Annotated in this window: 98 protein-coding genes and 3 pseudogenes (2 of these 101 cut by a window edge); 51 read left to right on the top strand and 50 right to left on the bottom strand. The window is 70.9% G+C overall.

What is annotated here, in order from left to right:
- Window positions 1–415, bottom strand: partial view of a PadR family transcriptional regulator gene (locus ACZ6TD_RS19090; RefSeq protein WP_471355534.1) — the 5' portion only. The gene continues 155 nt to the left of window position 1, outside the view; the window shows 415 of its 570 coding nt (coding positions 1–415); the start codon lies at window positions 413–415; its stop codon lies beyond the left edge, outside the window.
- 107 nt (window positions 416–522) lie between these two features.
- Between ACZ6TD_RS19090 and ACZ6TD_RS19085 the strand changes: the two genes are divergently transcribed.
- The gene (locus ACZ6TD_RS19085; RefSeq protein WP_471355531.1) at window positions 523–960 is read left to right on the top strand and encodes a nuclear transport factor 2 family protein; all 438 of its coding nucleotides are present in this window, start codon (window positions 523–525) and stop codon (window positions 958–960) included.
- Window positions 961–1,025: 65 nt separating this feature from the next.
- On the opposite strand, the gene ACZ6TD_RS19080 is transcribed toward ACZ6TD_RS19085, so the two are convergent.
- A complete protein-coding gene (locus ACZ6TD_RS19080; RefSeq protein ID WP_471355529.1) occupies window positions 1,026–1,973 on the bottom strand; it encodes a LysR family transcriptional regulator in 948 nt (315 codons plus the stop codon).
- A 138-nt stretch (window positions 1,974–2,111) separates the two neighbouring features.
- Between ACZ6TD_RS19080 and ACZ6TD_RS19075 the strand changes: the two genes are divergently transcribed.
- Window positions 2,112–3,353 (top strand): MFS transporter, encoded by a 1,242-nt coding sequence (locus tag ACZ6TD_RS19075; RefSeq protein WP_471355527.1) that lies wholly within the window; start codon window positions 2,112–2,114, stop codon window positions 3,351–3,353.
- Between the two features lie 27 nt (window positions 3,354–3,380).
- Here the strand turns inward: ACZ6TD_RS19075 and ACZ6TD_RS19070 are convergent, their stop codons facing one another.
- Complete coding sequence (locus ACZ6TD_RS19070) at window positions 3,381–4,031, bottom strand: TetR/AcrR family transcriptional regulator (protein WP_471355525.1); 651 nt, start codon at window positions 4,029–4,031, stop codon at window positions 3,381–3,383.
- Window positions 4,032–4,175: 144 nt separating this feature from the next.
- Here ACZ6TD_RS19070 and ACZ6TD_RS19065 point away from each other — a divergent pair, with 144 nt between their 5' ends.
- Complete coding sequence (locus tag ACZ6TD_RS19065) at window positions 4,176–4,964, top strand: SDR family NAD(P)-dependent oxidoreductase (RefSeq protein ID WP_471355522.1); 789 nt, start codon at window positions 4,176–4,178, stop codon at window positions 4,962–4,964.
- A 205-nt stretch (window positions 4,965–5,169) separates the two neighbouring features.
- On the opposite strand, the pseudogene ACZ6TD_RS19060 reads toward ACZ6TD_RS19065, so the two are convergent.
- The 3 genes and pseudogenes from ACZ6TD_RS19060 to ACZ6TD_RS19050 all read right to left on the bottom strand — a co-directional run.
- Window positions 5,170–5,679, bottom strand: a pseudogene (locus ACZ6TD_RS19060) (VWA domain-containing protein); the annotation flags it as partial.
- A 48-nt stretch (window positions 5,680–5,727) separates the two neighbouring features.
- Window positions 5,728–6,081 (bottom strand): hypothetical protein, encoded by a 354-nt coding sequence (locus ACZ6TD_RS19055; RefSeq protein ID WP_191066493.1) that lies wholly within the window; start codon window positions 6,079–6,081, stop codon window positions 5,728–5,730.
- A gap of 90 nt (window positions 6,082–6,171) precedes the next feature.
- A pseudogene (locus ACZ6TD_RS19050) lies at window positions 6,172–6,303 on the bottom strand (peptide-methionine (S)-S-oxide reductase MsrA); the annotation flags it as partial.
- Window positions 6,304–6,345: 42 nt separating this feature from the next.
- Here ACZ6TD_RS19050 and ACZ6TD_RS19045 point away from each other — a divergent pair.
- Window positions 6,346–7,833: a recombinase family protein gene (locus ACZ6TD_RS19045; protein ID WP_471355519.1), complete on the top strand. Its 1,488-nt coding sequence runs from the start codon at window positions 6,346–6,348 to the stop codon at window positions 7,831–7,833.
- A gap of 215 nt (window positions 7,834–8,048) precedes the next feature.
- Here the strand turns inward: ACZ6TD_RS19045 and ACZ6TD_RS19040 are convergent, their stop codons facing one another.
- The gene (locus ACZ6TD_RS19040; protein WP_471357858.1) at window positions 8,049–9,446 is read right to left on the bottom strand and encodes a replication initiator; all 1,398 of its coding nucleotides are present in this window, start codon (window positions 9,444–9,446) and stop codon (window positions 8,049–8,051) included.
- 811 nt (window positions 9,447–10,257) lie between these two features.
- On the bottom strand, window positions 10,258–10,542 hold the full coding sequence (locus ACZ6TD_RS19035; protein WP_471355516.1) for a hypothetical protein: 285 nt from the start codon (window positions 10,540–10,542) through the stop codon (window positions 10,258–10,260).
- Window positions 10,543–10,778: 236 nt separating this feature from the next.
- On the opposite strand from ACZ6TD_RS19035, the gene ACZ6TD_RS19030 reads away from it, so the two are divergent.
- Window positions 10,779–12,128, top strand: a complete 1,350-nt coding sequence (locus tag ACZ6TD_RS19030) for a transcriptional regulator (protein ID WP_471355513.1) — start codon at window positions 10,779–10,781, stop codon at window positions 12,126–12,128.
- Window positions 12,129–12,214: 86 nt separating this feature from the next.
- Here ACZ6TD_RS19030 and ACZ6TD_RS19025 read toward each other — a convergent pair whose 3' ends face one another.
- From ACZ6TD_RS19025 to ACZ6TD_RS19015, 3 genes are all read right to left on the bottom strand, one after another.
- Window positions 12,215–12,712, bottom strand: coding sequence for a hypothetical protein (locus ACZ6TD_RS19025; RefSeq protein WP_471355511.1), 498 nt, complete (start codon window positions 12,710–12,712; stop codon window positions 12,215–12,217).
- Between the two features lie 58 nt (window positions 12,713–12,770).
- Window positions 12,771–13,430, bottom strand: coding sequence for a peptide-methionine (S)-S-oxide reductase MsrA (gene msrA, locus ACZ6TD_RS19020; protein ID WP_471355509.1), 660 nt, complete (start codon window positions 13,428–13,430; stop codon window positions 12,771–12,773).
- A gap of 147 nt (window positions 13,431–13,577) precedes the next feature.
- Window positions 13,578–14,675 (bottom strand): hypothetical protein, encoded by a 1,098-nt coding sequence (locus ACZ6TD_RS19015; protein WP_471355507.1) that lies wholly within the window; start codon window positions 14,673–14,675, stop codon window positions 13,578–13,580.
- Between the two features lie 119 nt (window positions 14,676–14,794).
- On the opposite strand from ACZ6TD_RS19015, the gene ACZ6TD_RS19010 reads away from it, so the two are divergent.
- The gene (locus ACZ6TD_RS19010; protein ID WP_471355504.1) at window positions 14,795–15,958 is read left to right on the top strand and encodes a cystathionine gamma-synthase; all 1,164 of its coding nucleotides are present in this window, start codon (window positions 14,795–14,797) and stop codon (window positions 15,956–15,958) included.
- 137 nt (window positions 15,959–16,095) lie between these two features.
- Here ACZ6TD_RS19010 and ACZ6TD_RS19005 read toward each other — a convergent pair whose 3' ends face one another.
- The 3 genes and pseudogenes from ACZ6TD_RS19005 to ACZ6TD_RS18995 form a co-directional block, all read right to left on the bottom strand.
- The gene (locus ACZ6TD_RS19005) at window positions 16,096–16,350 is read right to left on the bottom strand and encodes a hypothetical protein (protein ID WP_137979306.1); all 255 of its coding nucleotides are present in this window, start codon (window positions 16,348–16,350) and stop codon (window positions 16,096–16,098) included.
- A gap of 203 nt (window positions 16,351–16,553) precedes the next feature.
- Window positions 16,554–17,027 (bottom strand): annotated as a pseudogene (locus ACZ6TD_RS19000) (sigma factor-like helix-turn-helix DNA-binding protein); the annotation flags it as partial.
- A gap of 72 nt (window positions 17,028–17,099) precedes the next feature.
- The gene (locus ACZ6TD_RS18995) at window positions 17,100–17,600 is read right to left on the bottom strand and encodes a MarR family winged helix-turn-helix transcriptional regulator (RefSeq protein WP_471355502.1); all 501 of its coding nucleotides are present in this window, start codon (window positions 17,598–17,600) and stop codon (window positions 17,100–17,102) included.
- A 263-nt stretch (window positions 17,601–17,863) separates the two neighbouring features.
- On the opposite strand from ACZ6TD_RS18995, the gene ilvA reads away from it, so the two are divergent.
- The 3 genes from ilvA to ACZ6TD_RS18980 all read left to right on the top strand — a co-directional run bounded on the left by ilvA (window position 17,864) and on the right by ACZ6TD_RS18980 (window position 21,190).
- Window positions 17,864–19,210 carry a threonine ammonia-lyase gene (ilvA, locus tag ACZ6TD_RS18990; protein ID WP_471355499.1) on the top strand — a complete coding sequence of 449 codons (1,347 nt, stop codon included), beginning with the start codon at window positions 17,864–17,866 and terminating at the stop codon, window positions 19,208–19,210.
- A gap of 220 nt (window positions 19,211–19,430) precedes the next feature.
- The gene (locus tag ACZ6TD_RS18985) at window positions 19,431–20,387 is read left to right on the top strand and encodes an ATP-binding cassette domain-containing protein (protein WP_471355497.1); all 957 of its coding nucleotides are present in this window, start codon (window positions 19,431–19,433) and stop codon (window positions 20,385–20,387) included.
- Entirely contained in the window at window positions 20,384–21,190 is an 807-nt protein-coding gene (locus tag ACZ6TD_RS18980) for an ABC transporter permease (RefSeq protein WP_471355495.1), read from the top strand. Before ACZ6TD_RS18985 ends, ACZ6TD_RS18980 begins: the two co-directional genes overlap by 4 nt.
- Before the next feature lie 166 nt (window positions 21,191–21,356).
- Here the strand turns inward: ACZ6TD_RS18980 and greA are convergent, their stop codons facing one another.
- Both greA and ACZ6TD_RS18970 read right to left on the bottom strand, forming a co-directional pair.
- A complete protein-coding gene (gene greA, locus ACZ6TD_RS18975; protein ID WP_020868807.1) occupies window positions 21,357–21,854 on the bottom strand; it encodes a transcription elongation factor GreA in 498 nt (165 codons plus the stop codon).
- 188 nt (window positions 21,855–22,042) lie between these two features.
- Entirely contained in the window at window positions 22,043–22,447 is a 405-nt protein-coding gene (locus tag ACZ6TD_RS18970; RefSeq protein ID WP_471355492.1) for a DUF4307 domain-containing protein, read from the bottom strand.
- A 97-nt stretch (window positions 22,448–22,544) separates the two neighbouring features.
- On the opposite strand from ACZ6TD_RS18970, the gene mca reads away from it, so the two are divergent.
- Window positions 22,545–23,417, top strand: coding sequence for a mycothiol conjugate amidase Mca (gene mca / locus ACZ6TD_RS18965; protein ID WP_471355489.1), 873 nt, complete (start codon window positions 22,545–22,547; stop codon window positions 23,415–23,417).
- 7 nt (window positions 23,418–23,424) lie between these two features.
- Window positions 23,425–23,694 carry a hypothetical protein gene (locus tag ACZ6TD_RS18960; RefSeq protein ID WP_471357856.1) on the top strand — a complete coding sequence of 90 codons (270 nt, stop codon included), beginning with the start codon at window positions 23,425–23,427 and terminating at the stop codon, window positions 23,692–23,694.
- A gap of 119 nt (window positions 23,695–23,813) precedes the next feature.
- Here the strand turns inward: ACZ6TD_RS18960 and ACZ6TD_RS18955 are convergent, their stop codons facing one another.
- Window positions 23,814–27,092 (bottom strand): tetratricopeptide repeat protein, encoded by a 3,279-nt coding sequence (locus ACZ6TD_RS18955; protein ID WP_471355487.1) that lies wholly within the window; start codon window positions 27,090–27,092, stop codon window positions 23,814–23,816.
- A gap of 122 nt (window positions 27,093–27,214) precedes the next feature.
- Here ACZ6TD_RS18955 and ACZ6TD_RS18950 point away from each other — a divergent pair, with 122 nt between their 5' ends.
- Window positions 27,215–29,251: a thioredoxin domain-containing protein gene (locus ACZ6TD_RS18950; protein ID WP_471355484.1), complete on the top strand. Its 2,037-nt coding sequence runs from the start codon at window positions 27,215–27,217 to the stop codon at window positions 29,249–29,251.
- A gap of 225 nt (window positions 29,252–29,476) precedes the next feature.
- Here ACZ6TD_RS18950 and ACZ6TD_RS18945 read toward each other — a convergent pair whose 3' ends face one another.
- A complete protein-coding gene (locus ACZ6TD_RS18945) occupies window positions 29,477–30,115 on the bottom strand; it encodes a TetR/AcrR family transcriptional regulator (protein WP_471355483.1) in 639 nt (212 codons plus the stop codon).
- 142 nt (window positions 30,116–30,257) lie between these two features.
- Complete coding sequence (gene trhA / locus ACZ6TD_RS18940; RefSeq protein WP_471355480.1) at window positions 30,258–30,959, bottom strand: PAQR family membrane homeostasis protein TrhA; 702 nt, start codon at window positions 30,957–30,959, stop codon at window positions 30,258–30,260.
- Between the two features lie 254 nt (window positions 30,960–31,213).
- Between trhA and ACZ6TD_RS18935 the strand changes: the two genes are divergently transcribed.
- The gene (locus tag ACZ6TD_RS18935; protein ID WP_471355478.1) at window positions 31,214–33,049 is read left to right on the top strand and encodes a phosphoenolpyruvate carboxykinase (GTP); all 1,836 of its coding nucleotides are present in this window, start codon (window positions 31,214–31,216) and stop codon (window positions 33,047–33,049) included.
- A gap of 129 nt (window positions 33,050–33,178) precedes the next feature.
- Here the strand turns inward: ACZ6TD_RS18935 and ACZ6TD_RS18930 are convergent, their stop codons facing one another.
- Together ACZ6TD_RS18930 and ACZ6TD_RS18925 are read right to left on the bottom strand one after the other, a co-directional pair.
- The gene (locus tag ACZ6TD_RS18930; protein WP_471355476.1) at window positions 33,179–33,589 is read right to left on the bottom strand and encodes an SCO4983 family protein; all 411 of its coding nucleotides are present in this window, start codon (window positions 33,587–33,589) and stop codon (window positions 33,179–33,181) included.
- A 95-nt stretch (window positions 33,590–33,684) separates the two neighbouring features.
- Window positions 33,685–34,896 (bottom strand): pyridoxal phosphate-dependent aminotransferase, encoded by a 1,212-nt coding sequence (locus ACZ6TD_RS18925; RefSeq protein WP_471357853.1) that lies wholly within the window; start codon window positions 34,894–34,896, stop codon window positions 33,685–33,687.
- 277 nt (window positions 34,897–35,173) lie between these two features.
- Between ACZ6TD_RS18925 and ACZ6TD_RS18920 the strand changes: the two genes are divergently transcribed.
- From ACZ6TD_RS18920 to ACZ6TD_RS18895, 6 genes are all read left to right on the top strand, one after another.
- Window positions 35,174–36,844 (top strand): ABC transporter substrate-binding protein, encoded by a 1,671-nt coding sequence (locus ACZ6TD_RS18920; RefSeq protein WP_471355474.1) that lies wholly within the window; start codon window positions 35,174–35,176, stop codon window positions 36,842–36,844.
- Window positions 36,844–37,803 (top strand): ABC transporter permease, encoded by a 960-nt coding sequence (locus tag ACZ6TD_RS18915; RefSeq protein WP_471355472.1) that lies wholly within the window; start codon window positions 36,844–36,846, stop codon window positions 37,801–37,803. The genes ACZ6TD_RS18920 and ACZ6TD_RS18915 overlap by 1 nt, the downstream gene beginning before the upstream one ends.
- Window positions 37,800–38,714: an ABC transporter permease gene (locus ACZ6TD_RS18910; RefSeq protein ID WP_471355471.1), complete on the top strand. Its 915-nt coding sequence runs from the start codon at window positions 37,800–37,802 to the stop codon at window positions 38,712–38,714. The genes ACZ6TD_RS18915 and ACZ6TD_RS18910 overlap by 4 nt, the downstream gene beginning before the upstream one ends.
- The gene (locus ACZ6TD_RS18905; RefSeq protein WP_471355469.1) at window positions 38,714–40,468 is read left to right on the top strand and encodes a dipeptide ABC transporter ATP-binding protein; all 1,755 of its coding nucleotides are present in this window, start codon (window positions 38,714–38,716) and stop codon (window positions 40,466–40,468) included. The genes ACZ6TD_RS18910 and ACZ6TD_RS18905 overlap by 1 nt, the downstream gene beginning before the upstream one ends.
- A gap of 403 nt (window positions 40,469–40,871) precedes the next feature.
- Entirely contained in the window at window positions 40,872–42,884 is a 2,013-nt protein-coding gene (locus ACZ6TD_RS18900; RefSeq protein ID WP_471355466.1) for a CocE/NonD family hydrolase, read from the top strand.
- The gene (locus tag ACZ6TD_RS18895; RefSeq protein ID WP_471355464.1) at window positions 42,881–43,519 is read left to right on the top strand and encodes a TetR/AcrR family transcriptional regulator; all 639 of its coding nucleotides are present in this window, start codon (window positions 42,881–42,883) and stop codon (window positions 43,517–43,519) included. Before ACZ6TD_RS18900 ends, ACZ6TD_RS18895 begins: the two co-directional genes overlap by 4 nt.
- A gap of 84 nt (window positions 43,520–43,603) precedes the next feature.
- Here the strand turns inward: ACZ6TD_RS18895 and ACZ6TD_RS18890 are convergent, their stop codons facing one another.
- From ACZ6TD_RS18890 to ACZ6TD_RS18880, 3 genes are all read right to left on the bottom strand, one after another.
- The gene (locus tag ACZ6TD_RS18890; protein ID WP_471355462.1) at window positions 43,604–44,038 is read right to left on the bottom strand and encodes a hypothetical protein; all 435 of its coding nucleotides are present in this window, start codon (window positions 44,036–44,038) and stop codon (window positions 43,604–43,606) included.
- 68 nt (window positions 44,039–44,106) lie between these two features.
- Window positions 44,107–44,676 (bottom strand): SigE family RNA polymerase sigma factor, encoded by a 570-nt coding sequence (locus ACZ6TD_RS18885; RefSeq protein ID WP_471355459.1) that lies wholly within the window; start codon window positions 44,674–44,676, stop codon window positions 44,107–44,109.
- Between the two features lie 141 nt (window positions 44,677–44,817).
- Window positions 44,818–45,501 (bottom strand): TetR/AcrR family transcriptional regulator, encoded by a 684-nt coding sequence (locus ACZ6TD_RS18880; protein ID WP_471355456.1) that lies wholly within the window; start codon window positions 45,499–45,501, stop codon window positions 44,818–44,820.
- A gap of 84 nt (window positions 45,502–45,585) precedes the next feature.
- On the opposite strand from ACZ6TD_RS18880, the gene ACZ6TD_RS18875 reads away from it, so the two are divergent.
- Window positions 45,586–46,470: an SDR family NAD(P)-dependent oxidoreductase gene (locus ACZ6TD_RS18875; protein ID WP_471355454.1), complete on the top strand. Its 885-nt coding sequence runs from the start codon at window positions 45,586–45,588 to the stop codon at window positions 46,468–46,470.
- Window positions 46,471–46,482: 12 nt separating this feature from the next.
- Here ACZ6TD_RS18875 and ACZ6TD_RS18870 read toward each other — a convergent pair whose 3' ends face one another.
- The gene (locus ACZ6TD_RS18870) at window positions 46,483–48,102 is read right to left on the bottom strand and encodes an N-acyl-D-amino-acid deacylase family protein (protein WP_471355451.1); all 1,620 of its coding nucleotides are present in this window, start codon (window positions 48,100–48,102) and stop codon (window positions 46,483–46,485) included.
- Window positions 48,103–48,652: 550 nt separating this feature from the next.
- On the bottom strand, window positions 48,653–49,942 hold the full coding sequence (locus ACZ6TD_RS18865) for an amino acid deaminase (RefSeq protein WP_471355449.1): 1,290 nt from the start codon (window positions 49,940–49,942) through the stop codon (window positions 48,653–48,655).
- Between the two features lie 220 nt (window positions 49,943–50,162).
- Between ACZ6TD_RS18865 and ACZ6TD_RS18860 the strand changes: the two genes are divergently transcribed.
- The 7 genes from ACZ6TD_RS18860 (at window position 50,163) to ACZ6TD_RS18830 (ending at window position 59,693) form a co-directional block, all read left to right on the top strand.
- Window positions 50,163–51,272, top strand: coding sequence for a sugar kinase (locus tag ACZ6TD_RS18860; RefSeq protein WP_471357850.1), 1,110 nt, complete (start codon window positions 50,163–50,165; stop codon window positions 51,270–51,272).
- Window positions 51,269–52,144, top strand: coding sequence for an IclR family transcriptional regulator (locus ACZ6TD_RS18855; RefSeq protein WP_471355447.1), 876 nt, complete (start codon window positions 51,269–51,271; stop codon window positions 52,142–52,144). The genes ACZ6TD_RS18860 and ACZ6TD_RS18855 overlap by 4 nt, the downstream gene beginning before the upstream one ends.
- Window positions 52,141–52,554 (top strand): RidA family protein, encoded by a 414-nt coding sequence (locus ACZ6TD_RS18850; protein WP_198270627.1) that lies wholly within the window; start codon window positions 52,141–52,143, stop codon window positions 52,552–52,554. The genes ACZ6TD_RS18855 and ACZ6TD_RS18850 overlap by 4 nt, the downstream gene beginning before the upstream one ends.
- A gap of 258 nt (window positions 52,555–52,812) precedes the next feature.
- Window positions 52,813–54,285 (top strand): GntP family permease, encoded by a 1,473-nt coding sequence (locus ACZ6TD_RS18845; protein ID WP_471355444.1) that lies wholly within the window; start codon window positions 52,813–52,815, stop codon window positions 54,283–54,285.
- A 315-nt stretch (window positions 54,286–54,600) separates the two neighbouring features.
- Window positions 54,601–55,563, top strand: a complete 963-nt coding sequence (locus tag ACZ6TD_RS18840; protein WP_471355442.1) for an ABC transporter ATP-binding protein — start codon at window positions 54,601–54,603, stop codon at window positions 55,561–55,563.
- Window positions 55,560–56,936, top strand: a complete 1,377-nt coding sequence (locus ACZ6TD_RS18835) for an ABC transporter permease (protein ID WP_471355441.1) — start codon at window positions 55,560–55,562, stop codon at window positions 56,934–56,936. The genes ACZ6TD_RS18840 and ACZ6TD_RS18835 overlap by 4 nt, the downstream gene beginning before the upstream one ends.
- A 6-nt stretch (window positions 56,937–56,942) precedes the next feature.
- A complete protein-coding gene (locus tag ACZ6TD_RS18830; RefSeq protein ID WP_471355439.1) occupies window positions 56,943–59,693 on the top strand; it encodes an alkaline phosphatase family protein in 2,751 nt (916 codons plus the stop codon).
- Between the two features lie 66 nt (window positions 59,694–59,759).
- Here ACZ6TD_RS18830 and ACZ6TD_RS18825 read toward each other — a convergent pair whose 3' ends face one another.
- Entirely contained in the window at window positions 59,760–59,987 is a 228-nt protein-coding gene (locus ACZ6TD_RS18825; protein WP_471355437.1) for a DUF397 domain-containing protein, read from the bottom strand.
- Window positions 59,974–60,795 (bottom strand): helix-turn-helix domain-containing protein, encoded by an 822-nt coding sequence (locus ACZ6TD_RS18820; protein ID WP_471355435.1) that lies wholly within the window; start codon window positions 60,793–60,795, stop codon window positions 59,974–59,976. The genes ACZ6TD_RS18825 and ACZ6TD_RS18820 overlap by 14 nt, the downstream gene beginning before the upstream one ends.
- A gap of 292 nt (window positions 60,796–61,087) precedes the next feature.
- Here ACZ6TD_RS18820 and ACZ6TD_RS18815 point away from each other — a divergent pair, with 292 nt between their 5' ends.
- Both ACZ6TD_RS18815 and ACZ6TD_RS18810 read left to right on the top strand, forming a co-directional pair.
- Entirely contained in the window at window positions 61,088–61,432 is a 345-nt protein-coding gene (locus tag ACZ6TD_RS18815; RefSeq protein WP_471355432.1) for a hypothetical protein, read from the top strand.
- A 44-nt stretch (window positions 61,433–61,476) separates the two neighbouring features.
- Window positions 61,477–61,680, top strand: a complete 204-nt coding sequence (locus ACZ6TD_RS18810; protein WP_471357849.1) for a hypothetical protein — start codon at window positions 61,477–61,479, stop codon at window positions 61,678–61,680.
- An 84-nt stretch (window positions 61,681–61,764) separates the two neighbouring features.
- On the opposite strand, the gene ACZ6TD_RS18805 is transcribed toward ACZ6TD_RS18810, so the two are convergent.
- A complete protein-coding gene (locus ACZ6TD_RS18805) occupies window positions 61,765–63,132 on the bottom strand; it encodes a M14 family metallopeptidase (RefSeq protein ID WP_471355430.1) in 1,368 nt (455 codons plus the stop codon).
- A 126-nt stretch (window positions 63,133–63,258) separates the two neighbouring features.
- Between ACZ6TD_RS18805 and ACZ6TD_RS18800 the strand changes: the two genes are divergently transcribed.
- Entirely contained in the window at window positions 63,259–64,113 is an 855-nt protein-coding gene (locus ACZ6TD_RS18800; protein WP_471355427.1) for a S1 family peptidase, read from the top strand.
- 84 nt (window positions 64,114–64,197) lie between these two features.
- Here the strand turns inward: ACZ6TD_RS18800 and ACZ6TD_RS18795 are convergent, their stop codons facing one another.
- Window positions 64,198–65,208: a chitinase gene (locus tag ACZ6TD_RS18795; RefSeq protein WP_471355425.1), complete on the bottom strand. Its 1,011-nt coding sequence runs from the start codon at window positions 65,206–65,208 to the stop codon at window positions 64,198–64,200.
- Between the two features lie 243 nt (window positions 65,209–65,451).
- The gene (locus ACZ6TD_RS18790) at window positions 65,452–67,170 is read right to left on the bottom strand and encodes a chitinase (RefSeq protein WP_471355423.1); all 1,719 of its coding nucleotides are present in this window, start codon (window positions 67,168–67,170) and stop codon (window positions 65,452–65,454) included.
- Window positions 67,171–67,452: 282 nt separating this feature from the next.
- Here ACZ6TD_RS18790 and ACZ6TD_RS18785 point away from each other — a divergent pair, with 282 nt between their 5' ends.
- The 12 genes from ACZ6TD_RS18785 (at window position 67,453) to ACZ6TD_RS18730 (ending at window position 78,909) form a co-directional block, all read left to right on the top strand.
- Window positions 67,453–68,358, top strand: a complete 906-nt coding sequence (locus tag ACZ6TD_RS18785) for a hypothetical protein (RefSeq protein WP_471355420.1) — start codon at window positions 67,453–67,455, stop codon at window positions 68,356–68,358.
- 26 nt (window positions 68,359–68,384) lie between these two features.
- The gene (gene cpaB / locus ACZ6TD_RS18780; protein ID WP_471355417.1) at window positions 68,385–69,089 is read left to right on the top strand and encodes a Flp pilus assembly protein CpaB; all 705 of its coding nucleotides are present in this window, start codon (window positions 68,385–68,387) and stop codon (window positions 69,087–69,089) included.
- Between the two features lie 16 nt (window positions 69,090–69,105).
- Window positions 69,106–70,851, top strand: coding sequence for an AAA family ATPase (locus tag ACZ6TD_RS18775; RefSeq protein WP_471355415.1), 1,746 nt, complete (start codon window positions 69,106–69,108; stop codon window positions 70,849–70,851).
- Window positions 70,852–71,155: 304 nt separating this feature from the next.
- The gene (locus ACZ6TD_RS18770) at window positions 71,156–71,656 is read left to right on the top strand and encodes a TadE/TadG family type IV pilus assembly protein (RefSeq protein ID WP_471355412.1); all 501 of its coding nucleotides are present in this window, start codon (window positions 71,156–71,158) and stop codon (window positions 71,654–71,656) included.
- Entirely contained in the window at window positions 71,653–73,086 is a 1,434-nt protein-coding gene (locus ACZ6TD_RS18765) for a CpaF family protein (protein ID WP_471355410.1), read from the top strand. The genes ACZ6TD_RS18770 and ACZ6TD_RS18765 overlap by 4 nt, the downstream gene beginning before the upstream one ends.
- Before the next feature lie 8 nt (window positions 73,087–73,094).
- On the top strand, window positions 73,095–74,033 hold the full coding sequence (locus ACZ6TD_RS18760) for a type II secretion system F family protein (RefSeq protein ID WP_210950827.1): 939 nt from the start codon (window positions 73,095–73,097) through the stop codon (window positions 74,031–74,033).
- Window positions 74,034–74,044: 11 nt separating this feature from the next.
- Window positions 74,045–74,938, top strand: a complete 894-nt coding sequence (locus ACZ6TD_RS18755) for a DUF5936 domain-containing protein (RefSeq protein ID WP_471355407.1) — start codon at window positions 74,045–74,047, stop codon at window positions 74,936–74,938.
- Window positions 74,939–75,228: 290 nt separating this feature from the next.
- Window positions 75,229–75,378, top strand: a complete 150-nt coding sequence (locus tag ACZ6TD_RS18750) for a hypothetical protein (protein WP_162496074.1) — start codon at window positions 75,229–75,231, stop codon at window positions 75,376–75,378.
- Between the two features lie 8 nt (window positions 75,379–75,386).
- Window positions 75,387–76,076: a pilus assembly protein TadG-related protein gene (locus ACZ6TD_RS18745; protein ID WP_471355404.1), complete on the top strand. Its 690-nt coding sequence runs from the start codon at window positions 75,387–75,389 to the stop codon at window positions 76,074–76,076.
- Between the two features lie 58 nt (window positions 76,077–76,134).
- Window positions 76,135–76,722: a hypothetical protein gene (locus ACZ6TD_RS18740; protein ID WP_471355402.1), complete on the top strand. Its 588-nt coding sequence runs from the start codon at window positions 76,135–76,137 to the stop codon at window positions 76,720–76,722.
- Between the two features lie 8 nt (window positions 76,723–76,730).
- Window positions 76,731–77,363: an OmpA family protein gene (locus ACZ6TD_RS18735; RefSeq protein WP_471355400.1), complete on the top strand. Its 633-nt coding sequence runs from the start codon at window positions 76,731–76,733 to the stop codon at window positions 77,361–77,363.
- Window positions 77,364–77,646: 283 nt separating this feature from the next.
- Window positions 77,647–78,909, top strand: coding sequence for an SLC13 family permease (locus ACZ6TD_RS18730; RefSeq protein ID WP_471357846.1), 1,263 nt, complete (start codon window positions 77,647–77,649; stop codon window positions 78,907–78,909).
- Window positions 78,910–79,012: 103 nt separating this feature from the next.
- Here the strand turns inward: ACZ6TD_RS18730 and ACZ6TD_RS18725 are convergent, their stop codons facing one another.
- Entirely contained in the window at window positions 79,013–79,417 is a 405-nt protein-coding gene (locus ACZ6TD_RS18725; protein WP_470004438.1) for a cold shock domain-containing protein, read from the bottom strand.
- Window positions 79,418–79,521: 104 nt separating this feature from the next.
- Entirely contained in the window at window positions 79,522–79,992 is a 471-nt protein-coding gene (locus ACZ6TD_RS18720) for a DUF192 domain-containing protein (RefSeq protein WP_471357843.1), read from the bottom strand.
- 84 nt (window positions 79,993–80,076) lie between these two features.
- Here ACZ6TD_RS18720 and ACZ6TD_RS18715 point away from each other — a divergent pair, with 84 nt between their 5' ends.
- From ACZ6TD_RS18715 to ACZ6TD_RS18695, 5 genes are all read left to right on the top strand, one after another.
- Window positions 80,077–80,823 (top strand): prepilin peptidase, encoded by a 747-nt coding sequence (locus ACZ6TD_RS18715; RefSeq protein ID WP_471355398.1) that lies wholly within the window; start codon window positions 80,077–80,079, stop codon window positions 80,821–80,823.
- 297 nt (window positions 80,824–81,120) lie between these two features.
- Entirely contained in the window at window positions 81,121–81,882 is a 762-nt protein-coding gene (locus ACZ6TD_RS18710; protein WP_471355396.1) for an isoprenyl transferase, read from the top strand.
- Between the two features lie 396 nt (window positions 81,883–82,278).
- Window positions 82,279–83,616 carry a PhoH family protein gene (locus ACZ6TD_RS18705; RefSeq protein ID WP_471355394.1) on the top strand — a complete coding sequence of 446 codons (1,338 nt, stop codon included), beginning with the start codon at window positions 82,279–82,281 and terminating at the stop codon, window positions 83,614–83,616.
- A gap of 430 nt (window positions 83,617–84,046) precedes the next feature.
- Complete coding sequence (locus ACZ6TD_RS18700; protein WP_471355392.1) at window positions 84,047–84,766, top strand: aggregation-promoting factor C-terminal-like domain-containing protein; 720 nt, start codon at window positions 84,047–84,049, stop codon at window positions 84,764–84,766.
- 144 nt (window positions 84,767–84,910) lie between these two features.
- Window positions 84,911–86,455, top strand: a complete 1,545-nt coding sequence (locus ACZ6TD_RS18695; protein ID WP_471355390.1) for an AI-2E family transporter — start codon at window positions 84,911–84,913, stop codon at window positions 86,453–86,455.
- Window positions 86,456–86,537: 82 nt separating this feature from the next.
- Here ACZ6TD_RS18695 and ACZ6TD_RS18690 read toward each other — a convergent pair whose 3' ends face one another.
- Together ACZ6TD_RS18690 and ACZ6TD_RS18685 are read right to left on the bottom strand one after the other, a co-directional pair.
- Window positions 86,538–87,077 (bottom strand): alkyl hydroperoxide reductase, encoded by a 540-nt coding sequence (locus ACZ6TD_RS18690; protein ID WP_471355387.1) that lies wholly within the window; start codon window positions 87,075–87,077, stop codon window positions 86,538–86,540.
- 11 nt (window positions 87,078–87,088) lie between these two features.
- On the bottom strand, window positions 87,089–87,643 hold the full coding sequence (locus ACZ6TD_RS18685; RefSeq protein WP_471355385.1) for a peroxiredoxin: 555 nt from the start codon (window positions 87,641–87,643) through the stop codon (window positions 87,089–87,091).
- 138 nt (window positions 87,644–87,781) lie between these two features.
- Here ACZ6TD_RS18685 and ACZ6TD_RS18680 point away from each other — a divergent pair, with 138 nt between their 5' ends.
- The gene (locus ACZ6TD_RS18680) at window positions 87,782–88,744 is read left to right on the top strand and encodes a hydrogen peroxide-inducible genes activator (protein ID WP_471355382.1); all 963 of its coding nucleotides are present in this window, start codon (window positions 87,782–87,784) and stop codon (window positions 88,742–88,744) included.
- Window positions 88,745–88,848: 104 nt separating this feature from the next.
- Here the strand turns inward: ACZ6TD_RS18680 and ACZ6TD_RS18675 are convergent, their stop codons facing one another.
- The 5 genes from ACZ6TD_RS18675 to ACZ6TD_RS18655 form a co-directional block, all read right to left on the bottom strand.
- Entirely contained in the window at window positions 88,849–91,281 is a 2,433-nt protein-coding gene (locus ACZ6TD_RS18675; RefSeq protein ID WP_471355379.1) for an ABC transporter permease, read from the bottom strand.
- On the bottom strand, window positions 91,278–91,964 hold the full coding sequence (locus ACZ6TD_RS18670) for an ABC transporter ATP-binding protein (protein WP_471355376.1): 687 nt from the start codon (window positions 91,962–91,964) through the stop codon (window positions 91,278–91,280). The genes ACZ6TD_RS18675 and ACZ6TD_RS18670 overlap by 4 nt, the downstream gene beginning before the upstream one ends.
- Complete coding sequence (locus tag ACZ6TD_RS18665) at window positions 91,961–92,485, bottom strand: PadR family transcriptional regulator (RefSeq protein ID WP_137979351.1); 525 nt, start codon at window positions 92,483–92,485, stop codon at window positions 91,961–91,963. The genes ACZ6TD_RS18670 and ACZ6TD_RS18665 overlap by 4 nt, the downstream gene beginning before the upstream one ends.
- Window positions 92,486–92,572: 87 nt before the next feature.
- Window positions 92,573–92,872 (bottom strand): type II toxin-antitoxin system antitoxin, encoded by a 300-nt coding sequence (locus ACZ6TD_RS18660; protein WP_471355373.1) that lies wholly within the window; start codon window positions 92,870–92,872, stop codon window positions 92,573–92,575.
- The gene (locus ACZ6TD_RS18655; RefSeq protein WP_471355371.1) at window positions 92,869–93,825 is read right to left on the bottom strand and encodes an SPFH domain-containing protein; all 957 of its coding nucleotides are present in this window, start codon (window positions 93,823–93,825) and stop codon (window positions 92,869–92,871) included. Before ACZ6TD_RS18655 ends, ACZ6TD_RS18660 begins: the two co-directional genes overlap by 4 nt.
- A gap of 215 nt (window positions 93,826–94,040) precedes the next feature.
- Here ACZ6TD_RS18655 and ACZ6TD_RS18650 point away from each other — a divergent pair, with 215 nt between their 5' ends.
- Window positions 94,041–96,275, top strand: coding sequence for a transglycosylase domain-containing protein (locus ACZ6TD_RS18650; protein WP_471355368.1), 2,235 nt, complete (start codon window positions 94,041–94,043; stop codon window positions 96,273–96,275).
- 58 nt (window positions 96,276–96,333) lie between these two features.
- Here ACZ6TD_RS18650 and ACZ6TD_RS18645 read toward each other — a convergent pair whose 3' ends face one another.
- From ACZ6TD_RS18645 to ACZ6TD_RS18635, 3 genes are read right to left on the bottom strand one after another with little or no spacing between them, the layout of a single operon-like run.
- Entirely contained in the window at window positions 96,334–97,767 is a 1,434-nt protein-coding gene (locus ACZ6TD_RS18645) for an Nramp family divalent metal transporter (protein ID WP_471355366.1), read from the bottom strand.
- 54 nt (window positions 97,768–97,821) lie between these two features.
- Entirely contained in the window at window positions 97,822–99,618 is a 1,797-nt protein-coding gene (locus tag ACZ6TD_RS18640) for a bifunctional sugar phosphate isomerase/epimerase/4-hydroxyphenylpyruvate dioxygenase family protein (RefSeq protein WP_471355364.1), read from the bottom strand.
- A 2-nt stretch (window positions 99,619–99,620) separates the two neighbouring features.
- The gene (locus ACZ6TD_RS18635) at window positions 99,621–100,538 is read right to left on the bottom strand and encodes a shikimate dehydrogenase (RefSeq protein WP_471355362.1); all 918 of its coding nucleotides are present in this window, start codon (window positions 100,536–100,538) and stop codon (window positions 99,621–99,623) included.
- Window positions 100,539–100,664: 126 nt separating this feature from the next.
- On the opposite strand from ACZ6TD_RS18635, the gene ACZ6TD_RS18630 reads away from it, so the two are divergent.
- A complete protein-coding gene (locus ACZ6TD_RS18630) occupies window positions 100,665–101,312 on the top strand; it encodes a TetR/AcrR family transcriptional regulator (RefSeq protein ID WP_020868731.1) in 648 nt (215 codons plus the stop codon).
- A gap of 40 nt (window positions 101,313–101,352) precedes the next feature.
- Here the strand turns inward: ACZ6TD_RS18630 and ACZ6TD_RS18625 are convergent, their stop codons facing one another.
- From ACZ6TD_RS18625 to ACZ6TD_RS18600, 6 genes are all read right to left on the bottom strand, one after another.
- Entirely contained in the window at window positions 101,353–103,809 is a 2,457-nt protein-coding gene (locus tag ACZ6TD_RS18625) for a SpoIIE family protein phosphatase (protein ID WP_471355359.1), read from the bottom strand.
- A 57-nt stretch (window positions 103,810–103,866) separates the two neighbouring features.
- Window positions 103,867–104,586: a class I SAM-dependent methyltransferase gene (locus tag ACZ6TD_RS18620; RefSeq protein WP_471355357.1), complete on the bottom strand. Its 720-nt coding sequence runs from the start codon at window positions 104,584–104,586 to the stop codon at window positions 103,867–103,869.
- A 134-nt stretch (window positions 104,587–104,720) separates the two neighbouring features.
- The gene (gene fomD / locus ACZ6TD_RS18615; RefSeq protein ID WP_471355354.1) at window positions 104,721–105,422 is read right to left on the bottom strand and encodes a cytidylyl-2-hydroxypropylphosphonate hydrolase; all 702 of its coding nucleotides are present in this window, start codon (window positions 105,420–105,422) and stop codon (window positions 104,721–104,723) included.
- A 68-nt stretch (window positions 105,423–105,490) separates the two neighbouring features.
- Window positions 105,491–106,909: a class II fumarate hydratase gene (locus tag ACZ6TD_RS18610; protein ID WP_471355351.1), complete on the bottom strand. Its 1,419-nt coding sequence runs from the start codon at window positions 106,907–106,909 to the stop codon at window positions 105,491–105,493.
- A gap of 78 nt (window positions 106,910–106,987) precedes the next feature.
- Window positions 106,988–109,462 carry a bifunctional polysaccharide deacetylase/glycosyltransferase family 2 protein gene (locus ACZ6TD_RS18605; protein WP_471355348.1) on the bottom strand — a complete coding sequence of 825 codons (2,475 nt, stop codon included), beginning with the start codon at window positions 109,460–109,462 and terminating at the stop codon, window positions 106,988–106,990.
- On the bottom strand, window positions 109,459–110,352 hold the full coding sequence (locus ACZ6TD_RS18600; protein ID WP_471355345.1) for a hypothetical protein: 894 nt from the start codon (window positions 110,350–110,352) through the stop codon (window positions 109,459–109,461). Before ACZ6TD_RS18600 ends, ACZ6TD_RS18605 begins: the two co-directional genes overlap by 4 nt.
- A 167-nt stretch (window positions 110,353–110,519) precedes the next feature.
- Here ACZ6TD_RS18600 and ACZ6TD_RS18595 point away from each other — a divergent pair, with 167 nt between their 5' ends.
- Window positions 110,520–111,614 (top strand): chitinase, encoded by a 1,095-nt coding sequence (locus ACZ6TD_RS18595; RefSeq protein WP_471355343.1) that lies wholly within the window; start codon window positions 110,520–110,522, stop codon window positions 111,612–111,614.
- A gap of 130 nt (window positions 111,615–111,744) precedes the next feature.
- On the opposite strand, the gene ACZ6TD_RS18590 is transcribed toward ACZ6TD_RS18595, so the two are convergent.
- Window positions 111,745–112,154, bottom strand: partial view of a fumarate hydratase gene (locus tag ACZ6TD_RS18590; protein ID WP_471355341.1) — the 3' end only. 1,279 nt of this gene lie beyond the right edge of the window; the window shows 410 of its 1,689 coding nt (coding positions 1,280–1,689); the start codon falls outside the window, past its right edge — the gene reads right to left on this strand; its stop codon occupies window positions 111,745–111,747.

The following is a 112,154-nucleotide window of genomic DNA, read 5'->3' as shown; positions in this document are numbered from 1 at the left end:
CACCGCGCATCTTGCGCAGCAGCTTGCCGAAGAGCTGGATCTTGGCCTCGGCGAAGGCGGCACGCTCGGTGAGCTGGGCGATCAGGGTCTCCTTGTCGACGTGGTCGGCGGCCTGGACCTTGACCAGCAGGTCGTCACGGATGAAGGAGGGCTTGGCGAACGCCGCCGTGAACTCCTCCAGCTCCGCGAGACCGGCATCGGTCACATGGAACAGGCGCTTGGTGGGGCGGGTCTCCTGGACCACCGCCCGGCCCGCGATGAGCCCGTCCTTCTCCAGGCGGGTCAGCTCGGCGTAGAGCTGCTGCGGCTGGGCGTGCCAGAAGTTCGCCACGCCGATGTCGAACGCCTTGGTGAGCTGGTATCCGCTGAGCTCCCCCTCGAGCAGTGCCGCCAGTACGGCGTGCCGTAGGGCCATCGGATCGCCTCCTTCATGCCTCCGTGCCTCTGTCGCCGGACACGCGACCATGATAGTCATGAAAATGACTACTCACATCCATGACCATGAAAGTAGGCGGGTGTGCAATGACCACTGCCGACCGTTTCCGTGCCGCCATCCACAACCGGGACCTCGCGGCCCTGGACGACCTGTTCACCGAGGACATCCGCTTCTACAGCCCCGTCAAGTTCACCCCCTTCGAGGGCAAGCCGATGGTGCTGGGCCTCTTCGGGGTCCTGCTGCGCACGTTCCAGGACTTCCGCTACATCGGCGACTACACCGGCACCGCGCAGACCAGCACCGACGGCACGTCCGCCGAGTCGGCGGTGCTGCTCTTTCGCACCAGGGTGGGCGACAAGGAGATCCACGGCATCGACCTGCTGCACTTCGCCGACGACGGCCGCATCAAGGAGTTCACCGTCATGGTCCGCCCCCAGTCCGCCGTCCACGCCCTCGGCGAAGCGGTCCTCGCCGGTCTGGTCGAAGACGGCCTCGCACCGGCACCGACGCCCTCCGGCCCGTAGCAGCGCATCTGCCCGTCGTCACAGGCCCCTGAGATCGGCGCCCCTGAGATCGGCGGGCCTCTTGCTCATGACCTCGGGGCTGCCCGCTGTTCCCATTTCGGTACCCAGACGTCGGTATCGGGCGATTCGGTTCGTCTGGAGTCGAGGTAGCGGCGGAGTTCGATGAGCGCGGGATGGGGGTTGTCGTCGCGCCAGATCAGTGACATCGGGTAGACCGGTGCCGGGTCACGTACCGGTATGCGCCGCAGGTCATAGCTGTCCGGCCACAGATACCGCGAGCCTTCGCCGACCAGGGTCGCCAGGTCCGAAGAGTCGGCGATCTCAGCCAGCAGTGCCTCGTTCCCGAAGACGGGTCCTACCACGTCGATCGTGATGCCGAAGGCGGTGGCGAGTTCGTCGTAGTAGACGGCCACCTCGCCGCGGGCGTCCAGGCCGGGCATCCAGATGCGGTGTCCGGCGAGTTGCCCTGGCGCGATGGCACGGGCGTTGGCGAGCGGGTGGCGCGGTCCGATGAGCAACTGGTGCGGCTCGTCGATCACTCGGGCGGTCCTGATCGCCTCTGGTAGGTGCTGCCGCGGGGGAACCGCGTGGAAAGTGGCGTCGATCGTCCCCGCTTCGACGGCGGCGATCGCGCCATCGATGTCAGCGTCCAGGGTCAGGACATCCAGTTCGATCTCGGGACGCATGCGGTAGAAGTCCTGGACGAGCCCCGCTGTCACGATCCGCCGGTTGACGACATCGATGCGCAGCGCGCGCCGGCCAGGACGGACGGACGCGTCGGCCCGCTCTGCCACCCGGAGAAGTTCACGGGCGTGGGGCAGGAATGCCTGGCCGTCGATGGTGAGCCGGGCGCCGCGGGCGGTGCGGGTGAACAGCCGCACATCCAGGTCCCTCTCCAACGCGGCGATGCGCTTGGAGACGGCCTGCTGGGTGATCGACAGGTCCGCGGCGGCTTCTTGGAACTGGCCCGCTTCCGCGACGGTGACGAAGGTACGTACGGCTTCGAGATCCACGCCGGTCCACCTTAGTGAACAACGGATGGTTGTGACTCGCTGACCGGGTAGTTGTTTGACCTGCTGCTGCGCTGCTCGCTTAGCTCTCACCGGTCAACGTCGGACTGTGCGGGTGGGACATCGAGGGGCGCGCTGAGCATGGTGGGCAGGAGACCGTTGGGCCGGCAGTTCGGCTGGCTGTGGGCGGCATACGCGGTGAGTGCCTATGGGTCCGGACTGGGGTTCGGGGCATTCCCGCTGATCGCCGTGTTGGCGTTGCACGCCGGCCCCGCCGAGGTGTCCGCACTGTCCGCGGTGGGGCCCGCGGTGGGCGTGCTGATCGCGGTGCCACTCGCGCCGTGGGTGGAGTTTCGGCGCAAGCGCCCGGTCATGATCGCGATGGACCTGACCCGGTTCGCGGCCATGGCGACGATCCCGGTCGCCTACGCCTTCGGTTGGCTCGGTTTCGTCCAGTTGCTCGTGGTCTCGGCCGTGGTCGCCGCAGCCAAGATCGCCTTCAACGCGGCCGGCGGCGCCTACCTCAAGGGCCTCGTCCGGCCGGATGACCTGCTCGTGGCCAACGCGCGGTTCGAGTCCACGAACTGGAGCTCCATCGCGGTCGGGCCACCGCTGGGCGGGGCGGCGATCGGCCTGTTCGGGCCGGTCACCACCGTGGTGGCCGACGCGCTCAGCTACCTGCTCTCCGCGCTGGGCATCACCGCGATGCGCGGCCGGGAAGAAGCGCCGCGGACAACCGGCAAAAGCCCGGCCCGGGCGGGCGCGTTGTTCGACGGCTGGCGACACATCATGGGCCACCCCGGCTTGCGGGCGCTCTACCTCAACAACATGCTCGTCGCCGGTCTGATCATGGCCACCGAGCCGCTGCTGGCCGTACTCCTCCTCCGCCAGCTCGGTTTCCCGCCCTGGCAGTACGGCCTCGCCTTCGCCGCCCCCTGTCTCGGCGGACTCATCGGCTCCCGGCTGGCCCCCCGTGTGGTGGCCCGCTACGGCCGGCACGCGGTCTTCCGGACCGTCGGCACCCTGCGCGCCATCTGGCTGATCGGCCTGGCCTTCGTCCGTCCCGGCGTCGTCGGCCTCGTCACCGTGATAGCCGTCGAGCTGGCGATCATCATCAACATGAGCCTGTACACCCCGGTACTCGCCACCTACCGGCTCGAACACACGCCCAAGCACCTCGTCGCCCGCACCCTGTCGGCCTGGTCGATCGGCCAGCAGGCGTCCATCGCCGTCCTCACCGCGCTCGGCGGGCTGCTCGCCGACGTCACCGGCCCACGCACCGCTCTCACGGTCGCGGGACTGCTCATCCTGGCCACTCCGCTCCTGCTTCCCCGACATGACCACGTCGCGTCCGAGCCGGAACCCGTCGGCAGCCCCTCCTGACGACCAGCCCCTCCTGACGGCCAGCGACTACGAGCCGTGGTCGACAGGGCGAACGTTGCCTGGCGCGGCACTGGCTGGTGAGTGGAGGGCTGTCGCACCGTGGCTGCCGCCCAGCGCGCCCAGTGTGGTTCGCACCAGCAGATTGATCTTCGCCTCGGTCTCATCCGCGGCGGCCGAGGAGGCCAGGGTCGGAGAGTCCGTGGGCAGTTCGTGGACCTCGTGCAGAAGGGCCAGGTAGACCTGGCGGCACCAGGCCGGGTCGGCCGCGGTGATTGCCCCTGTGTCTCTCAGGCGGGCGAAGAGCAGGTCGAGGCCGTCGAGCACGGCCGGAGTGAGGGCCGCGGTCAGCTGGACGGCGAAGCGGTGGCAGAGCTTGAGATCGAAGACGATCTCCGTGAGACGGTGCAGCGCGACGAGGGGCGGTGCGGTCTTCACCCGTGCTTCGGCCAGCCCGCCCAGGTAGCGCTGACTGAGCTGTTCGGCCAGGGCGTCCAGCAGTGCCGTACGGGAGGCGAAGCGGCGGTGGACGGTGGCGCGGGCGAGTCCCGCGGCGTCCGCGATCCGCTCCAGGGGCGCGGTGGTGTCCGCGGCCAGCACGGTTTCCGCTGCTTCCAGGATGCGGGCCGTACTGCGTTCGGCGTCCGCCCGGATCCGCCGGGGAGAGCTGTTCTCGCCCATGCCACCTCCTCTGCCTCTGTCCTCGGAGTCACCCTATCCCCGGCAACAGTAAATGAGACATCCATGACGCAATTATTGACATAACTGCGATAGTGTTGTTTCAGTTAGTGCCTGCTTGAGCCTTCCCATCACATGGAGCACGTCATGGATCTTCAGCTCACGGGCAAGCGCGTTCTCGTCACCGGGGCGAGCCGGGGCATCGGCCTCGCGATCGTTCAGGCATTCCAGCGGGAAGGGGCCTTGGTGACCGCGACGGCGCGACGTAGCACGCCCGAGCTCGAGGCCACCGGAGCCGCTTTCGTCCCCGCCGACCTCGCCACGGCCGACGGTCCGCGGCACCTGGTCGACGCCGTCCTGGCCGTCGATCCCAGGATTGATGTCCTGGTCAACAACGCCGGCGGCGGCGAAATGCCGCAGGAGGGGTTCGGCGATCCGCTCAACGGCGGGGACGAGGTCTGGGCATACGGGTTCGCCCTCAATTTCGAGTCGGCCGTTCGGACCACCCGCGCGGCCCTGCCCTCGCTTCTCGAGGCCAGGGGCGCCGTGGTCAACATCAGCTCCGACAGCGCCCGTCGACCGGGGACCGAGCCGCTGCCCTACTCTGTTGCCAAAGCGGCCCTCAACGCCTTCACCCGGCAGCTGGCCGAGCGCATGGCACCCGCCGGAGTGCGCATCAACGCGGTGTCGCCATCAGCGACGCGCACACCCCAGATAACGGCTGAGGACGGATACGTCGCACGAGTGGCGGACAACGTGGGCGTCGACCACGAAACGCTGGTGGCAGCCCTGCCGAAGGAGACCGGGATGCTTACCGAGACCCTGATCGATCCCGCCGAGATTGCCCGGGCGGTGCTGCTGCTCGCCTCCCCGACCATGCCGAATGCGATCGGCGTGAACCTGTCGGTCGATGCGGGGTCCACCAAGATCGTCTGAACGAGCCCCTCGGCCCCGCCGGCGCACTCGACCAGGACGGAGCACGTCTCAGTGGTCCGTTCCACCCACCCGAGACAGGCATCCGAGCCCGTCGACGATCGGCACCGCCGACACCTCGGGATTCTTCCACGGGCGATGTTTCATGGCCGCGAGCGTGGCCGTGCGCTGTGTGTGGGGGGGGCTCATGTTCCCGGCCGACCGGGCCTCAGTCCTTCAAGATGCCGGCGGAGCGGGCGGAGTCGAGCCACAGCGGGAATTCATGGAGTAGCTGATCGTAGAGGGCGGCGTCGGAGAGGGTCTTCGGTGTCGGTCCCGCGGCGAAGAAGCCGGCGTTGTCGACGACGCGCCGGTTCGGGACCGGCAGGTCGTCGAGTCTGTGCAGGAAGCGGAATTCGTCGTCGCCGAACCCGATGAACTGCCAGAAGATGGGCAGCCTCGAGGCCGTGCACAGTACATGCTCTGCCGCCGCCTTCGACGTGGGGGAGCCGTCGGTCTGGAAGACCACGAACGCCGGATGGTCGGCCCCGGACGCCTGGTAGTGGTCGATGACGGCCTGCATGGCGACGTGGTAGTTGGTGCGGCCCATGTGGCCCATCGAGTCGTGCAGGGGGTTGATCCGGTCTTGGTAGGCGTCGAGGCCGATCTCGGCGGTTCCGTCGATGTCCGTGGAGAAGAAGACGACCGGCACGACACCGTCGTCATCGAGGTTCGCCGCCTGCGACGTGGGCGTGATCGGGGTCGTATTCCCAGCGCCAGTCGGCGCTCACCGCGGCGGGAGGCCGAGCGCGGCGTATGCGTCGTCCAGGATCTTGCCGAGAGCGGATGCGGCGCGGCGGGCCTGCGTCGCGTCACCGACCTCGGCGGTGTCCTCCCAGTGACGGAACTCCTTCGCGATATTCGGCTGCCGCTGGATGTGGATGTAGACGGCCCACTGGGCGATGAACCGCTGGAGGGGAGCGAGATCGGAAGCCTGGCGGGACTGATCGGCGGCCTGATCCAACTCCCGTGTGAAGGCGGGCAGGGCGGCGGGCACGATCTGCGCGACGGCCTGGCGGAGGGCCGTGACGGTGGCAGGCGGCTGAGGGATGAGTGGCTGCCCGGCGCTGGAGGTGGTCATTGCTGCTCCCATGGGCGTGATTCTGATCCCTGGGAGCAGCGTATCGAGTCCAAGCTCGATCACATCGCCCGAATGAGTGAGGCGGAGGCCTCAGCTTCCAGCGGGGGCGATGCCCGTAGGGCAGGAGCCGCCCCCGGACGGGTCACTTAGCTTGACGCCCGTGCCGCCGATGCCGCAGTAGCCGGCGGGGTTCTTGTCCAGGTACTGCTGGTGATACTCCTGTCTCTCGGGCAATATTAGCCTGGGACGACTACAGGGGGCGGTATGACCAACGACTCTCAGTTAGTGCCGGTGGTGGCCTACGCGCGGATCTCCGCAGATCTGGCCAGGGACGGGCACGGAGTCGAAGATCAGCACAGGGTGAACGACGAGACGGCTGCAACACTGGGCCTGAAGATCGTTCACTACTACACGGACAACGACCTTTCAGCGGCCAAAGCCGATCTTGTGCGGCCCGACTTCGAGGCCATGCTGAGGGCGCTCAAGGCCGGACGCCTCCCGGATGCCCAGCCGGTGCGTGGCGCGATCGTCGTTGCGGATGATCGATTGGTGCGGCGCGTCGGTGACTATGAGCGCTTCGTGGATGCCCTGACCTATGAAGACGGGCGGGTGTACGCGGACGCCAAGGGGCTGAAGGATCTCTACAACGAAGACGTTGAGTCCATGGGGCTGTTCGGTGTTGTCATCGCGAAGGCGGAAGTGCGCAAGATCAAGCGGCGCACCCGTCGCTCGCATCGGCGGCGGGCGGAGGAGGGAATCCCTGTCGGGGGGAAACGGCCGTTCGGGTGGAAGGACGACAAGCTAACGCTTGAGCCAGATGAGGCCGCGCTTTTGGCCGAAGCTGCGCAGGACGTGATCGCGGGAAAATCCTTGCACTCCATTCAGCTTCGATGGAATGACGCGGGGGTGCGGACGGTCCATGGCAACGAATGGCGAAGCCGGTCGCTCAAGCTAGCGCTGTGGAATCCTCGGCTGTGCGGCTGGCGCAAGCACAACGGGGAGTTGGTGCGAGATGCCAACGGCCTCCCCGTTGTCGGAAAATGGGAGCCCATTATTACGCCGAAGGAATGGATGGCCATCGACGCTCTCTTTTCGGCGCGGATTGGGCCTAACATCAAAGCGGACGGTACGGTCGCGGACTACCGCACTCCCTCGTACCTCCTCACTGGGATTCTTCGATGCGGGAAGCCGAAAGGGGACGGGCAGATCTGTAACGCCCCTTTGCGGGTGAGTGCCAGGCCGGATCTCTCAGGCGGATACGTTTACCAGTGCCAGAGCCGGTCCATGGGTGGCTGTGGTGGAAGTGCCCGGAACGGCGCCAAGGTCGACGAGTACATCACGGAAGCGGTCCTGGCGAAGCTGGAGGAGCGTACTGCGGCCAAGACCCAGCTAGATGCCGAGTGGGGTGGGCAGGAGGAGCTTGATCGCCTCATGGTCAAGCAGCGGAAGATGTTGCAGGCTTGGCAGGAAGACCAGATCTCGGATGAGCTGTTCTTCCCGGAGAACCACAAGATGGAGTCCCGGATCAAGGTACTTCGCAAGGAGCGGACGCAGCACGCCTTGCGGGTTCAGCGTGCTTCAGTGGTCACAGAGGACGTCCGGGAGCAGTGGTATTCGGGAAAGCTCGACATGGCCCAGAAGCGTGCCCTCATCCGCGAAGCACTGCATGCTGTGATCGTTCTTCCAGTCGGCGGAGGGGGTAGGCGCCCATTTAACCCTGACCTCCTCGTTCCCAAGTGGACGGAAAGCTAGACTCAATACGGCGAAGAGGGGCGCGGCGGTTGCGCCCCTCTTTGGTGTTCGCTGCGATTATCCTTGTGTATGTTTCCTTCTCGATTTATGATCTCGTCGATCGTCTTCCACGAGATCAACACCGATTATCCTGGAAATGCGACGCCACCGTTCTTCGCTCCAAGCGGGAGCGTTGGCCGCTTGCTTTCGTCCCCATTCGCGGGCGCTGATATGGGTCATGTGTCGCACCCCTGCTGCCCATGGAGGCTATGCGCTATTTCCTCGCTTGCTATTTCTTGGTTCCGGGCGAGGTCTTCGGCGATTCCAGCGGCGATGAGGGCGGCGCCGGGGGTGTGGCCGGAACCGACGTAGCGCCAAGCTGCTTCCGTGACCGTGTGTTCCTTTGCTGTCTCGGCAACGGTGCGCTGATGCTCGGCCCGTTCGGCGCGTAGTGCGGCGTAGGTGGTGGAGTAGCGCCGGGACTTGGTGAGGATGTGTCCCTGGTAGCCGAGTGTGTGAGCCCACGCGCGCAGCCGCAGGTTTTCCAGTTCCGGCAGGCTGCCCAGGCGCCAGCAGGTGCCCATCAGAGCCCGTACATGGCCGGACACCCGAGCCGTACGGATGTCCTCCGGACCGCTCACCTGGTGGTCGAGTCCGGCAGCGGTGTCGGCGGCGCCTTTGGTGACGTACTTGGCCACGTAGGCTGCCACCGCGTCATCGGACACCCCGGCGCCGTCACCGAACGAGCGGATCGGCCGGACGTCGAGTTGTGCACCCCAGCCGAGGGCTTCCGCCCCGTAGGCGGCCGACTCGGGGACCCGGACGGTCACGGAAGCGGCAGCGGCGCGTACGGCGTCGGCGAGCAACTCCGCAGTGGCCCAAGAGGGCGGGGCCGCGCCGGGACCGGAGGGGCCGTCCAGGCGCACCACGGCATGGAAGTGGATGGCCGCGCGCTGTTGGTACTCGGCGACCTTCGCGAACGACACCATCAGGTGAGCACCTAGCCGGGACCGGGGGATGCCAGCCGCTGAGGCGAGGTGGCGACGTACGGCGGTGGTGAAGCGGTCCCACAGCCGCCCGGCGTGCGCGTGCCATAGGACGTGACCGGGGTAGTCGTAGCAGGCCGGACAGACCGGCTGGCCTGTTAGCGGATCGCCTTCGCTGTGGGTGAGAGAACAGCTCAGCGGTGTTCCGTGTGCGCACCGTGGGCGGTCCCGCCGGGGTCGGCAAGGGGAGTCGTCGTCGGCGATGCGGTGCACAGGGCCGAAACCGGGGGCGGTCAGGGTGACGAACAGCCGGGGCCGATCGCGCACCGCCTCGGGCACGGTCTTGCCGCCGGTCAGGCCGGAGCGTACGAGGTGGAAGGTGTCTCCGGCGTGCAGTCGTGAGCAGGGAGCGCAGATGGTGGCACGCCGGTTACGGCACCGTACGGCCAGCCGTTCGCCGGGTTCGTCGGCGGTGGAGTAGGCGGAGAGCACTTCGCCCGTGTGGGCGTCACGGGTGATTGTTGAGCCGGACAGGTAGATCGGGTGGGCGCAGCCGCCGATGGCTTTGATCTGTTCCAGCCAGCGGGTGAAGCCCGGATCTTGGGCGAGGCGGACGGTGTCCCTGTCAGCTTCGGAGAGCAGACGCAGACGCCTTTCGCGCACCAGCTCGGCCGAGCGGTCAGCACAGGCGGTCGACAGGGATCGGGTGAAGTGGACGCGCGAAGCGTCGGACAAGTGTCACCTTCCAGGGGAGCGAGAGCAATCGGACCGGAGGACAACCCCGCAGGGCGTGTCCCTCCTGGCTGTTCCTGACATCGCGTCAGGTGGACTTCGATCGCTTTGGCTGACCTAGTCAGCCGATGCTCCTCTGGGCTGTTGGTTGACCCTCGTTGGGCCGTCACTGGTGCCTATATATTCCCAGGCGTCCGCACCCATGGGCCAGCGAATATTCGCCTCTCAGCCCTGCTGGCCTGACCGGCCCAGGCCCCGGAAGGCGGTGCAGTGCGCACGGTCAGCCGACCGCCCCGGCGCCCTTCATGCCGCAGCGCCCGATGACCGAATGGATGTGGCGGAAACCGTCTTCACTTACTCAAGGGCGCGCCTGCGGCGCGCCGGGCGGTCTGGCCGCCCCGGCGGGCTGCGGCCTGGCGGCCGGTCCCGCCGGGCACCCACCGCCCGTATTGCCAGCGCACCTTGAGGAGTGCGGACACGCGCATCCGCTTGTCGGGGCTGGTGCGTTGTGGCTGGTGGCCGACGGCCTCCGAGGCTTTAGACAGCCACCACGGGGCGAGCCTCGAAGAACAGGGGGCCAATCGGTCGCAAACGCGGGCAGGATCACAGGCCCGCCCGATTCGCCGGGCCAGCGTAAGGCCCCCTGTTCTCTCGCCCCGTGGCAGCTCCCGTCCAAAGCCTCTACGGCCGGCGGCGTGCCCACGGCGCACCGACCGGGCACCGCGCCTCACTCCTCGGGTTCGGGCAGCCGCTTGCCTCTGCTCTCGGCCACCCGCAGGGCATCGCGCAGCGCCTCGCAGAGACGGTTTCCAAGGAACCGTAATTCCCCGGCGCTCACCTTCTTTTCGTTCAGCATCTCCCGTCCGATAGCGAGGAGTTCCGTTCCTGTGCGTAGCTGTACGTCCTCCATCTCGTCCGCGACCTGCGAGACGTAACCGTGGTGATCGGTGACGAGATAGCACGGCTTGCCACTCGGATCGGACCAGGGGAGAAGTCGGGGGCGTGTGCTCATCGGTTCACCACATCTGGCCCGGTACAGCGATGTGCGAACAACCACGACTGTTCGACCCGACCGGCGATACGCTCTCTCATGTTGGCGCTCCTCGCAGCGTTGACCACGCCCCCGGACCGTTCGCCCGGTCGCGGGGGTACACCTAGGCAACCCCTGTGGCACTTCAGCGGGTAGCGCCTGTAGGGGTGTTGAAAGGTGTTGGTTCCGCATTCGTTCATGACCGAAGGCCGTGAATCATGAAAACGCCGAACGAAAAGCTGTCCGATGGGCTGGACCGATCCGGAATGAGCCAAGGCGAGTTAGCCCGACGAACAAGAGTTCAAGCCAAGCAATGGGGACAGCCACATATTGCCCCGGATGCCACGAGCGTTCGACGCTGGCTGACCGGGGAACAACCCCGACCCCCGGTACCCGACATCCTGGCGGATGTGTTCTCAGCGGCCATGGGCTACCGAGTCACGACCTACGATCTGGGGCTCGGCGACAGCGCGACGGCGGACAGAGGGCTTGTGTACAGCCCTTCCTTCCTGGCTACCGTGGAAGCTGTTGCCGACTTGGGGAGGGCCGACGTGGACCGTCGTAAGTTCTTGGCCTCAGCACCGTTCGCCGCCGTGGCGGGTATCGGACCAAGCCGGGACTGGCTGTTGAGCACGCTCGATCAGCAGCCCAAGCCCGGACCCCGGGTGAGGCTGGAGGACGTCAGCGCCGTTCGGAACATGTTCGGCGTCTTCCAGCAGATGGACATCTTCCAGGGTGGCGGTTCGGGCCGCCTCACCTTGGCCGCGTACATGAACGCCCATGTGTTCCCGCTGCTCCGTCGCACCCACACCGAGCGGGTTCGGCGTGCTCTCTGCGAGGCCGCCGCTGAGCAGACGTATCTGCTGGGTTGGATGGCGTACGACAACGGGGAGCACGGGGCGGCGCAGCGCTACCTGATCCAGTCGCTCCGTCTTGCCGAGGAGTCACGCAACCCGGCCCTCGGCGCGCATGTGCTGGCCGGGATGGCGGATCAGGCCACGCTTCTCGGGCATCCCGAGGAGGGCCGAAGGCTCGCCCAGTCGGGCCGCGCGGGACTCACCAAGTCGGCATCCCCTGCATGCCTGGCCGATCTCTGGGCGCTTGAGGCTCGCGCTTGCGCCAAGCTCGGTGACAAGCATGCGGCAGTCTCGGCGGTCGCGAAGTCGGAGACCTCGTACGAGAGCGTGCGCCCCGAAGAGGAACAGGAGTGGGCCGCGTTCATCGACCCGGCGTACTTGCACGGGGAGCACGCCAACACCTTCCGTGATCTTGGCGAGCCGAAGAACGCCAAAGAACACGCCCGCAGGTCAATCGACCACGCCCGCAAGCAGAAGCGCGCCCGCCGGGGCGCCATGTCCCATGCGGCGCTGGCTGCCTCGCATCTCCAGGGCAAGGATCTCGAAGCGGCGCACGCTGCGGGAGTACGGACGATCTCTCTCACGCAGCAGGTCAAGTCGTCGCGAGCGGTCGAGGCAGTCCAGGACTTGCAGAAGCGTATGAAGCCGTTCGGCAGGCACCGTTTGGTTGCGGACTTCAATGAGCGAGCGCGCGAGCTGACCGCCGCCTGATAGCTGCCGCACGCATGACGGAAGCTCCCTGGTCTTTTCGAGCAGGGAGCTTCGACATCCTGGTTCCTTATGCGTGAATGTCCAGTTCAGCTAACAGGCTGAGCCTCGCATCGCACCGGTTGTTCGCGACTGTTTCGCTTCCACCACTGGCCTTCGGAGTCTTGAAACCCGAACGTGATGATCAGCGCATCGCCTGCTCTGGGACTGATCGGGACGCCGCTTGAGTCAAGGAGCTGCACCCTTGCCGTGAAGGTGTCCAGCGATTGAAGCAGACATGTTGCAGTCGAGTTGGGGCTGACATGGGGGTTGAGTCTCCAACTCTCTCCTTCGAGCAATGGTTGCCGACGAACGTTGAGTACTTCGACGTTGGCGATCGCGTGCGGGCCACCGTTTGTGATCACGACTTTGATAGTCGTATCACTCGACCACGGGGCTGACACGACCACCAACGATGCCCGTGCGAGAGCGGCTCGGTCCTCCTTTAGGGCCGTCTCCTGTTCGGCCTTCAGCTTCTTACGCTGGGTTATCCAGTAGGTCGCACCAGTGAGCGTCACGCCTCCGACTGCTGCAAGTGAGCTGATCACCGTCCAAGCATCAGCCATGTTCCGCCCCCCAACTCTTGGATGCGTCTGATCCAGAGGGTCAGCCGTCAGTTGGGGCCACGCCGATCGGGCAGCTCACGCCCGTGCCGCCGATGCCGCAGTAGCCGTTTTTGTTGCGGTCAAGATACTGCTGGTGATAGGGCTCGGCAGGGTAGAAGGGGCCCGCGGGGAGGATTTCGGTGGTGATCTCGCCGTAGCCGGAGCCGGTCAGGACGGACTGGTAGGCGGCGCGGGAGGACTCGGCCTCGGACTGCTGCTCGGGGGAGTGGGCGTAGATCGCCGAGCGGTACTGGGTGCCGACGTCGTTGCCCTGGCGGAAGCCCTGGGTGGGGTCGTGGGACTCCCAGAAGAGCTTCAGGAGGGCGGCGTAGGAAGTGATCGTCGGGTCGAAGACGACGCGGACGGCCTCGGTGTGGCCGGTGAGGCCGCTGCAGACCTCCTCGTAGGTGGGGTTCTCGGTGTGGCCGCCCTGGTAGCCGACGAGCGTGGTCCACACGCCCGGGGCCTGCCAGAACTTCCGCTCCGCGCCCCAGAAGCAGCCCAGGCCGAAGTCGGCGACGACCAGGCCCTCCGGGTACGGGCCGGTCAGGGGGTTGCCGAGGACCGTATGGCGGTCGGGGACGGGGAAGCCCGGTTCGGGGCGGCCCTTCAGCGCCTCCTCGGCGGTGGGGAGGTGGTTCTTGTGGCGGCTGAACAGCATCTTCGGGCTCCTCGCGGGACGGGTACGGCGGCTGCCACGTCCTTCGTCGTCGTACGTTCTTGGCGTTCTTCGTCGTATACGAGTGCGCGGCTCCTTCACTTCAACGGGTACGGGGCTACGGGAATTCCGGCCCGCTCACGGCCCACCTCACCGCGGCAGCGTCGCCGGTGTGCCGCCGCCGCCCTCCCAGCCCGCCACCGCCAGCGCCCGGTAGACCGTGTACTCGGCCGCCGGGTCCGCCCCGTACGACCACGGGACCGCGCCCACGTGGCCGTCCACGTGGCGTAGCTGCTCCAGCGCCTCCGCGTAGCGCTCCGCGCGGACCAGGAAGAAGACCAGCAGGTGGCGGACGTGCGGCAGCACCGGGTGGTCGGCGGGGGCCTGGCGGACGGCGTAGAGGGCGCCCTCGATCGCCTTGATGATCACCTCGCTGCGGTAGAGGGTACGCACGAGGTTGGCCTCCGGCAGGTGCTCGAAGACGCCGAAGAGGGGGAGGGCGGGGAGGAGGCTCTTCGCGGGGGCGGAGGCGGCGGCCGCGTGGGTGAAGGCGTCGGCGCGGTCCTGGGAGCCGTGCCACTTCTCGCACCAGTAGTGGAGGGCGGCCAGATGGGCGCCCATGTGGTGCGGGGCGAGCTTGGTGACCTTGGTCCACAGCTCCTCGAAGTCGGCCTGCCGGTAGGCCAGACCGCGGGCCACGCCGAGTTCGATGATGTGCGGCACCGGGTCCTCCGGGGCCAGCCGGGCCGCCTCGTGGCAGACGTCCCGGGCCTCCTCCAGGATCATCCGGAAGTCCTGCGAGGACGGGTCGAGCAGTGCCTGGCGGATCAGGAACTCCGCGTGCACCGCCGCCGCGCCCGGGTCCTCGGGGGCCGCCACCCGCCAGGTGCGCAGCCACATCCCGCCCTGGCCGGGGGCCTGGGCGAGTTCGAAGGCCCCCGCCCCGGCCAGCGTCTGCACCCGCTGCCAGCGCAGCTCCGAGGTGGCATCGGTGAGCGCGAGCAGACGGGCGGCCGGCTGCCAGTCCTGCCGGGCCTGGACCTCCTCCAGCGCGTCGATCAGCTGCTGGTCCGGGCCGGGCAGCCGTACGTCCAGCCGCTCGCGCGGGACGAAGCCGTACTCCTGCGGGTCCGAGGCGCGCATCGCGCCCTGCACGGCCCCGCGGCCCCCGCGCATCCGCCGCAGGGCCGGTACGACGATCAGCCCGCCGATCATGACGATGGCGATGAGGAAGATCAGAAGCTCCATGAGGTGTCCCCGTGTCAAGGCCCGTAACGGCTTGTGGTGCGGAACGGCTTGTGGTCCAGCCTATGCGCCCCGGCGGTCGTTGAATCCAGCACGGGCGCGTCGGGCGTTACGCTCGGCCCATGAGCCACCAGCACCCCCAGGGGCATCCTCAGAGTTTCGAGACGCTCGCCATCCACGCGGGCCAGGAGGCGGACTCCCTCACCGGCGCCGTCGTCCCCCCGATCTACCAGGTCTCCACCTACAAGCAGGACGGCGTGGGGGGTCTGCGGGGCGGTTATGAGTACAGCCGTTCCGCCAACCCCACCCGTACCGCGCTCGAGGAGAACCTGGCGGCGCTGGAGGGTGGCCGCCGCGGCCTGGCCTTCGCGTCGGGTCTCGCCGCCGAGGACTGCCTGCTGCGCACGCTCCTGGTGCCGGGCGACCACGTCGTGATTCCGAACGACGCGTACGGCGGTACGTTCCGCCTGTTCGCGAAGGTCGTGGAGCGCTGGGGCGTGGAGTGGTCGGTCGCCGACAGCTCCGACCCGGCGGCGGTACGGGCCGCGCTCCGCCCCCGTACGAAGGTGATCTGGGTCGAGACGCCCAGCAACCCGCTGCTCGGCATCACCGACATCGCCGCCGTCGCCGACGTCGCCCGCTCCGCGGGGGCCCGGCTGGTGGTGGACAACACCTTCGCCAGCCCCTACCTTCAGCAGCCGCTCGCGCTCGGCGCGGACGTCGTGGTGCACTCCACCACCAAGTACATGGGCGGGCACTCGGACGTCGTCGGCGGTGCGCTGATCGTCTCCGACCCCGGCCTCGGCGACGAACTCGCCTTCCACCAGAACGCGATGGGCGCCATCGCCGGGCCCTTCGACTCCTGGCTGGTGATGCGCGGCATCAAGACCCTCGCCGTCCGGATGGACCGGCACAGCGCGAACGCCACCCGTATCGCGGAGATGCTCACCGCGCACCCCAAGGTGACCCAGGTCTACTACCCGGGGCTGCCGGAGCACGCGGGGCACGAGATCGCGGCCAAGCAGATGCGGGCCTTCGGCGGCATGGTGTCGTTCCGGGTCGCGGGCGGCGAGGCGGCGGCGGTCGAGGTGTGCGACCGGGCGCGCCTGTTCACGCTGGGCGAGTCCCTCGGTGGTGTCGAGTCGCTGATCGAGCACCCGGGGCGGATGACGCACGCCTCGGCGGCGGGCTCGGCGCTCGAGGTGCCGGCCGACCTGGTACGGCTGTCGGTCGGCATCGAGTCGGTCGACGATCTGCTGATGGATCTGGGCCAGGCTCTGGGCTGACGCCTGGGCCAAGGACTTTCGAGGGTGTCGCCTCCCCTCGAGTGGTCACTTCCCGTCGGAGGGGTCACTTCCCCTCGAGTGGTCACGTCCCGTCGGAGGGGTCACTTCCGCTCGAGTGGTCACCACCCCTCGAGGCGTCACCACCCCTCGAGGGGAGGGGTGGTGTCGGTGGGCGGCGGCGTGGCCCACGGTTCGACGATCGCCGCCCAGACGCCGAAGGCGACGACCGCGGCGAGCAGCAGCAGCCAGCCGATGGTGCGCACCACCTGGTGGCGGTGGAGCATCCGCCGTCCCCGTTCGGCCGCCCGGCCCGCCAGATCCGGCGGCAGCGCCGGATGCGGGCCCTCCAGCATCCGGCGGACCTCGGTCTCCTTGCGGTCCGGGAAGCTCATGGGGCGGCCCCGGCTCCGGCGTCGGCCTCGGCTCCGGTGTCGGCGTCGGCCTCTGCCCCGGCTCCGGCGTCGGCTCCGGCCCCGGCCCCTGTCGCGCCGGTGGCCGCCCGGCTGCCGGTGGACCGTGACGTTCCGGCGGAGGGCTGCGTTCCGGCGGACGGAGGCTGCCCGGCGGAGGATGACGTTGCGGCGGAGCGTGTCGTTCCGGCGGACGGACGCGTTCCAGTCGTGCCACGCCGGGCCGCCGCGCTGCGCATCGCCGTGACCGCGCGGGTGCAGATCGCCCGGACCCGCTCGACCGGGAGCCCGAGCGCCGCCGCCGTCTGCTCCTCCGCGACCCCCTCGTACAGCCGCAGCACCAGCACCAGCCGCTCCTGCGGGGTGAGCCGGGCCAGGGTGCCGCCGCGCGGGCGGCGGTAGCGGTGGCCCCGGTGGGCGAAGAGGGCGGCCAGCGTACGGCGGGTGTGGTCGTACGGGTCCTCGCCGCGCAGCCGGTCCCAGCGGGCGTACGTGCGCGCGAGCGCGGCGGTCAGCAGGCGCTCGGCGGCTTCGGTGTCCCCCGTCGGCTCCCCCGTGAGCAGCGTGGCCGCATGCAGCAGTCGGCCACCCGCGCCCGCGACGAATGCCTCGAACTCCCGGGCCCGGCGGCCATCCCGTGCTGCCCGCCGCTCTCGCACCACGCCCTCCGCCTCCCGTTCCTTTTAGGACACGGCAGGCACCGGCACCTGGTCAAGATGTCTGCGCCGGGGTCAGGTGGCGGGCGTCGCCTGGGGCACCGTGCTGTGCGCGGCGGAGAGGGCGATGTTGAAGCGGGTCAGCAGGTCGCAGAAGAGATCGCGCTCCTCCGCCGTCCAGTCCCCGGTCACGCGGGACATCAGATCGCGCCGTGAGGAACGCACTTCCTCCAGGCGGGCCTTGCCGCGCGGGGAGAGCTGGAGCACGACCGCGCGGCCGTCCTCGGGGTGCGAGGTGCGCTTGACCATGCCGGAGTCGACCAGCGGGGCGACCTGGCGGGTCACGGTGGACGAGTCGATGCCCATGCTCCCCGCGAGCGCCTTGACCCCCATGGGGCCTTCCTGGTCGAGCCGGTTGAGCAGCAGATACGCGGCTCGGTCCATGGAATTGCGGGCTTGGCCGACGCCGCCGAGCCGGGTCTGTTCCGCACGGCGGGCGAAGACGGCGACCTGATGCTGGAGTGCGTCCAGTACGCCGGTGTCGAGTTGAGTCGTCATGTCCGATTGGGTGGGCATGGCCTAGGGCTCACTTCATGCGGTGGTCTGTGGGATGTGGCACAGAGTACGCGGCTGGGAGCCCGCCCGTACGGGGGCTGCAGAAACCTGACGGGCCCCGAGCCACAACCTGCCGTTCTGAGCCGTTCCCCGGCGCCGTGGCCCGTCGGCGGACCCTCGTCCGGCACCAACCCGCCATGAGTCCCGGGCACTCGCCCGGCACCGGCTCGGCACCGGCTCGGCCCGTCGGGGCCTGTGGGGCGTGAGCTGCCAGACTGGGGACCATGGCTGCACGACACGGCGACGAGGACGGGCCCGGCTCCGGGTCCGGCCCGGCCTCGCACCTCACCTCCCCCACTTCCGCGTCCGCCCCCGCCCCCGCGTCCGAGGGTTCCGTATCCGGAGGTTCCGCCTCCGAGGGGTCCGGGACGACGATCACCCTCGACGACGTCCGCAGCGCGCAGAAGACGCTCTCGGGGGTCTCCCGGCTCACCGCGCTGGAGGGCAGCCGCTATCTGTCCGGTCTGGTCGGCGCGCCGGTCCACTTCAAGTGCGAGAACCTGCAGCGCACCGGGTCGTTCAAGCTGCGCGGCGGCTATGTGCGGATCGCCGGGCTCAGCCCCGAGGAGCGGGCGGCCGGGGTGGTCGCGGCGAGCGCCGGGAACCATGCGCAGGGCGTCGCCCTCGCGGCCTCGCTGCTGGGGGTGCGCTCGACGGTCTTCATGCCCGAGGGCGCACCGCTGCCGAAGATCGCGGCCACTCGGGACTACGGCGCCGAGGTGCGGCTGTGCGGCCAGATCGTGGACGAGACGATGCGGGCGGCGAAGGAGTACGCCGAGCGTACGGGCGCGGTCTTCATCCACCCCTTCGACCACCCGGACATCATCGCCGGACAGGGCACGGTGGGGCTGGAGATCCTGGAGCAGTGCCCCGAGGTCCGCACCGTGGTGGTGGGCATCGGCGGAGGCGGGCTGGCCGCCGGGATCGCGGTGGCGGTGAAGGCCCTGCGGCCGGACGTGCGGGTGGTGGGGGTGCAGGCGGAGGGCGCCGCGGCGTATCCGCCGTCGCTGGCGGCCGGGCGGCCGGTGACGATCGACGCGCCCGTGACGATGGCGGACGGCATCAAGGTGGGGCGGCCGGGCGATGTGCCGTTCCATATCATCGAGAACCTCGTCGACGAGGTCCGTACGGTCACCGAGGACGAGCTGTCCAGCGCGCTGTTGCTCTGCCTGGAGCGGGCGAAGCTGGTGGTGGAGCCCGCGGGCGCGAGCCCGGTGGCCGCGCTGCTGTCGGCGCCGGAGTCCTTCGAGGGCCCGGTGGTCGCGGTGCTCTCGGGCGGCAATGTCGATCCGCTGCTGATGCAGCGCATCCTGCGGCACGGCATGGCCGCGGCGGGGCGCTATCTGTCGCTGCGGCTGCGGCTCACCGACCGGCCGGGGGCGCTGGCCACGCTGCTGGGGGTGCTGTCGACGCTGGACGCCAATGTGCTCGACGTCAGCCATGTACGCACCAACCCGCGGCTCGGGCTGAGCGAGGCCGAGGTGGAGCTGCACCTGGAGACGAAGGGGCCGGACCACTGCGAGGACGTCCGGGAGGCGCTGCGCGGCGCCGGGTACACGGTGATGGCCTGACGCCGGGGGCGGGTCTGAGCCTGAGCCCGGGGACGGGTCATCCATCGCGGGGGTAGGAGTTCCCCCGCGGCTCGCTTTCTTCATTTTGTTCGCCTCGCGTATGTCGCGATGTATCGCGTCTCGGTTACGATTGCCGTCCAGTTGCTGCCGAGCGCTGCCCATATGGGCGGACTTATGCCTTGATTGAGTGTGGAACTGACCCAACCCCGGGAGTGCCAACATGCCAGGCGCTATTCACGCCGAGGGTCTGGTGAAGACCTTCGGTGACGTAAAGGCTCTGGACGGCGTCGATCTCGACGTGCCGGAAGGAACCGTGCTCGGACTGCTCGGCCCCAATGGCGCCGGCAAGACCACCGCGGTGCGCGTGCTCACCACGCTGCTGCGCCCGGACAGCGGGACGGCGGTGGTCGCGGGGGTGGATGTGCTCAAGAACCCCAACGAAGTCCGTCGCTCCATCGGGCTGTCCGGTCAGTTCGCCGCCGTGGACGAATATCTGACCGGCCGTGAGAACCTCCACATGGTCGGCCAGCTCTACCAGATGGGGGCGCGGAAGGCCAAAGCCCGCGCGAGTGAGCTGCTGGAGCGGTTCAGCCTCGCGGAGGTCGCCGACCGCACCGCCAAGACGTACTCCGGCGGGATGCGCCGGCGGCTGGACCTCGCCGCGGCCCTGGTGGTCAGCCCGCCCGTGATGTTCATGGACGAGCCCACCACCGGTCTGGACCCGCGCAACAGACAGGCGCTGTGGGAGGTCATCCAGGAGCTGGTGGCCGGCGGTACGACGCTGCTGCTGACCACGCAGTACCTGGAGGAGGCGGACCATCTCGCGCATGACATCTGCGTGATCGACCGCGGCCGGGTCATCGCCCGCGGCACCTCCGACCAGCTCAAGGCCCGTACGGGCGGCGAGCGCGTGGAGGTCGTGGTGCATGAGCGCGAGGACATCGCGGCGGCCGAGGAGGTCCTGCGGGTCCTGGGCAAGGGCGAGGCGACCGTGCAGGAGCACACCCGCAAGGTCACCGTCCCGGTCGTGGGCGGCGCCAAGCTGCTCGCCGAGGTCATCCGTGAACTGGACACCCGTGGTGTCGAGATCGACGACATCGGGCTGCGCCGCCCGACCCTGGACGACGTATTCATCTCGCTCACCGGCCATGGCGCCGGGAAGGGGGAGGCGAAATGAGCACGATGAGCGATTCCCTGGTCATCGCCCGACGGAATCTGATCCGGATGACCAGAATTCCCGAGATGGTCCTCTTTGGTCTGGTTCAGCCAGTGATGTTCGTGGTTCTCTTCACGTACGTCTTCGGCGGCTCGATGAAGATCGGCGACAGCACCGACCCGGACGTCTACAAGAACTTCCTGATGGCCGGGATCTTCGCGCAGACCGTGACCTTCGCCACCGCGGGCGCGGGCGCGGGGATCGCGGAAGACATGCACAAGGGGTTGATCGACCGGTTCCGCTCGCTGCCGATGGCCCGGGGCGCGGTGCTCACCGGCCGGACCTTCGCCGACCTGGTGCAGACGACGCTCACCTTGGTGGTGCTGGCCGTCGTCGCGCTGATCGTGGGCTGGCGCCCCGGTTTCGCGGACTCGACCAACGTCGGGAAGATCCTGGGCGGCTTCGGCCTGCTGCTCCTGCTGGGATACGCCTTCACCTGGATCGGCGCGCTGATCGGGCTGTCCGTCCGCACCCCGGAGGCGGCGACCTCCGGCGGTCTGATCTGGCTGTTCCCGGTCACGTTCATCTCGAACGCCTTCGTGGACTCCAGCCAGATGACCCCGTGGCTGCGGCACATCGCCGAATGGAACCCCTTCAGCGCCACCGTGCAGGCGTGCCGTCAGCTCTTCGGCGACCCCGGTCTGTCCCAGTCCGGCGCCTGGCCGATGCAGCATCCGGTCTGGGCGTCGCTGATCTACTCGGCCCTGATCATCGTGGTCTTCCGGACGCTGGCGGTGCGCAAGTACCGCTCGGCGACCGCCTGAGCCGGTTCTTCCGGGGGCGCACCGTCTGACCGGGGGCGCACCGTCTGAGCGGTTCTTCCGGGAGTGCGCTGCCTGAGGCCCGGTTCTTCCGGGAGTACGGGGGCGACGGGAGCGCGGGGGAGCCCCGGCCGTCCGGCCGGGGCTCCACGCCGGGCGTTCAGCCCATTCAGCCCTGGTAGGGCTTGGCCTCCAGGATCCGCACCGAGGCGGTGCGGCCGTTGGGCAGCTCGTACTCCGCGTCCTGGCCGACCTTCTTGCCGTTCACACCCGAACCCAGCGGGGACTGCGGCGAGTAGGTCTCGACGTCCGCGCTCGCGTACTCACGGGAGGCGAGCAGGAAGGTCAGGGTGTCGTCGGGGTCGCCGTCGAAGGCGATGGTGACCACCATGCCGGGGGCGACCACGCCGGTGTCCGCGGGTGCCTCGCCGACCTTCGCCTGCTGCAGGAGCTGCGTCAGCTGACGCACTCGGAGCTCCTGCTTGCCCTGCTCCTCCTTGGCGGCGTGGTAACCCCCGTTCTCCCGGAGGTCACCCTCCTCCCGGGCAGCCTCGATCTTCTTCGCGATCTCGACACGTGCGGGACCCGACAGGTACTCCAGCTCTGCCTTGAGCTGGTCGTACGCCTCCTGGGTCAGCCAGGTGACGTTCTCGCTGGTCTGGGTCACAGGTGCTCCTCGTCGGTGCTGGGAATACAAATGAACGCCCTACTCAGAAGGGTGCGCCTTCGTAGCCGGGCGAAACCACGAGCCTAACAATTCCGGCAAGAAACGGGGAGGAGGGAACTGGGCGCAATGCGTAGGAAACGCGTCAGCGCTGGTCAGATCGGGGCAGGCACCCGACACGTCCAGTTCGATTATCGAACGGGCTCGCAGCCGATCAACTCGGCGCTGGTCGCCCGGGCCGTGGTGCGCACGGTCACGACCTTGACCATGTCCTCCTGGCGCTGGCCGAAGGTGAAGTCCTTCCGGCCCACCTCGTCGTGGTACTCGTCCAGGGTACGCACCGTGCAGACACCCGTCGCGTCCTTATCCTTGGTGATCTCCAGCCGGACCTCGACGGCGTCATCGGCGACCACCTTGAAACCGGTCAACCGGCCGCTGACGTCCTGACCGGCGATGTAGTCGTACCCGAACCACGCGATCAGGGCCAGCAGCCCGGCACCGAGCACCGCGCCGACGATCTTCAGCGTCCGGTCGGCACGCGCGTCCGCGGACCGTCCGTAACGCCCGTCGGGCAGCCCCTCGCGCACCGCGGCCATGGGCGTTCCTCCTGCTGGGGGAGAGATCGGAATTATTCGTCCCCGGTTTAGGTCACTATAGAAGCCGTCTTCCACGACGAATCACTGAGGATCGAACTTGACTGAGCAGCTGCGTTTGATGGCCGTGCACGCGCACCCGGATGACGAGTCGAGCAAGGGCGCGGCCACCATGGCCAAGTACGTGTCCGAGGGGGTGGACGTGCTGGTCGCCACCTGCACAGGCGGGGAGCGCGGCTCCATCCTCAACCCCAAGCTCCAGGGTGACCCTTACATCGAGGAGCACATTCACGAGGTCCGCGCCAAGGAGATGGACGAGGCGCGCCAGATCCTCGGCGTCAAGCAGGAGTGGCTGGGCTTCGTGGACTCCGGACTGCCCGAGGGCGATCCGCTGCCGCCACTGCCCGAGGGCTGCTTCGCACTGCAGGACGTGGAGGCCGCGGCGGAGCCCCTGGTGAAGCTGATCCGCTCGTTCAAGCCGCAGGTGATCACCACCTATGACGAGAACGGCGGCTATCCGCACCCGGACCACATCATGACCCACAAGATCTCGATGGTGGCCTTCGAGGCGGCCGGTGACCCCGAGAAGTACCCGGAGGCGGGGGAGCCCTGGCAGCCGCAGAAGCTCTACTACAACCAGGGCTTCAACCGGGCGCGCACCGTGGCGCTGCACGAGGCGCTGCTGGCCCGCGGGCTGGACTCGCCGTACGCGGAGTGGCTGGAGCGCTGGAAGACGTTCGGACGGCCCGAGCGCACGCTGACCACCTATGTGCCCTGCGCCGACTTCTTCGAGATCCGCGACAAGGCGCTGATCGCGCACCGTACGCAGATCGACCCCGACGGCGGCTGGTTCCGGGTGCCCATGGACATCCAGAAGGAGGTCTGGCCCACCGAGGAGTACGAGCTCGCCAAGTCGCTCGTGGACACCTCCCTCCCCGAGGACGACCTCTTCGCGGGCATCCGCAACAATTGAGCCCATGATGAGCGCCACCAGCACCCTCGCCATGACGCATCTCGTCCCGCTCGCCAAGGACCTGGACGAGAACAAGGTGACCCCGGGCGTCCTCGGTTTCATCGTCTTCGCCGTGATCGGCGCGGCGGTGTGGCTGCTGATGAAGTCCATGAACAAGCACATGAAGCGGGTGAACTTCGAGGAGGCGCCGGAGGAGCCCGGCAAGACTCCGGCGGCGGCCTCCACCGAAGGCGCCAAGGGTGCCAAGGGCGCCAAGGGCGAAGAGCGCACGGCCTGAACCCTGGCCGGGTCTGACCGCGTGTCCCGCGCGCGGGACACCACGGCCCGGCCGGACCTTCCTGGCGGCCCCGGCCGGCCCCCACGGTCCGGCCCCTCCGCGCACTTCCAGTGGAGCGCTCAGGCGCGAGGCCGGTCCGGCAGCACGGCCATGACCTCGCGTGAGTGGCGGCTCGGCACCGTGCCGAGCTGCCATGCCTGCCACCCCGTCTCCGGCTCGACGCCGCGCTCCAGCACCAGCGCGAACGCCTCCGCGCACCCCTCCAGCCGGGAATCACCCGCCGTGCCCTCCTCGCGCATCTCCCGCAGCAGCTCCGCCAGCTCCTCCTGGGCCACCGCCGTGCCGATCACCGAACCGCCCGCGGAGGCGAACGGCAGCAGGGTGCAGCGCAGGAACCGGGCCCAGGAGCGGCCGCGCCGGTCCCCGTACCCCGCGAACAGCACGGCCGCCTCGTCCACCAGCTCCAGCGCCTGCGCCACCTTGCCGTTTCCCGCGTCGATCACCGCCAGCTCGACACAGGACCATGCCTCGCCATGGGCCACGCCCACCCGGCGGAAGTCCTGCCGGGCGTCCTGGAGCAGCTGCCGGGCGAAGCCGCTGTTGCGCAGCGAGCCCGTCTGCGCGGCCCGCAGATCGCGGGTGACCCGCGCCGAGTGATGCCGGGCACACGCCAGCCCGTACACATCCCGCATCCGGCTGAACATCGTGCGGGCCCGCTCCAGCTCGCGCACCGCCGAGTCGTGGTCGCCGCGCTCCTCCAGCGCCTGGCCCAGGTAGTACAGCGTCCATGCCTCACCGCGCGCGTCCTCGTTCTCCCGGTGGCGGGCGAGGGCCTGGCGGAGCTGGTCGACGGCCGTCGACGCCTCCCCGGCCACCAGCCGGGCCCGGGCGAGCTGGGTGAGTGCCCATGCCTCACCGCGCTGGTCATGGGTGCGGCTGTAGGCGTCCAGCGCGTCCCGCAGCTCGGCCTCGGCGCGCGGCACATCGCCCATCCGCAGACACGCCTGGCCGAGCTGGAAGTGCGCCCACGCCTGGCCGTGCAGGCTCTCGCTCTCCTGGTGCAGCTCCAGGGCCTCGCCCAGCAGCTCCAGCGCCTCGGCCAGCCCGCCGCGGTCGCGCTCCACCGCCGCCAGGGCGTGCATCGTCCAGGCCCGGTCGCCGCGCAGCTCCTCGGCCCGCTGGAGCTCCAGCGCCTCGCGCAGCTTGGCCGCGGCCTCCACGAGATTGCCCTGGTGGTGCAGGGTGATGCCGAGACTGCACAGGGCGCGGGCCGCGCCCGCCTGGTGCTGGGCCTCGAAATACAGGTCCACCACCGAGGAGAGCGTGGTGCGCGCCTGGTCCAGCTCGCCGAGCTGGCGGGCCGCGATACCGGTGCGCCACTGCACGGACCGCATCAGCAGCCCCTGGTCGACGGCCTGGGTGAGCTCGCTGATCTCGCCCAGCCGGTAGAGATCGCCGCGCAGCAGGCAGTAGTCGCACAGCGCGCCCAGCAGGTGGAGCACCGCGGACTGGTCCACGCCCTCGGCATGGCGCAGCGCGGCGGTGATGAAGCTCGATTCGTCGTCCAGCCAGCGCAGCGCCGCGTCCAGCGAGGCGAAGCCGTGGGCCGCGCCCGTGCCGAAGATGTCGGCACGGGTGGAGGTCTTGCCGTCGACCAGCCGGATCACCGAGTCCGCGAGCTCGGCATAGCTGCGGATCAGCCGCTCCTGCGCGGCGGTGCGCTGCTCCGGCTGCTCCTCGTCCAACAGCCGGGCGTGGGCGAAGGAGCGCACCAGGTCATGGAGGCGGTAGCGGCTGCCGCGCACATGCTGGATCAGCCCGGCCCGCCCGAGCGCCTCCAGATGGCGGCCGGCCTCCTGCTCATCGGCGTCCAGCAGCGCCGCGGCCGCCGCGCCGCCCAGGCTGGCCCGCCCGGCCAGCGCCAGCCGGCGCAGCAGCCGCCGGGCGCCCTCCTGCTGGTCGGTGTAGCGCAGCCACAGGGCGCGCTCGATCGCGCCCACCGGGCCGTACGCCTCCAGCTCTGTGACCAGGGCGGCGGGGGAGCGGGGGCCGAGCGAGGAGCCCGCGATCCGCAGCGCCAGCGGCAGCCGCCCGCACAGCTCGGCGATCCGCTCCACGGACTGCCCGTCGTAGGGCCCCGCGCCGGTGGGCTCCTCGGCGGAGGCCCGCAGCAGCTCCTCGGCGCCCGGCTCGTCCAGCGGGCCCACCTCGATCCGGTGCACCCAGGCGGCGAGGTCGTCCGGCAGGCCGAGCGGGGTGCGCGAGGTGATCAGGACCAGGCCGTCGGACCGCTCGGGAATCAGCGTGCGCACCTGCTCGGCGTCGCGGGCGTCATCGAGCACGATGGTGACCGGCAGCCCGGTCAGATACTGGTGGTACAGCTCGGTGAGCCGTCTGACGTGCTGGTCCTGCGAGGAGCGCTCGCGGAAGAGTAGCTGGTCACGGGGTGCGCCGAGCCGGTTCAGCAGATGCAGCAGCGCGTCGCGAGTGGGCAGCGGGGCCTGCTCGGGGCTGTCGCCGCGCAGATCGACCAGGCACGCGCCGCGGAACTCATCGCGCAGATGGTGGGCCGCCCGCACGGCGAGCATGGTCCGGCCGGACCCCGGCGGGCCCTCCAGCAGCACCACCGTGGGCTTGGTCTCGGTGGACGCGCGGGCCTGCCGCACCCACTGCGCGATCTGTGTGATCTGCGCATGGCGCCCGGCGAACGGGCCGTCCGCCTCGGGGAGATGGGCGAAGGACTGCTCCAGCACGGTGCGCCTGCGGGCCGCCTGGCTGCGGTCCGCGCCGCGCAGCTTCGGCTGCCCGGTGGTGGAGGCGGAGCGCTTCGCCGAACCGCCGCCCTGGCGGGTGGCGGCCGTGGTCATCCGGTGCTGGTCGATGAACGGCCGGATGCCCCGCACCTCGACCGCCGTGAGCCACTGCAGCCGCAACTGCTCGGCCCCGCCGGGCTGGTTGCGCAGCGCGGCCTGGCGGTGGGCGGCGGGCCAGTGGCTCGCGGTGAGCTTGACGACGGCGGCGGCCGACCCGGCCACGGCGGCCGTGACCCCCGCGCCCAGCGCCGTGCCTGCCGAGGTGCCGAACCCGAGGTCCGCGCCGAAGGCCGCCACCGCGGCGACCGCCGCGGCCAGCGCCGGGGTGCCCAGCTGCCCGCGTGACAGCCGGGCGGAGAGCGGTCTGCTGCCCGCGTCCGACTCGTCCAGCGCGCGCACATACGCCCCGTACTCCTCCGCGGCGGTGGCGGCCATCTCGTCGAGCGCGCCGCGTGCCCGGCCGAGCAGCACCCCGCCGTCGGTGCGCCCGCCCGAGCGGCGCACCTCCTCCTCCACGGCCCGCGACAGCAGCCGCTCGACCTCCGTCCGATGGCTGTCCCGCAGCACCGCCAGTGACGCCGGCATGGTGATCCCCCTCCTGCAGCAGTGCCCTCAGTGTTCCGTTTCTGGCTCCTATCCGGCAGTCCTGTGGATAACTCCCCTGTGGATAACTTCGTCTGCCTCGCCGGGTGGGGGAGGATGGACCCATGCCGAACCGTCTGGCGCACGAGACGTCCCCCTATCTGCTCCAACACGCCGAGAACCCGGTCGACTGGTGGCCGTGGTCGGACGAGGCGTTCGAGGAAGCGCGTCGCCGCGGGGTGCCCGTGCTGCTGAGCGTCGGCTATTCGAGCTGCCACTGGTGCCATGTCATGGCGCACGAGTCGTTCGAGGACAAGGCGACCGCCGACTACCTCAACGCCCACTTCGTCTCCGTGAAGGTCGACCGCGAGGAGCGGCCGGACGTCGACGCGGTGTACATGGAAGCGGTGCAGGCCGCCACCGGCCAGGGCGGCTGGCCCATGACGGTCTTCCTGACCCCCGAGGCCCAGCCGTTCTACTTCGGCACGTACTTCCCGCCCCGGCCCCGGCCCGGGATGCCGTCCTTCCGGCAGGTGCTGGAGGGCGTGGGCGCCGCCTGGTCGGACCGCCGCGACGAGGTGCGGGACGTCGCCGGCCGGATCGTGGAGGACCTGTCCCAGCGCGGCGGTATCGCCCTGGGCTCGGACGCGCCCCAGCCGCCCGGCGAGGAGGATCTGCACAGCGCGCTCATGGCCCTGACCCGCGAATTCGACGCCACCCGCGGCGGGTTCGGCGGTGCGCCGAAGTTCCCGCCGTCCATGGCGCTGGAGTTCCTGCTCCGCCACCACGCCCGCACCGGCTCCGAGGGCGCGCTCCAGATGGTGTCCGCCACCTGCGAGGCGATGGCCCGCGGGGGTATCTACGACCAGCTCGGCGGCGGTTTCGCCCGCTATTCCGTCGACGCCACGTGGACCGTGCCCCACTTCGAGAAGATGCTGTACGACAACGCGCTGCTGTGCCGCGTCTACGCCCATCTGTGGCGGGCCACCGGCTCGGACCTCGCGCGCCGCGTCGCCCTGGAGACGGCGGACTTCATGGTCCGCGAGCTGCGCACCGCACAGGGCGGCTTCGCCTCCGCGCTGGACGCCGACAGCGACGACGGCACCGGCAGGCATGTCGAGGGCGCGTACTACGTGTGGACCCCCGAGCAACTGAGCGAGGTGCTGGGGGAGGCCGACGCGGAGTTCGCCGCCGGATATTTCGGCGTCACGCGGGAAGGCACCTTCGAGCACGGGGCCTCCGTGCTCCAGCTGCCCGACGGGGAGCGGCTGACGGACGCCGCGCGCGTCTCCTCCGTACGGGAGCGGCTGCTGGCCGCCCGGGAGCTGCGGGCCCGCCCCGGCCGCGACGACAAGATCGTCGCGGCGTGGAACGGGCTGGCCATCGCGGCGCTCGCCGAGACCGGTGCCTATTTCGACCGCCCCGACCTGGTGAACACCGCGACCGAGGCCGCCGAGCTGCTGGTGCGCATCCACATGGACCAGCGCGGGCGGCTGGCCCGCACCTCGCTCGACGGCCACGCGGGCGCCCACGCGGGCGTGCTCGAGGACTACGGGGACGTGGCCGAGGGCTTCCTCGCGCTGTCCGCCGTCACCGGTGACGGCGCGTGGGTGGAGTTCGCCGGGCTGCTCCTGGACACCGTGCTGAGCCGGTTCACCGACGAGGACGGCACGCTGTTCGACACCGCCGATGACGCCGAGACGCTCATCCGCCGCCCCCAGGACCCGACGGACAACGCGGCGCCGTCCGGCTGGACGGCCGCCGCCGGGGCCCTGCTGTCCTACGCCGCCATCACCGGCGGAGCGCGCCATCGGGAGGGTGCCGAGCGCGCCCTCGCTGTGGTGCGGGCCCTCGGCCCCCGGGTGCCCCGCTTCATCGGCTGGGGCCTGGCCGTGGCCGAGGCCCGGCTCGACGGGCCGCGCGAGGTGGCCGTGGTCGGCCCCGGCGACGACCCGGCGACCCGTGCCCTGCACCGCGCCGCGCTGCTGGCCACCGCCCCCGGGGCGGTCGTCGCGGTCGGCGAGCCCGGCTCCGGCGAGATCCCGCTCCTCCAGGACCGCCCCCTCCTGGAGGGCCGCCCGGCGGCCTACGTCTGCCGCGGCTTCACCTGCGACGCGCCCACCGCCGATGTCGAGGCCCTGACGGCCAAGCTGGGGGGTTGAGCGGGGCGGGGCCGGACCCGCCGACGTACGGTGCGTGGGCCTGGGCCGGGCCGGAGCCGTGACGGGGTCTGCCCGGAGCCGGGACGGTGGCGGGGTCCGGGGTGCCACGGTGCCGGGTCCGGGGCCGTGACGGTGCCGGGACGGTGCCGAGGTCGGGCCGCGACGGGGGCCGGCCCGGGGCCGGGGCCGTGGCCGGCCCGCTACGGGGCCGGGGGCCGGGGGCGGCTACAGGGGGATGCCCTGGGACAGCATGTCCAAGGCGCGGTCGACGCTCTCCTCCATGGCCGCCACCGCCGAGTCCTCCGCCGCGCCCTGGTCGACGCAGTGGAAGAGCGCTTCCTGGAGGACGCCGAGGACGGCTCCGACCACGACGCGCACCTCGAAGTCCTCCGGCGACCGGCCGCTGCGCTCGGCCAGGACCTCGGCGAGCAGTGCGCCGGTCCGGGACATGCTCTCGCTCATGCGAGCGCGTAGCCCCGGCACCTGGCGGATCAGGGTGAGGCGGACCAGCATCTCCTGCCGCTCGTCACCGGCGAACCGCCGGAACAGGTCGAGCAGGACGCGCCGCAGCGAGGCGACCAGCGGTTCGTCCAGCGGCCGGTCCCGGAGCGCGGCGAGCAGGGCATCGTCGTACTCGTCGGAGAGGACGATGTCCTCCTTGGTGGGGAAGTAGCGGAAGACGGTGCTGGGGGAGACGTCGGCGGCCTCCGCGATGCGGTCCACCGGGGTCGCGTCGTAGCCCTGCTCGGTGAACAGCCGGTAGGCGGCGCGCCGGATCGCCTGCCGGGTCTGGATCTTCTTGCGTTCGCGCAGCCCGAGCTTCGGCCGCGCGGACGTCGTACGTGCGGAAGCCATGGATCTCATTGTCGGGCATCGGCGGTCTCCTGGACCATGGCGCCTTGATCGGCGGGGACCGCACGAGCCAGGAGGAACGCGACCACCGAGCCGTCCGCCGCGTCGGCCGCGGCGGGTGGCAGCCCGGTGGTCGGGAGTGTCCCTCGGACGGTCAGGGGTGCTGATAGGCCACCAGGGAGATGCCGACGTAGTGCACGACGAAGGCGGCCAGCGTGAAGCTGTGGAACACCTCGTGGAAGCCGAACCAGCGGGGTGAGGGGTTGGGGCGCTTGGTGCCGTAGATCACCGCGCCCACGCTGTAGAGCAGCCCGCCGACGATGATCAGCGTCATCACGGCGATGCCGCCGGTGTGCAGGAAGTCGGGCAGGAAGAAGATGGCCGCCCAGCCCAGCGCGATGTAGCACGGGGTGTACAGCCAGCGCGGGGCGCCGACCCAGAAGACCCGGAAGGCGATTCCGGCGAGCGCTCCGGCCCACACCAGCCAGAGCAATAGCTGCTGTTTGCCGTGCGGCAGGAGCAGCAGTGTGAAGGGCGTATAGGTGCCCGCGATGATCAGGAAGATATTGGCGTGGTCCAGCCGCCGCAGCACCGCCGCGGTGCGCGGTCCCCAATTGCCGCGGTGGTAAAGGGCACTGGTGCCGAACAGCGCACAGGCGGTGAGCGTGTAGATGGCACAGGCCAGCCGCCCGCGCGGACTGTCGGCGAGGGCCGTCAGCACCACACCCGAGACCAGTGCCGCGGGAAACATGCCGGCGTGCAGCCAGCCGCGCAGCATCGGCTTGAGCGGGAGCGGCGGGGCCGCGGGGGGCCCTGGGGGATTCTCAACGGCGGCATCGGGCGGAGCGGCAGTCATGGCGCTCATGCTACCTACGCCACCGTAAGTTACCGCTCCATGTCGAGTGGTGATGGTCACCAAGGCGTCCACTGGACAGATGGCCCGTACAGTCGGATGATCAAATGAGCGCGGTCGGCACCGGATGAGCTGAGCATCCGGGTCGCAGCCCCCAAGGGGTAGCTGTCTCCATAAACGGATATGAGTGCACATATCCGTCCAAACCCTCAATCAAGACGCCGGAGCGAGTGCGGTTCCGGCGGGATGGAGCGATCGTGGCGCCCAGCAATGTGGCTTCCTCCCTCACCACCACCCCGAGCCCCACGAACCACCAGGAGCTGGTCTCCTGGGTCGGCGAGATCGCCGCCCTCACCCAGCCGGACCGGGTGGTGTGGTGCGACGGCTCGGAGGCGGAGTACGACCGCCTGTGCGCGGAACTCGTCGAGAAGGGCACCTTCAAGCGCCTTGACTCGATCAAGCGCCCCAACTCGTACTACGCCGCCTCCGATCCGAGCGATGTGGCGCGCGTCGAGGACCGTACGTTCATATGCTCCGAGAAGGAGGCGGACGCGGGCCCGACGAACCACTGGAAACACCCCGACGAGATGCGTGAGATCTTCACCGGGGAGCAGGGCGTCTTCCGGGGTTCCATGCGCGGCCGGACCATGTATGTCGTGCCCTTCTGCATGGGCCCGCTCGGCTCGTCGCTGTCCGCGATCGGCGTCGAGATCACCGACTCCGCCTACGTGGCCGTCTCCATGCGCACCATGACCCGCATGGGGCAGGAGGTCCTCGACGTCCTCGGGGACGAGGGCTTCTTCGTCAAGGCCGTCCACACCCTCGGCGCCCCGCTGGAGCCGGGCCAGGCCGACGTGCCCTGGCCGTGCAACCCGACCAAGTACATCTCGCACTTCCCGGAGACGCGGGAGATCTGGTCGTACGGCTCCGGCTACGGCGGCAACGCGCTGCTCGGCAAGAAGTGCTACGCCCTGCGCATCGCCTCCGTGATGGCGCGGGACGAGGGCTGGCTCGCCGAGCACATGCTGATCCTCAAGCTCACCCCGCCGCGCGGGGAGGCCAAGTACGTGGCCGCGGCGTTCCCGAGCGCGTGCGGCAAGACCAACCTCGCGATGCTGGAGCCGACCATCCCGGGCTGGACGGTCGAGACGATCGGCGACGACATCGCCTGGATGCGGTTCGGCGAGGACGGCAGGCTGTACGCGATCAACCCCGAGGCGGGCTTCTTCGGTGTCGCGCCCGGCACCGGTGAGCACACCAACGCCAACGCGATGAAGACCCTGTGGGGGAACTCGGTCTTCACCAATGTGGCGCTCACCGACGACGGCGACGTGTGGTGGGAGGGCATGACCGAGGAGCCGCCCGCCCATCTGACCGACTGGAAGGGCAACGACTGGACCCCGGCGAGCGAGACGCCGGCGGCCCACCCCAATGCCCGCTTCACCGTGCCGGCCGGGCAGTGCCCGATCATCGCGCCCGAGTGGGAGGACCCCAAGGGCGTGCCGATCTCGGCGATCCTCTTCGGCGGCCGCCGGGCCAGCGCCGTTCCGCTGGTGACCGAGTCCTTCGACTGGCAGCACGGCGTCTTCCTCGGCGCCAACGTGGCGAGCGAGAAGACCGCCGCGGCCGAGGGCAAGGTCGGCGAGCTGCGCCGCGACCCGTTCGCCATGCTGCCGTTCTGCGGCTACAACATGGGCGACTACATGGCCCATTGGGTGGAGGTCGGGAAGAACGCCGACGCCGCCAAGCTGCCGAAGATCTACTACGTCAACTGGTTCCGCAAGGACGCCGACGGGCGCTTCGTCTGGCCGGGCTTCGGTGAGAACAGCCGGGTGCTGAAGTGGATCGTCGACCGCCTGGACGGCAAGGCCGAGGGCGTGGAGTCCCCGATCGGGGTGCTGCCGACGCCCGAGGCGCTGGACACCGACGGCCTGGACCTCGACGACGCCTCGCTCGAGCTGCTGCTCACGGTCGACAAGGAGGTCTGGCGCGACGAGGCCGGGCTGGTGCCCGACCACCTGCGCACCTTCGGCGAGCACACGCCCAAGGAGATGTGGGACGAGTACCACGCGCTGGTGAAGCGCCTGGGCTGAGCCACCCCGCTCCGTGGGCCGGGGCCCGCGATTTCAGGCGCGGGCCCCGGCCGTGCGCCCCTCTCCGGTCGTCAGCTCACGTCGGCCGGTCACGTCGGCCGATCACGTCGGCCGAGTCGGCTCAGGCTCTCAGGCGGCGAGGCCCAGGGCGGTCGCGTGGGAGCGCATGCGCTCGGCCGCCAGCGTCGTGGCCGCCGTGTCGTCGCGGGACGTGGCCACCACCAGGGCCCATCCGGCCAGGGTGTGGGCGCGCTGGTGGAGGGCGGCGATATGCGCCGGGTCCGAGGCCGCCGTCGTGGGCGCCGCGCGCAGCGGGGCGCGGCCGTCGCGCAGCCGGGTGGCCTGCTCGGCGAGGCGCTGGGCGGCGTCGTCGAGGGTGGGGTCCGGGGCGAGGGTGCGCAGCTCGTCCGTCACGGTGAGCAGTGCGGTCAGATGTCCGGCCAGCCGGATGTCCAGCTCTTCCTCGCGGGAGCGGTGCGGGAAGTCGGGCTTGGGCTCGGCCATGCTGTGGACCGACTTGGTGCGGATCGGTTCGTACATGGATGGCCTCCAAGGGGTGAGGAGGCCATCCTAACTTAGACTCTGTCTAAAGTTGAGCAGTAACTAAAGATCGCGGTAACTGCGGTAACCAGAGATCAGGGCTGGCCGTATCCGTCCAGGAAGTTCCCGATCCGGGTCACCGCGTCGGCCAGATCCTTCTTGGCGGGCAGCGTCACGATGCGGAAGTGATCCGGCTCGGGCCAGTTGAACCCCGTGCCGTGCACGATCATGATCTTCTCGGCCCGCAGCAGGTCCAGGACCATCTGCCGGTCGTCCTTGATCTTGTAGACCTTCGGGTCCAGCTTGGGGAACGCGTACAGCGCGCCCTTGGGCTTCACGCAGGTGACGCCCGGGATCTGGGTCAGCAGCTCGTACGCCGTGTCCCGCTGCTCCACCAGCCGGCCGCCGGGGAGCACCAGATCGTTGATCGACTGACGGCCGCCGAGCGCCGTGGCCACCGCGTGCTGCGCCGGCATATTGGCGCACAGCCGCATATTGGCCAGGATGGTCAGCCCCTCCAGATAGCTGGCGGCCTGGGACTTCGGGCCGCAGACCGCCAGCCAGCCGCTGCGGTAGCCCGCCACCCGGTACGCCTTGGAGAGCCCGTTGAAGGTGAGGGTCAGCAGGTCCGGGGCGACGGCGGTGGTCGGGGTGTGGGTGGCGTCGTCGTAGAGGATCTTGTCGTAGATCTCGTCGGAGCAGACGATCAGCCGGTGGCGGCGGGCGATGTCGGTGAGGCCGCGCAGCATCTCCTCGCCGTAGACGGCGCCCGTCGGGTTGTTCGGGTTGATGATGACGAGGGCCTTGGTGCGGTCGGTGACCTTGCGTTCGATGTCGGCGAGGTCCGGCAGCCAGTCCGACTGCTCGTCGCAGCGGTAGTGGACGGCGGTACCGCCGGCGAGCGAGACCGAGGCGGTCCACAGCGGATAGTCGGGGGCGGGGACGAGGACCTCGTCCCCGTCGTCCAGCAGCCCCTGCATCGACATCTGGATCAGCTCCGAGACGCCGTTGCCGAGGAAGATGTCCTCGACATCGAGGTCGATGCCCTGGGTCTGGTAGTGCTGCATCACCGCGCGCCGCGCGGACAGCAGGCCCTTGGCGTCGCCGTAGCCGTGGGCGTCGCCGAGGTTCCGGAGCATGTCCTCGAGGATCTCCGGGGGGCATTCGAAGCCGAAGGCCGCCGGATTTCCGGTGTTGAGCTTGAGGATGCGGTGTCCTGCCGCCTCCAGCCGCATCGCCTCCTCGAGCACCGGGCCACGGATTTCGTAGCAGACGTTGGCGAGCTTCGTGGACTGGATCACCTGCATGTCGGCCACCTTACGGCGGTGTGTCCGGGGCCGCTCGGTGTTTTTCGCCACGTGGACGGTGTACGGGGGCGCCGGGCGGTGGGGCCGCGACTCCGCGCGCCGCCCAGCGGCCGTGCCTCGCGCCGGGCTCCCGACCGGGCCGCGCGCCAGGTAACGACTCTGTTTCTGGCGTTAATTTCCGTGAAAGAAGGGTTGGCCCGAACGGGTGGCGTCGTTATCGTTCACGCACTTCACCCAATCGTTCCGCTGAACGAGTAAGCGAAGGGTGCTCCCGTTCATGCCCCCGTCCACATCCCCGTTCTCGTCCCCGTCCGCGTCCTCGTCCCCCTCCACCTCCGCCGCCGCCCACCGCACAGCCCCCGCCGCGGCCGGGATACCGCGGCGGTCGGTGCTCACCACCGCGGCGGCGGCCGTCGCCGCGCTCGGCGGCTCCGCCGCGCTGACCGGCTGCTCGGGAGCCGCCTCCGCCTCCCCGTCGAGGGCCGTGCCCACCCGCGGCCCGGCCGGGCGGCCCGACCGCGGCGGCACCCTGCGCATCGCCCGGCCGCCCGCCTCCGACGCCGAGACCCTCGACCCCGCGAGCGCGCTGTCCGCGTACGAATACCTCGGCGCGCTCTACAACCGCCTCGTCCGGATCGCGCCCGACGGCACCGTGGCCCCCGACCTCGCCGAGTCCTGGGAGCCCGACGCCAAGGCGGCCACCTGGACCTTCCGGCTGCGCCGCGGCGTCACCTTCCACGACGGCCGCGCCTTCACCTCCGCCGACGCCGCCTACACCCTGCGCCACATCCTCGACAAGGCGACCGCGTCCCCGCAGGCCCCCGTGCTGTCCCCGCTGGTCGACCCGGGGCGGCTGCGCACCCCCGACGCCCACACCCTCGTCGTCCCCCTGAAGAGCCCGCACGCCGAGTTCCCCAGCCTGCTCACCCACTACAACTGCTACGTCGTGCCCGAGGGCAGCGCCGGCTCCATCGGCCGCACCGGCATCGGCACCGGCCCCTTCCGGCTCGCCTCCTTCACCGCCGCCGGGCCCGGCCGGGTCACCGCCTACGCCGACCACTGGGCAGGGCGCCCGGTCCTGGACGCGATCGACTTCTACACCGTGGCCGATATGCAGGCCCGCTCCAACGCCCTGCTCGCCGGGCAGGTCGATCTGCTCTCCCAGACCAATCTCGACTTCGCCACCGCCCGGGTCGTCGCCGCCTCCGACCGCGCCACCATCGCCCGCGCCGAGAACGCCCAGTGGTACGTGCTGCCGATGCTCACCACCGAGAAGCCCTTCACCGATCCGCGGGTGCGGCAGGCGATGAAGCTCGCCTACGACCCCGCGCACATCCTGAAGGCCGCCCTCCAGGGCGCGGGCACGGCCGGCTGGGACAACCCCGTCCCGCCGAACGACCCCGCCCATATCGCCACCCACCCCGCCCACGACCCCGAGAAGGCCCGCCATCTGCTGAAACGGGCCGGGCACGAGCGGCTGGCGGTGGACCTCTACACCTCCTCCTACGACCCGATCTTCACGCCCATGGCCCTCGCCTACCAGGAGTCGGCCGGGCGCGCGGGCATCCGGATCCGGGTCAAGACCGCGGCCGCGGACTCGTACTACACCCAGATCTGGATGAAGAAGCCGCTCATGGCCACCTACTGGTACACCGGGCGCCCCATCGACCAGCTCCTCAACCAGGTCTTCCGCGGCGGCTCCTCGTACAACGAGACCGCCTGGTCGGACAAGGAGTTCGACGCGCTGCTCGACCGGGCCCGCCGGGAGACCGACGAGGGCCGCAGGCGCGAGCTCTACGGACAGGCCCAGACGCTCGTCATCGAGCGGGGCGGGGCGATCACGCCGATGTTCGCCGACCGGCTCGTCGGGATCTCCCGGAAGGTCCGCGGCTACGCCGAGCACGGCTTCGAGTTCGACTACCTGCACATCGGGCTGAAGGGGGCGTGATGTTCTCCTTCCTCCTCCGCCGTGTGGTCGCCGCGCTCGGCACCCTGCTGCTCTCCTCGGTCATGGTCTTCCTGGCCGTCCAGGCGCTGCCCGGCGATGTCGCCACGCAGGTGCTCGGCCGGGACGCCACCCCCGACGCGGTCGCCGCGCTGCGCAAGCAGATGGGTCTCGACCAGCCCGCCTGGGAGCGCTACGCCGACTGGATCAAGGGCGCCCTGCACGGCGACTTCGGCACCTCGCTGGTCACCACCAAGCCGGTGGGCGGCGAGGTCGCCCAGTACCTCGGCAACTCGGCCCTGATCGCCGTCGTCACCGTCCTCTTCGCGGTCACCGGCTCCGTCGTCCTCGGCGTCGTGGCCGGGCTCTACCGCGACCGCTGGCCCGACCACCTGATCTCCACGGTCAGCCTGGTCGGGATGAGCGTCCCCGAATTCGTCGTGGCCACGGTGCTGGTGCTCGCCTTCTCCGTCACCGTGCCGGTGCTTCCCGCCGTGGTGCTGTACGGGCCGGGGGGCGGGCTCGGACAGCTGCTCCCGGCGGTGTGGCTGCCCGCCGCCTCGCTCGCGATCGTCATGGCCGCGTACATCGTGCGGATGGCCCGTACCTCGGTGATCGACGTCATGGCGAGCGAATACGTCACCACCGCCCGGCTCAAGGGGCTGTCCACCTGGCGCGTGGTCACCCGGCACGCGCTGCCCAGCGCCCTGCTGCCCACCCTGCACGTCATCGCGCTCAATGTGGCCTGGCTGGTGGGCGGCGTCGCCGTGGTCGAGAACGTCTTCAACTATCCCGGCATCGGGAAGCTGATGCTCACCTCCGTGCAGAACCGCGATCTGCCGGTCATCCAGGCCATCGCCCTCATCAGCGCGGTCGTCTACGTCGTCTGCAACCTCGCCGCCGACCTCGGGTCCATGGCCCTCAATCCCAAGCTCCGTACCCGAGGAGGGAGGATCCGATGAGCTCCGTGAAGCTGCCCGCGGGCCCGGCCCCGTCGTCCGCCCCGGGCCCCGCGCCCGTCCGGCCCGGCCTCGCCGCCCGCACCTGGCGCACGGTGCGCTCCTCCCGCCCGGCCGTCATCGGGCTCGCGATCGTCGCCGTTCATGTGGTGGTCGCGCTGCTGGCCCCGCTGCTCACGCCGTACCACCCCACCACCGGCGACGCCTCGCACGCGCTGCTCGGGCCGAGCGCCGACCACTGGGCGGGCACCGACCAGTACGGGCGCGATGTGCTGACCCGGGTGCTGTACGGCGGGCGGTACGCGCTCGGCGTCTCCGTCACCGCGACCCTCATCACCATCGCTCTCGGCACCGTCCTCGGCTGCGCCGCCGCGCTGCGCGGCGGCTGGCTGGACGATGTGGTCATGCGCGTCCTGGACGCGGTGCTGTCCATCCCCGCGATCCTCGTCCTGCTGGTGATCGTCACCGCGCTGGGCACCGGGTCCTCGGTCATCGTGCTGGCCATCGCCGTCGTCTGCGTTCCCCAGGTGGTGCGGGTGGTGCGGGGTGCCGCGCTCGCCGTCGTGCCGCAGGACTACGTCACCGCGGCGCGGGCCCGGGGCGAGGGCACCTGGGCGATTCTGCGCCGTGAGGTGCTGCCCAACATCAGCGATGTGGTGTGCGTCGAGTTCGCGATGCGGGCGTCGTGGGTGGTGCTGCTGATCTCCTCGCTGTCGTTCCTCGGCTTCGGCGCGGATCCGCCCACCCCGGACTGGGGGCTGATGGTCTCGGAGAACCGCACCGCCATCACCGTGGTGCCGATGGCCAGCCTCGCGCCGATCATCGGCCTGGCCACGATGGTGGTCGGGCTCAACCTCGCGGCCGACGGCCTGTCGAAGGCGTGGGGCGTGGACCGGATCAGGGAGGGCGTCTGATGACCACGTCTTCGAAGGCCCCCATCGTGTCGGTGGACAAGCTGTCGGTGGCGTACCGCTCGGGCGGGCGCGAGGTGCCCGTCGTCCGGGAGGTGTCGCTGGAGGTGAGCCCCGGCCGGACGCTGGCCCTGGTCGGCGAGTCCGGCAGCGGCAAGTCGACGGTCGCCGCGACGCTTCTGGGACATCTGCGGCATGGCTCGCGGATCACGGGTGGGCGCGTCTCGGTGGACGGCAAGGACGTCTTCGCGCTGGCCGCGCGGGAGTTGCGGCGGCTGCGCGGCGGTACGGTCGCGATGGTCGCGCAGAACGCGGGCCACGCCCTGACGCCGTCCATGCGGATCGGACGGCAGATCGCGGAGGCGGGCGGCGAGGTGCCCGTCACGGACCTGTTGGAGCAGGTCCGGCTGGAGCGCCCGCGCGAGCTCGCCCGCCGCTATCCGCATGAGCTCTCCGGCGGGCAGCAGCAGCGCGTCGCCATCGCCATGGCGATCGCGGCCCGGCCCAAGGTGCTCGTGCTGGACGAGCCCACGACCGGCCTCGATGTGATCACCCAGCGCGGGGTGCTGGACCTGGTCGGCGCCCTCCGCGAGGAACTCGGCCTCGCGGCCGTCCTGGTCAGTCATGACCTGGGCGTGGTCGCGCGGATGGCCGACGAGGTGTGCGTGCTGAACGCCGGGCGGGTGGTCGAGGCCGCCCCCACCCGGCGGCTCTTCGCCGCCCCCGCCGATCCGTACACCCGGCGGCTGCTGGCCAGCGTCCCCCGCATCGCGGACGCGGGGCTCGCGGTGGTGGGGGAGGACGGTACGCGGGAGATCCGGCCGAGGGCGGACTCCGTGGGCGCGGTGGACGTGGTCGACGTACGAGAGGTGACGATCGACTACGGGGCCAGCCGTGCCGTGGACGGGGTCTCCTTCAGTGTGCGGCGCGGTGAGGTGCTGGCGCTGGTGGGGGAGTCGGGGAGCGGTAAGTCGACGATCGCGTGGTCGTTGGCGGGGTTGCGGGAGCCGTCGGGCGGAACGATGAAGGCCACGTCCGGTCGCCGGTCGGCCGATGGCCGGTCCGGGGGTGACGGCGACCTGGGCGCCCCCGCGCGGCGGCGCCCGCTCGCCCTGCGCCGCACCGTCCAGCTCGTCTTCCAGAACGCCGACACCTCGCTCAATCCGCGGCGCTCGGTGGGCGATGCGGTACGGCGACCGCTGCGCTTCTTCGGTACGGCGGGGTCGCGGGGCGAGTCGGCGTCGCGCGCCCGTCAGCTGATCGCCGACGTCCGCCTCGACCCCGGCTTCGCCGACCGGCTCCCCGCCCAGCTGTCCGGCGGCCAGCGCCAGCGCATCGGCATCGCGCGGGCGCTGGCCGGTGAGCCCGATCTGCTGATCGCGGACGAGATCACGACGGCGCTGGACGTGTCCGTACAGGCGGATGTGCTGCGCCTGCTGGACGACCTGCGCCGGGAGCGTGAACTGGCCTGCCTGTTCATCAGCCATGACCTGGCGGTGGTGCGGGGGATCGCGGACCGGGTGGTGGTGCTGCGGCACGGGGTGGTGGTGGAGGAGGGCCCGACGGACGCGGTCTTCGCGGCTCCGGGCCATCCGTACACGAGGGCGCTGATGGCGGCGGCGCTGGAGCCGGATCCGGAGGCGGAGAGGGAGGTGGTCTCGGCTGAGGAGTGGGCGGACGCGGCGGAGCCGGGCGCGCTTTGGAGCGACTTGGGCGAGGGCCACCGAGTGCGGCGCTGGCGGCCGGCAGATGGCTAGCCCCCACCCCGCCCCTCCCCGAACCGGGGCTCCGCCCCGGCCCCCCATGCGGAGCTCCGCCCCGCACCCCGCCGGGGCTCCGCCCCTGGACCCCGCTCCTCAATCGCCGGAGGGCTGGATACCCCCGGCCGGGGCCCGGGGCGGAAATGCCCCACTACCCAGCCCCTCCGGCGTTTGAGGAGCGGGGGTTCGGGGGCGGAGCCCGTGGGTCGGTGGGGAGCGGGTTGCCGCAGGTGCGTGCGGGGGCGTTCCGACGTCGCGAGCGGGGCGACTCAAGCCCCTCCGGCGCTTGAGGAGCGGGGGCCGGGGGCGGCGCCTCCGGGTTCGGGGAGGGGCGGGGTGGGGGAGTCGCCCGCCGCAGGCGCACCCGTGCCCGCACCACAACACCAGCTAGAGGAGATACGTGAAGTACCGCGAGACGTTCGACCGCAAGGTGCTGGTCGAGGACGTGTGGATCCCCACCCGGGACGGGAGGACGCGGCTGCACGCACGCATCTGGCGGCCGACGGACGCCGAGACCGCCCCCGTCCCCGCCCTGCTCGAATACCTTCCGTACCGCAAGAGCGACTGGACCGCCCCGCGCGACGCGCAGCGTCACCCCTGGTACGCCGGGCACGGCTACGCCTCCGTACGGGTCGACCTGCGCGGCAGCGGCGACTCGGAGGGCGTGATGCTCGACGAGTACACCGCGACCGAGCTCGCCGACGGCGTCGACGTCGTCAACTGGCTCGCGCGGCAGCCCTGGTGCACCGGCAAGGTGGGCATGTTCGGGATCTCCTGGGGCGGGTTCAACTCGCTCCAGATCGCCGCCCTGCGCCCCGCCCCGCTGAAGGCGATCGTCACCGTCTGCTCCACCGACGACCGTTACGACAACGACGTCCACTACACCGGCGGCGCCGTCCTCGGCATCGACATGCTCGCCTGGGCCGGGACCATGCTCGCGTTCACCGCCCGCCCCCCGCACCCCACCTCCGTCGGCGAGGACCGCTGGCTGCCCATGTGGCGGGAGCGGCTCGACGCGCTCGAGCCGTATCTGCACACCTGGCTCGCCCACCAGGAGCGGGACGACTACTGGCGGCACGGCAGCGTCTGCGAGGACTACGGCGCGATCGAGGCCGCCGTGCTCGCGGTCGGCGGCTGGGCCGATCCGTACCGGGACACCGTGCCGCGCCTGCTGGAGCACCTCGACGCGCCCGTACGGGGGCTGATCGGCCCCTGGTCGCACCAGTACCCCGACCGGGGGCTGCCCCCGGGCCCGGCGATCGGCTTCCTCCAGGAGACCCTGCGCTGGTGGGACCACTGGCTCAAGGACGAGCCGACCGGCGTGCTGGACGAGCCGAGGCTCCGCGCCTGGATCAACGACCCCGTGCCGCCCGCCACCTCGTACGAGACGATGCCCGGCCGCTGGGTCGGCGAGGACACCTGGCCGTCGCCGTCCGTGACCTGGGACGAACGCCCCCTCGGCGGCCCCGCCGACGAGCCGGTGATCGTGCGCTCGCCGCTGCACACCGGGCTGGACGCCGGCCGCTTCTTCCCCTTCGGCAACGCCACCGACCTGCCGCCCGACCAGCGCGCGGAGGACGGCCGCTCGCGCTGCTTCGACTCGGCGCCGCTCACCGCGCGGGTGGAGATCCTGGGCCGCCCCCGCGTACGGCTGCGGCTGGACAGCGCCACCCCGCGCGCCCACGTGATCGCCCGCGTCTGCGACGTGGCGCCCGACGGCTCGTCCACGCTGGTCACCCGCGGTGTGCTCAACCTGATGTCCCGGCACGGCCGGGAGAAGGCCGTGGAGTGGGAACCGGGGACGTACGAGGACGTGGAGTTCGAGCTGAACGCCACGGGCTACGCCTTCCCGCCCGGCCACCGCATCCGGGTCGCCGTCTCCGACGCGTACTGGCCGTGGGTCTGGCCGCACGGCGAACGGGGCCATCTGACCGTACGGCCCGGCGAGAGCGCGCTGCTGCTGCCCGTACGGGATCCGGGCGCCGACGCGGGCCGCCCGCCCATCGTCTTCGAGGAGCCCGAGCAGGCCCCGCCGCTCGCCGTGACCGTCGACCCGCCCGCCGCGCCACGGCCCGAACGCACCGTCACCCACGACGTGGCCACCGGAGAGTGGGTGCTGGAGGTGGACCCCAACTACGGGGGTTCGCGCACCTATCCGGACGGACTGCGCTACGAGGAGAGCGCCCGCGAGACCTACCGCATCCGCTCCGACGATCCGCTGTCGGCCGTGGCAAGCTCTCGGTGGACCATCCGGCTGCGGCGCGGGGACTGGGAGGCGGAGGTCGTCACCGCCATGGAACTGCGGGCCACGGCGGAGGAATTCATCATGGACAGCAGCATCGAGGCACGGGCGAACGGAGAGACAGTGGCCACGCGCGCATGGCACCGCACCACACCGAGGACGTCCGCGTGACGTCCCGTTCCGAACGCCGCCCACCGCGCCGCGCCGTCGCCGCCTCCGCCCGCACCCGGCAGCCCACCGAGGTGCGCCGTCGGCTGATCGTGGAGGCCGCGGTGCCGCTCATCGCCGAGCGCGGCACCAAGGCGGTGGGGGTGCGCGAGGTGGCGGCCGCGGCCGGGGTGTCGGTCGGCACGGTCACGTACCACTTCGAGAGCGTGCAGGAAGTCCTCTCCGAGGCGATGGTGCTGCACATAGAGCGCTACTACGCCGCGCTGAGCGACGCCGCCGCGCACGCCACCAGCGGCGGGGAGGGGCTGTGGCTGCTCATCGACGCGCTCTTCACGGAGGACACGGACCGGCACTGGCGGATGTGGTTCGACTACTGGAATGCGGGCGAACGGGACCAGACCTTCGCCCGCGGCCAGGCCGAACGGTACGAGAACTGGCACGGCGAGATCCGGGCCCTGGTGGAACGGGGCCGCGCCGAGGGTGACTTCCACTGCGACGACCCGGCCGACTTCGCCCTCCGCTTCTCCGCCCTGGCCGACGGCCTCGCCCTGCGCCGCCTCCGCCAGGTCCCGGCCCTGAGCGTCGAGGACGCGCGACGCCACCTGCGGCGCTTCGCCGAGGCGGAGCTGGGCGGCTGAGCGCGAGTCTTCCGCGGGTCGCCCGGCCCCGCCCCGTCCCTCCCGGCACCGGTATCGGGAGAGACGGGGACAGGGTGGCTCAGATCAGCCGGCGCAGAGGGTCAGGCTGATTCTGGCGCCCCTGGGCACGGCGGTCGGACTGTGGGGGGAGACCTCGACGACCGTGCCCGGCTTGCCGTTCCTGCCGCAGTCCACCGTGCCGACCTTGCCGAGCTCGAGCTGGGACTTCAGCAGCAGTTGCTGGGCGAACTCCAGGCTGAGACCCCCGAAGTCGAGCTTGTACTTGCTGTCCTCCAGCGCGACGTAGGTGGCTTCGGGATCGGCGGTCGCGGTGCTGACGGCGGCGGGCTTCGATGCCTCCGAACCGCTGTTGATGGTGGCCAGCGCGGTGCCGCCACCGGCCACGATGAGGGCCGTGGCGATACCGGCGATGGCCGTGGCCCGCTTGCGGCGGGCGCCTCGCACGATGCGGGCCGTGTCGAAGTCCGGCGCCTCGGCGGCGTTCACGTATTCGTTCATGGCGTTCACCAATTCCTCTTCGAAGGGCGTGTAGCCCGAGCAGCCGAAAGGCCGTGAATCATGCGAAGTCATCGGGTTCCTTCCGTGGGCTGCCGCGGTGAAGGGCCGGAGAGTGCGGGGAACTGGCTTCTGAGCTTTTCCATCCCACGGGCGAGCTGGGATCGCACGGTGCTCGGTGAGATTCTCAGGTCGGCCGCGATCTCGGCGTCGGACAGGTCGTGGAAGTACCGCAGTACCACGACCGTGCGCATGCGCATCGGCAGCCGCTGAAGGGCGCGGACCAACTGGTCCCTGCTGTCGATACGCCCGTACTCGTCCCCAGGAGCCGCTGGGTCACCGCCGTCCTGGTGTTGCACCATGCGGCGGAATTTCCGCCACCGGTCGTTGGCCAGGTTCACCATGATCCGCCGGACATAGGCGTCCGGAGCGTCCTTGGCGGCGATCGTGCGCCATGTGCGGCAGGCCCGCTCCAGGGTTTCCTGGACCAGGTCCTCCGCCGCCTCACGGTTCCCCGTCAAAACGAGGGCGCCACGGAACAACGCGGCCGACCGCGTCGCGACAAAGCCAGGGAAATCGATCTCCGCCGAACCAGTCTCGGTGGGGGCGGTTCTCAGCTTCCACTCGGTTGCCAGATCCACACGCTCCTCCCTTCCTGTCACCCCTCCTTGACGGGGAGGCCATCTCATCTGCTGCATGGCCGTGATGAGAGCTGGGTCACAGGGTGAGGGCAGGGGTCCGTGACGGCGAGGCCGGCGCGGAGGTCCTCGCGGAGCGGGTGGCTATGAGGCGTTGCCCGGGGCTGTCGTGGAGGAGCCCGCGTCGAGGCCGGTGAGGAAGGCGGTGAGGACGCGGCACAGGCGGGGTTCCACCTCGACGATCGCGTGGCCGAGGCGGGGGTCGGTCTCGTACAGCTCCCGCAGGCGCGGGCCGGGGGTGGCCATCTGCCGGAGCGCCCCGGCCAGGCTGGTCGCCGTGGCGACGAGGTCGACGGTCTGGAGTTCGGTCAGGCCGAGCAGCCGTCGCAGCTCGTCGCCGATCAGCTCGATCTCCTCGAGCGTCACCAGTTTGAACTCGCGCACCGAGTCGATCGAGACATTGCGCTCGAGGTTCATGGGCGCCTGGGCCAGCAGGTCGCAGAACATCGGCCGGGCCGCCAGCGTGGCGGCGACGACCTCGGCGACCTCCGGGGCCGTGGCGCGCGCCCTGCGTTCGAGATCGCCGCGCAGCTCGGCGGACCACTGCCGCCAGCCCTCCGCGGTGAGCCTGAGGAAGATCTGCTCCCGTGTCTCGAAGTAGCGCAGCAGGGCTGACTTGTGCATCCCCACGGCCCCGGCGATGTCGGTGAGGGTGACGTCCCGGACCCCGCGCTCGCGGGCGAGGCCACGGGCCGCGTCCAGGATCGCCTCTTCCCGCACCTGCTTGGCCCGGGCACTGCGCGCACGTTGGAAGGCAGGCGTCGTCATGCCGGACATCATAGGAACCCGTAAGAGAACGGTGTTGCGTAAATAAGAGAACGGTGTTGTACTAACGGTATGAGTTCACAGGTTATGAGTGCACAGGGTTCACAGGTCTGGTTCATCACCGGTTCGTCGCGCGGTCTCGGCCGCGCCCTGGTCACCGCCGCCCTCGAGGCCGGTGACCGCGTCGTGGCCACCGCCCGCCGCCCCGAGGCGCTCGCGGAGGCGTATCAGGAGTACGGCGACCGCATCCACCCCCTCGCGCTGGACGTCACCCGCCCCGAGGCGGCGCGCGAGGCCGTCGAGGCGGCGCTCGCCCGCTTCGGGCGCGTCGACGTGCTGGTGAACAACGCGGGATACGCGAATGTGTCGCCCATCGAGACCTCGGACGACGAGGACTTCCGCGCCCAGTTCGAGACGAACTTCTGGGGCGTCTACCACGTGACGAAGGCCGTGCTCCCGGTCCTGCGGCAGCAGGGGGCCGGCACCGTCGTGCAGATCTCCTCGATCGGCGGGCGGGTCGGCGGATCGCCGGGCATCGCCTCCTACCAGGCGGCCAAGTTCGCGGTGGACGGCTTCAGCCGGGTCCTCGCCGCGGAGACCGGGCCGCTCGGCGTGCGCGTCATGGTCGTCGAACCGAGCGGTTTCGCCACCGACTGGGCCGGTTCCTCCATGACGGTCCACCCGATCCCCGACGCCTACGACGCGACCGTCGGGGAGATGAACCGGCAGGTGCGGCAGAGCACGGACGGGGCGGCCGGGGACCCCCGGCGCGCCGCCGAGATCATCGTGCGGACCGTCCACCGCGGCGAGGTCCCGAGCCATCTCCCGCTGGGCGTGAACGCGGCGACCATGGCGCGGGACTACTCGCGGCGCCAGCTCGCCGAGGTGACCGCCTGGGAGAAGGTCAGCCGCTCGGCCGACTTCGGCGAGCCGTACCCGGCGGAGCTCCCGGCCGAGGGTGCGGCCGCCTGAGGGGCTGTTGCGCTACGGGCGGCGGATCGCGCGGCGGATCGCGCGCCCCGCGAGGACGTCCGTCCGCCGTCCGTCCTCGATGACGGAACGGCCGTCGATGAGGACGTGGGGGATGCCGGTCGGCAGGGTGCGCGGGGCCTCGAACGTCGAGCCCGCCGCGACCGTCTCCGGGTCGAAGAGGACGAGGTCCGCGCGGTAGCCCTCGCGGACTTGGCCCCGGTCGGGGAGGCGGAGACGGGCCGCGGGGCGGGCGGTGAGGTGGGCCACGCACTCCTCCAGGGTGAGGACGCCCAGCTCACGGACGTAGCGGCCCAGGTACTGGGGGAAGGTGCCGTAGGCGCGGGGGTGCGGCTTGGCGCCGTGCAGGATGCCGTCGCTGCCGCCGGTGTGGACGGGGTGCTTCATGATCGCCTGGACGTTCTCCTCGTGCCCGACGTGCTGCAGGATCGTCGGGCCGAGGCGGTCGTCCAGGAGGAGGCGGCGCGCGGTGACCCAGGGGGCCTCGGCTCGTTCGCGGGCGCTCGCGGCGACCGTCTTGCCGACGTATTCGGTGAGGGCCGGGTCGTTCACCCCGGAGATCTCGATGGTGTCCCAGTTGATCGGCACCCCGTGGCAGCCGTCCGCTCCCTCTTCCTCCATGACGTGCCGGATGCGCTCGGCTTCGGCGTCGTCGCGCAGCCGCGCGAGGGCCGCGTCGGGGCCGCCCTCGGCCGCCCAGCTCGGCAGCATCGCGGCGAGCGTGGTGCAGCCGGGGAGATAGGGATAGGTGTCGAGGGTGATGTCGGCGCCGTCGGCGATCGCGGCGTCCAGGAGGGCGAGCAGCTCGGGGGCGCGGCCCTTGTTGAGGTCGAAGTTCATGGTGGCGTGGGCGAGGTGCAGCGCACAGCCCGCCTCCCGGCTGAGGGCCACCATCTCCTCGTAGGCGCGCAGCGCACCGGCGCCGTAGGAGCGGTGGTGCGGGCAGTAGTAGCCGTCGTACGCGGCCACGACCCGGCACAGCTCGGTGAGTTCGGCGTCGGAGGCGTACATCCCGGGGGTGTAGGTGAGCCCGGAGGACAGGCCGACCGCCCCCTGCTCCAGCCCCTCCGCCACCAGCGCCTTCATCCGCTCGACCTCGGCGGGCGTCGCGTCGCGGTCCTCCCAGCCGAGGGCGAGCATGCGGACGGTGCCCTGGGGGATGAGGTACGCGGCGTTGACCGCGATGCCCTGGCCGCCGAAGCCGTGGTCGAGGCGGTCCAGGAACTCGCCGACGGTGCGCCAGGTGAAGTCGATGTCGGAGCCGTCGCCGTTCCAGCCGGTGATGGCGGTACGGATCTGGGCGAGCGTGCGGTCGTCCACGGGCGCGTAGGAGAGCCCGTCCTGGCCGATGACCTCCAGGGTCACGCCCTGGGCGACCTTGGCGGAGTGGTCGGGGTCGCGGAGCAGGGCCAGGTCGCTGTGGGCGTGCATGTCGATGAAGCCGGGGGAGAGGGCGAGGCCGTCGGCGTCCACGGTGCGGTGGGCGGTGGGGCGCGACCCACTCCCCTCGGGTACGACGGCGGCGATCCGGCCGCCGTCGACGGCCACGTCTGCCCGATACCGGGCCCGCCCGGTGCCGTCGATGACGTCCGCACCGCGAATGACCAGTTCCATGGGGTTGCCCTCTCTTCCTGCCGACCGCGCCTGGGGCGCGCTGACGTTTCCCCACCCACCCGCCCTCACTCGGTGGGGGACCCTCCGGGTCCCCCACACCCCCACCCGGCCCCGGGCTTCACGGCCCGTGAGCCGGGTGGGGGCGTGTCCCGTGCCCAGGGCGGGGCTTGCGCCCCGGCCGCCGGGCCCGGCGGAGGCTCCCGCTCCCGCCCCCGGCCCGGCCTCCGGGCCTCGCGGCCCGCGAGCCGGGTGGCCTGCGCCCCGCCTGGCCCGGGCCTGCCCGGGCGCCCATTGTCCGGTGCCCGACTGGCCCCGGCCCGCCGCCAGGTGCCTCAGCGGGGGCAGCGGCGGGGCGTCGCCGCCGTGGAACCGGCCCGGGCCGGTCCCGGGGCCTGGGACATGGCCCGGGTGGGTTGCCGGGCCGGTCTCGGTTTCGGGTCCGGCCCGGCGGGGTTCGGGCCTTGACCCGTCCCTGGGGTCTCGCTCCGGGGCAGGGGCTTTGAGCGGGCCCGGTCCGGGGCGGAGTCCCGGGTAGGGGCGGGTGGGTGGGTCAGAAGAAGGTGCGGATGTAGTCCGTGACGGTGCCGTCCGACTCCGCCACCGGGATCAGTTGCCACTTGTCGAAGCTGGTGCAGGGGTGGGAGAGGCCCAGGGCCACCCAGTCGCCGACCTCCAGGTCCGTGCCGTCCGCGACCGAGACCCAGGCGTGCTGGTCGGAGAGGGCCGTGATGGTGAGGCCCGTGGCGGGGCGGGTGGAGGCGTCGCGGGCGGAGCGGATGAGCTGGGGTTCGGGCATGTCCAGGTCGTACGCCGCGTCCCGCTTGCCCGCGTTCAGGAACGCCTGGCCGGGTTCGGGGCGCGAGACGACCTGGGCCCACAGGCGGAAGGCCGGGTGCAGCTCGCCCTCCTCCGGGACGCGGTTGAACGGGGTGATGTGCCGGTAGTGGCCGTCGTCGTGGGAGACGTACGCACCCGAGCGCAGCAGCTTCAGCACCGGCCGCGACAGCGTGGGCAGCTCCGCGAAGACGTCCGCCACCGCGTCGAACCAGGCGCTGCCGCCCGCGCTGACGACCACCTCGTCCACGTCCTGGAAGCGGCCCGCCGCGTCGAAATCCGCCGCCAGTGCCGTGAGGCGGCGCAGCCACGCCCGTACCCGCTCGCCGTCCGCCTCTGGCACCTCGCCCTCGTAACCGGCCACCCCGACCAGCCGCAGGGTCCCGGCGGCCGCGACCGCGTCGGCGACCGTCGCGCACTCCGCCTCCGTACGGACCCCGGTGCGCGCCCCCTCGCCGCCGCCCAGCTCGACCACCACATCGACCGGCCGCCGCGCGCCCGCCTCCCGCAGGGCCGCGTCCATCAGCTCCACGCCGCGCACCGAGTCGACGTAGGCGATGAAGCGGAAATCGGGGTCGGCGTCGAGCTCGGCCGCGAGCCAGTGGAGGGCGGCGGCGTCGACGACCTCGTTGGCGAGGAAGATCCGCTGGATGCCGAAGGCCCGGTAGATCCGCACCTGGGTGGGGACGGCCGCGGTGATGCCCCAGGCCCCGTGCGCGAGCTGGCGCTCGAAGAGCTGCGGGGCCAGGGAGGTCTTGCCGTGCGGGGCGAAGGCGAGCCCATGGGCGGCGGAGTAGCGCTCCATCGCCACCAGGTTGTGCTCCAGCGCCTCGGCCGACAGCGCCAGTACGGGCGTGGTGAAGCCACCGGTGAACAGGGAGCGCCGCTCGGCGGCGAGCTCGCCGACCGTAAGGCCCTCGGCGTTCGGCGGCAGCCCCTTGAAGCGGTGGTCGACGCGCTCCCGCGCGAGGGCGGCGACGGCCTGGTCGCGGTGGTCGGTGGCCATGGAGCGCCTCCATAACGATTCCGGTTGCAATCTCTGCAACGTTCATTGCGCATAACGCTTAGCGCTGTCTAACATCCCGCCCAGCACCGGGTCAACGGTGTGCGGCTGACCCCCATCCGTCCATCCACCAGGAGCGAGACCAACCGTGTCCCCTCTCCCCAGCGGCGAAGCCGTCGATACCGTCGTCGATGCCGTCGACGTCGTATGTCTCGGCGAGTCGATGGTGACCTTCGTGCCGTCCCGTCCGGGCCGGCTGGCGGACGTCCCCTCGTTCGCCCGGGGCATCGGCGGCGCCGAGTCCAATGTCGCCTGTGGCCTGGCCCGCGCCGGGCACAGCGCGCGCTGGATCAGCCGGGTGGGCACGGACGGCTTCGGCGAGCACCTCGTACGGGAGATCGCGGCCACCGGCGTGGACACGGCGTACGTCCAGCGCGATCCGCGCCGCCCCACCGGGATCTACTTCCGTACGGCGGGGGAGCGTGCCGTTGGCTCCGAGACCGCTGACGGGGACGGCGGTGTCGCCGCCTCGGAACCGCTCGCCGAGGTGATCTACTACCGGGCCGGATCCGCCGCCGCGGCCATGTCCCCCGCGCTCATCCCCCGGGAGTGGGCCTGGTCCGGCCGGGTGCTCCATCTGACCGGGATCACCCCGGCCCTCTCCGGCGACTGCCGCGCGCTGATGCGCGAGCTGACCGCCCGCGCCCCCGGCCGTCCCCTCGTCTCCTTCGACCTCAACTACCGGGTCTCGCTCTGGCGGAAGGAGGGGGGAGCCGACGGCGAAAGCGGCCCCGCCGTCCTGCTCGACCTCGCCCGCCGCTGCGACCTCGTCTTCGTCGGCGAGGACGAGGCCGAGGCGGTCTGGGGGCTGCGCGGCCCGGAGGCCATACGGGCGGCGCTGCCCGAGCCGGAGGTGCTGGTCGTCAAGCAGGGCGGCGCCGGAGCCACCGCCTACGCACGCCGACCGGACGGCGACGCCACCGGCGACGGCACCGATGCCGCCACCGACACCGTCACCTTCGAACCCGCCCCGCGCGTCGACGTCGTCGCCCCCGTCGGCGCGGGCGACGCCTTCGCCGCCGGTTTCCTCTCCGGCACCCTGCGCGGACTGCCCGTCGCCGAACGGCTGCGCCACGGCCACCTCATGGCCGCCGCCGCGCTCACCGTCCCCGGCGACCTCGGCACCCCGCCCTCCCGTGAGCACGCCGACCACCTGGTGGCACTCGATGCCGCGCGGTGGGGCACACTGCGATTCGGCCCCGGCTGGACAGATCTGCCGAGTCCCGCCGAAAAGTGGGCCGAGACCGCAGCGGTGGAGGTACCCGACTCATGAGCCAGACCGTCGACCGAGCGCTGAGCATCCTGCCGCTGCTGGCGGAGGGGCCGGCCAATCTGGAGCAGGTCGCCACGCGGCTGGGCGTGCATAAGTCGACCGCGCTGCGGCTGCTGCGCACCCTCCATGAGCACGGCATGGTCTACCGCCAGCAGGACCAGCGCTACCGCCTCGGCGCCCGCCTCTTCGCGCTCGCGCAGGAGGCGGTCGAGAACCTCGACGTACGCGAGATCGCCCATCCCCATCTGGTGGCGCTCAACGAACGCTGCGGGCACACCGTCCACCTCGCGGTGTACGAGGAGAACGAGGTGCTCTACATCGACAAGGTGGAGAGCCGCTACCCGGTGCGGATGTACTCGCGGATCGGCAAGCCCGTGGCCATCACCGTGGCCGCCGTGGCCAAGCTGCTGCTGGCCGATCTGCCCGAGCCCGAGCGGCGGACGCTGGCCGAGCGGCTCACCTACCCCGCGTACACGCCCCGTTCGACGCCCAACGCCGCCGCGTTCCTCAAGGAGCTGGCGACCGTGCGCGACCAGGGCTGGGCCACCGACTTCGGCGGCCACGAGGAGTCGATCAACTGCGTCGGGGCACCGATCCGGGGAGCGGACGGACGCGTCGTCGCCGCCTGCTCGGTGTCGGCGCCGAACGTCGTCGTCAGCGCCGACGAACTCCTCTCCCTGCTGCCGCTGGTGCGCCGCACGGCGGAGGAGATCAGCCGGGAATACTCGGGCGGCGCCCCGGTGTCCCACGACGCGCAGGACGCACCACACGGCACGCACGGCACGGCCGGCCCGTCGGCCACCGCCCCCTCACACGAGCACGACCCATCGCACGAAACCCCCGAGAAGAGAGCCGAGGAGACCTCCTCATGACCGAGAAGCTCCAGAAGACCGCGATCACCCCGGCCACGCACACCACCCCGCCCGCCAAGTTCTCCCACGGCGTGAAGAAGGGGAACATCCTCCAGGTCGCCGGTCAGGTCGGCTTCGGCCCCGCCGTCCCGGGCCAGGCCCCCACCCCCGTCGGGCCGACCCTGCGCGAGCAGACCCTGCAGACCCTGCGCAATGTGCAGGCCGTGCTGGAGGAGGGCGGCGCGAGCTGGGAGGACGTGGTGATGGTGCGGATCTACCTCACCGACACCGGCCACTTCGCCGAACTCAACGAGATCTACAACGAGTTCTTCGCCGACCTCAAGGAGGCCCCGGCCGCCCGTACGACGGTCTACGTCGGCCTCCCGGCCGGTCTGCTCGTCGAGATCGACGCCCTCGCGGTCCTGGGCTGACGCCCGCGCCGTGCTGGGCTGATGCCTCGCCGTGCCGGGCTGACGCCCGAAACGGCCGGCCACCAAAGCGGCCGACCCCCACCCCCCCCGCGGCGGGCGGGAGCGTTCCCCGCCCGCCGCGGGTTCCACCCCTGACTGACTCGTCCTCACCGTCCCCGTCGTCGGAAGCTCGAGCCCTGATCACCCGCACCCAGGCTTTCCCAGCGCGCGGCCCCCCGCCGTGCGGCGGTACCCCTTACCCACATCCCGGAGTTCCCCATGCTGCTCGCGGCCGCTCCCGCTGCCGAGACCCCACCCCACACCGGTGGTCTGCTCGCCCTCATCCACGGCACCGCCGGTCTGCTGACCGTCGCCGCCCTCGGCATCGCCCTTCTGCTCTACCTGATCATCAAAGTCCGGCTGCAGCCCTTCGTGGCGCTGCTCGGCGTCTCCATCGCGGTCGGTCTGGCCGCCGGTCTCTCGGTCACCGAACTCTTCGGTACGGTCCAGAAGTCCGACGCCGTCTCGCTCATCGAATCCGGTATGGGCGGCATCCTCGGCCACATAGCCATCATCATCGGCCTGGGCACCATGCTCGGCGCGATCCTCGAGGTCTCCGGCGGCGCGGAGGCGCTCAGCGCCCGGCTGCTCGGGCTCTTCGGGGAGAAGCGGGCGCCGCTCGCGATGGGGCTCACCGGTCTGATCTTCGGCATACCCGTCTTCTTCGACGTCGGCATCTTCGTCCTCGCGCCGATCGTCTACGCGGCCGCCAAGCGCAGCGGCAAGTCGATCCTGCTCTACGCGATGCCGCTGCTCGCGGGGTTGTCCATGACCCACGCCTTCCTGCCGCCGCACCCCGGTCCGGTGGCCGCGGCCGGACTGCTCCATGTCGACCTGGGCTGGGTCATCCTGATGGGCATCGTGGTGGGCATCCCGTCGGTGCTGGCCGCGTGGGGCTACGCCGCCTGGATCGGCAAGCGCATCTTCGTGCCCGTACCGCAGGACATGGTGGAGGCGGCCGAGGAGTCCCGGGAGGCGGTCGCGGCCCAGCAGCGCGCCTCCGGCGCCACCCCGGCCGAGCAGCCGGTCTCGGTGGCCACGGTGCTCGCGATCATCGGCACCCCGCTCGTGCTGATCCTCTGCGCGACGTTCTCCTCCGTGGCGCTGGACCCGAGCACCGGCCGCTCGGTCATCGAGTTCTTCGGCCACCCCTTCGTGGCGCTGACGATCGCCCTGCTCCTCGCCTACTACCTGCTGGGCATCCGGCGCGGCTGGTCCCGCAAGTCCCTGGAGACCGTCTCCACCGCCTCCCTCAAGCCCGTGGGCAACATCCTCCTGGTGGTCGGCGCGGGCGGGGTCTTCGGCGCGGTCCTCAAGGGCAGCGGTGTCGCCCAGGCCCTGGCCGACGCCTTCGACAGCGCGGGCCTGCCGGTCATCGTGCTGGCCTGGCTGATCTCGGTGGTGCTCCGGGTGGCCCAGGGTTCGGCGACGGTCGCGATCGTCACGACGGCGGGCATCGTCACCCCGATGCTCTCCGGCGGCGACTACTCGCAGGCCCATCTGGCGCTGGTCATCATGTCCATCTCGGCGGGCTCGATCTTCGCCTCGCACGTCAACGACGGCGGCTTCTGGATGGTGGCGAAGTACTTCGGCATCTCCGAGAGCGACACGCTGAAGTCCTGGACGGTTCTGGAGACGGTGCTGTCGGTGGCCGGTTTCGTGGTGGCGGCCCTGCTGAGCCTCGTCATCTAGCGGACGGCGCCCGCATGACGACGGCCCTCGAATCCCGGCGGAAACCCCGGGATTCGGGGGCCGTCGCTTCTGGCTCCATTCCGCTCCGTGACCCGTTGGCATTCACCGCGAGATTCACCATCGCAACTCATTCATGGGAGCACCCACGTTTGATCAAATAATGGCAAAGAATGCCGGTCGAAACGGAGAGTCCCCGCTCGGCGACGACGTCGCGCATGCCAAGTCGTTTCATGTTCTACGTAGATTCAACTCTCCATCCTCGTGAGCTGCATGATCAATCCATAGGGTCCTTGAGGTATTTGAAGGAAGGGACCCATGGAAGAACTCCGCGCAATCCGGGCTCGCGGTATCACGAAGAGCTTCGGTGATGTCGTCGCCCTGGACGGCATCGATCTCGATGTAACGCCGGGTCATATCCACGGCCTGGTCGGACCGAACGGCGCCGGAAAGACGACGTTGCTCGGCCTGCTGCTGGGGCTCGCGGTGGCCGACAGCGGTCGCCTGGAGGTCCTGGGTACACCGGTCGAGCGGGCACTCGACGCTCCCGACGGTGTCGCCGGCTTCGTGGACGGCCCCGCCCTCTATCCCTCGCTCACCCCACGGCAGAACCTCGCCGCGCTGGCCGCGCTCCGCGGCCACGACGCGCGCACGACGGGGCACGACGCGCGCACGACGGGGATCGACGACGTACTCGCCGAGGTCGGTCTCACCGACGTCGCCGACGACCGTACCCGCGGCTTCTCCCTCGGCATGCGCCAGCGGCTCGGGCTCGCCGCCGCCCTGCTGACCAAGCCCCGGCTGCTCGTGCTCGACGAACCGTCCAACGGCCTCGACCCGGCGGGCAAGAAGCACGTGCACGGTGTCCTGGGCCGGCTCGCGGCCGACGGAACCGCCGTCGTGCTCTCCAGCCACAACATGGACGACCTCGAGGCGCTGTGCTCCGAGGTGACCATCCTCGCCGCCGGACGCGTCGTCTTCTCCGGCCCGCTGTCCAAGCTGGCCACCGAGAACCGTGAACTCGAGTACCGGCTGGTCACCTCCGACCCGCGGGCCGCGCGCCGGCTGGCGGACGACGCGCCGGGGATCCAGGTCGTCGACGACGCCGGGGTACGGCAGGACGCCGAACTGCTCGTCGTACGCGCCCTGGTGCCCGCCCTCGACCACCTCGTGGCGCGGCTCGTGGAGGGGGGCGTCGCGCTGCGCGAGCTCACTCCCGTGGTGTCGCCGCTCGAAGCCGCGTTCCTGGCCCTCACCGAGCAGCAGGAGGCGGGCAGATGACCGCGACCCTCACCCGGAGCCCGGAACAGGAAGGCGGGCAGCCGACCGGGGGCCGTCGCGTCCCCGTCACCCGCGCCTGTCGCTTCGAGCTCGTCAAGCTCGTCTCCCAGTGGCGGATCCGCCTGCTGGTCCTCGCCTGCTGGATCGCTCCCGCCCTCTTCGTCGCCGGGGTGAGCCGGCAGAGCACGCTTCCCGTCGACACCCTCTTCGGGCGCTGGATGCTCGCCTCCGGGTGGGCCGGGCCGCTGGTGATGCTCGGTTTCGCGGGAACCTGGGCGCTCCCGCTGCTGACCTCGGTCGTGGCCGGTGACGTGTTCGCCTCCGAGGACCGGCTCGGCACCTGGCGCCATCTGCTCGTCGCGGTCCGCTCGCCCCGGCGGATCTTCGTCGCGAAGGCGATGGCCAGTCTCACCGTCCTGCTGCTGCTCGTGGCCGGGCTCGCGGTCTCCAGCACCGTCGGCGGCCTCCTCGTGGTCGGCGACCAGCCGCTGGTCGGTCTCGACGGCCATCTCCTGGCACCGTCGGACGCCGCCGTCTCGGTCCTGCTCTCCTGGGTCTGCGTCCTCGCTCCGACCCTGGCGCTCGCCGCACTCGGCTTCCTCGGGTCGGTCACGCTGGGACGGTCCCCGATGGGGCTGCTGGTGCCCGTGCTCGTCTCGCTCGCGATGGCGGTCGCCCAGATGCTGCCGCTTCCGGTGGCCGTGCGCGTCGCCCTGCCGAACTACGCCTTCATCTCCTGGAACGGTCTGTTCACCAGTCCCCGGCAACTCGGCCCGCTGCTGATCGGCATCGTTGTCAGCCTCGTGTGGGCCGTGGTCGCGACGGCGCTGGCGTATGTGCTCTTCGTACGGCGCGACTTCACCAACCTGGCTCACGACGGTTCGGGCCGCCGCGCGATCACCATCGGAGTCCTGCCGCTCGTCGGGGTGGCCGCCGCGTCGTTCGCGGTCGTCGCCGCGACGACCTCGGCGACCGGCTCCGGGATCGAGCAGGACAAGGTGCAGCGCTCGCTCGCCACGGCGTTCGCGCACCTGTACCGCATGCAGACCGACCAACTCAACCGACCCGCCGTCACCGAGGCCCAGCTCAAGGCCACGGCGTCGTGCAACAAGGGAAGCACCAGGGTCGCGGCGGAAGGCCCGGGCAACGACTGGCGCTGCGTGGTGACCTGGCATCTTCCCGGCGTCGAGGCCACCGGGCAGGCCATCTACCAACTCGACGTCACTCCGGACGGGCGGTTCATGGCCGATGGCGATGGACCGAAGGAAGTGAACGGCTACTTCCTGGTACGGACCCCCGATGGGGACGCGCCGAACCCGCTGTGGCAGTTCGACGGCAACGTCGAACTGCTCGACACCACCCCGAAGGGATAACCCTCCATGCAGGTAACTCGCCGCCGCAAGCTCGTCGAGGAAGCCCGGATCAACCTCATCAGCAGACGCATCGGCCGCCGGATACCGCTGCTGACGGCGGGCACCACCGCCGTCGCCCTCGTGGCCGCCGGCACGGCGCTCGGGCAGACCCAGCAGTTCGGCACGGACCAGGTCGGCCAGGTCACCAAGAACGGCCAGGTCGTCTCCAGCAACCAGTACATCGCCCCGTACGGCGACCGTCTTGTCATCGACCAGGGCAAGATCATGTCGTCCTCGGTCAGCCCGGACGGCACGCACATGGCCGCCTCGGTCACCGACGGTGGCGCGGCCCTGGCCATCGTGGACCTGAAGAACTGGAAGACGCAGCAGCTCGTCAGCAAGGCCGCGTCCTCGAACCCCCGCATCAGCAGCAACAACGTGGGCCAGGAAGGCCCGACGTACTCGCCCGACGGCAAGCAGCTGTGGCTGGGCCAGCCGGACGGCTACACCGTGTTCACCGTGAACGCGGACGGCAGCGTGGCCGACCCGAGGACCGTCAGCATCCCGGCGCAGGGGTCCCAGCACGCCCTGGTGGGCGCGGTGGCGTTCTCGGCCGACGGCAAGACCGTGTACTCCGCGGTCAACGGCCAGAACCGGGTCGTCGCCATCGACGCCGCGACCGGCACCATCGAGCAGAGCTGGAACGTGGGCAACGCCCCGCGCGGCATGGTCGTCGTCGGGGAGAAGCTCTACGTGAGCAACGAGGGCGGCCGCCCGGCCAAGCCCGGCGAGCCCACGATCAACTCGTACGGCACGCAGGTACTCGCCGACCAGAAGACCGCCGCCACCACCAGCGGCACGGTCAGCGTCATCGACCTGGCGCACCAGGACGCCGCGGTCTCCAGCATCGAGGTCGGTCTGCACCCGACCGCCGTGTACGCGAAGAACGGCGCGGTGTTCGTCACCAACACCGCCGACAACAACGTCTCGGTCATCGACACGGCGAAGGACAAGGTCGTCCAGACCATCTCCACCCAGCCGTGGGCCAAGGCCCGGGTAGGCTACGAGCCCGACGCGGTGACCCTCACCGACGACGGTCACCTGCTGGTGACCCTCGGCCGCGCCAACGCCGTCGCCGTCTACAAGTACACCTCCGCGCAGGAGCCGGTCGCTTACGTCGGCCTGCTCCCCACGGACTACTTCCCCTCGGAGATCACCACCTCCGGCAAGGAGGTGTACGTCTCCAACACCCGTGGCGTCGACGCCCGCCGTAAGGCCACCGGCGGTCGCGGCACCCACGACACGACGTCGAGCGTGCAGAAGTTCACGCTGCCCGACGACAGCGTGATCAGGTCCTACACCGGCAAGGTCTTCAAGCAGAACGGCTGGAACGGCGAGTCCCTCAAGAAGACCGACGGCACCCCGGCCAGGCCGGTGCCGGTCCCGGTCAAGCTCGGCGACCCCTCGACGATCAAGCACGTCTTCCTGCTGGTCAAGGAGAACCGGACCTACGACCAGGTCTTCGGTGACATGCCGCGGGGCAACGGCGACCCGTCGCTGACCGAGTTCGGCGAGAACGTCACGCCGAACCAGCACGCCCTGGCCAAGCAGTTCGGCCTGTTCGACAACACGTACGACATCGGCACCAACTCCGCCGAGGGCCACAACTGGCTGATGCAGTCCGACAACCCGGAGTACACCGAGTCCTCGGCCGGTGAGTACGCCCGCAGCTACGACACCGAGGACGACGCCCTCGGCCACCAGAAGACCGGCTTCATCTGGACCGGTGCGCAGGCGGCCGGCAAGTCCGTCCGGAACTTCGGTGAGTTCCAGCAGTTCCTGACCAAGCCGTCGGACGCCAGCTGGCAGAACCTGTACTGCGACAGCAAGAACATGGCGGCGACCGGTCAGGACACCGCCTACCCGCTGAACTCGACCTCGCCGATCCCGTCGCTCAACGACGTGTCGGTGCACGGCTTCCCGAAGTTCGACACCAGCGTCCCGGACGTCTACCGGGCACAGATCTGGAAGCAGGACTTCGCGAAGAACGGTCCGGCGAACCTGAACATGTTCTGGCTCTCCAGCGACCACACCGGTGGCCCGGTGAGCCCTGCCTCCCAGGTCGCGGACAACGACCTCGCCGTGGGCCGGATCGTCGACGAGATCTCGCACAGCAAGTACTGGAAGGACTCGGCGATCTTCGTCGTCGAGGACGACTCCCAGGCGGGTCTCGACCACGTCGACGGCCACCGTGCCCCGGTCCAGATCATCAGCCCCTGGGCCAGGCACGGCGTGGTGGACAGCCACTACTACTCGCAGATCAACATGATGCGGACCATCGAGCAGATCCTCGGGATCCAGCCGATGAACCAGAAGGACACCGCGGCCACCCCGATGGCCTCGGCGTTCACCCAGAAACCGGACTTCACGCCGTTCAAGGCGCTGCCCAACCGGACCTCGCTGACCGACGGTGTGAAGACCGCGCCGTCCTGTGGTCTGGACACCCCCGCGGCGCAGAGCCCGAAGGCGGCGGCCGTGCCGTCGGCCTCGGTGCCGGCGGACATGAAGGATGTCGCCGCCGAGTGGGACCAGTGGAAGTCCAGGCAGCGGCTGACCGGTCCCCGGGCCGTTCCGGACTACGCCCCGCCCGCGCAGATGAACCACCTCACCTGGTACCAGACGCACAACTGGGCGAAGCCGTACCCGGGTGAGAAGAAGATCTACGCCCCGCAGGACGTGCCGGGCGCCTACATCCCGTCGGCGGAGAACGACGGCTGACCCAGGCTCACGTAGCAGGCGGCCCCTGACCGGCATCATCGCCGGTCAGGGGCCGTGATTTTCGGATCAGGTGGTGGGGAACTCCCCGCGCTTGACGCCGGAGACGAACGCGGACCACGCGGACGGCTCGAATACGAGCGCCGGGCCGTGCGGGTCCTTGCTGTCGCGGACGGGTATGTCGGCGTGGCCACGGGCTACTTCGAGGCAGTCGCCGTTGCTGCCTCCGCTGTAGCTGGACTTGAACCACCCCGTGAGTGCGGAGGCACTGCGGGGGGTGTGCTTACTGCTGACCATGTTCGTGTTCCTCTGCTATGGCCCTGATCAGGGCCAGGGATTCCTGGCGCGTCGCCGCCTCGCTGAGAGCAAGAGAGTAGGCCGACTGGCTCGCACGTACCAGGGACGGATCGTCCATCAGGTGTCCGACTCGAAACCCTTCGACGTAGGCGACTGGCGCGGCGTCCTCGAAGGTCATGAGGGTCATCATGCTCTCCATGAGCGCATGCGCCCCTGCTGCGAAGGGCAGCACGTGCAGGCGTAGCCGACGCGCCTCGGCCAAGTCGGCGATCCTGCGCAGTTGCTCCGCCATCACCTGCGGGCCGCCGACAAGGCGCCGTAGCACCGCCTCGTCCAGCAGCGTCCACACCACGGGCTTCAACGGATCATCGAGGATTCGGGCACGGGCCATGCGGTTTACAACGCGCTCGTCAAGGTCAGCCCGATGATTGGGGCTGTACGCCTCGAAGACTGCGCGAGCGTACGCCTCCGTCTGCAGCAGACCAGGGATGAGGGAGATGCTGTACTGCTGGATCTCCGTGGCGTGCGGCTCCAGCTCGGCTACGACCGCGAAGTGGTCGGCATACTTCGACTCCAAGTCCTCCAGCCACCGCACGAAGAACCCGTCCGTGCCCAGCGCCTGATCGATCCGGGCCGCGTCATCCGGCTTCGGCAACCGGCGCCCCGCCTCGAAGTGGCTGATCAGCGTGGGGGAGCACACCACCCGCTCACTCAGTGCCTCTTGCGTCAGCTCGGCCGCTATGCGGCGCAGCTTCAGCTCCTCCCCGTACTTCTCCCTGGGGGTGTGTGGCCTTCGGTCCCTCGTCATGGGCTGACCTCCCGAGTTGAAGGGTGCGTTGTCAGGCTCGCCCTCCTGGCAGCGTAGCCAGAACACCCTCCACTCTGTGAGGAAAGCGCCACACAGCGTGAAGAAACGCAGGACCCTCGCGACCGGGGTGCACCGGCCCGAGGGCGTGGCCCACCAGCTGACAGGAGCTGATGAACATGAAGGACCCTATGGGGCGGTTCCTCGCATGCGTGAGTGCACTTCTCGCCGTACTGCCGCCCGGCCGTCATCGGGCCGGGGTTCGGGCGGTGATCCACGCGGTGGAGGTGCCCGGATGGGCGCGATGACCGGTCTGCGGCTGCTGCCGTGGACGGACCCCGACGGCAAGCCGTGTTATCTGTCGTCGGACGACGGGAACAGCCCGCTGAGCCGACGTGCGGACGCGATCGAGGCCGTACAGGTGTCCATGGGGACCGAACTCCTCCGGCACGCTCGGGCGCTGCTGGACGACCCCAGGGCCGACACGCGAGAACTCCGCTACCTCGCGGACCGGCTGTGTGAGGCGCTGCGTGATGTGCTGCGGGTCGCCGAGAGCCGGGGCGCCCGACTGCCGTCGTACGGCGAAGGCGACGGCCCGGACGCGGGTACGGCGCCTGGCAGCGCTGCGGGGTCGTCGTGACCGGCTGGCGGATTACTCCGGTTCCGGGCCGGGGCTTGCGCCGGGTGGACGGTGGGGAACTCGCGCTGCCGCTCCAGATCATCCAACGCGGGCAGCATCGCGCCATCGCCGAGCTGGAGCTGACCCCCGCGGCGGCGGAGCAGCTGCACGCGGCCCTGTGCTACGCGCTCGGTGAGCAGCCCCCGCCCCCCGGCGCGCCCGAGTGCCGTCAGCCCGTCCGCTCCCCGGGCGGCCGACAGCGGTACTGAAGACGACCGTGCTCGGGGCCCGCGCGAGGCGCCGTCCCGGCGTTCCCCGCCGGGACGGCCCCTCGCGCGGGTTACGGTGTTGGCTTAGGCGCAGTACTGCGCCTCCTTGCCGATTGAGCGGTACATGCAGTCCGCGTTCTCCACGAGTTGGAGCACCGCGTCGCGGTTGCGGCCGGTCTCGCGGTCGATGACCTCGTCGGGCGGGTAGAAGCCGCCGGCGCCGGAGGAGGTCGGGTACATCTCGAAGGTGTAGGCGAAGATCTTCTGGGTGCCCCACAGGTAGTCGTCGATCGCGCCGTCCGTGATGTACAGCTCGCTCGACTGCTCGGGGGTGTAGCCGTTGCTCGCCGCCATCTTCTTGCCGACCGCGGCGAAGGCGTCGTAGTCGTCCCGCGTCATGCCGGTCGTGGTTTCGTCGTACGTCCAGCCGAAGGGCCACAGCACCAGTTCGCTGTAGGTGTGGAAGTCGATCGCGGCCTTGATCTGCTGCTTGCCGTTGATGACGCGGCTGCGGGCGAAGTCGGCGACGACCTTCACCTCGGGTGCGGAGGCGGCGCGGGGGCCGCGGTAGGTCTCGGAGCTGGGCGAGGTGGAGGAGCCGCCGCAGCAGCCCCACTTGAAGTCCCAGTTGCGGTTGAGGTCGGTGCCGACGGCCGACGAGCCCGAGTTGGGCTGGCGGTTCTTGCGCCAGCTCCGGTAGGAGCCGGTGGCGATGTCGTACTCGCCGCCGTCCGGGTTCACATCCGGGACGATCCAGATCTCCCGGCCGTTGACGGCATTGGTAATCCGGGAGTCGCTGCCGTAGCCCTCGGTGAACTGCCGCACCAGATAGAGCGCCATCTCCACCGTAAGGTGCTCACGGGCGTGCTGATGGGCGGTGAAGAGGACCTCGGGCTCGTTCTCGTCCGTGGCCACGTTGTCGCTGATCTTGAGGGCGACGATGTCGCGGCCCTCGTACGACTTTCCGATGACGCGCTTGCTGAGGATGGACGGATACTTGGCCACCGCCGCGTTGATCTCGGCGTTCGCTTCGGCGTAGTTGTGGTACTTCGCATCGGCCGACGGGAAGTCGAACGGCTTGGCCGACCTGCCCTCGGTACGGTCGGGCGGGCCCTGGAGCGCGGTGAGCCGGTAGCCGAGCGCGCGCAGCCGCTTGGCCTGCGCCGGGTCGGCGGTGACGACCAGGGAGCGGGCGTCCACCTCGTCGATGGACACTCCGGTGGCGGCGACCGCGGAGCGGTCGGCCTTGGTGGCGGGGCCGGAGACCTCGTACTGCCGCACGTCCTGGTCGGCGGCGCCCTGGTCGGCGGCTTCATCCCTGGGTGGGGCGGTGCGCTCGGTGCCGGGCCGTGGGCTGGGGTCGTCGGCCTGAGCTGCCATGGGGGCGGCGAGTGCGAGGGTGAGCAAGGCGGTGAGGGCGGTGGCCCGTCTACCGCGGATGCGACGTCGCATGACATCTCCTGGGGGGTTAAGGGCGAGCGACTGCTGCGCCAGTGTTCGGCCATGCGCATGACATGCGCAAGGGTGGGAAATGGTCGAAGCCGAAGGAATCTCTCATCGAGGGAAGGAACCCCCCGCATGAACAGATCTCTCGTCGGTGCGCTCTCGGCCCTGTTACTGGGCGGCGCGACCCTCGTGGGCGCGGGCGCGGCGCCCGCGACGGCCGCGTCCCCCGCCAAGGCGCCCGCCAAGGCCCCGAGGGCGGTCGACTTCGCGGGCACGGTGGCGCTCAGCAACTGCTCCGGCTCCGTCGTCCGCACGCCGGGCTCGGCCGACAGTGACCCCGCGCTCGTCCTCTCCAACGGCCACTGCCTGGAGAGCGGCTTCCCCGGCGCGGGAGAGGTGATCGTCAACCAGCCGTCCAGCCGGAGCTTCACCCTGCTGACCGCCTCGGGCGGCCGGGCCGGCACCGTCCGGGCGAGCAAGGTCGCGTACGCGACGATGACCGACACCGACATCTCGCTGTACCAGCTCACGTCCACGTACGCCCAGATCCAGTCGTCGTACGGCATCAAGGCGCTGACGCTGTCGGACAGCCGCCCGACCCAGGGCTCCGCCATCAATGTGGTCTCCGGCTACTGGAAGAAGATCTACTCCTGCAATATCGACGGATTCGCATACCGGCTTAAGGAGGGGGACTGGACCTGGAAGGACTCGGTCCGCTACACCTCCGCCTGTAACACGATCGGCGGAACGTCGGGCTCCCCCGTCGTCGACCCGGCGTCCGGCAAGGTCGTGGCCGTCAACAACACGGGCAACGAGGACGGCGCCCGCTGCACCCTCAACAACCCGTGCGAGGTGGACGAGAACGGCACGGTGACGGTGCGCAAGGGCATCAACTACGCCCAGGAGACCTACCCCATCACCAAGTGCGTGACCACCGGCAACAAGATCGACCTGAACCTGGCGGGGTGTGTGCTGCCCAAGCCCTAGCGAACACCTGTACGCCGGTGCGCCCCGCCTGCCGTGGGCGGGACGCACCGGCGTACGTCGAACTGTCGTTCCCGTTCTGTAGCTCTACAGCCCGTGGACGTGCGGGCCGACCGCCTTCGACCAGGCGTTCCCGTTGGCCGCGTCCCAGTTGGTGGACCAGGTCATCGCGCCGCGGATGCCGGGGTAGGTCTTGGACGGCTTGAAGGAGCCGCAGCCGGAGCCCTTGGCGAGGCAGTCCAGGGCGTCGTTGACCACGCCCGGCTCGACATAGCCGGAACCGGCGCCGCTGGTGGAGGCGGGCACGCCGATGCCCACCTGGGACGGGTCGAGGCCGTTCTCGAGCTGGATGCAGGCGAGGGAGGTGAGGAAGTCGACCGAGCCCTGCGAGTAGACCTTGCCGTCGCAGCCCTGCATCGAGCCGCTGTTGTAGTACTGCATGTTGACCACCGTCAGGAAGTCCTTGATCCCCAGGGCGGTCTTGAAGTACTCGGTGGACGCCGACTGCATGTCGATCGTCTGCGGTGCCATGGTGACCACGACATCGCTCTTCTTGTCGTGGATGGCTTTGAGGGCCTTGGTCATGTAGGTGGAGTTGACGCCGTTCTCGAGGTCGATGTCGACGCCGTTGAAGCCGTACTTGTCCATCAGGCCGGTGATGGAGGAGGCGAAGGCGTCCGCGGAGGCGTCGTCGCTGACCGAGATGGTGCCCTTCTCGCCGCCGACCGAGATGATCACGGACTTCCCGGCCGCCTGCTTGGCCTTGATGTCGTCCTTGAACTGCTGCTCGTCGCTGTAGCCGGTGGCGGGGTCGAGCTTGAAGTCGACCGCTCCGGGGGAGCCGGTGGCGTCCGCGAAGGCCACCGCGATGATGTCGTAGTCGTCCGGGACGTCCGAGAGCTTCTGCTTCGTCGCGCCGTTGTCGAAGTTCTGCCAGTAGCCGGTGACGGCGTGCTCGGGGACGGCGGCGGCGTGCTGCTTCGCGTCCGGGTGCTCCTCGGACGCGTTGGCCGAGCCGGCGGATATGAGCCCTCCTGCGGCGAGGGCGACGACTGCGGCGGCTCCGAGCAGCCGCTTGGTGAACTGTGCGCGTACCACGACAGCCTCCGTGCGTGGGGGGATGTGGGGGAGGTGGTGCCAGTGCGCGTTCAGGGGCCCCTGTGGCGTGCGTATAAGGTGGTCCAGACCAATAGCGTTGTCAAGCCCGCGCGACGTCTTCCCTGCACGTGAGGGTGAAAAATGCGGATGAGGGGGCCAAGAGCGGTTGCGCTCTTGGCCCCCTTGGCCCCTCCCCGCGAAGGGGCCGCGTCACGGCCCCGTGAAAAGGAGCGCGTCACGCTATTACGGCAGACCGTGGACCTTGGGGCCCACCGCGTTCGACCACGCGTTGCCCGCCGTCGCGTCCCAGTTGGTGGACCAGGTCATCGCGCCGCGCAGACCCGGGTAGGCCCGGGACGGTTTGAAGGAGCCGCAGTTCGTGCCGCGGGCCAGACAGTCCAGGGCGTTGTTCACGACCGTCGGGGAGACATAGCCGCTGCCCGCGCCCCGCGTCGAGGCGGGCAGGCCCAGGCCGACCTGGGACGGCGAAAGACCGCCCTCCAACTGGATGCAGGCGAGGGCGGTGAGGAAGTCGACCGAGCCCTGGGAGTAGACCTTGCCGTCACAGCCCAGCATCGAACCGCTGTTGTAGTACTGCATGTTGACCACCGTCAGGATGTCCTTGATGTTCAGCGCCGTCTGGAAATAGGCGTTGGACGTGGACTGCATGTCGATGGTCTGCGGGGCCATGGTGATCACCAGGCCGGACCCGGCCTTCGCCTTCGCCGACAGGGAGCGCAGCGCCTGGGTCATATAGGTGGCGTTGAGGCCGTTCTCGAGGTCGATGTCGACGCCGTTGAAGCCGTACTCGCGCATCAGGGCGTAGACGGAGTTGGCGAAGTTGTTCGCGGAGGTCGGGTCGTTGACCGAGACCGTGCCGTTCTGGCCGCCGATGGAGATCACGACGGACTTCCCGGCCGCCTGCTTGGCCTTGATGTCGTCCTTGAACTGCTGCTCGCTGCCGTAACCGACGGCGGGGTCGAGGGTGAAGTCGACCGCTCCGGGGGTGCCGGTGGCGTCCGCGAAGGCCACCGCGATGATGTCGTACTGGTCCTGGACCTCGCGCAGCTTCTGCACGGCCGCGCCGTTGTTGAAGTTCTGCCAGTAGCCGGTGACCGCGTGCTTGGGTACGGTGCCGCCGCCCCCGCCGCTTCCGGCCGAGGTGGTGCCGGTGACGGCGGCCGACCTGGGCGACTCGCCCGCCGCGTTGGTGGCGGTGACCTGGAACTGGTACGAGGTGGACGGCGCCAGCCCGGTCACGGTCGCGGACGTCCCGCTGACCGACTGCACCTTGGAGCCGTCGCGGTAGACGTTGTAGCCGGTCGCGCCGGTGACCGGGGACCAGGACAGGTCGATGGAGGACGAGGTGACGGTGCCGGTCTTGAGGCCACTCGGCGCGCCCGGCACCGGGTCGCCGGGGTCGCCGCCGGGGCCGACGAGGCTGATGTCGTCGGCGTAGTAGGCGGGCTGGCCGTACCAGCCGTGGGTGTAGACGGTCACCGAGGTGGTGCCCGCGCCGGTGGAGAAGCTGGTGCTGAGCTGTTGCCAGCCGGTCGCGGAGGGTGTCCAGGTCGAGACGTCGGTGGTGCCGGTGCCGCTCGCGCCGAGGTACACGTAGCTGCCCTGGACCCAGGCGCTGAGGGTGTACGAGGAGTTGGGCTTGACGGCCACGGTCTGGGCGCAGCGGGCGTTGTCCGAACCCGCCGGGGTGGCCTTGAGGGCGGCCGAGCCGCTGTGGACGGGGCTCGCGACCGTGGTGCCGCTCGCCGCCGAGCAGGTCCAGCCGCTGAGGCCGGACTCGAAGCCGGGGTTCTGGGCGAGGTTGGCGGCCGCGGCGGTCGCGGTGCCGCCGCCGAGGGCGGCAAGGCCGGTGGCGCCCAGGGCGATGGTGGCGAACGCGCTGGTCAGCCGGGTGATGTTGCGTCTGAGTCGGGTGGTGCGGGGGTGTGGGGCACGGTCCATGACTGCCTCCGTGGGGGAATCCATTGGGAAGCCGGCGTGAAGGAGGAGATTGCGGACGGTGGCCACCGTATGAACGTAAAGTGGTCCAGACCAATGCCCTTGTCAAGGGGATGCGCACACTGAAGGATCGGGCCAGGGGTGCGTAACCCAGAGGAACTGTTCTCTCACGCCGTTTTCGTGGATAAAGTGACGACGCACCAGGACAGGGGCAGTACAGAGACAAGGGCAGTAGAGACCTGCGGCCGCCGCCGCTCGGCGCCGATGTGAGACGGGGTAGCCGACGTGCCCACCGCGATAGCAGTCACCGGCCGCGAGCTGGTGCTTCCGCCGCCCGACGGGCAGACCCCGTCGGCCGTCGTGCTCCGCCCGCCGGACGCACAGTCACTCGACGACGCCCTCGCCGAGGTCGGGACCCTCCTCGACCAGCAGGGCTATCTCGTCGTGCTCTACCCCGCCGCGACCCCCGCCGCCGTGGTCCGCCGGCTCCACACCGTGCGCTCCGTCCTGGAGAGCGACCGGATGGCGCTGCTGCCGCTCGAACTGCCGCCGCTGGCCGTCGCCGTGCTGGCCCGTCAGCTCCGCCAGTTGTCCATATCCGACTTCAGCCCCGGCGTCCTGGCGTGCGCCGCCCGGCTGCTCTCCCACTACATCCACGCGGGCGCGCTGCTGGGCAGCGTCGCCAAGCTGGACCGGGTCCCGGTCAGCCTCACCTCGCACGTCAAGTCCTGGGTTCCCGGCGCCCACTTCGCGGTGCTCGCCCATCCCACCCCGCACCTGGTCAAGGTCGGCGGCGCGACCGAGCTGCCCGCCCCCGGGTACGCCACCTCCATGACGATCGCCCGGGGCCAGCTCAGCAGCCATGGCTACGGGGGCGGCGGCGCGGGGAGCGACGACTGGGTCACCGGCGCCCTCGCCCCCGCCTGGGGCGTACGCGGCGTGGCGGAGGTGCCGCTGCCCGCCGAGTCGGCGCGCTGGTGGGGCACCCCGAAGCTGATCGAGTTCGCCGCGGCCATCCCCGACCTCTCGGTCCTCTACCAGCTCGTGGCCTCCGTACGGAGAGAGGAATGCCACTGGTGCGGCTTCGAACTCATCGGCGACCGCTGTGCCTTCTGCTCCTGCCCGGTGGCCCGCGGCGATGAGATCCCCGCACTGATCACGTCCCAACGTCCCGCCCTGACCAGCCGGTAACGTCCCCGAACGAGGTTGTGCGACCCATGAATTCACGCCAGCGCCGCGGAGTCATCCTGCTGCTCCTGTCGGTCCTGTGCGCCGTCGGCGCCTTCGCCGGAGTCCTCTCCGTCGTCAACGACGTGGAGTCGAAGGTCGGCCCCGAGACCACGGCCTACAAGCTCACCTCGGACGTCAAGCCGTACAAGGCGCTGGACGCGGGGGAGTTCGAGAAGGTCTCGATGCCCAAGCGCTATGTGCCCTCCACCGCCGTCACCGATCTCGACGAGCTACGCGGGAAGATCGCGGTGACCCAGCTGACGAAGGGGTCGCTGCTCCAGCGCGACATGATCGTGAACCGGCCCGCCCTGAAGCCCGGACAGCAGGAGATCGCGATCATGGTCGACGCGGCGACCGGTGTCGCGGGCAAGATCACCCCGGGCGCCAGGGTCAACATCTACGCCACCTTCGAGGACAGCACCCAGGGCGAGAAGCCGGTCTCCAAGCTGATCGTCGCGGGCGCCGAGGTGCTCGACCTCGGCAAGATCACCGCCCTGGAGCCCGACCGGGACGACAAGCGGCGGATCGACGAGGCCGTGCCGATCACCTTCGCGCTCGACACCAGGAACGCCCAGCGCGTGGCCTACGCCGAGTCCTTCGCCTCGCATGTGCGGCTGGCGCTGGTCGCGCCCGGCGGGGGCCGCTCCATAGACCCCGACGACCGCACCTACACCCTCGACGGCGACAAATGAGTGAGGAGGTGCCGCGGTGACGATCAGGATTCTGCCGGCCGTCGGCGACCCCGACGCCGCCCACTCCCTCAGCGGGCTGCTCGGCCAGTTGCCCGGTGTCGAACCGTCGGCGCCGGTGGGCGACTCGACCCTGCTGCTCGACACCCTCGCCTCGCTGGCCGCCGCCTCCCTGGAGGAGCTGCCGGAGGTCGTCCTCGTCCATGAGCGCATCGGCCCGGCCCCGGCGCTGGAGCTGATCCGCGAGATCGCGCTGCGCTTCCCGGCGGTGGGCGTGGTGCTGGTGACCGCCGACGCGGGGCCCGCGCTGTACTCGGCCGCCATGGACGCCGGGGCCCGCGGCATCGCCGGGATACCGCTGGCGTACGACGAGTTGGCGGCCCGCGTCCAGGGCGCCGCCCAGTGGGCCACGGGCGTGCGGCGCCATCTCGGGGGCGGCGGCGATCCGTATCCCGCCGGGCCCGGCGGCAAGCTGGTCGCGGTCGCGGGCGCCAAGGGCGGGGTCGGCACCACCGTGACCGCCGTACAGCTCGCGCTCGCCGCGCGGGCCGCGGGCGTCAAGGTCGCGCTGGTCGACATGGACCTCCAGTCCGGGGACATCGCCTCGTACCTCGATGTCCAGTTCCGGCGCTCGATCGCCGATCTGGCGCAGATCAACGACATCTCGCCGCGGGTGCTCCAGGACGCGGTGTTCACCCACCAGACCGGGCTCGGGCTGCTGCTCGCGCCGGGCGAGGGCGAGCGCGGCGAGGAGGTGACCGACCGCACCGCCCGGCAGGTGATCGGCGCGCTGCGGTCGCGCTTCGAGGTCGTGATCGTCGACTGCGGTACGCAGATGACCTCCGCGGGCGCCGCCGCCGTGGAGCTCGCGGACATCGCGCTGCTGATGACCACCCCGGACGTGGTCGCGGTGCGCGCCGCCAAGCGCATGGTGCGGCTGTGGGACCGGCTCCAGATCCGCAAGGCGGAGGAGACCGTGACCGTGGTCAACCGGCACACCCGCAGTGCGGAGATCCAGCCCCAGCTGGTCCAGCGGGCCACCGGCACGACGGTGGCGCGCACGGCGATTCCGGCCGGCTTCAAGGAGCTCCAGCCCGCCGTGGACTCGGGCCGGATGCACGACCTGGACGCCAAGTCGGCCGTCAAACAGGCGCTGTGGGGGCTCGCCGGCGAGCTGGGCCTGGTGGAGGCGGCACCCCCGGGCGGCGGCCGCCGCGCCGCCCACCGGGGCGGCCACGCGGCCGGGGGCGGCGGCGAGCGCGCCCTGCCGGGGCTGCGGCGGCGCCATGCCATAGAGGCGGGCGGCGACCCGGCGCAGGGCAGCGTCGGCGACGGCACCGACGCGCTGAACGAGATCGCCCCGCCGTCCACCAAGGGCTTCCTGCGCAAGCGGGGCGGCGGCGACCGCGGCCAGGTGACGGTCGAGTTCCTCGGCGTCCTGCCGCTGGCCCTGATCGTCCTCGCGGTCGTCTGGCAACTGGTGCTGGTGGGCTACACGTACTCGCTGGCGGGCAACTCCGCCGACAAGGGCGCCCGCGCGGGCGCCGCCAAGGGCGCGGGCGCCTGCCAGGACGCGGCCGCGAAGGACATCCCCGGCTCCTGGACCGCCGACATCGACTGCGCCGGCGGCGACGGCACGGTCTACAAGGCCACGGTCAAGCTCCACGTCCCGATCCTCTTCCCGGGCGCCGCCGACTTCCCCTGGACGGTCACAGGCACGGCGGGCGCGGCGGACGAGACCGACCTGGCGGGCGGAGGAGACTGATATGCCCCGTCACCACCCTCCCCTCCCGGGACGCCCAGCGACGGCGCCCCGCCACCGTGACCACCCGGGCGGCGGCTCCACGCCCCCGGGCGGCGGGTCCACGGCGCCGGGCGGCGGCGGGCCCACCGTGGCGGCCGTCGCGCGGCGCCGTCTCGAGGTGGTCGGTTCGTCGCGGAGGCGCGGGGCGGCCGGTCGTGCGTCGTCGCTTCGCGCCGTCGCGGCGCGCCGGGGCGGGGCGACGGTCCGGCCGGGCGACAGCCGCTCGCCCGGCGCCGCGCGGCCCGGAGACCAGGGCCCGGTATCGGTGGGACTTCGCGGCGCGGCGGAGGCCGACCGGCGGTGCGGCCGACTGGCGGCGGGGCTGGGCCGGGCGGGCCGACGGCCCGGCGCGGCGCGCCGGTGGCGGGCCGACACCGGGTCCGCGTCCATCGAGTTCCTCGGGTTTCTGCCGGTCCTCATCCTGGTCGCGCTCGCCGCCGTGCAGCTCGGCATCGCCGCGTACGCCGCGCAGCAGGCCGGGACCGCGGCGCGGGCGGCGGCGCGGACGGCGTCGCTGGACGAGCCGCGGACCAGCCCGCAGGCCGCCGGGAAGGCGGCGATCAGCGGATGGCTCGCCGACGGGGCGAGCATCGGCAGCGGGGGCTGCGGGGGCGGGGAGGCGCAGGCCACCGCGACCGTGGAGATCCCCTCCGTCATCCCCGGCTTCGACTTCGGCAGCGCCGAGAAGAGCGCCACCATGCCCTGCGACGAAGGAGACGCCGGCGACGGCGGCGTCGCCCCCGCCGCGATGGGAGGCGAACGATGAGCCTGCGGGCCCGTATCACCGCGCCCGAGGGGCCCGGCGAGGGCAGCGGACGCCAGGACGGGCGCCTCGTCTCCGTCTACCGCGCCAAGCTGCTGGAGGAGATCGACCTCGCGGAGATGTCGTCCCTCTCCGCCGCCGAGCGCCGCTCCCGCCTGGAGCGCGTGCTCGGCCACATCATCAGCCGCGAGGGCCCGGTGCTGTCCACCAGCGAGCGCTCCCAGCTGATCCGCCGGGTGGTGGACGAGGCGCTCGGCCTCGGGGTGCTCGAACCCCTCCTCGAGGACGCCTCCATCACCGAGATCATGGTCAACGGCCCGGACCAGATCTTCGTGGAGCGCGCGGGCCGGGTCGAGCTGGTCCCCGTCCGCTTCGCCTCCGAAGAGCAGCTGATGCAGACCATCGAGCGCATCGTCTCCACGGTCAACCGCCGCGTGGACGAGTCGAATCCGATGGTCGACGCCCGGCTCCCCTCCGGTGAGCGCGTCAACGTGATCATCCCGCCGCTCGCCCTCACCGGCGCCACGCTCACCATCCGCCGCTTCCCCCGCGCCTACACCCTCCACGAGCTGATCGGCATGGGCACGCTGGACGAGCAGATGCTGATGCTGCTCGCGGCGCTGGTGCGGGCCAAGTTCAACGTGGTGGTCTCCGGCCCCACCGGATCCGGCAAGACCACGCTGCTCAACGCCCTCTCCGGGCTGATCCCCGACGGGGAGCGCATCATCACCGTCGAGGACGCCGCCGAGCTGCAGCTCCAGCAGACCCATGTCATCCGGCTGGAGTCCCGGCCGCCCAACGTCGAGGGCAAGGGCCGGATCACCATCCGCGACCTGGTCCGCAACTCCCTCCGGATGCGCCCCGACCGCATCATCGTCGGCGAGGTGCGCGGCGGTGAGACCCTCGACATGCTCCAGGCCATGTCCACCGGCCACGACGGTTCGCTGGCCACCGTCCACGCCAACAGCGCCGAGGACGCGCTGATGCGGCTCCAGACCCTCGCCTCCATGTCGGACGTGGCGATCCCCTACGAGGCGCTGCGGGACCAGATCAACAGCGCAGTGGACTGCATCGTCCAGCTCGTCCGGCACGCCGACGGCTCACGGCGGATCAGCGAGATCGCGCTGCTCGACAGCCACGGCCACGAGTCGTACCGCATCGCCACCGTCTGCCGCTTCGACGCCCAGCCCATGGGCGCGGACCGGGTGGTGCACGGGCGGTTCGGCTACTTCCCGCTGCCGGAGCGGGTCGCCGAGCGGCTGCGGATGGCCGGCGAGTCGGTGCCGCCCGCCTTCGGCGTGGCCGCCTTCCCGGCGCAGCTCGCCACCCGCGCGGCCGGATACGACCCGTACGACCGACCGCCGTTCGACCGGCCCCCACACGACCGACCCCCACACGACCGACCCCCGTTCGACCCCAGGGACCGGAGGTAGCAGGGCCCATGGACCATCTCGCGACGGCCGCCCTCGGCGCGACGCTGGTGTGCGGCGCGCTGGGCGTCGTGGGCGTGCACACCTACGTACGCGGCAAGGAGCAGCAGCGCGCGCTGATCGACCGGCTGTCGGAGACCGGCCCGCTGCCGGGCACCGCCCGTGCGCGCCGCTTCTCGGGTGTCGACCGGCGGCTGCGCACCACCTCCCTGGGCCGGAAGCTGGAGCTGCGGCTGGCGGCCACGGGCCTGGAGATCACCCCGGGGGAGTTCTTCGTCTACACGGCGGGGGCGGCGGCCGGGCTGTGGCTGATCGCGGCGTCCTTCCTCGCGGCGTTCTTCGGCCCGATAGCGGCGGTGGTCGCCGTCTGGGGGTCCTTCGCGTTCCTCAACTGGCAGCGCCAGAAGCGGATAGAGCGCTTCATCAACCAACTGCCCGAGCTGTCGCGGATCCTGGCCAACGCCACCCAGGCCGGGCTGGCGCTGCGCACCGCGCTCGGCATGGCGGCGGACGAGATGGAGGCGCCGGCGGGCGAGGAGCTGGCCAAGGTCGCGGCCAAGCTGGCGGTGGGCCACTCGATCGACGACGCGCTGGAGGAACTGGCCGAGCGGCTGCCCTCCCGGGAGCTGGTGGTGCTGGTCACCACGCTGGTGCTGTCCAACCGCGCGGGCGGGACCGTGGTCAGCTCGCTGCGCAACCTCACCCAGACGCTGGAGGAGCGCAAGGAGACCCGGCGGGAGGTGCGCACCCAGCTCTCGCAGGTGACCGTCACCGCCTATGTCGTCCCGCTGCTGGGGATCGGGACGCTGCTGCTGATGAACCGGATCTCGGCCGGTTCGCTGGACCGGATGACCTCGTCCTTCTGGGGGCAGGCGGCGGTGGTCGTGGCCTTCTGCCTGTACGGGATCGGCTTCTTCCTCATCCGCCGCATGTCCAAGATCGACGTCTAGGGGTACCTCGCATGGGTTTCGGACTGCTGCTGGCGCTGGCCGCAGGGCTGTCGGTGGCGGGCATCGCCTACGGCATCGCGCTGTACCGCAGCGAGGCCAAGCTGCCCAGCGATCTGGCGGTGGCCCTGGAGGTCGGCTCCAGCCGGACGACCGTGGTCGGCTCGGCCGTCGACCGGCTGGGCATGCGCTACGCCCCGCTGGTGCTGCGGCTGATGGGCGAGAAGCGGGTGGCCCGGGTCCGCCGCCGGATCGATCTGGCGGGCAACCCGGGCGGTCTGACGGTGGACCGCTACGCGGCCCGGCGGGCGGTCTACGGGGCGCTCGGCTTCGTCGGGGCGCTGGTGATGCTGCTCAAGGGGCAAGTCCTGCTGGCGCTGCTGCTGGTGGCGTTCGGGCTGTTCTGGATCGAGGTGGGCATCTGGGCGGCGGTGCGCGAGCGCAAGGACGCGATCGAGCGGACGTTGCCGGACTTTCTGGACGTTCTGGCCGTCGTGGTGAGCGCCGGATTGAGCTTCCGTCAGGCCCTGGACCGGGTGGCCGAGAAGTATGAGGGCCCCTGGGCGGATGAACTTCGCATCACACTTCGGCAAATGGACATGGGGGTCAGCCGCCGTCAGGCGTTCGAGGAGCTACGTAAACGTAATGACTCGGAACAGGTCGCGCAGTTCGTCACCGCCCTTCAGCAGGGGGAGGAGCTGGGCGCTCCGATTGTCGAAACGTTGATCGCCATTGCGAACGACATGCGCCGTACGGACGCCCAGAACGCCCGGCGGCGCGCGGCCCGCGCGGTGCCGAAGGCGACCATGGTCATCACGACCTTCATGGTGCCCGGAACCATGGTGTTGCTCGTCGCGGGGTTCTTCATCGGCTCGGGCACCGACTTCGGCTCGGTGACCGGGGACTGACGGTCTCTTTTAGGTGAAGCTCCTTCGCGGTTGCAATTGAATGTGGGACAGTCGTCGACGGAGAACTCCTCGGTGCCGGGAGGGGGTGAGACGGATGCGCGGTCGGGGTTGGTCGTCACGTCCACGGTTCGAACGTGGTGAACGGGGAAGGCAATGCTTCCTAGGGCACTGTTCCGAGACGGCTGTTTCGGCGTACTTTGCTCGTGTCGCGAGCGACACCACGGGGGTTGAGTCGCCGGACCACAGAGGGACGGCAGCCCATGGAGGGGAACACAATGGGGAAGCGCGTCATGCGGAACGATCGGGGACAGACCTCGATCGAATACCTGGGCATCATCGCCGTGGTGGTGGCCATCGTGCTGGTCCTGTCGACCACGGACTTCGGCAGCATGATCGCAAACGCCATCTCCGACAAGATCTCACAGGTCGTCGGCATCTGACCGGTCCCGTGACAGCGCGCCGAGATCTCAGGAGCGACGCGGGGCAGGCATTTCCGATCTACATCACGGCGGTGGCGGGCCTGCTCTTCCTGGCGCTCGCCCTCTTCGCCGTCGGCCAGGCCGGAGCCACCCGCAACGGCGGACAGACCGCCGCCGACGCGGCGGCCCTCGCGGCCGCCCAGGACTACCGCGACCAGCTGCGCAAGGGATTCCTGGAGGCGATCGCGAACGGCAGCGCATGGGACGACCTGCTGGACGGACGGGGACTGGGCGGCACCAACGCCTGCGATCAGGCGCAGTGGTTCGCCGACCAGAACGGGGCGGATGTGACCGACTGCAGCGGGCCCGACTTCCTGCCGACGTCCTTCACCGTCACCGTGAAGACGCACAAGCCCGTGGGCAAGACCGTCATCCCCGGCACGGAGAGCCAGTACGGCAAGGCGACGGCCAAGGCGGTCGTCACCCCGCGCTGTACGGCCGAGCCGCCCGCCCCGCCGACCGAGCGGCCCGACGGCGGCGGCAAGGACGACGACGGTAAGGACGACGGCGAGGGCGGGGACGACGGCAAGGACGACGGCAAGGACGACAAGCCGCCCATCGACCTCCTCTGCGACGGAATCGACCTGACCATCGACCCGACGCGTCTCGATCTCTTCCCCGACGCCAAGGACCTCTTCTCCGTGCACCTGGCCGACTGACGGCCGACTGACGAGCGAACGAAGAGCAGAAGAGCAGAAGAGCAAAGGACAGCGAGCGATGAGCATTCGGCACACGACGAAGGCCCGGAGGGGGGCCGCCGCGACGGCGCTCGCCGCGGCCCTGGCCCTCGCCGTGGCCGGGTGCGGCAACGGCGACGGCGACAAGAAGCCCGACGACGCCGCGGACCGGACGTCGACCGCGGCCAAGGACGACGGCGACGGCGACGAGCAGGAGCCCGCGGCGGACTCCTCCAAGACCATCGGCGAGATGAAGGGGCCCGGCGGGGTCGTCGTCACCCTGCACTCCGCGGTGCGCGACGACGGCGGGTTCGTGACCGTCAACGCCACCGTCACCAACCACGGCAGCCGGCTCTTCAACGCGATCGACTGGCGCTCGAAGGAGACCGAGGTGAAGTCCCTCTCGTCCGTCTCCGGCGCGTCCCTGGTCGACGAGAAGGGCAAGAAGCGCTACCTCGTCCTCCGGGACACCGACGGCCAGTGCCTGTGCACCACGGGGCTCTCCGGGATCAAGCCCAATGAGAGCCGTCCGCTGTTCGCGCAGTTCCCGGCCCCGCCGAAGAGCGTCAAGGAAATCGACTTCCAGATCCCGACCATGCCGTCCGTCAGCATCACCCTCTCCGGGTGAGCCGCGCCATGACACCGCAGACGACGGCCCGCCCCGCGCGCCGCGGCCCCGTGCTGGCCGCGCTGGCCTCCACCGCGCTCCTGGTCACCCTCACCGCCCCGGCGCCGCCCGCCCACGCCGACAGCGGCCCCGGCGCGCCCGCCGACACCACCCCGCCGGTGAAGATCGACGCCAAGGACTCCGATCTGAAGATGCCCGAGGGCGCCAAGCTGGCGCCCGGCCGGGTCCTGGACATCAAGTCCGTGGTCGAGACCGACGACGGCGACGAGCGGCGGGAGGACACCAACGCCAAGGTGAAGTTCGCCCTCCAGGCCGAGGTGCTCTTCGGCAAGGACAGCGCGAAGCTGGGCGGCGACGCGCGGGCCCGGATCAAGGAGATCGCCTCCGAGGCCGAGCGGCAGAACGCCGAGAGCGTCCGCGTCTTCGGCTTCACCGACGACCTGGGCTCCGCGGGCCACGGCATCGCGCTGTCCAAGCAGCGGGCCAACGCGGTGCAGCAGGCGCTCGCCGAGGACCTGGACCCGTCCGTCAACTACGAGATCCGGGGCTACGGCGAGCAGTACCCCATCGCGGACAACGCGACCGAGGAGGGCCGCAAGCGCAACCGCCGGGTGGAGGTCAGCTTCCCCAGGACCGCTTGATCGACCGGCTGACCTGCGGTTCCTTCCCCTCCCCGCCCCTTCCCGCAACTGGGGCGAAGCCCCAGACCCCCGGACGGGGGCTCCGCTCCTTCCCGTGGCAGCGATATGCGGCTCCGCCGCGTGGTGGGGCTCCGCCCCAGACCCGGGGTCCAGGGGCGGAGCCCCTGGTATCGGGAAGGGGCGGGTAGGGGACAGCCCGCCGCAGGCGAACCGGGTGTGCGTGGCCGCTCCGCCCGATGCCGCATTATGGGTGTGTTGATCGCACCTTTCGCCGGAGTTCGTTCTGAGTACCGCCGTCGCCGAGACCCTTGCCGTCGTCCTGCTCCTCGGCGTACTGGCGTTCGCGGTGGCGCGGCCCCGGGGTCTGCCGGAAGCGGTCGCGGCCGTGCCCGCCGCCGGGATCGTGGTGGCCATCGGGGCGGTCTCGCCCGCCCGGGCCTGGGCGGAGGCCCGGGAGCTGCTGCCCGTCGTGGGCTTTCTGGCCGCCGTGCTGCTGCTGGCCCGGATGTGCGCGGACGAGGGGCTCTTCGAGGCGGCGGGGCAGGCCGTGGCGCGGGCCTGCGCGGGGCGCACCGACCGGCTCCTCGGCGGGGTGTTCGCCGTCGCGGCGACCGTCACCGCCGTGCTGAGCCTGGACGCCACCGTGGTGCTGCTCACGCCCGTGGTGTTCGCCACGGCGGCCCGGCTCGGGGCGCGGTCCCGGCCGCATGTGTACGCCTGCGCCCATCTGTCGAACTCGGCGTCCCTCCTTCTCCCGGTCTCCAACCTCACCAATCTGCTCGCCCTGGAGGCCGGCGGGGTCTCCTTCACCCGGTTCGCCGTGCTGATGGGGCCCGCCTGGCTGGTGACCATCGGCATCGAGTACCTGGTCTTCCGCCGCTTCTTCGCCGACGATCTGGCCGCCGGGACCAGTAAGCCCCCGCCCGCCGACTGGCCCCGGGTGCCGGTCTTCGCGGTGACCGTGCTGCTGCTGACCCTCGCCGGGTTCGTCGGGACCTCGCTGGCCGGCCTCGATCCCCAGTGGGCGGCCTGGGCGGGCGCCCTCGTGCTCACCGTAAGGGCGCTGCGGCGGCGCCGGACGACCGTAAGGGAGGCGATCGGCGCGGCCGGGCCGCTGTTCTGCCTGTTCGTGCTGGCGCTCGGGGTGGTGGTCCAGGCCGTGCTGGCGGGTGGCCTCCAGGAGGCGCTGGGCCAGGTGCTGCCCACCGGGGCGGGCCTGCCAGCGCTGCTCGGGATCGCGGCGGTCGCGGCGGTGCTGGCCAACCTGATCAACAATCTGCCCGCCGTGCTGGCGCTGCTGCCGATCGCCTCCGGGGCCGGCCCCGGGCCCGTGCTCGCCGTGCTGATCGGCGTCAACCTGGGCCCCAACCTGACCTACGTCGGCTCCCTGGCCACCCTGCTGTGGCGGCGCATCGTCCACCGCCATGAGCCGGAGACCGGCTCCGACCTGGGGGTGTTCACCCGCCTGGGGCTGCTGACCGCACCGGCGACCGTGGTGGCCGCGACGGCGGCGATGTGGGCGATGCTGAGGGTCACCGGAAGCTGAGGATCAGCGAAAGCCGGGCTCACCGAAAGCCGGGCTCATCGAAAGTGAGGGGCCGCCGCCGCGACGGTTCGTCGCGGGGGCGGCCCCTCACCTCACCCTGCTGTCAGGATTCGATCCAGTTGTGCGCCTGGGCGATCTCGATGACCCGCCTGCGCACCTGCTTGATCTGGTCGGCGGTCAGACTGCCGCCCACCTCGACCAGCGCCTCGGTCAGCTCCTGCCGGAACTCGGTGACCGACAGCACATCGCACATGGTGTCGTCGCCGTCCGGACCGGCGGAGGGCCGTACGACCGGCGCGGCACGCTCGACGATGCGCACCTCGGACGCCTTGGGTCCCTTGTCGCCGTACTCGGGAACGAACCGCACCTTGGACCCCGGCTGGAACAGGTGCTTCTCGTCCAGCAGGTCGTTGGCGTGCATGAAGACGTCCTCGCCACCGTCGTCCGGAGCGATGAAGCCGTAGCCGCGGAACTCGTCGAAACGCAGAATCTTGCCCGTGGTCGTCACCGTGCTACCCCTACCCCTATACCTCTACCTCGATGACCTCGACCGCGATCGAGGGTGTCCCAACCATGACCGATCGAGGGTGCCCCAACCATGGCACCGAGACGTCAGCGTACAGAAGGGAGCGGCGGCGCTGAAGGGCCGGGGGCGATCACGACGCGCACGCCCCGCCGCACGCCCCAGCGCTCCAACGCGCCCGCCTCCGCCTCCAGCACATGGCGGGACCGCAGCCGGGGCCGCCCGAGCCGCCCGGGGCGCAGGGTGTGGACGTCCAGGACGGTGAGCCGCCGGTCCAGATAGGCGACGTCGATGGCGAACCGCATCCGGAAGGTGTGCACCCCGCTCGCGGGGGTGAGCAGGAGCGCGCCGGTCAGCCCGTCCCGGCCGAGCAGCCCGCGGGCGCGGGCCCGGTAGGAGGCGGCGATGGTGAGCGGAATGCCCTCCGCGCGCCCCGCGCTGTCCGCCACGCCCCCCGGGTCCTCCTTCACACCGTCCGAGCCGCCGTCCGAGCCGCCGTCCGCGCCGTCGGCGCCGCCCACCACGCGCAGCGTCCCCGTACCGTCCCGCCAGCGGCCCATGACCCGCGCCCCCTTCGCCCGTTCCACGCCGTCCGCCCGTCCCGGCAGTGTTCCACCGGCCGGGCGCTTCCGTAGGCTCGGCCCGTGCAACCGCTGCTGATCGTGCTCGCCGCCGCGTACGGCGCGGCCGCCGGGCTGCTCGTACCGCGCCCGCTCTACCGGCTGGCCGTCGAGCCGGAGGAGCCCTGGCGCGGCGCCTGTCCGCGCGGGCACGCGCTCACCGGCCCGGCGCGCGGCTGGCTGGGCCCCGCCCGCTGCGCCGGCTGCCGGGAGGGCGAGCGGGACTACGGGACCGGCCCGGTGCTCGCCGCCGTGCTCACCGCGCTGGTGTGCGCGGGCCTGGCGGCGGCCGTCGGCCCGCGCCCGGAGCTGGCCGTGTGGCTGCTGCTGGTGCCGCTGGGGGTGCTGCTCACGGCCGTGGACCTGGCGGTCAACCGGCTGCCGGACGTCCTCACCCTGCCCATGGCGGGCGGGGCCGCGGCGCTGCTCGGCGCGGCGGCGCTGCTGCCGCACAGCGCCGGGTCCTGGCCGCGGGCGCTGCTGGGCGGCGCGGTGCTGGGCGGGGCGTATCTGGTGCTGTTCCTGATCAGCCCGAGCGGGATGGGGTTCGGCGACGTCAAGCTGGCGCTGACCCTCGGGGTCGCCCTGGGCTGGTACGGCTGGGACGTGCTCTTCGTGGGCGCCCTCGCCGGGCTGCTGCTGGGCTCCTGCTGCGCCGTGGTCCTGGTGCTGACCCGGCGGGCCGGGCGCCGGACCGCGATGGCGTTCGGTCCGTTCATGATCCTCGGGGCGGGCGCCGGACTGGTGCTGGGGGCGCTCGGCGCCGGATGACATCGGCGCGCGCAAGGCCGGCCCGCCGAGATGCATGGACATCCCCTCACGAAGCGTTATGGTGGAAGCCCCCCCTCGGGCCGGTCCGTACTCCCCCCCACGGACCGGCCCGCTCTATATTTCGGGCTTCTGGGGCCCAAAAGGGCGGCACGTATCCCACACGGTCGGCTACGAAGCGTGACCGGACGCGGTCATTCGGCCGTCTCGGTTAGCCAGTCCCCCCGCCCCGCAGTAGGGTGTCGGCCTTGGGGCGGACTGCCATGGCGAGCCATGTGAAGCACTGAGGGGCTGGAAGACGTGAAGTTGCGCGACCTGGTGTACGGGCTCTACGCACGCCGGGTGGAAGGCCGCCTCGATCACGCCCAGGTGCCCAAGCACATCGGCGTCATCCTCGACGGCAACCGCCGCTGGGCCCGCGCGGCAGGCGGCACCACCGAGCAGGGCCACAAGGCGGGCGCCAGCAAGATCCAGGAGCTGCTCGGCTGGTGCAACGAGACGGACGTCGAGGTCGTCACGCTCTGGCTGCTCTCCACCGACAACCTGGACCGCCCCGAAGAGGAGCTGGTACCGCTCCTGAGCATCATCGAGGGCGCGGTCCGCGACCTGGCCGCCGACGGCCGCTGGCGGGTGCACCACGTCGGCAACCGCGATCTGCTGCCCTCCCGCACCCAGACGGTCCTCAAGGAGGCCGAGCGGGACACCGAGCACATCGACGGAATACTGGTCAACGTGGCCGTCGGGTACGGCGGACGGCAGGAGATCGCCGACGCGGTGCGGTCACTGCTGCTGGACCACTCCACCAAGGGCACCTCCTTCGAGGAACTCGCCGAGGTCGTCGACATCGACCTCATCTCCGAACACCTGTACACCCGTGGGCAGCCCGATCCGGACCTGGTGATCCGCACCAGCGGCGAGCAGCGGCTCTCGGGCTTCATGCTGTGGCAGAGTGCCCATTCGGAGTACTACTTCTGTGAAGTTTTCTGGCCCGCCTTCCGCAAGGTCGACTTCCTCCGCGCGCTGCGCGACTACGCCGCCCGTCATCGCAGGTACGGCAACTAGTTCCGGTCCGTAGCACCGCAGTTCACCGGCCCGGGGCCGGACGCCGGCCGGCGTCCGGCCCCGGGCCGTGTAGCACGCCGGTTTCACAACGTTCATATCCGCACCGTCATATGCCGTTGCATGCCCCCGCACGTTCGAGGGAATATCCCTTCCAGGTCGACGCCCTGTCCCACCTGTCCAGTTGGGTGTCGAACTGCCAGCGGACGGCATCGGGCCGTTCGCCCGGGAGGCCCTTTGCACACGGACGACTGTGCGGATCGTGCGTATGACGCGGAGGGCCGGCGCTCGGCCCTCCCGGTGGGGCCTGAGCCCGGTCCGTTCCCCGTCTGCGGCGGGGATACCTCACTCCCGCGACGCCGTCGCACCCCAACCTCTCCCGAGGGGGTTCGTCCACCCGTGGTGACCAGCAAGAAACGCCGCGAGCACGACCGGCGCACCTATGTCCTCGACACCAGCGTCCTGCTGGCCGACCCCAATGCCATGGCCCGCTTCGACGAGCACGAAGTCGTGCTGCCGGTCGTGGTGGTCACGGAACTGGAGGCCAAGCGGCACCACCCGGAGCTCGGGTACTTCGCACGGCAGGCGCTGCGCCTGCTGGACGAGTACCGCATCCGTTACGGCCGCCTGGACGCTCCGATCCCGATCGGGGATCTGGGTGGCACCCTGCGTGTCGAGCTCAACCACTCCGACCCGGGCCTCCTCCCCGCCGCCTTCCTGAACCACGGTGGCAGGGTGGGGGACAACGACTCGCGGATCCTCGCGGTCGCCAGAAACCTCCAGGCCGAGGGGTACGACGTCACCGTCGTCTCCAAGGACCTGCCGCTGCGCATCAAGGCGTCCTCGGTGGGCCTGCTCGCCGAGGAGTACCGCGCGGAGCTGGCGATCACCGACTCGGGCTGGACGGGGATGGCGGAGCTCGCCGTCTCGGCCGAACAGGTGGACGACCTGTTCGCCGCCGAGACGGCGTACGTCCCCGAGGCGGCCGGACTGCCCGTGCACACGGGCCTGGTGCTCCAGTCCGAGCGCGGTAACGCGCTGGGCCGGGTCACGCCGGACGGGCAGGTGCGGCTGGTGCGCGGCGACCGCGAGGCGTTCGGCATCCACGGGCGCAGCGCGGAGCAGCGCATCGCCCTGGACCTGCTGCTCGACCCGGAGGTCGGCATCATCTCGATGGGCGGCCGGGCCGGTACGGGCAAGTCGGCGCTGGCGCTGTGCGCGGGGCTCGAGGCCGTGCTGGAGCGGCGTCAGCACCGCAAGGTGATGATCTTCCGCCCGCTGTACGCGGTGGGTGGCCAGGAGTTGGGCTATCTGCCCGGCACCGAGGCCGAGAAGATGAGCCCTTGGGCACAGGCGGTCTTCGACACCCTGTCCGCGGTGACCAGCGCCGAGGTGATCGAGGAGGTCGTGGGGCGCGGGATGCTGGAGGTGCTGCCGCTGACGCACATCCGCGGCCGCTCGCTCCATGACGCCTTCGTCATCGTCGACGAGGCCCAGTCGCTGGAGCGGAACGTGCTGCTGACCGTTCTGTCCCGGATCGGCGCCAACTCCCGGGTGGTGCTCACCCACGATGTGGCGCAGCGGGACAACCTCCGCGTCGGGCGGTACGACGGTGTGGTGGCGGTCGTCGAGAAGCTGAAGGGGCATCCGCTGTTCGCGCATGTCACCCTGACCCGCTCCGAGCGTTCGCCGATCGCGGCGCTGGTGACCGAAATGCTGGAGGACGGCCACATCTGAGCCGGTTGAGCCGTTTGCGACCACAGGGCGCCGCGCGGAAAGGCCAACGAGCCTAGCCGCGCGGCGTCTTGGTGCGCATGGATTTCCAGAAAACCTAGGGCGTAAACAGGATGTGAGCTTTCACACCTTGCGGGGAATTGCCTACGGGGCTCCGCGTCCGGCAGTGTGTGGGTTCTGTCAGGCCCCGCGTACGGCACACCAGTACCCCCAGCGGTACCGAGCAACAGCAGCATCAGAATTGAACAGCGTTCGCCGTACGCCGCCCGAGCACCTCGAGGATCTCCCGCGGGTGATCCCCACCGGGCCCGTGCCTCCCGTGACCAGCCGACCCCATCGAGCACCACCGGGGACGGAACAAGGGGAGGCCAGCGCCAGGGGCACGATTGCGCCCGCGAGGTCACCTAAGCGGGCGATGCTGGAAGGAAACCGAGTGAGCCGGATTTCGGTCCGGGGATTCGCAGTGGCCTCGGCCACCGCGGTCACCACTGTGGGCGCCGTCGTCGGCGTCGCCGCGGGCGGACAGCAGCAGGGCTCGTCCGACCCGATCGAGGCGACTGCCGCCGATTCGACGCTTCTCGCGGACATACCTGCCGGACAGCAGGCCGTGGCACAGACCGCATCCCTGACGCAGCAGGCGGACGTCCAGTCCACCGCGGCCGACGCGGAGGCGCGCAAGTCCGCAGAGGAAGCAGCCCGCAAGCAGGCGGCCAAGGACGCGAAGGCCAAGAAGGCCGCCGCGGACAAGGCAGCCGCCGAGAAGCTGGCCAAGGAGCGCGAGGCCAAGGAGAAGAAGAAGGAGGAGATCGCGAGCCGTTCGGCCACGCGGGACGCCTCCAGCTTCCCCCAGCAGGCTTCGTACACCGTCGCCGAGGTCCAGGCCATGGCGCGGCAGATCGTGCCGAGTGGTCAGTTCCAGTGCTTCAGCAACATCGTGGACCACGAGTCCACCTGGAACTACAAGGCCACCAACCCCTCGTCGGGTGCCTACGGTCTGGTGCAGGCGCTGCCGGCCGGCAAGATGGCCTCGGCGGGCGCCGACTGGCAGACCAACCCGGCCACCCAGATCAAGTGGGGCCTGAACTACATGAACGAGCGCTACGGCAGCCCGTGTGACGCTTGGTCGTTCTGGCAGGCCAACGGCCACTACTGAGCCGGTTCCACCGGGCCCCGCCCGGCAGCGGCCCGGCATCGAACGCTTCACGAAACCCCCGGCCCAGGTCGGGGGTTTCGCGCATCCTCAGCAGGTACCGTCTCCTTGACGGCCGAGGGGGAAACTGGGGGTAGGAAACGAGAAATGTCCAAATTGCCGGAGTGGGTCGGCAGGCTGGGAACCGGACTTACCCGGCTCGCCCACCGGCTCGAATCCCAAGAGGCCGAGATGCGGGGGCGCGAGGGCGACGGCGACGCCGGCCCGCGGACGCCACCAGGGCCCGGACCGGGGCCCGAACGGGGATCTGAACCGAGGCCCGGACCGGGGCCCGAACCATCCGAAGAACGCCCGCGGGGCGGCGCCGGGAGCGCTGAGGGCGCCGAGGGCCCGAAGAGTCCGGAGAGCCCCGACAGCCCGGAGAGCCCGGGAAGCCCCGAGGCTCCCGAGGGCGCCGCCGGGGAGGGTGCGACCGCCCGGCCGGAGCAGCCGGTCAGCGTGCCCGCCCCGCCCGCCTACGCCCCCGCCGTCTCCGCCAGGCCCGACCCGGTGGCCGCTGTGCCGTGGGGCGTCCGCGTGGCCGCCGAGGCGGCCTGGCGGCTGCTGGTGCTCGGCGGCACGGTGTGGGTGCTCATGAGAGTCATCAGCTCCGTCGAGCTGGTGGTGCTGTCCTTCACCGTCGCGATCCTCATCACCGCGCTGCTGGAGCCCACCGTGACCCGGCTGCGCCGACGCGGTGTGCCGCGCGGGCTGGCCACCGCGATCACCTTCATCTCCGGCTTCGTCATCATGGGCCTGGTCGTGTGGTTCGTGGTCTGGCAGGTCATGGAGAACATCGACGATGTCTCGGGCGAGGTCCAGGCCGGTATCGACGATCTGCGGCGCTGGCTGCTGCACAGCCCGTTCCATGTGACCGAGAAGCAGATCAACCACGTGGCCAAGAGCCTGCGCGAGGCGGTCGGTGCCAACACCGAGCAGATCACCTCGGCGGGGCTGGAGGGCGTCACGGTCGTCGTCGAGGTGCTGACGGGCATCCTGCTGACGATGTTCTGCACCCTTTTCCTGCTGTACGACGGCCCGAAGATCTGGAACTGGACCCTCAAGCTGGTCCCCGCCCAGGCCCGCGAGGGCGTGGCGGGCGCGGGCCCGCGCGCCTGGTCGACGCTGACCGCCTATGTGCGCGGCACGGTGATCGTGGCGCTGATCGACGCGATCTTCATCGGCGTGGGCCTGTTCTTCCTCGATGTGCCGATGGCCGTGCCCCTGGCCGTCTTCATCTTCCTCTTCGCCTTCATCCCGCTGGTGGGCGCGGTGGTCTCCGGCGCGCTCGCGGTGGTCGTGGCGCTGGTCACCCAGGGCGTGTTCACGGGGGCGATGGTGCTGATCGTGGTGCTCGCCGTCCAGCAGATCGAGGGCCATGTGCTCCAGCCGTTCATCCTCGGCCGGGCGGTGCGGGTCCATCCGCTGGCCGTGGTGCTCTCGGTCGCGGCCGGTTCGCTGATCGGTGGCATCGGCGGCGCGGTGGTGGCCGTTCCGCTGGTGGCGGTCGCCAATACGGTGGTCGTCTACTTGCGCGGCTACAGCCAGGAGAACGCCCTGCGCGCCGTCCCGGGTCCGCACGGCGCCACCGCCTCCGGTACGGCCCCCACCGGGCCGCCGGGCCTGCCGCCCGGGGAGGGCGGAGCCCGATAGGGACCGATGAACGCACGCCGAAGGGCGCCCCACCGATCGGTGGGGCGCCCTTCGGGTCTCTACGTGCTCTGCGTGACCGAGGTCAGCCGCCCGCGGCCAGGACGCCCTCGGCGTCCAGGGTGGCGCCGACCGCCTGCAGCACGGCGGCGATCTTGAAGGCTTCCTGGATCGTCTCGCGGTCCACGCCCGCCTTGCGGAGCACCTGCTCATGCGAGTCGAGGCACATTCCGCAGCCGTTGATCGCGGACACGGCCAGCGACCACAGCTCGAAGTCGACCTTCTCCACGCCCGGGTTGCCGATGACGTTCATCCGCAGCCCCGCGCGCAGGTTGCCGTACTCCGGGTCGGACAGCAGGTGCCGGGTCCGGTAGTAGACGTTGTTCATCGCCATGATAGCGGCCGCCGACTTGGCGGCGGTGTACGCCTCCGGCGACAGATTGGCCTTGGCCTCCGGCTCAAGCTCGGTCAGCACCCGCGCCGAACGCGAGGCGATCGCGCAGGCCAGCACGGTGCCCCACAGCTGCTGCCGCGGAAGCTCCGAGTTGCCGATCACCGAACCGAGGTTCAGCTTGAGGTCCTTGGCGTAGTCCGGCAGCGCGGACTTCAACTCATCGAGTGCCATGGTGAATCAGCTCACTCTCCGGCGAGGAGGGCCACCGGGTCCAGGGTGTCCTCGCCCTTGCTCCAGTTGCAGGGGCAGAGCTCGTCGGTCTGCAGGGCGTCCAGCACCCGCAGGACCTCCTTGGGGTTACGGCCCACGGAACCGGCCGTCACCATGGTGAACTGGATCTCGTTGTTCTGGTCCACGATGAACACGGCGCGCTGCGCGAAGCCGTCCTCGCCCTCGATGCCGAGGGCGCGCATCAGCTCGTGCTTGGGGTCGGCCAGCATCGGGAAGGGCAGGTCACGCAGGTCGGCGTGGTCCTTGCGCCAGGCGTGGTGAACGAACTCGGAGTCGCCGGAGAAGCCCAGGATCTGGGCGTCACGGTCGGCGAACTCGTCGTTCAGCTTGCCGAAGGCCGCGATCTCGGTCGGGCACACGAAAGTGAAGTCTTTCGGCCACGCGAAAACGATCTTCCACTTGCCCTCGTAGGTCTTGTGGTTGATCTGCTCGAACTCCTTGCCGCTCTCCAGCGACACGCAGGCGGTCAGGTCGTACTCGGGGAACTTGTCACCAACGGTGAGCACGTGCACTCCTTGCAGCTTTCGCGTAGGAAAGACCCAGTCGCCCGGGTTTTCCTGGGGTTGGACGGTCCTACCTTGGCACAGAGTGCATTGATCAGTGAAATAGCTACACTCGGTGGGGTTGATTGGAGGTGGCTATCAGTGGCCGCGTCACCCACACCGTCGGGCAAACCGCGCCAGCCGAGCATTTCCCAGCTCAGGGCCTTCGTCGCGGTCGCGGAGCAGCTGCACTTCCGCGATGCCGCGGCCGCCATCGGGATGAGCCAGCCCGCGCTCTCGGGCGCCGTCGCCGCGCTCGAGGAGACACTCGGTGTCCAGTTGCTCGAGCGTACGACGCGTAAGGTGCTGCTCAGTCCGGCGGGGGAGCGGCTGGCGGTCCGTGCACGCGTCGTGCTCGAAGCGGTCGGGGAGCTGCTGGAGGAGGCCGAGGCGGCGCGGGCGCCCTTCACCGGCGTTCTGCGGCTCGGGGTGATTCCCACCGTGGCGCCGTATCTGCTGCCGATCGTGCTGCGGCTGGTGCATGAGCGCTACCCCCGGCTCGATCTCCAGGTGCACGAGGAGCAGACCGCCTCGCTGCTGGAGGGGCTGGCCCACGGCCGCCTGGATCTGCTGCTGCTCGCGGTGCCGCTCGGCGCGCCCGGGGTGGTCGAAATGCCGCTGTTCGAAGAGGATTTCGTGCTCGTGACACCGCGGGACCACTGGCTGGGCGGACGCGATGACATCCCCCGCGAGGCGCTCAAGGAGCTGGATCTGCTGCTGCTCGACGAGGGCCACTGCCTGCGCGACCAGGCCCTGGACATCTGCCGTGAGGCGGGCCGCACCGAGGGCACCCCGGTGACCACCAGCGCCGCCGGACTCTCCACCCTCGTCCAGTTGGTCGCGGGCGGGCTCGGGGTGACGCTGCTGCCGCGCACCGCGCTCCGGGTGGAGACCGCGCGCAACGACCATCTGGCCACCGGCGACTTCGCCGATCCGGCGCCCGCCCGCCGGATAGCCCTGGCCATGCGGGCGGGCGCGGCGCGCACGGAGGAGTTCGAGGCGTTCGCGGAGGCCCTGCGGGAGGCGCTGCGGCCGCTGCCGGTACGGGTCGCCGGGACCTCCTGAACGCGTCATCGGGGGCCGGTCCGCCCCGAACATGCCACCGGGGGCCGTTCCCGCGGGTGGGAACGGCCCCCGATGGCGGCAGAGGGCTACCAGGGCAGAGGGATCTACTCCGTCCGCAGCCCCTCCGGCCGCATCATCCGCCACAGCGGCGGCAGGCTGACCAGGGTCACCAGCAGGATGACCCCGCCGCCGACGCCGGTCATGGTGGCGAGCCCGGTCCAGTCCACGGCCAGTGGCTGGCCGACCATCTTCAGCAGCATCACGCCCAGCGCCAGCCCGCCCGCGATCGACAGCGCCAGGCCCAGCACCACCGGGACCGCGGTCTGCCACAGCACGGACCAGCTCAGCGTGGTGCGCCGGGTGCCGAAGGCCACCAGGACGGACAGCAGCCGCTTGCGCTCGCGGAGCTGCTCCAGGGTGGTCACGATCATGCTGGCCCCGATGAGCAGCAGGGTCGCGGTGGCGCCGATGAACAGGGCCTTGCGGATGACCTGGAACTCATCCGACTGCGAGGTGCTGCTGAGCCGCATGACATCCATCGCCGGGGAGAGCGTCACGCTGGTGTTGCGCACATACTCGACCCCGTCCGGGACCTTCGAATCCAGCCGGATCATGGCCGCCGCTCGGGGGCCCGGCAGGTCGGCGATGTCGAAGGCGCCGGGGGTGGCGAAGATGCCGGTGCGTTCGCTTCCGGTCGGGTCCTGCCGGGGCTTCACCTTCGTGGCCGAGCGGGGAATGGTCCACAGCTTCTTCTGGCGCAGGTCCGGCTCACCATTGTCGTGGTAGGCGAGGTTGACCTGGGCGCCCGGTTTGGCGAAGCCCTCCTCTTCCCCGTAGTAGCTGGGCGAGTCGACGAGGAAGACATCGCCGTTCTCGCAGCTGGTGATGCGGACCACCTCGCGGAGCGTGGGGCAGTCGGCGACGGTGATGGCCTCTTCCGGGACCGACGTCGGGTCGTCCTTGCTGCGGCGCACATCGGAGACGTAGTCCTCGGTGACACCGAGCAGATCGCGCACGCCCTTGGTCGCGCGGTACCGCGCGAAGGCGTCGCGGGCCTGGTCGCCGTCGCTCACCGGGACGTTCGCTATCAGCTGGGCGCGGTGCGGGTCCTGGCCGGTGTCCTCGCGGTCCTGGGCCCCCACGCTGGCGAAGAGCATCTGGAGCGCGATGGCCCCGGCGACGGCGACCGTGATGCCGCTGACCGCGCGCGAGGCGGTGCCGCTGCTGAGCTGGAGCCGGCGGGTGGCGAGCTGCCAGGGCACGGAGCCCCTGCCGCCGAACCGTTCCACCACGGCCTCGACGACCCAGGGCAGCAGCGCGGTGATGCCGATGAGCAGCAGGACGGCACCGGCCGCGGCCTGGTACGCCTTCATGTTGCCACCGCCGCCGCTGCCGGCCCCGAAGCCACCCGCGAGCGGCAGCAGCAGGGCCATGCCCAGCAGCGGCAGCAGCAGCCGCCACCACAGGCGCCGGCGCTTGGGTTTGGCGTTCCGGACCACGCCCAGCGGCTCGATGGCGATACCGCGCAGGGCGATCAGTGTGACCATGACGGCCGAGGCGGGCACGGCCGCCGCGATCACCAGGACGAGCGGGGCGCTCGGCACGATGTCGGAGGTGAAGAAGCTGATGTCCCAGATCTCAATGCTGCCGATGATCTCCCGCGCCAGCAGGAACAATCCGGTGCCGACGGCGAGCCCGAGGAGCGAGCCGAACAGCGACTCACCGGCGGCGATCCGCCGGGTCATATGGATGTCCGCGCCGACCAGTCGCAGCGCGGCCAGCCGCCGGTCCCGTCGCTCACCGCCGAAGCGGGCCGCGGTGGCGATGAAGATGAGCACCGGCAGCAGCAGCACCACACAGCCCACGATGATCAGCAGCAGCAGCGCGGGGTCCAGGGGTTCGTCCTTGCCCTGCTTCTCCGTGCCCCAGTGGTCGATGTGGTACTGGGAGTTGACGTGGCCGAACGCCTTCTGGGAGATCCCCGCGTAGTAGGTGAGTTCGGCCGGGCCGGACAGGCCGCTGTCGCCGATCACCCCGATGGTGCGGTACGGGAACCGATCCCGGAGCAGCTTCCCCTCGTCGGAGTCGAGCAGGTCCTTCAGCGCCGGGGACACCCACATCTCACCGGCGGCCGGTATCCGGTCGATGCCCGGCGGCACGGGCGGGGTGCCCTTGCCGTCGGGGGCCATGACCATGCCGTTGATGTCCTGGTCGCGATAGGTGGTGCCCGCGTTGGCGAGGCGTAGCGTGTCGGGGCCGGGCTTCACCTCGTCGCCGAAGCTCAGCGCGGAGCGCGCGTCGCCCCGCTCGTTGCGCTGCTGGTACATGGTGGGGACGGAGGAGGCCAGCAGCAGCAGCGCCACCCCCAGGCCGACACCCACCGCCGTCATGATCGTCCTGGCCCAGCTCTCCCGGCCGCCGGTGACCGCGAACCGGCCGCCCATGGCCAGATCGGCGGCCCAGCGGGCCACGGAGACGCGGGCGCGCGGCTCCTCGGCCGGGGCGTCCGGGGCGCCCGGGGCGTCCTGGCCGCTCATCGGACCCCTGCCATGTCCCGGGCCTTGCCGTCGCGGACGACGACCTCGCGGTCGGAGTAGGCGGCGACCCGGGCCTCATGGGTGACCAGCACCACGGCGGTACGGGACTCCCGGGCGGCCTCGGTCAGCAGCTCCATCACCCGCTCCCCGTTGAGCGAGTCCAGCGCGCCGGTCGGCTCGTCGGCGAACAGCACCCGCGGCCCGGTGACCAGCGACCGGGCGACGGCGACCCGCTGCCCCTGACCGCCGGAGACCTCACCGGGCCGCTTGTGCGCCACATCGGCGACCTCCAGCCGCTCCATCCAGGCCGCCGCCCGGGTCTCGGCCTCCTTGCGCTTGGTGCCGTTCAGCCGCAGCGGCAGCGCGACGTTCTCCACACAGCTCAACTCGGGGACGAGCTGGCCGAACTGGAAGACGAAGCCGAACTCGCCGCGGCGCAGCCCGCTGCGCTCGGCGTCCGACATGGCGGTCAGCTCACGCCCGTTGTAGTGGACGGAGCCGGAGTCCGGCTTCACGATCCCGGCCAGGCAGTGGAGCAGCGTCGACTTGCCCGAGCCGGAGGGGCCCATGACCGCGACGACCTCGCCGGGGTGGATGGAGAACTCCGCACCGTCCAGGGCGGGGGTGTGACCGTACGTCTTGTGCAGGGACGTGGCGATCAGCAAGGAGCCTGCCGGGGTCATGAACGCACCGCCTTGGCGAGTTGGCCGAGGCGGGCGGCGGTGAGCTCCAGCCAGCGCAGATCGGCCTCGAGATGGAAGAGGGCGTGGTCGCAGATGAGTTGGTCGCTGAGGTCGCCGCCGCGCTTGCGCTGGGTCAAGTCGCGCATCAGCCGCAGATGTTCGGCGCGCTGGACATCCAGCAGATCGGCCGCGTCCCGCCCGGTGAGCAGGGCGATGACGACCTTGGTGTAGAGGACCGACTGGAGGTACGGCTCGGGCTTCTCGGGCTGGGTGAGCCAGTGCTCCACATCGGTGATGCCCGCGTCGGTGATGGCGTAGCGCTTGCGCTCCGGGCCACCGCCGTGCTCGATGCCGTCGACCTCCACCAGGCCGTTCTTCAGAAGCCTGGACATGGTCGAGTAGACCTGCCCGTAGTGCAGCGGGCGGTCGTGTCCGAATCTTTCGTCGAAGGCTCGCTTGAGGTCATAGCCGTGGCGCGGGCCGCCCTCGAGGAGTCCGAGCAGGGTGTGGCCAATTGACATGCCCCGAACTCTACACCATGCGTATACCTGGAGTGTATAGCTGCGCTGTGGCATGCGTTACCGCAGGTCAGAGAGGTGTGGCGGGGGTCAGGGCCGGTGCGGCTCGCGGCCGGTGCCCTCCGGGCCCTCGGTGGGGTCCGTACCCTCGGTGCCCTCGGCGGGGCGCCGCGGCGGGCGGCCCCGGCGCGGGATCGGGCGCGCCGCGCCGGGCAGCCGGCCCGCGTCCGCGAGCGCCTTGCGCAGCAGGAACTCGATCTGCGCGTTGGCGCTGCGCAGTTCGTCGTTGGCCCAGCGCGCGAGGGCGTCATGGACGGCCGGGTCGAGCCGCAGCAGCATCTGCTTGCGCTGCCGCGGCTGCCGTGCCTTCCGCTCGCTCCCGTCCGTCACTGGTACAGCGTGCCGGTGTTCAGAACGGGCTGCGGGGAGCGGTCCCCGCAGAGCACCACCATCAGATTGCTGACCATCGCGGCCTTGCGCTCCTCGTCCAGCGCCACGATCTCCTCCTCGGCGATCCGGGCCAGCGCCGCCTCGACCATGCCGACCGCGCCGTCCACGATCTGCCGGCGCGCGGCCACCACCGCGCCCGCCTGCTGGCGCTGGAGCATCGCGGAGGCGATCTCCGGGGCGTAGGCGAGGTGGGTGAAGCGGGATTCGATGATGCGCACCCCGGCCGCCTCGACCCGGGCGTGCAGTTCGATCGCGAGCTTCTCGGTGATCTCCTCGGCGTTGCCGCGCAGCGAGAGTGCGCCCTCCTCGTGGGCGTCGTACGGGTACTCGATGGCGATGTGGCGCACCGCGGCCTCGGTCTGGGTGGCGACGAACTCCAGGAAGTCGTCCACCTCGAACATCGCCTGGGCGGTGTCCTCGACCTTCCAGACGACGACCGCGGCGAGCTCGATCGGGTTGCCGTAGGCGTCGTTGACCTTGAGCACCGCGGTCTCGTGGTTGCGCACCCGGGTGGAGATCTTCTCCCGGCTGGTGAGCGGGTTCACCCAGCGCAGCCCGTCGGTGCGGATGGTGCCGCGGTAGCGGCCGAAGAGCTGGACCACCCGGGCCTCGCCGGGCGCGATGGTGTTGAGGCCGCACATGGTGAGGATCGCGGCGAGGATCACCACGATGCCGGAGACGATCAGCAGCGTGGACCAGGCGCCCTTGTGCTCGGCGGCGACGGCGGCGCCCGCGAGGATCAGCCCGACGCCGCCCGCGAGTCCGGCCAGGCCCCCGAGCAGGGCCAGCCCGCCGCTGACGTTGTGCGCGGGCCGCTCCCGGACCCGGGGCTCCGGGAGGGACGGTATGTCGACCTGGTCGGTGAGGGGGACGGTTGAGGTGGTGTGGGACATGAGGGCTCCCCGTTCCATTCGGTGGTCGGTCTAGCAAAGTGATAGCACATTACGAGTCGCTGGCAACCCTCGGCGCCCGTAAGTCGTCAGTTCCCTTGGAGTGGGTGCTTTTTGTCACCTTCGGAAAAAGCGAGATCGATGCGCATTTGAGGGTTGTTGCGGTGTTAGTTTCATGAGCTGGCCTGGGGGGCTTACGGACTGGAGCGGCGGGAGCGATGGGTAGAGCGGAAGAGCGACGCGCGCGGCAGAAGAGCGCTCGCAGAGCCAAGCGGGCGGCGAAGACGGGGGGCATACGCCGCTTCTTCACCTGGAAGTGGCTGCTGGGGTACGTCCTGGGGCTTGGCGTGCTGCTCGTCGGGGCGTTCTTCGTCCTCTATCTGTTGGTCGAGGTTCCGCCCGCCAACGCCGCGGCCAAGGCCGAGGCCAACATCTACAAGTACAGCGACGGCACGATCATGGCGAAGACGGGTGACGTCAACCGTGAGTCCGTACCGCTGTCCAAGATCCCCAAGAAGGTGCAGCACACCTTTGTCGCCGCCGAGAACAAGGACTTCTACGGCGACTCCGGCGTCTCGTTCACCGGCACCGCCCGCGGTCTGATCAACACCGCGCTGGGCCGGGGCAAGCAGGGTGGTTCGACCATCACCCAGCAGTACGTCAAGAACTACTACCTGAGCCAGGAACAGACCGTCAGCCGCAAGCTGAAGGAGCTGGTGATCTCGCTCAAGGTCGACCAGCAGAAGTCCAAGGACTACATCCTCGCGGGCTACATCAACACCAGCTACTACGGCCGCGGCGCCTACGGTATCCAGGCCGCCGCCCGCGCGTATTACGACAAGGACGTCGAGGACCTCTCCGTCGCGCAGGGCGCCTATCTGGCGTCGGTGCTCCAGGCGCCCAGCCAGTACGACTGGGCGGCGGCGGGCCCCAAGGGCAAGAAGCTGGTGAAGGCCCGCTGGAACTACGTCCTGGACAACATGGTCGAGAAGGACTGGCTGTCCAAGAGCGAGCGCGAGGGTATGAAGTTCGATGTCCCCGTCCCACCGCGCCCCATCCCCGGACGCGACGGCCAGGCGGGCTATCTCATCGACGCCGCCAACAAGGAGCTGATCAAGGCCGGGGTCTCGGAGAACGAGATCGAGGCCGGCGGCTGGACGATCACCCTCAACATCGACAAGAAGAAGCAGAAGGCGCTGGAGAAGGCGGTCCGCACCGAGCTGACGGACAAGCTGGACCCCAAGAAGCGCAAGGTCGACAAGTACGCCCAGGTCGGCGCGGTTTCGGTGGATCCGGAGTCCGGCGGTGTGGTGGCGATGTACGGAGGCACGGGCTACACCGAGCACTACTACAACAACGCCACCCGCGAGGACTACCAGCCCGCCTCCACCTTCAAGCCGCTGATCCTGGCCGCGGGGCTGGAGAACGGCTCCACCACGCAGGACGGCACCCCGATCACGGCGAGCACCATCTACGACGGCACCAGCAAGCGGCCGGTCAAGGGTTCGATCACCGGCTTCGCCCCGCCGAACGAGGACAACAAGTCCTACGGCCCCATCTCCGTCCAGAAGGCCATGAACAACTCCGTCAACTCCGTCTTCGCGCAGATGGCGGTGGACGTGGGCCTGGACAAGGTGAAGAACACCGCCATCGACCTCGGAATGAACAAGGACGCGGGCGGCTTCGACGTACGCCCTGCGATGTCGCTGGGCGTGATGGGCGCCAGCCCGCGCGACATGGCCGGGGTCTACGCGACCCTCGACAACCACGGCAAGAAGGTCACCCCGGCGATCGTGAAGTCCGCCGAGAAGGGCGATGAGCGGCCGGAGTTGCCCGATCCCACCAACGGCCAGGCGATCAGCCGTGGCGCCGCCGACTCCGTGACCTCCGTCCTCACCGGGGTGGTCGACGACGGCACCGGCCAGGCGGTGCGGCAGCAGGGCCAGGCGGTCGCGGGCAAGACCGGCACCTCGGACGACAACAAGTCGGCCTGGTTCTCCGGCTACACCCCCGACCTGGTGACCTCCGTCGGGATGTTCGGCGAGGGCGAGAAGAAGCAGGTCTCGCTCAGGGGCACCGCGGGCGGCGGCCGCGTCAACGGCGGTGACTTCCCGGCCAAGATCTGGGCCGCGTACACCGAGTCCGCGCTGAGCGGGGAGAAGGCGTCGAAGTTCGACCTGGACACCGACATGGGGGCGGCGGTCAAGCCGCCCCCGTCGCCGAGTACGAGCGCCACCTCGGAGTCGCCGTCGTCCAGCCCGTCCTCGTCCCCGTCGAACAGCGAGTCGCCCTCCTCGTCCCCGTCGTCCAGCCCGTCGTCCAGCGCCTCGTCCAGCGCCTCGTCGTCGGCATCGCCCTCGGGCGACGCCGACTCCCCGAGCCCGCCCGACCCGTCGAGCTCGGCCTCGGGCGACGCCGACGGCGGTGGCGTCCTCCGCCGACAACAGCAGTGACGGTACGGGGCGGGCGTGCTGCTCGGCACGCCCGCCCCGTACCGCACCCGCACCGCCGTCAGAAGTTCTCCTCGATCTGGCTCTTCAGCATCGCGAGGGCGAAGAAGCCGTAGAAGCCGATGGCCAGCAGCATCATGCCCAGCCGCGGTCCGCGCAGCCGTATGGCGGCCGGCAGATCGCGGCGGTTGAGCCGGATCAGCAGCGCCGTGTAGACGAGGGTGACGAGGGAGGCGGTGCAGGTGGAGATGGTCAGCAGCACGATCGGCTGGTTCACCCCGGACAGCAGGATCGCCGAGCCGATGGCGACCTCGGCCCACACCACCGCGAAGTACAGCCGTCCCTCGGTCCAGAAGGCCGCATCGCGCAGGTAGGTGCGCTTGACGAAGTCGCTGACCACCCGTCCGATGATGTCGAGCAGCCCGATCGAGGCGGCCCAGAGCGAGACCGTGGCCACCGCGAAGAACAGGATCTTCAGCCAGTCGCCCACCTGCTGCCCCAGCAGATCGCCCTGGAGCCGCAGGAACTCCGGGCTGTTCTCCACGTCGTCGCGTCCGAAGAGGGTTTCGTACGCGAGCATGCTCATCAGCCCGATCGTCACCAGGCAGACCACGAAGAACGACACGATGTGCTCGGCGTTGGCCCGCCGCCACCACACCCGCCAGCGGGTCAGATTGGCCTCGTCCTGCGGAAAGGCGTAGCGGTCGGCGCCCGACGCCTCCGACTGGCCGGTGATGGGGGAGACCAGCTTGGGGACATGGGCGCCCATGCCGTAGCCCTTGTCCCGGATCCAGTTGCTGAGCACCAGGTTGTGCACCCCGCCCGCCCCGGCGGCGCCCAGCGCGCTGAGGATCATGGTGAAGGTGATGCCGTCCGGGATCCGGCCGGCGCCGGTGACGGTCTTCTCGCCCGCCGTGGTCCAGGTGTGCCAGCCGATGACGGCGACGGCGACGACGGCGAGGAAGAACAGCGTCAGGATGACCTTGACCAGCTCGACCTTCTCGATCGTGCGGTAGACCACCGGTGAGACGGTCAGCACCGCCCCGAAGCCCACCAGCGAGCCCACGGTGATCCAGACGACATCGCCGCCGCCGGTCAGATAGGTGAGCGTGGTCGACCCGGAGGTGGCCCAGCCCGGCCAGACGTACTGGAACGCCCCGGCCAGGCAGATCAGGATGCCCCACGCCGTGGACCAGCGGGAGAATCCGGCGACCACGGTCTGCCCGGTGGCCAGGGTGTAGCGCTCGATCTCCAGGTTGATCACCGTCTGGATGGCCAGGGTCACCACCGCGAGCCACAGCAGCCCGAGCCCGCCGACCGAGGTCAGATACGGCCAGAGGATGATCTCGCCCGCCGCCATGCCGATCCCGACGGCGACGACCCCCGGACCGACCATCGTGCGCAGCGGTGGTGGATCGGGCAGATCGAGACAGTCGGGCGGAGCGGCGGTGGGGGACGGGCGCTGGGCGGACGGTGTCGACGACGCTGACGACATGGCGGCTCCTCGGGGGACGGCGAGGCCGTATCCGGACGGGGGACTGGGGGGGGGTCAGCGGGTGCGGGCGTGCTGGGCGGCCAGGCGTACGGGCGCGTTGGCCGCGCCGTAGCCCTGGTAGCCGTCGATCCGCTGGACGATCTCGAAGAAGACCCGGCCCACGGTGGCCGTGTACAGGTGCAGGAAGGTGCCGCTGTCGTCCCGGTCGTAGAGCAGGCCCAGTTCCCGCAGGGTGCGATGGAGCCCGGGGCCGAGCTCATGGCGCGCTTCGAGGTCGTCGTAGTAGTTGTCGGGGATGGGCAGCAGGGGCGCGCCGCGTTCCCGCAGCCGGCGCGCGGTGGCGACGATGTCCCGGCTGTGCAGCGCGATGTGCTGCCACAGCGAGCCGGACGGCCCCGCACCCGGGCGGATCTGGGCCACGTTCAGCGCGAGCCGCACCGAGCCGTCGGCGCCTGAGACGGCCCGGCTGCGCAGCAGCCCGTACGGATCGGCCAGTTCCAGGGACTCGTGCGGCCGCAGCCCCAGGACGGCGCGGTAGAACAGCGACGCCTCGTCGAAGTGGTGCCGGGGCTGGGTGAGCGCCACGTGGTCGATATGGGTGATCCCGGCGGGGGAGGCGGAGGCGGCGCGCGGGGTGAAGTCGCCGGTCCAGCTGGGGTGGTCGGGGTGTTCGGTGCGGCAGAAGTACAGCTCGGTGGAGTCGGGTGCGGCGACCGCGTCCAGCGGGGCGTCCGCCACGGCCCGGTGGCGCGGCAGGACGGGGGCGAGCAGGGCCCGCGCCCGGCCCGCGGACGCGGCCGGGTCGGGGGTCTCCAGACCGATGGCGGCGAGCGCCGGTTCGGGGTGCCCGGTGGCGGCGTCGAGGCCGGAGTTGAGGACGATCCGGGCTTCGCCCTGCTCCCACAGCTCCACGGGCTTGGAGTGGTGGCGGCCGGTGCGGGCGAAGCCCAGCTCGGTCAGCAGCGCGGGCAACTCGGGGCCGGTCGAGGCCAGTTCGGCGAAGGCGAAGCCGGTGGGGACGACGGGGGCGGGCAGATCGGTGCGGCCCGCGGCCTCCTCCAGGGCGATCAGCGAGCGCAGCGCGTCCACGGCGGTGCGGGCCGTGTCGCCCTGCCGGAAGACGTCGTTGAAGACCTCCAGGGACAGCGGCCCGTCGTAGCCGGCCCGCAGGACGTGCTCCAGCAGCCCGGCCACGTCGAGGCCGCCCTGGCCGGGGAAGCAGCGGTAGTGGCGGCTCCACTGGAGGACGTCCATGGCCATCAGCGGGGCGTCGGCGAGCTGGAGGAAGAAGATCTTCTCGCCGGGGATCTCCTCGATGCCCTTGGGGTCCGAGCCGCGCGAGAGGATGTGGAAGCTGTCCAGGCAGATGCCGAGCGCGGGGTGGTCGGCCTGCCGCACGATCCGCCAGGCGTGGTCGAAGGTGTTCACATGCCGTCCCCAGGCCAGCGCCTCGTAGGCGATGCGGATGCCGTGGGCGGCGGCCCGCTCGGCAAGCAGCCGCAACTGCTCGGCGGCGAGGGCGTCGTCGTCGAGGGCGGCGGGGGAGACGTTGGAGCACACCAGCATCAGATCCGCCCCGAGCCGCTCCATGACCGCGAACTTCTTCTCGGCCCGGCGCAGAGTGCGGGCGAGGAGGTCCTCGGGCACGGCCTCGACGTCGCGGAAGGGCTGGAAGAGGTCGATGGTGAGGCCCAGTTCGGCGGCCCGGTCCCGGACCCGCTCCGGGGACAGGGGGCTGGCCAGCAGGTCGTTCTCGAAGATCTCGACCCCGTCGAAACCGGCCGCGGCGATGGCGGTGAGCTTTTCCTCGAGGGTGCCGCTCAGGCACACGGTGGCGATGGACTTGCGCATGATCAGCCTCCGGCGGGGAGCTCGAGCAGGTCGGAGAGGTCGGTGAGCATCCGTGTCGCGTCGGGTTCGCGGCCGGTGAAGAGGCGGAAGGCGTCGGCGGCCTGGAAGACGGCCATGCCGCCCCCGTCCAGGGTGCGGCAGCCGGCCGCGCGGGCGGCGGCCAGCAGCGGGGTCTCCAGCGGGCGGTAGACCACCTCGGCGACCCACAGCCCGGCCCGCAGCAGCTCCACGGGCAGCGGCAGTCCGGGGTGGGCGGCCATCCCGGTGGGCGTGGCGTGCACCAGCCCGTCGGCGCCGCCGACGGCCGCCGGGAGCCCTCCGGGCGCGACGGTACGGACCCGGGCGGCGCCGAACCGTGTCGCCAGCGTCCCGGCGAGCCCGGCGGCCCGCGCCGGATCGGTGTCGGCCAGCGTCAGCCGGTCGGCGCCGACGGTCAGCAGGGCGTGGGCGACGGCGGTGCCCGCCCCGCCCGCGCCGAGCAGCACGATCTCGCCGGTGGGCGCGTCGGGCAGGCCGCGGGCGAAGGAGCGGGCGAAGCCGGACCAGTCGGTGTTGTGGCCGATCGCGCGGCCGTCCTCGCCGAAGACCACTGTATTGACCGCGCCGAGCAGCGCGGCGTCCTCCGACAGCCCGTCGAGGTGCTCGATCACCGTCTGCTTGCAGGGGTGGGTGATGTTGAGCCCGTCGAAGCCCAGCCGGGCCGCGGCCCGCACCAGCTCGCCCACCCCGTCCGGGCCGAGCCCCAGCGGATCGATGTCGATCAGGCGGTACAGATACCGCAGCCCGTGGCGGTCGGCCTCGCGCTGGTGGAGGGCGGGGGAGAGCGAGGGGCCCACGCCGGACCCGATCAGCCCCACCAGACAGGACTCCCGCCCGTCCTGCGATTCCCGTGACTGCCGCGCCCTGCCCCTGTCCCGCATACCGGCGACCTCCCGCCTTCCCGGCTAATGTACGAACTGGTTCGTTAGTAGCGTGGACAGTAAAGGCCCAGGACCGCCCTCTTGTGAACCCCCTGGACGTAGCCCTGGACGTAGAGTGGCCCCAGCATGAGCGATCAGCCGCCGAAGAACAGCCGCCTCCGCGACGCCGTCCGCACCCAGGCCGAGATCCTGGACGTCGCCACCCGCGAATTCGCCGAGCGCGGCTACGCCGGGGCCCGCGTCGACGAGATAGCCGCCCTCACCCGCACCACCAAGCGGATGATCTACTACTACTTCGGCGGCAAGGAGCAGCTCTACATCAAGGTCCTGGAGCGCGCCTACACCGGCATCCGCGAGGCCGAACAGGCCGTGGACGTCACCGGTCTGGACCCCGCCGAGGCCATCCGGCACCTGGCCGAGCTGACCTTCGACCACCACACCGAACACGCCGACTTCATCCGGCTGGTGTCCATCGAGAACATCCACCGGGCCGAGCACCTGGCCAAGTCCGAGACGCTGGCCAAGGCCGGCACACCGGTGATCGACCTGATCTCCGGGATCCTCGCCCGCGGCCGTGAGCAGGGCGTCTTCCGGGACGACGCCGACGCCGTCGACGTCCACATGATGATCAGCTCATTCGCCGTCTTCCCGGTGGCCAACCAGCACACCTTCGGCACCCTCTTCGGCCGCGACCCCCTGGACCCGGGGCGTCGCGCCCACTACCGCCGGATGGTCGGCGACATGGTCGTGGCCTACCTCCGCGCCGGGTCCTGAACCGTACGGCGCAGGACCCGGCGCGTCCGGACGGGCCGGCTCAGGACGGCATCGCGAGCTCGAACCAGACGACCTTGCCCGTGGACAGCCGGGTCGCGCCCCAGCGCCGCGCCATCCGGTTCACCAGGTACAGCCCGCGCCCGCCCTCGTCGGACGGCCGGGCCTGGCGCAGCCGGGGGAGCTGCGGTACGTCGTCGCCGACTTCGCAGCGCAGGACGTCCGTGCGCAGCAGCCGCAGCGTGATGGGCCGCTCCGCGTAGCGCACCGCGTTCGTCACCACCTCGCTGACCAGCAGCTCCACCGCGTCCGTCAGATCTTCCAGGTCCCAGCGGGCCAGCGCCCGGCGGGCCAGCCGGCGCGCCTGCCCGGCGGTCTGCGCCTTCGGGTCCAGGAACCAGTACGCGACATCGCTGGGCGCGATGCCCTCGAAGCGGGCCGCGAGCAGCGCCACGTCGTCGTCGCGGTCGCCGGGGCCGAGCATGTCCAGCACCTCGTCGCACAGCGGCTCCAGCGGCGGCGGGTTGGGGCCGGTGAGCCGGGCGGTGGCGGTCAGCCGCTCCCGCAACTGCTCGATCCCGGTCCACACATCGCGCATCCGCGACTCGACAAGACCGTCGGTGTAGAGCATCAGGGTGGCCCCGGCGGGCGCGTCCAGCTCGACGGCCTCGAAGTCGACGCCGCCGACCCCGATCGGCGCCCCCGGCGGCACCCGCAGCACCTCGGCGCGGCCGCCCCGGTGGAGCAGGAGCGGCGGCGGATGGCCCGCGTTGGCCACCACGATGCGGTGCGCCACCGGGTCGTAGACCGCGTACAGGCAGGTGGCCATGCGGTCGGTGCCCAGCCGCTGGGCCTGCTCGTCCAGGTGGTGCAGCACCTCCTGGGGCGGCAGGTCGAGCCCGGCCAGGGTCTGTGCGGTGGTGCGGAGCTGGCCCATGATCGCGGCGGAGGTCATGGAGTGGCCCATGACGTCGCCGACCACCAGCGCCACCCGGTTGCCGGGCAGCGGGATCGCGTCGTACCAGTCGCCGCCGACCCGCGCGGTCTCGGCGGCGGGCAGATAGCGGCTGGCCAGCCGGACGCCGGTGGGCTGCGGCAGCGAGTCGGGCAGCATGGTGCGCTGGAGCTCGTCCGCGATGTACACCTCGCGCCCGTACAGCACCGCCTTGTCGACGCCGAGCGCGGTGTGGGTGGCCAGTTGGGCCGCCACCAGCAGATCGTCGGGTTCGAACGGCGGCCGGTCCGGGCGGCGTACGAACACGGCCGCGCCGATCACCCGGCGGCGGCCGCGCAGCGGGGCCAGCACGGTGCGCTGACCGGTCGCCACCGAGGGGCCCTCGCCGAGCAGTTCCGGCAGCGCGGCACGGGCGGCCTGGGAGTCGCCGAACACCGGCCGCACTCCGCGCAGCACCTCGGCCAGCGGGCCGCCCGCCTCCACCTCGCACAGCTCGGCGGCCGGGCCGCCGCCCACGGCGGGCGACAGATCCGGTTGGGAGGGCAGCAGCGACAGCCGGCCGTTGTCGGTGTCCGGGTCCAGCGGGATCCGGTCGGTGCGGCGCAGCCGCAGCACCACCGGGCCGACCGGGCGCTCGTCGCCGACCGGCAGCGGATCGCGCAGATAGACCAGGATCGCGTCGGCGAAGGTGGGCACGGTGGCCCGGCACAGGCCCAGCACGATCTCGTCCAGGTCGATGCCCCGGGCGATCCGGCGCGTCGCGGCCCCCACGAACCGCAGCCGGTCGCCGCCCCGGTCCCGCGCGATGGCGGCCTCGGCGGCGGCGGTGCCGCCCGCGGGCGGCACCGTGGGCACCCCGCCCTCCGGCGCGCTGTAGCCGACCTCACCCGCCGTGGCGGCCGCCGCATGGGCCTCGCCGGGCCGCTCCGGATGCTCGCCCGCGCCCGAGCCCCGGCGCGCCGCCTCCCGGCCGCGTCCGTCGCCCTGGGCGGCCGGGGGCCGCTCGTCGGGGCCGGAGCCGTCGTTCGCCCCCGGCCGGCGCGACGCGCCTCTTGCGGCATTGCGATCCGCGTCCCACACAGGCTCGCCCTCCGGTGTGCCGTGCTCCGGCTGCGCCGGGTGCTCGCTCTCCGCCGTGTTCCGGCGCTCCCTGCCTCCGCCACCGTGCGCCGCGGCGGCGCTCCCCCGCCAGTCCGCACCGTCCGCCCCGTCCGTGCCGCTCCTGCCGCGGCCACGGCGCGCGGGCCCCGTCCGGTCGGTGCCCTCGCCGCGCTCGGGGGCGGCGCCGCGCCCTCTGGCGCGGGGCGCGGGCTCCCCGGCCGGACCCGGGGGTCCGTCGTGGGCCGCCGGGCCCGCGGGCCCGTCCGTGGGGCAGGCCGGGCGCGGGCGGCCGTCGCCCGGCTCCTGGCCGGGGGCAGCCGTCTGCCGCACGGCGGTCCGCGGGTCCGGGACCGCGCCGTGCGCGTCGTCGGGCGCGGCCGCGCCCGGGGCGGCGGCAGAGGTGGCCGCCTGCCGCCTGCTGTGGGAGGTGGGGTGCTCCGTCACGCGTGGGTTTCCATCCGTCCGGGGCCGTGCGCCCGCGTCTCGTGGGCGCACCGAGTGTCAGGCACGTCGTCGGCAGTTCAGATAGAGCTGGATCTCGGGTGGTACGTCCGTGCTGGCCGGTGCGTACGCGTGCGAGTCCTCCCCGGCGATCTCGAAGCCCGCATCGCGGACGACCTGGCGCAGCTCGTCCCGCAGATAACCGGATACCCGGACCGAGTTGCCGAGGAACGGAATGGGGAAGTCGTCGATGTCCGCCTCCACCATGCCCAGCCCCAGCAGCCCCCCGGGTTTCAGGCAGGCGTGCAGGGTCCGCAGTGCGTACGGGATCTCCGGGCGGGGCAGCAGCAGCAGCGTGAAGTAAGCGGCGATGCCGTCGAAGGGGCCGAGCTCCCGGCTGCCTCCGGGGCCGTACCGGCCGCCCACCCGCAGATCGACGATGTCCACATGGTGGAAGGTGGCCTCCGGAACATTGTCCCGGGCCAGCTTGAGCATCCCCGGGGAGATGTCGATCCCGACCACCTCGTGCCCCGCGTCGACGAGCTGACGGGCCGTGGGCAGGCCCGTACCGCAGCCGACGTCGAGCACCCGGGAGCCGGGCGGAAGCGTTTCGGCCAGCCAGCGGCCGGCGTCGATCTGGCCCTCCTTGTGCGGAAAGGCGTCGTCGTAGCGGTCGCCGATGTGGTCGAAGGCTTCCGCCTGACCGCTGCGGTCCAGTGCGAGGCGGTCGAAGTCCTCGTAGCCCTCGTAACCGTCCCCGTGCTCGTCCTCACCGCTCACGACTCCGCCCCCTCCTGTGACATTACGTCAGATCTTGCGCATCGCCCGTGACTTGCGCCGGCGTCTGGTGTCCCGCATGGGCAGTGTTCCGGACGACGATCCTACGTTTGAAACACTGGGACACGACAAGAGGTTCATGACCTCGAGTGTGCCGAGGTGTGCTTCTTGTCCGTACGGCCCCAGTCCGCCGGAAGGGCGGGCACGGACCACGCGGGGTCGGGCCGCCAGTTCTCCCACCCGTCCCGGAAGGGCGCTCCCCAGGACTCGATGGCCGCCGCGGCCGCCCGGCCCGCGGCCCGGACCCGCTCCGCCTGCTCGGGACCCATCAGCCCGGCCCGCTGCGCCTGCGCGAACTCGTCCTCGTCCTTCCATTCCCAGCTACGGTCGGCGTAGACCGCGATGTCCAGGAAGTGGTCCTCGGAGTCCACTCCGCGGTCCCAGCGGACCAGCGGCTCCTCCAGGTTCACGTACCAGTTCCGGAACTGCCAGCCGTGGTCCCAGAACAGCCACACCGACCACGGCTCGCCGGGCCGGGCCAGCTTCAGCACACCGGTGCCGAACCACTGGGACCGCGCGGTGGTCCGCGGCTTGGTGTACCGGGTGGACAGCGGCTCGAGGTGTACCGAGGTGCCGTCGGTGAGCTGCGGTTTGACGCAGACGGTGCCGGGGGCGAGCCAGACGGCGAGCAGCTCCGCGGTGTCCTCGACGACGGTCACGGGACGGCAGATGTGGATGAGGTCGGAGGCGTTGGCCCGATAGCGCCACAGAACGTGGTCGCCCGGTGCCCACCGGGCGGTGTCCGCCGTCCCCGTCGTCTCCACGATGTCCGCTGTCATGAGCAGATCTTAGGTGCGCGCGGGCCGCGATGCCGTGACCTATGACGCAACCGGGGGCCAACGCCCGGCTAAGGATGTGTCATGCGCAGGACGTCAAGGGCCTCGTCCAGCTGGTCGAGCGTCAGCAGCCCGCGCTCCACATAGCCGGACTCCAGCACCACCTCGCGGATCGTCTTGCGCTCCGCCAGCGACCGCTTGGCCACCTTCGCCGCCTCCTCGTAGCCGAGGTAGCGGTTGAGCGGGGTGACGACGGACGGCGAGGACTCCGCGTACTCCCGGGCCCGCTCGGCGTTGGCGGTGATCCCGTCGATCGTGCGGTCCGCGAGCAGCCGGGAGACATGGGTCAGCAGCCGGATCGACTCCAGCAGATTCTTGGCGATCACCGGGAGCATCACATTGAGCTCGAAGTTCCCGGCGGCCCCGGCCGTGGCGACGGTGGTGTCATTGCCGGTGACCTGCGCCGCGACCATCAGCGTGGCCTCGGGGATCACCGGGTTGACCTTCCCCGGCATGATCGAGGAGCCGGGCTGGAGGTCGGGCAGCGCGATCTCGGCGAGCCCGGTGCGCGGGCCCGAGGCCATCCAGCGCAGATCGTTGGCGATCTTGGTGAGGCCGACCGCGATCGTCCGCAGCTGTCCGGACGTCTCGACCAGTCCGTCCCGCGCGCCCTGCGCCTCGAAGTGGTCCCGGGCCTCGGTCAGCGGCAGCCCGGTGGTGCGGGCCAGTTCGGCGATGACGGCGGCGGCGAACCCGGGCGGGGTGTTGATCCCGGTGCCCACCGCCGTACCGCCCAGCGGCAGCTCGGCCAGCCGGGGGAGCGAGGCGCGCAGCCGCTCGATCCCGTACCGCACCTGGGCCGCGTAGCCGCCGAACTCCTGACCGAGGGTCACCGGAGTGGCGTCCATCAGATGGGTCCGCCCCGCCTTGACCACCTCGGCGAACTCGGCGGCCTTGCGCTCCAGCGCCTGCGCCAGATGGGCCAGGGCCGGGATCAGATCGCCGGTGACGGCCGCGGTGGCCGCGATGTGGATGGAGGAGGGGAAGACGTCGTTGGAGGACTGGCTGGCGTTGACGTGGTCGTTGGGGTGCACCGGGCGGCCCAGGCGCTCGCTCGCCAGGGTGGCCAGCACCTCGTTGGTGTTCATGTTGGACGAGGTGCCGGAGCCGGTCTGGAAGACGTCCACCGGGAAGTGGTCGTCCCAGCGGCCCTCGGCGACCTCGGCCGCCGCCTCCGAGATCGCCCCCGCGACGTCCTCGTCCACCACGCCCAGCTCCGCGTTGACCAGGGCGGCCGCGCCCTTGATCCGGGCCAGCGCCTGGATGTGCGCCCGCTCCAGGCGCTGCCCGCTGACGGGGAAGTTCTCCACCGCCCGCTGGGTCTGGGCGCGCCACTTGGCGTGCGCGGGCACCCTGACCTCTCCCATCGAGTCGTGCTCGATGCGGTAGCCCTCCTGGGGGCTGTCGTCGCGGTGGCTCTCGTCGGTCATGGGGACACCTCCGTCCGGCACAGCGTCTTCACGCCACGCCGTGTTCCCGCGCCCGCCGAGCCGAACGGGTGAGCCCGGTCACCGTACGGCCTCGGGCGCCCGCGGGGTGTCCACCTCGCCGGTGCGCTTGAGCTTCTGCCACGGCAGCAGGGCGCCGGTGGCCGCGGTGACGCAGGAGTGCAGCAGCACCAGATACATCAGTTGGCGGTACGCGATCTGCTGCAGCGGCAGTACGGCCAGTGCCCGGTAGCTCTCCCGGTCCAGCCGGAACGCGTACGCCGCGCCCAGCACCTGCACCAGCAGCAGCGCGGCCCACGCCAGCAGCGAACGCACCGGGTCCAGGAAGATCACCCCGTAGAGGGTGAAGAGGTCGATCAGCGGCGCGCACAGTGGGGTGAGGATCTGGAAGAGCACCACCAGCGGCATCCCCACCCGCCCGAACCGCCCCGAGGGCCCCCGGTCGATCAGCGAGCGGCGGTGCTTCCACAGCGCCTGCATGGTGCCGTAGGACCAGCGGTAGCGCTGTTTCCACAACTGGCCGAGGGAGCTGGGCGCCTCGGTCCAGGCGCGGGCGTGCTCCTGGTAGACCACCCGCCAGCCGGCCCGGTGCAGGGCGATGGTGATGTCGGTGTCCTCGGCCAGGGTGTCCGCGCTCATGCCCCCGGCCTCCAGCAGCGCCCGGCGGCGGAAGGCGCCGATCGCGCCGGGGATGGTGGGCATGCAGCGCAGCAGGTCGTACATCCGCCGGTCGAGGTTGAAGCCCATCACATACTCGATGTGCTGCCAGGCGCCGATCAGCTTCCCCCGGTTGCCGACCTTGGCGTTGCCCGCCACCGCGCCCACCCGTGAGTCGGCGAACGGGCGCACCAGCTCCCGGATGGTGATGGGCTCGAAGACGGTGTCACCGTCCATCATCACGATCAGCTCGTGGCTCGCATGAGCGATGCCCCGGTTGAGGGCCGCGGGCTTGCCCGCGTTGGCCTGGCGCAGCACCCGTACGTTGGGCAGGCCCATCGCCTCGGCGATATCGGCGGTGCCGTCGGTGGAGCCGTCGTCCACGACCAGGATCTCGATGGGGTGGGTGGAGGCGGACAGCGACGTCAGGGTGTTGGCGATGCACTCCTTCTCGTTGTACGCGGGCACGATCACGCTCACCGGATCGGTGACCTCCTGCACCCGGCTCCAGCGCCGCCGCTCCCGGGAGCGCCGGTGCCACCAGGCGAGGACCACCATCAGCAGCAGCCGCCCGATCACCGAGAAGCCCACCAGGCCCAGCAACCCCATCAGGAACGGCAGCGCGCTGTGGCTGACCGCGGCCGCCCAGATCAGCGCCCGGCCCTCCCAGACCGACAGGGCGCGCGCCGGGTGGTTGGCGCTGTGGGCGCCGAGCGCGCCGGTGATCGTGGTGAAGGAGTAGCCCTTCTTCTTCATCCGCTCGATGTACTGCGACAGGGCCTGCACGGTCCGCGCGCGGTTGCCGCCCGCGTCGTGGAAGAGCACCGACGCGCCCTTCCTGCCCGCGGGGGTGGCGTTCTGGACGATCTCCTTCACCGGGGGCCGCTTCCAGTCCTCGCTGTCGGTGTCCACGAAGGCGCTGATGTAGCCCTTGGAGCCGATGTGCTGCTGCACCGGCCAGGTGCGGTCGTCCAGCGCGCGGACCTTGGAGGCGTACGGCGCGCGGAAGAGCGAGCTGGTGATGCCCGCCGCACCGGCCAGGGCGAGCTGGGACTGGGCGAGTTCGCGGTCCATGCGCCCCTTGTCCTGGTACGACAGGTCGACATGGGAGAAGGTGTGCACCCCGACCTCATGGCCCGCGGCCCGCATCCGGCGGACCAGCTCCGGATGGCGGATCACCATCTGGCCCAGTACGAAGAAGGTTCCCCGCACCTTGTGGCGGCGCAGCACGTCGAGGATCTCCGGGGTCCAGCGCGGGTCCGGGCCGTCGTCGAAGGTCAGCGCGATGGTCTTGGATGGGATGGCGTGCTCGGTGGCCTTTCCCCGGTGGTCGAAGGTGATCACCGGGCCGCCCTTGCGCAGCCGGTCGGGGACGGTGCGCGAGGCGTGTGAGCGGTACACCCGGGCGTCGTTGCCGACCTCGGCGTGCAGATAGCCGTCCAGCAGCAGGGTGCACACCAGCGCGAGCAGGGTCGCGAGGGCGAGCACCATCCGGGTGCGGGTGCGGAGCTCGCGCAGCTTGACGGTACGGAGCCGGCTCCTGAGCCGGCCGATGGGCCCGAGCCTGCCGATGAGTCTGCCGGTGGGCCTGGGCCTGGGCCTGCCCGTGAGCCCGAGCCTGCCGACGAGTCTGCCGGTGGGCCTGAGCCTGCCCGTGAGCCAGAGTCTGCCGGTGGGCCTGAGCCCGGGCCTGCCCCTGCGCCAGGTCCCGCCCGTGGCCCCGGGGCCGCCGCCCGTGGCCCCGGGTCCGCCCGTGCGGCGCGCGGCGCGGCGGCCGGAGCCGGTCAGCCGGAACACCGTACGGGGCGCCCCGTCCTGACGGGGCGCGGGGAGCCGGCGGCGCGGCCGCGGCAGCCTCGGCGGTCTGCCGCCGGTCATGACATCTCGTCCTCGGTCTCGGGGGCGTCCTCGGCGGAGCCCGGCCCGTCGGCCGGGGTGCCGCCTCCGGCGGGCTTCTTGGGGGGCTTGGGCGTGTCGGCCCGCGGGGGCTTCTGGGACGGGGGCTTCTGGGGGGACGCGGAGTGGCCGGGCCGTGTGGTGTGGCCGGGGGCCTGCGGGTGGCCGGAGCCCTTGGCGGGCGGCTGGGCGCCGGCGGGGTGCTGCTTCGACGGGGTGTGCGACGCGCCCGTGGGCCGCTTGGCGGGCGGGTGGGCGGCCGGATGGGACGGCGTGTGGACGGCCTTGCGGTGCTTGGCGGGGCGGTGCCCCGCGGCGGATGCGCGGCCGCCGGGGCGGTGGTGCGTGGGGGAGTGCCGCGGCACCGCGCGGTGGGCCTCGGGCGGGTCGGGCTGCGGCGGCGCGGGCCGCGGCCGGGTGGTGATGGGGGGCAGGGCGACGGGCTCCCGGGCGTCCCGGTGCTCCGGGCGCCCCGAGGCGTGCCGCTCGCGCCGGTGCTGACGGTGGGTCGGCCCGTACTCGTCGTCCCCGTACTCGTCCTCGTAGCCGTACGCGTGCGCGTCACGCCGCTCTCGCGACTCGGAGGGCCCCGAACGCCCCTCGGGGGTGTGCTTCGGGCCCCGGTCGAACGCCTCGGTGGAGACGGGATGCCCGGGGATCAGCGTCTGCGGCGCGAACGGCGTACCGCCCGCGTAGCCCAACCCCAGGACCGCCGAATAGCCGAGGCAGGCGGCGCCCGCGACGACGCCCACATGTCGAACCAGTCGGCCACGGCGCCCGGAGAGGTCCACGAACACGGGCCCCTTCCGGGCCGCGTCAGCGCGGAGGGGACGCGAAGGCGCGCGCTCGGCCACATCTGACTGAGGATCCATACGGAAGAGGCTAATGCAGAAAATACGACATGCGACATATAAGTCAAACATGCGGTGTGTCATAGTTCAGTAGGCTTCACCGAATATGCGAGGTTTGGCGGGGAGAACGGCACGGGCGGCACAGGCCCCCGGCGCCTCGTACCGGACCGCAAGGAGGAGCCAGAGCCATGAGGGCCAGCCCCCGCATGAGCGGAATCGCCGTGGCCGGCGCGGTGGTCTGCGCCACCATCGCCGTATGGGCGGGACACCAGAAGCAGTCGCCCGAGCCGCACGCCGCGCCCTCACAGCCCCGGGCGTCACAGCCCCCCGTGGTGCGCACGCCCGCCGAGTTCGTGCCGTACGTCAACGCCTGGTCGGACTCGGGCTATGACATGGCCGCCGCGGCGGCGCGCGGGGTCAAGGAGTTCTCGCTGGGCTTCGTCGTCGCGGGCGACGGCTGCGCCCCGGTGTGGGACGGCGGCACCTCGCTGGAGGACCAGGCGCTGGAGGCCCGGATCGAGGGCGTCCGCCGGGCGGGTGGCGACGTACGGATCTCCTTCGGCGGCGCCGAGGGCACCGAGCTCGCCACCGCCTGCACCGACGTCCCCGAACTCGCCTCCGCCTACGCCGAGGTGATCGAGCGTTACCAGGCCGCCAGGATCGACTTCGATCTCGAGGGCGAGGCGCTCGCCGACGCCGAGGCGGCCGCCCGCCGCGCCCAGGCGCTCGCGCTCATCCAGCGCACCCACGAGGGCCTGAACATCTCCTTCACGCTGCCCGCCATGCCCAACGGGCTGACCCCGCGGAGCGTCGCCCAGTTGGAGGCCGCCAAACAGGAGGGGGTCATCCTCTCGGGCATCAACATCATGGCGATGAACTACAGCGGCGACCACACCGGCGACATGGGCGACTACGCCGTCCAGGCGGCCACCGCCGCCCAGGCCCGGATCCGCGAGGTGTTCGGCATGTCCGACGCCGCCGCCTGGAAGATCCTCGCCGTGACGCCGATGATCGGGGTCAACGACGTCACGGGCGAGACCTTCACGCTGGAGGACGCGTCCGGTCTGGCGCGGTTCGCCGCGGAGAAGGGAATCGGACGGCTGTCGATGTGGTCCGCCGAACGGGACCGGCCGTGCACCCCGGAGATGACCCGGTCCGCCACCCCGACCGCCCCCACGGCCGGTGCCGCGGCCCCCGAGCCGACCGCGGACGTCGTTCCCAACACCCGCTGCAGCGGCGTCACCCAGCGCCCCGGCGCCTTCGAGGCGGCGCTGAGGGGCTGACCAAACCAGCCCGTCCGGCGATTGAGGACAAGGCCGGTCCCGGGCCGGTCGGGGGCCTGGGGCGGAGCCCCCGGGATGGGACGGGTAAGGGCGGCGGGGGCGCATCCACGCCTCCGCCGCCCCACAGGCGTTACGCCACCCCCGGCCCCCGCACCGGAATACTCGTGAACGTCGGCTGGGGCGCCGGGTCCTGGAAGAAGTCGTTCCCCTTGTCGTCCACCACGATGAACGCGGGGAAGTCCTCGACCTCGATCCTCCAGACCGCCTCCATGCCCAGCTCCTCGTACTCGAGGACCTCGACCTTCTTGATGCAGTCCTGGGCCAGCCGCGCCGCCGGGCCGCCGATCGAGCCCAGGTAGAAGCCGCCGTGCGCGGCACACGCGTCCGTGACCTGCTTCGAGCGGTTGCCCTTGGCCAGCATGACCTTCGAGCCGCCCGCCGCCTGGAACTGCTCGACGTACGCGTCCATCCGGCCCGCCGTCGTCGGCCCGAAGGAGCCCGAGGCATAGCCCTCGGGGGTCTTGGCCGGGCCCGCGTAGT

It is taken from the genome of Streptomyces yongxingensis (assembly GCF_055597465.1).
Note: the sequence above shows the minus strand (reverse complement) of the source record. Positions and strands in the feature narration are given on the sequence as shown.

What these genes read in the sequence shown, in the direction of transcription:
- ACZ6TD_RS19085 (WP_471355531.1), top strand. Translation starts at nt 523, where the DNA reads ATGACCACTGCCGACCGTTTCCGTGCCGCCATCCACAACCGGGACCTC.
- ACZ6TD_RS19075 (WP_471355527.1), top strand. Translation starts at nt 2,112, where the DNA reads ATGGTGGGCAGGAGACCGTTGGGCCGGCAGTTCGGCTGGCTGTGGGCG.
- ACZ6TD_RS19070 (WP_471355525.1), bottom strand. Translation starts at nt 4,031, where the DNA reads ATGGGCGAGAACAGCTCTCCCCGGCGGATCCGGGCGGACGCCGAACGC.
- ACZ6TD_RS19065 (WP_471355522.1), top strand. Translation starts at nt 4,176, where the DNA reads ATGGATCTTCAGCTCACGGGCAAGCGCGTTCTCGTCACCGGGGCGAGC.
- ACZ6TD_RS19055 (WP_191066493.1), bottom strand. Translation starts at nt 6,081, where the DNA reads ATGACCACCTCCAGCGCCGGGCAGCCACTCATCCCTCAGCCGCCTGCC.
- ACZ6TD_RS19045 (WP_471355519.1), top strand. Translation starts at nt 6,346, where the DNA reads ATGACCAACGACTCTCAGTTAGTGCCGGTGGTGGCCTACGCGCGGATC.
- ACZ6TD_RS19035 (WP_471355516.1), bottom strand. Translation starts at nt 10,542, where the DNA reads ATGAGCACACGCCCCCGACTTCTCCCCTGGTCCGATCCGAGTGGCAAG.
- ACZ6TD_RS19030 (WP_471355513.1), top strand. Translation starts at nt 10,779, where the DNA reads ATGAAAACGCCGAACGAAAAGCTGTCCGATGGGCTGGACCGATCCGGA.
- msrA (WP_471355509.1), bottom strand. Translation starts at nt 13,430, where the DNA reads ATGCTGTTCAGCCGCCACAAGAACCACCTCCCCACCGCCGAGGAGGCG.
- ACZ6TD_RS19015 (WP_471355507.1), bottom strand. Translation starts at nt 14,675, where the DNA reads ATGGAGCTTCTGATCTTCCTCATCGCCATCGTCATGATCGGCGGGCTG.
- ACZ6TD_RS19010 (WP_471355504.1), top strand. Translation starts at nt 14,795, where the DNA reads ATGAGCCACCAGCACCCCCAGGGGCATCCTCAGAGTTTCGAGACGCTC.
- ACZ6TD_RS19005 (WP_137979306.1), bottom strand. Translation starts at nt 16,350, where the DNA reads ATGAGCTTCCCGGACCGCAAGGAGACCGAGGTCCGCCGGATGCTGGAG.
- ACZ6TD_RS18995 (WP_471355502.1), bottom strand. Translation starts at nt 17,600, where the DNA reads ATGCCCACCCAATCGGACATGACGACTCAACTCGACACCGGCGTACTG.
- ilvA (WP_471355499.1), top strand. Translation starts at nt 17,864, where the DNA reads ATGGCTGCACGACACGGCGACGAGGACGGGCCCGGCTCCGGGTCCGGC.
- ACZ6TD_RS18985 (WP_471355497.1), top strand. Translation starts at nt 19,431, where the DNA reads ATGCCAGGCGCTATTCACGCCGAGGGTCTGGTGAAGACCTTCGGTGAC.
- ACZ6TD_RS18980 (WP_471355495.1), top strand. Translation starts at nt 20,384, where the DNA reads ATGAGCACGATGAGCGATTCCCTGGTCATCGCCCGACGGAATCTGATC.
- ACZ6TD_RS18970 (WP_471355492.1), bottom strand. Translation starts at nt 22,447, where the DNA reads ATGGCCGCGGTGCGCGAGGGGCTGCCCGACGGGCGTTACGGACGGTCC.
- ACZ6TD_RS18960 (WP_471357856.1), top strand. Translation starts at nt 23,425, where the DNA reads ATGAGCGCCACCAGCACCCTCGCCATGACGCATCTCGTCCCGCTCGCC.
- ACZ6TD_RS18955 (WP_471355487.1), bottom strand. Translation starts at nt 27,092, where the DNA reads ATGCCGGCGTCACTGGCGGTGCTGCGGGACAGCCATCGGACGGAGGTC.
- ACZ6TD_RS18950 (WP_471355484.1), top strand. Translation starts at nt 27,215, where the DNA reads ATGCCGAACCGTCTGGCGCACGAGACGTCCCCCTATCTGCTCCAACAC.
- ACZ6TD_RS18945 (WP_471355483.1), bottom strand. Translation starts at nt 30,115, where the DNA reads ATGAGATCCATGGCTTCCGCACGTACGACGTCCGCGCGGCCGAAGCTC.
- trhA (WP_471355480.1), bottom strand. Translation starts at nt 30,959, where the DNA reads ATGACTGCCGCTCCGCCCGATGCCGCCGTTGAGAATCCCCCAGGGCCC.
- ACZ6TD_RS18930 (WP_471355476.1), bottom strand. Translation starts at nt 33,589, where the DNA reads ATGTACGAACCGATCCGCACCAAGTCGGTCCACAGCATGGCCGAGCCC.
- ACZ6TD_RS18925 (WP_471357853.1), bottom strand. Translation starts at nt 34,896, where the DNA reads ATGCAGGTGATCCAGTCCACGAAGCTCGCCAACGTCTGCTACGAAATC.
- ACZ6TD_RS18920 (WP_471355474.1), top strand. Translation starts at nt 35,174, where the DNA reads ATGCCCCCGTCCACATCCCCGTTCTCGTCCCCGTCCGCGTCCTCGTCC.
- ACZ6TD_RS18915 (WP_471355472.1), top strand. Translation starts at nt 36,844, where the DNA reads ATGTTCTCCTTCCTCCTCCGCCGTGTGGTCGCCGCGCTCGGCACCCTG.
- ACZ6TD_RS18910 (WP_471355471.1), top strand. Translation starts at nt 37,800, where the DNA reads ATGAGCTCCGTGAAGCTGCCCGCGGGCCCGGCCCCGTCGTCCGCCCCG.
- ACZ6TD_RS18905 (WP_471355469.1), top strand. Translation starts at nt 38,714, where the DNA reads ATGACCACGTCTTCGAAGGCCCCCATCGTGTCGGTGGACAAGCTGTCG.
- ACZ6TD_RS18890 (WP_471355462.1), bottom strand. Translation starts at nt 44,038, where the DNA reads ATGAACGAATACGTGAACGCCGCCGAGGCGCCGGACTTCGACACGGCC.
- ACZ6TD_RS18880 (WP_471355456.1), bottom strand. Translation starts at nt 45,501, where the DNA reads ATGACGACGCCTGCCTTCCAACGTGCGCGCAGTGCCCGGGCCAAGCAG.
- ACZ6TD_RS18875 (WP_471355454.1), top strand. Translation starts at nt 45,586, where the DNA reads ATGAGTGCACAGGGTTCACAGGTCTGGTTCATCACCGGTTCGTCGCGC.
- ACZ6TD_RS18870 (WP_471355451.1), bottom strand. Translation starts at nt 48,102, where the DNA reads ATGGAACTGGTCATTCGCGGTGCGGACGTCATCGACGGCACCGGGCGG.
- ACZ6TD_RS18865 (WP_471355449.1), bottom strand. Translation starts at nt 49,942, where the DNA reads ATGGCCACCGACCACCGCGACCAGGCCGTCGCCGCCCTCGCGCGGGAG.
- ACZ6TD_RS18860 (WP_471357850.1), top strand. Translation starts at nt 50,163, where the DNA reads ATGGTGACCTTCGTGCCGTCCCGTCCGGGCCGGCTGGCGGACGTCCCC.
- ACZ6TD_RS18855 (WP_471355447.1), top strand. Translation starts at nt 51,269, where the DNA reads ATGAGCCAGACCGTCGACCGAGCGCTGAGCATCCTGCCGCTGCTGGCG.
- ACZ6TD_RS18850 (WP_198270627.1), top strand. Translation starts at nt 52,141, where the DNA reads ATGACCGAGAAGCTCCAGAAGACCGCGATCACCCCGGCCACGCACACC.
- ACZ6TD_RS18845 (WP_471355444.1), top strand. Translation starts at nt 52,813, where the DNA reads ATGCTGCTCGCGGCCGCTCCCGCTGCCGAGACCCCACCCCACACCGGT.
- ACZ6TD_RS18840 (WP_471355442.1), top strand. Translation starts at nt 54,601, where the DNA reads ATGGAAGAACTCCGCGCAATCCGGGCTCGCGGTATCACGAAGAGCTTC.
- ACZ6TD_RS18835 (WP_471355441.1), top strand. Translation starts at nt 55,560, where the DNA reads ATGACCGCGACCCTCACCCGGAGCCCGGAACAGGAAGGCGGGCAGCCG.
- ACZ6TD_RS18830 (WP_471355439.1), top strand. Translation starts at nt 56,943, where the DNA reads ATGCAGGTAACTCGCCGCCGCAAGCTCGTCGAGGAAGCCCGGATCAAC.
- ACZ6TD_RS18825 (WP_471355437.1), bottom strand. Translation starts at nt 59,987, where the DNA reads ATGGTCAGCAGTAAGCACACCCCCCGCAGTGCCTCCGCACTCACGGGG.
- ACZ6TD_RS18820 (WP_471355435.1), bottom strand. Translation starts at nt 60,795, where the DNA reads ATGACGAGGGACCGAAGGCCACACACCCCCAGGGAGAAGTACGGGGAG.
- ACZ6TD_RS18815 (WP_471355432.1), top strand. Translation starts at nt 61,088, where the DNA reads ATGGGCGCGATGACCGGTCTGCGGCTGCTGCCGTGGACGGACCCCGAC.
- ACZ6TD_RS18805 (WP_471355430.1), bottom strand. Translation starts at nt 63,132, where the DNA reads ATGCGACGTCGCATCCGCGGTAGACGGGCCACCGCCCTCACCGCCTTG.
- ACZ6TD_RS18800 (WP_471355427.1), top strand. Translation starts at nt 63,259, where the DNA reads ATGAACAGATCTCTCGTCGGTGCGCTCTCGGCCCTGTTACTGGGCGGC.
- ACZ6TD_RS18790 (WP_471355423.1), bottom strand. Translation starts at nt 67,170, where the DNA reads ATGGACCGTGCCCCACACCCCCGCACCACCCGACTCAGACGCAACATC.
- cpaB (WP_471355417.1), top strand. Translation starts at nt 68,385, where the DNA reads ATGAATTCACGCCAGCGCCGCGGAGTCATCCTGCTGCTCCTGTCGGTC.
- ACZ6TD_RS18765 (WP_471355410.1), top strand. Translation starts at nt 71,653, where the DNA reads ATGAGCCTGCGGGCCCGTATCACCGCGCCCGAGGGGCCCGGCGAGGGC.
- ACZ6TD_RS18760 (WP_210950827.1), top strand. Translation starts at nt 73,095, where the DNA reads ATGGACCATCTCGCGACGGCCGCCCTCGGCGCGACGCTGGTGTGCGGC.
- ACZ6TD_RS18755 (WP_471355407.1), top strand. Translation starts at nt 74,045, where the DNA reads ATGGGTTTCGGACTGCTGCTGGCGCTGGCCGCAGGGCTGTCGGTGGCG.
- ACZ6TD_RS18750 (WP_162496074.1), top strand. Translation starts at nt 75,229, where the DNA reads ATGCGGAACGATCGGGGACAGACCTCGATCGAATACCTGGGCATCATC.
- ACZ6TD_RS18740 (WP_471355402.1), top strand. Translation starts at nt 76,135, where the DNA reads ATGAGCATTCGGCACACGACGAAGGCCCGGAGGGGGGCCGCCGCGACG.
- ACZ6TD_RS18735 (WP_471355400.1), top strand. Translation starts at nt 76,731, where the DNA reads ATGACACCGCAGACGACGGCCCGCCCCGCGCGCCGCGGCCCCGTGCTG.
- ACZ6TD_RS18720 (WP_471357843.1), bottom strand. Translation starts at nt 79,992, where the DNA reads ATGGGCCGCTGGCGGGACGGTACGGGGACGCTGCGCGTGGTGGGCGGC.
- ACZ6TD_RS18695 (WP_471355390.1), top strand. Translation starts at nt 84,911, where the DNA reads ATGTCCAAATTGCCGGAGTGGGTCGGCAGGCTGGGAACCGGACTTACC.
- ACZ6TD_RS18690 (WP_471355387.1), bottom strand. Translation starts at nt 87,077, where the DNA reads ATGGCACTCGATGAGTTGAAGTCCGCGCTGCCGGACTACGCCAAGGAC.
- ACZ6TD_RS18675 (WP_471355379.1), bottom strand. Translation starts at nt 91,281, where the DNA reads ATGAGCGGCCAGGACGCCCCGGGCGCCCCGGACGCCCCGGCCGAGGAG.
- ACZ6TD_RS18670 (WP_471355376.1), bottom strand. Translation starts at nt 91,964, where the DNA reads ATGACCCCGGCAGGCTCCTTGCTGATCGCCACGTCCCTGCACAAGACG.
- ACZ6TD_RS18665 (WP_137979351.1), bottom strand. Translation starts at nt 92,485, where the DNA reads ATGTCAATTGGCCACACCCTGCTCGGACTCCTCGAGGGCGGCCCGCGC.
- ACZ6TD_RS18655 (WP_471355371.1), bottom strand. Translation starts at nt 93,825, where the DNA reads ATGTCCCACACCACCTCAACCGTCCCCCTCACCGACCAGGTCGACATA.
- ACZ6TD_RS18650 (WP_471355368.1), top strand. Translation starts at nt 94,041, where the DNA reads ATGGGTAGAGCGGAAGAGCGACGCGCGCGGCAGAAGAGCGCTCGCAGA.
- ACZ6TD_RS18645 (WP_471355366.1), bottom strand. Translation starts at nt 97,767, where the DNA reads ATGTCGTCAGCGTCGTCGACACCGTCCGCCCAGCGCCCGTCCCCCACC.
- ACZ6TD_RS18640 (WP_471355364.1), bottom strand. Translation starts at nt 99,618, where the DNA reads ATGCGCAAGTCCATCGCCACCGTGTGCCTGAGCGGCACCCTCGAGGAA.
- ACZ6TD_RS18635 (WP_471355362.1), bottom strand. Translation starts at nt 100,538, where the DNA reads ATGCGGGACAGGGGCAGGGCGCGGCAGTCACGGGAATCGCAGGACGGG.
- ACZ6TD_RS18630 (WP_020868731.1), top strand. Translation starts at nt 100,665, where the DNA reads ATGAGCGATCAGCCGCCGAAGAACAGCCGCCTCCGCGACGCCGTCCGC.
- fomD (WP_471355354.1), bottom strand. Translation starts at nt 105,422, where the DNA reads ATGACAGCGGACATCGTGGAGACGACGGGGACGGCGGACACCGCCCGG.
- ACZ6TD_RS18610 (WP_471355351.1), bottom strand. Translation starts at nt 106,909, where the DNA reads ATGACCGACGAGAGCCACCGCGACGACAGCCCCCAGGAGGGCTACCGC.
- ACZ6TD_RS18605 (WP_471355348.1), bottom strand. Translation starts at nt 109,462, where the DNA reads ATGACCGGCGGCAGACCGCCGAGGCTGCCGCGGCCGCGCCGCCGGCTC.
- ACZ6TD_RS18600 (WP_471355345.1), bottom strand. Translation starts at nt 110,352, where the DNA reads ATGGATCCTCAGTCAGATGTGGCCGAGCGCGCGCCTTCGCGTCCCCTC.
- ACZ6TD_RS18595 (WP_471355343.1), top strand. Translation starts at nt 110,520, where the DNA reads ATGAGGGCCAGCCCCCGCATGAGCGGAATCGCCGTGGCCGGCGCGGTG.